Origin of the sequence: Ureibacillus aquaedulcis (assembly GCF_030418165.1) — a bacterium.
GTDB lineage: Bacteria > Bacillota > Bacilli > Bacillales_A > Planococcaceae > Ureibacillus > Ureibacillus aquaedulcis.
Genome location: NZ_JAUHTQ010000011.1, coordinates 1 through 114,481, shown reverse-complemented (window position 1 = coordinate 114,481; position 114,481 = coordinate 1). Strand labels below are relative to the sequence as shown.

The following is a 114,481-nucleotide window of genomic DNA, read 5'->3' as shown; positions in this document are numbered from 1 at the left end:
TACAGTGGTTTTTTTATTGTAGAAAAAGCCCCCAACTATGAATAAAACCGAAGGTTGGTCAACACGGTTAAGAAGGAGAAATGGATACGGAAGAACAAACTCGAGAAGTGGGAGGACCAAGGCTAACAAGGAATCAAGGAGAACGAGGCGCAATGTACTTTGTACATGAGCATCGGCTTGACACAGATGACTCTAGTTACGTCGTGTCATCGCGCTTCGCAGATTGGCGTCGATGGTGGATGGGGGCATCCCCTGTGAGAGTAGGACATACCGCTTGTGAAAGAGGGATAAATTTAATACCGTTTTTAATTATGAATTGCCTTAATACTCCTCGAATGCTACCGTTTACGCTTTCGCATAATGCAAATTGTCGTAAAAGCGGCCTTATTGCTACCATTCACTCTCTTTTTTTCTGGAAACTGTCGTATAAACTATCTTTTTGCTACCATTCGATGCCGTTTTCATTATCGTAGTAAATATTCTTTGCATTGCTACCATATCCTCCCCAATTGTTCAAAAACGTCTTATAAACATTTGATTGTTACCGTTTGCTCCTCGCTAACCGGAAATCCTTCCACAAATAATTAAAATAGTAGAGGAAACCATCCGCTCTTCTTTGCAATTTTATTTTGAAAAAGCCCTCAACCACAATAAGAACCGAATGTAGTCGACGCTGATAAGAAGGGGTAAAATAGATACAAAAAGAACAAAAGTACTTCGAAAATGGCCAATTCAATGTGCAGAAGAAGAATGAGGGTTCATATGGTACAACTCACAACTGATAAACACAGGCCAGATGAATTCAGTTTTATGAGCGATTTGGGTTTAAAGCAACGCACGACAGTTTAGTACTAAAACTTTAATCAAGAAAGGTTTTTGAAATTGATTCCTTAAAAAAATAGGGAAGTAAGTCAAAACATAAAAGACACTGTTTCAACTTCCACTTCCCTAATTCACTATTTTATCAATTAACTATTGTTGTTCAATCGACACAATTTCATTCTCTTGATCCCATTGTACCTTTGCACCTAGTGCCTGAGATATGAATCGTAAAGGTACTAGTGTGGTTCCATTTTTCACCTTGGGAGCAATGCTTAGAGTTGCAGTTGCTCCATTTGCTTTCGCTGTCTTCTTGCCAATTGTTAAAGAGACTTGATTTTCCCCCTTATGTGCTGTAATGGTTTGTGTTGCTTTATTCCAGTCAACCTTGGCCCCCAGTGCCTCAAAAATACCACGCAATGGGACCAATGTATTTCCATTCTCGACAATTGCAGGTTGCTCTGTTACAAGACGGCTTCCATTTACTTTCACGATGGCAACGTTATCCGGCAAAGCAAACGAACTAGTATAACGTTCGCCTTCCTTACCAATAAATATAGCTACCTGGGCCCCTTCATGATAAGCCTCTACTCTAAATTCTCTGTTATCAAATTCGAACATCGTATCAAGGTACTCGTCCATATCTACACCAGTTTCGTAGCCTTTATAAAGCATAGAGTAGATTTTATTATAACTTGTAGGGTAATAGAATTTCAAAATTTCGCGAATCGCAGCTGGTACTTTTTCTATTTGCCCCTTAATATAGGATTGGCGATCATCCCAACCACTAATCAGCAAACGGAATTCCCCATAATGTGGTTTACTATCAGGTATATTGTAAAATTCCAGGGCTGCGTGACCACCACTACGGACAATTTCTCCATCAGGTGCATAGTGGTAATAATGAATTCCAGCAGGACTCACTTCTTTTGCAAATCCTAAAGTACTCACAATTGCTTCAATATTCGATAGCGTATCATCGGTTGGTTGAGAAGTAATAGTCGGAACAGTTACAGCTGGTGCTGGCGCAACTAGACCTGGATTTGGAAATGGATAAACTGGTTCAGGGTAATTCCCTGTATCATTTTCACGAACAAGCATAATATCTTGCGGATGAATATACTCAGGTGTGTTGTTAACTGTAAACCATCGAGTTTTATACCAACCATTTGACATTTTTGCATCAATCATAAATGCACCATTTCGCTTTACTGTTCCAGTAATCTTGGAGTTTTTCGATGGTGAAGCATATGTATGTATATACTGTTTGTTCGGAAAAGCATACATGCTATTATCATCCTGTAGATAATTTTCAACAACTTTCACCGCAGCATCTGCAGAGGTAACACTAATAAATAAAAAAGCTATAAAGGTTAGAATTGTTGAAGTAAATAATTTCTTCATATAATGTTTTTCTCCTATCTTTTAAATTATTGAAAAAAATTAGCACAAATATTGATTAAGGAATGTGAATCTCTTAACCTATACTCTTCCATTTAAGGTGGTAAGGATAAACTCAATTGTATAATTCAGGGCGCTTTTATTTAAGTGAAAAAGGAACTATATTCAAAGATCCTTTGGGTATAATCGTATAAAGATGAAGTAGTTAAGGTAGTTGAAATATACTATTACCTTTTAATAAGAGGTAGAGAATCTATCGGATGCGATGGTTTTGCATCCTGCTATCATCTCAATTGGAGAAAGTTCATCGGTTTTAATAAAATGACAACCCATCAAAGTTGAAAATATAACAATCAACAATAAATAATTTTTTCAAAATATCTTTCTCCTATCTATATAGGAAGAATATACTTGTATTAGTTTTTATAAAGTAGGAGGCATAGATAAATGGATGATCTCGTAATATTTTTTTGTATTGCGATTACGGTGCATAATATTGAGGAAGCAATTTGGTTGCCCAAGTGGTCCCAGCAGTCATCCAAGTTTCAAAAGCCGGTTACTGCAAGTCAATTTCGTTTTGCTGTCGTTGTGATAACTATCCTAGCTTATTTAGCCGCATTTGGTTATTTATATCTACCAAAATCAAATCTGGCAAAATGGATTTTCATTGGCTTTTTAGGTTCGATGATTGTTAATGCTGTTTTTCCACATCTGATTGCGACCATTTTTATGAAAAAGTATGCTCCCGGTCTTCTTACTGGCCTATTGCTTAACATTCCGGTGAATTCATTCGTTGTTTATCATATGTTTGAAGAAAGTTTGATTGTATGGAAAGAGTTAATATTATCCACATTGATTATAGGAATTACTCTATTAACACTAATTCCATTATTGTTTAAGATTGGTGGCAAGGAGCAACTAAAATTATGAAAATACAATTACAATTACTTGTTTGCAAAAATAAGAAGATGTTCTCTGGTTTATAAAGAGAACATCTTTTTATAGTTTCATCGTGTTAAAACTCTAAAACCTTCCTTAAATCATTAATATACGACTGACTAACAGGAAGCAATGAACCGTTTTTTAGTTCAACCACAAAATTGGAAGCAAAATCCCTGGAGATTCGCTTTATAAAATAAATATTGATTATATAGGATCGATGAATGCGTAAAAAATACTCTGGCAGTTTTAATTGAAGTTCCTTTAAAGTGACATTGGTTTTATATTGTTCACTATTGGCATAGAACCAATTACGCTTTTGCAAACTTTCTATATGCGTGACTTGATCAATTGGGATTGGAGTCCAATCATCTTCTTGCTTGCCTGTTAAAAACCTATAATGCTCCGGTTTTTCAGGTATATAGTTGGAAGGTAAAACGATAACCAATGCGGCTTCCTGTTGCTCAATAATAACTGGATATCCAATTGCATAATAAGGTGTGCCAAAAATCGATTCATCAATAAGGATTTCTGTTTTTACGCGATTCTTCAAAACTTGCATGGCTACACTTTGGCGATGCACTTCTTCCATAATTTTATGTTGAACATGAGCAATGCTTGCACTGCAATATACATAAGAACCCTCCATTGCAATAACAATCGAAGCATCCTTTGGAATCCAATCCTCTAATATAACTTTAAATTGCTCAATATCCTTAGACCTCTCCTTCAAAACTCGAACAATCCCCATTTCCATATTTAGAGCCCCCTTTGTGTTATAACAAAATCTAAATACTTCATCACTACATTTTACCATTTCATCCTAAAATACCGACTATTCGTCAGAAAATAATGAAAATTATACTTACCTGTTATATATTAATTTACAGCAAATACCTCTGTTATGGAACAGTGAATAAAAACTTTTTAACAGTGAGTATTTAAACAAAGGGGAAGGTGTGGATATTCATGGCGACAAGAAATGAGAAAATCGAGGCAATTAAGAAGGATTGGGCAGAAAATCCAAGATGGAAAGGCATCGAAAGAACATACTCTGCTGAAGAAGTTGTAAAACTGCAAGGTTCTGTTGTAGTAGAACAAACTTTAGCAAAACGGGGAGCTCGTCGTCTTTGGAAGTCTTTGCAGGAGGAAGATTTCATTAATGCATTGGGGGCATTAACAGGAAATCAAGCAGTACAACAAGTAAAGGCAGGTTTAAAAGCAATCTACTTATCGGGGTGGCAAGTAGCAGCTGATGCAAACCTGGCGGGTCAAATGTACCCTGACCAATCCTTGTACCCTGCCAACTCTGTACCACAAGTTGTAAAACGCATCAATCAAGCATTACAACGTGCAGACCAAATTGATCATGCGGAAGGCCGTAACGATGATTTTGATTGGTTTGCTCCAATTGTCGCTGATGCCGAAGCTGGATTTGGCGGGCCATTAAACGTATTCGAATTAGTTAAAGGGATGGTGGAAGCGGGTGCTGCCGGCGTTCACTTAGAAGACCAATTGGCTTCTGAGAAGAAATGTGGTCACTTAGGCGGGAAGGTATTGCTTCCAACACAAAATGCAGTTCGTAATTTGGTTGCCGCTCGCCTAGCTATGGACGTACTGGACGTGGATACAATTTTAATCGCACGTACTGATGCAGATGCAGCGGATATGGTAACAAGCGATATCGATCCACGCGATGCCGAATTTATTACTGGTGAGCGTACTCCTGAAGGATTCTTCCGTACGAAAGCTGGTATTAAGCAAGCCATTGCACGCGGTTTAGCTTATGCTCCATACGCCGATCTAATCTGGTGTGAAACTTCTAACCCATCAATTGAAGAAGCACGCGAATTTGCTGAAGGTATTCATGCAAAGTTCCCAGGTAAAATGTTAGCGTATAACTGTTCGCCTTCATTTAACTGGAAAGCGAAACTTTCAGATAGTGAAATTGCAGAATTCCAACGCGAGATTGCAAAGATGGGCTATAAATTCCAGTTTGTAACATTAGCAGGATTCCATTCACTGAACAAATCGATGTTTGAGCTTGCTGTTGAATATAAAGATAACGGTATGGCGGCTTATTCTAAGCTTCAACAAGCCGAGTTTGATTTGGAAGCAAAAGGCTATACTGCTACCAAGCACCAACGTGAAGTAGGTACAGGATACTTTGATGAAGTTGCGCAAGCAATTTCCGGTGGAACATCATCTACTACAGCGATGGCTGGATCTACTGAAACAGCTCAATTCGTGTAGGAAGTAAAATAATATGTGTCTTGGCCAATTCTATAAAGATATTTTGATATTTTTAATCTAGGGGGTATTGGTCAAGGCACTAATAAGGTGGGATAGGGAAATGGAACAGGCTACATCGCAAAAGCTTAAAATTGTTGGGGAACTGACAGAACAAGCACAAGAAATTTTGACGCCTGAAGCACTTGACTTTATTGTTTCACTGCATGAAAAGTTTAACGACCGACGCAAGGAACTGCTAAAAAAACGCGAAGAGCGCCAAAAGCGCCTTGATGAAGGTGAAAAGCTCCACTTTTTACAAGAAACTGAACAAATCCGTACAGGAGATTGGACAATTGCGCCACTTCCTCAGGATTTGCTGGATCGTCGAGTAGAAATTACGGGGCCGGCTGTTGATCGCAAAATGGTCATCAATGCATTGAATTCAGGTGCAAAAATGTTTATGGCGTGTTTTGAAGATGCCTCAACACCTACTTGGGAAAACATGATCGCAGGGCAAATCAATATGCGCGATTCGGTTCGCCGTACAATTACTTTAACGCAAGAATCTAATGGGAAAACATATAAGTTAAACGACGAAACTGCTGTACTGATCGTTCGTCCAAGGGGATTACACCTACTTGAGAAGAATGTGCTGGTAGACGGCGAAGTGATGTCAGGCAGCTTCTTTGATTTTGGCTTGTATTTCTTCCATAATGCGAAAGAATTATTGGCACGAAATACAGGGCCGTATTTCTACTTGCCAAAGCTTGAAAGTCACTTAGAAGCACGTCTATGGAACGATGTGTTTGTTTATGCACAAGATGCCTTGGGAATCCCGCAAGGTACCATTAAGGCTACTGTCCTCATTGAAACGATTGTCGCGGCATTTGAAATGGACGAAATCCTATATGAATTACGTGAACATTCTGCAGGTCTTAACTGTGGACGTTGGGATTATATTTTCAGCTTTATTAAGCGACTGCGTAATCAACCAGATGTTGTACTGCCGGACCGTGGCCAAGTGACGATGACCGTGCCGTTTATGAAAGCCTATACATCTTTATGTATTCAAACTTGCCATAAGCGTAATGCACCGGCAATGGGAGGAATGGCTGCCCAAATTCCTGTGAAAAATGATGAAGAAGCAAATAACATCGCCTTTGCCAAAGTGGCTGAAGATAAACTTCGAGAAGCTACAGATGGCCATGATGGTACGTGGGTGGCTCACCCAGGATTAGTACCGGTTGCAATGGAACAATTTGATGCCATTATGAAAACTCCGAACCAAATTGATAAAAAACGCGAAGATGTAAATATATCGGCAAGTGATTTGGTTGCCGTTCCAGAAGGTACAATTACAGAAGAAGGTCTTCGCATCAATGCAAGCGTCGGTGTTCAATATATCGCATCATGGCTGCGTGGAAATGGTGCTGCACCAATAAATAACTTAATGGAAGATGCAGCAACGGCCGAGATTTCCCGTACTCAAGTTTGGCAATGGATTCGCCATGAAAAAGGTGTACTTCAAGATGGACGTAGAGTCACTCTTGAGTTAACCTTGGAATTTTTACAAGAAGAGCTTGCTAAGATTAAAGCTGCTGTTGGGGAACAAGCATATAACACGGGTCGTTATGAAGAAGCGGCTGAGCTGTTTAAAACTTTAATCGAGCAAGATGAGTTTGTTGAATTTTTAACTCTGCCAGGCTACGAAAAAATCAGCTGATTCGTATTGGAAATAAGTTGCCTCCAATCCACTATTTCTAATACGTTCGAACAAGGGGATCATTAATAGATAACAAGGGGATGGGATGTCTTGCTAGCTGGGATGGGCTGGCAGGACATTCTTTTTAATTTTTGGAAGGAATTCTTCATAGATTAAAAGAAATGAATTATTAGAGAAATTACATAGCAAAGGGGAATGTTGTGACATGAAAAATAAAGAATTGCTTTTAGTACCGGGCCCTACACCTGTAGTGGATGAAATCTATGAATCATTGGCATGTGAAACAAGAGGTCATACCGATCCACGATTTGCTGCCATATTCAAGGCAAGCATAAAGCAAACAAAACAATTGCTGCAAACGGATGGGGAAGTATTCATCGTAGCCGGTTCAGGTACATTAGCAATGGAAATGGCGATTGTTAATACGGTTGGAAGAGGGGAAAGAATACTCGTTATTAGTCACGGCTATTTTGGTGACCGGTTTACACCACTTGCCGCTGCTTTCGGCATTGAGGTGGATGTTTTGCAAGCCGAATGGGGAAAGCAAGTTGACCCAGTACTGGTGCAAGAGAAGTTAGCTGTCAATCATTATAAAGCTGTTACAATCACCCATGCCGATACATCAACAGGAGTAGTATCTGATTTGGATGTACTTATTCCAATCATTAAGCAAGCGGGTGTACTAGTTATCCTGGACGGAGTAGTGGCAACCGCAGCTCTCGATGAAAGTATGAGTAAAACCTACGGCCATCCCGATTATAAAATAGATGTTGTATTAACCGGTTCCCAAAAGGCCATTGGTATTCCTCCGGGATTAGCCATTGTTGCATTTAATAAAAGCGCCTTGGAAGCAAGGGAGGCGTTAGGCACAATTTCTGCCTATTATTGTGACATTAAAAATTGGCTCCCGATTATGCAGGACCCGTCCAGGTATTTTGCAACGCCTCCGGTAAATTTAATCTATGCGTATAGTACGGCATTAAATATAGTTTTGGAAGAGGGCATTGAGCAGCGGGAAAAGCGCCATATTGCATTTGGTCGTGGTGTTCGTTCAGCTCTTCGTACTTTTGGCATGAAATCTTTAGCTGCCGAGGAAGTCGCTGCACCGACTTTAAGTTGTATGCTATACCCAGAAGGCGTGGATGATCATTCATTTCGGACACTCCTTTCACATAGAGGGGTGATTGTAGCGGGAGCGCTAGCACATCTAGCTGGAAGTGCATTCCGTATTGGCCATATGGGAAATACAACGGCAGAAATGCTGGAAAGCGCAATTCGCCATATTGGCGAGGTACTGCAAGACTTGGGAGTAACCGTAAATACAGAAGATGCGCTTGCAGCATTTAGAGAAGAATTAGCACAAAGCGCGACAAAATAAAAAGAAAAGCTCGGGTATGCCTACACATACCCGAGCTTTTTAAAGGAAGTAAAATTATTTACTTTCGTTATAAGCATTTAGGAATTCAGTTACTTTTTCGCTATCTGCTTCAAGTTTTAATCCCGTATCGATTAATGGAGTTACAGTTGAAGCAGCTGGAAGTTTATTTCCTTGGTAATACGTAATAAATTCTTCTTGGTTAATAGAGTAAAGAACAGCTTTTCGTAAGTCGGCAGAGTCAGAAACTTCGCGACCTTTTGTATTGAATTGCAAGTAAGTTACACCGTTGCTGTCTGCTTCATTTAACGTTAAGTTATCATCGGATTTTACAATATCAAGCTTTGTTTCAGGCACTGTTTGTAATACATCGATTTCACCATTACGTAATGCAGATAAAGCACTGTCATTATCATCAATAAAGCGTACAGAAATGTTTGTGATTTTTGGTTCGAACTCGCTACCTACACGGTATGCTGGGTTCTTTACAAATGTTGCTTCATAATCATTTTTTTGTACTAAAATGTATGGACCGCTTGCATATAATTGGTTGTTATAAGAGTCGCCTTCTGTCACGGTTGCTTGGTCACCGTAAGCAATATCAGTGTTTGGATCATAGCTTGCTACATCATACGTATTAATGCTTGTTACTTGTTTTTCAGAAACGATACCGCCAGATTGGTGAGCTAAATAATTTAATACTTGCGGGAATGGATTTGGTGTTGTAATTTTCACAACTTGGTATTTCCCAGCTGCATTATCAACTTGATCTTCCGATTCAACCACTTCAGATACTGCCTGTGGCAATTCTTTTGATAAAGCATCCAATACCGTTTCTTCGGAACCTGCTACTTTAGCGTTTTGTAGCTCTGAAAGGTCAGTCACCACTTCAACAGTATCAATATTTTCGTGGAGACTATATGTGCGGTGATCAGGAACTGAGTTTTGATCCTTTGCACGGTTTAAAGAAAATACTACATCTTCTGCAGATACAAGGTCACCAGTATCAACTGCTGCACCGTTTTCTACTTTTGCAAAGTTAATATCATCACGCAAGATGAAATAATATTCAGAGTTTCCTTCTGCCATTGCATGGTTGTATGATAATGAACCATCCGAAACCACTTGGTCGTCTTCAGTTAAATTCACTAAACGAACATACATATTTGTATTTAATGTGTTGATTGAGCCATCGTTTCCTTTGATTGGATCAAGAGAAGTCAATGATGAGATTGCTTGATGCAACACTAAAGTTTCAGTAGCATTTAGAGATTCATCATTAAATGAGATATTCTCCCATACTTGTGCACGAGATTTTGGAAGAAGAACTGTTTCTGGATTTACCTTTGCCGAGTAAATACCTTGTGCTTTTTTAGAGATATAAAGTGGTGCTATATAAGCTTGGTCGAATACTAAAAGTTGTTCAAGCTCAGCATATGCATCTTTTGCTTCATCACCAGTTAATGTACTTGCCTTGTCGATTAATTCATCTAACTTAGAATCGCTAACAATACTGTAATCGCCGCCTGTTTTAAATAAACCACGAACAGCATAATCAGGGTTCCCTGTTACTGTCGTCCAGCTTGATACAGCGATATCATAATTCCCGGCATCTTTTTGAGCAGAGTATGAACCATAATCCGGTTGAATGTTTAATACGACTTCAAAACCGTTTTTTGTTAGTTGGTCACGTAAAATATTTAAATCATTTTCATTCGCAGCTTGACCTAAAATTTCAATCGATGGTTTTTCGCCGGAAGTTGACTCGGCATCCCCGCCGCCTGCAACATCTGATTTTTTTTGTACACAGCCAGCAAGAGCCAGGACTGCAACAAATAATAGAGCTAATAGCTTTTTCATAGTAATCCTCCTGAAGTTAGTTTTTTAGTTTGTTTTAGGGTCAAAAGCATCCCGTAGGCCGTCACCAAAGAAGTTGAATGATAGCACGAGCAGCATGATGCATAACCCTGGAAAAATAGCTAAATATGAATGGGTTTCTAGATAAGTACTACCGATTTTTAAAATATTCCCCCACTCTGGAATATGCGGTTCAACGCCTAGTCCAAGGAAACTTAAACTACTTGTTGAAATTACAGCACCACCGATTGTTAAAGTAGCTTTTACAATCATGGGGGCTAGTGAATTTGGTACGATATGTCTAAAAATAATCGAACTGTCAGAAGCACCTAATGCTCTGGCAGATTCTACAAATTCATAATTGGAAATCTGCATCACGGTAGCACGCATTGTACGAGCATATGTAGGAATTGAGCCTACGCTTAGTGCAATGATTAAATTGACGGTATTGGCACCGAATGCAGCAATGATGGCAATAGCCAGTAAAATACCTGGAATCGCATATAAAATATCAAGAAGACGCATGATGATGTTATCTGTCTTCTTCCCATAATAGCCTGAAATTGCTCCTAGAGAACCACCGATAACAGCCGGAATAATTGTTGAAAAGAACCCGACAATTAACGATATCTGCGCACCAAACACAATTCTTGAAAACAGATCCCGGCCAAAGTCATCTGTGCCAAGCGGATATTCCAATGTTGGTGTTTGCAAGATGGCAGAATAATTGTTTTGTGTTGCAAAGTCATAATCGAATGTCCAAGGACTCACGACAGATAATGAAAACATGAAAATGATAAAAAACATCCCGAATACAGCCATTGAATTGCGCAGGATTTTACTCCACATTTTTTGCCACTTTTCTATAGAAGAGGCGTCCTTTTGACGAGCCTTTTTAATCAGGCCAACCCCTAGCAGCAAAGAAAATAGATTACCAGACAAAACGGGTATTAATATTATAATTCCTACTGGAAGCATCCATTTTGGTGCGGATGTTGCCGTTACATACTTCGCAACCAGAACAAGCATCAGGGCAAAAATAACGGCAAGTACTATAAAAGTACCTATGGCGAGTAAATATGTATCGATGACATAGGGTTTAAATAGGTTAAATCCCGAAATCCCGATGATGAAAAGCTGAGTTAGTAATGCATAAGCAGCAAATGTATATTCAGGCGTTTTATTTTTTGAAACTAATGAAATGCCGTAGCTACTGGCAAAAACATTTCCAGCGAGTACTGTTAAAATCAATGGATACCCCAGAATTCGAGTGCGATTTTGAATCTCTCTTTCATTCGCTAAATCTTTCTTGATAGATTTGGAGATAAACCAAACATAAAGTGTTGTCAGTAAATAGATAATGAAAAATACGAGAACAATGGGTCGTATGCTTTGGGTACTGAAATTAAAACTATAAAGTAAAAATAACAATGAAAAAATGGCAGAAAAGGATAATGTAAAATGGGCATTTCCATATTCCTGTGTAATTTTTAATAGCAGCTTTAGGTTTGATATGACTTTCACATTACCCCTCCTTTTTCATTTTTGAGCGAATTCGCGGATCAAAGAATGCATAAGTAATGTCAATAATTAAGTTGACAATCGAAATTGTGATGGCAATATAAACAACCCCACCTAATATTGCAGGAATATCCGGTATAAATTGTTTATCTACGATGTAGCTCCCAATGCCGCTAATGTTGAAGACTTTCTCGGTAACGGAAGCTCCGCCCAACATTCCGCCAAATAGAAGCCCGATTACAGTAATAATCGGAATCATTGCATTTCGAATCGCATGCTTGGAAATTACTTTTCTTTCATTTAACCCTTTTGCTTTGGCTGTAATAATATAATCCTCGTTTATGACTTCAAGCATCGACGAACGAGTCATCCTGGCAATCGAGGCACATAGAGACGTTCCAAGAACCACTACAGGCAATACGAGAGATAGCCAGTTTTGAGGATTATAGGTTGCGGGGAACCAATTCAGCTCAAGAGAGAAGGTTAATATAAAAATTAGCCCCTGCCAGAAACTTGGGATTGATAGTCCGATTAACGCCACAATCATGAATGTGTAATCCATAAATGAATTTGGGCGTATTGCTGAAATAATCCCGACAGGAATGGCAATGATGATCGCCATCAACAATGAGAGAATGGCAATGTTAAGAGTTACAGGAAACTTATTTGCAATGCTTGCTATAATGTCTTCTTTGCCTGCAAAGGATGTCCCCAAGTCAAAGGTGAATAGTCCAGATAGGGAATGCCATAACTGAGCTAGATATGGTTGATCTAACCCGTATAGACGGTTAAAGTTTTCAATCTGTTCAGGTGTAGCTTCAATACCAAGTATATTTCGTGCCGGATCTAGCGGTGAAATATATAGAATAGTAAATACAAGTGTCGCTACTCCTAAAATAACGAACAGTGTCTGGAGTACACGCTCGAAAATAAACTGAACAAATGGATTGCTATATAAAAGTAATAATGCATACATCAAAATGCCGGGTATGGCTGAAATGATTAAAAAATTTCGACTTTTTAAAAGCCGTTTAAAATAGTGATGGTATGTATCCTTCTCTAATCCAGCTGCTTCTACTCGTTTCTCTACTTCTTTTTGCAGCTTTCCTTGAACAAGTAAATCTACATTTTTGTTCAATTGGTCGGCCGTTAAAGATTCGTTGAAAAAACTCGCTTTTGTTTGTTCCTGTTCTAAGAACAGCTGTCTCCATATATCGAGTTGCCCATTTGCAACAAATTCTTGTTCATATTTGTTGTAAACATCACCATACTGATTTTGACTTTTTCTGAAATAGTATAGTAGAATTGTAATTATATGGATTGGCAGCCCGAGAATAAACAAAAGAACTCCGTAAATTTTACCTCGATTTGTTAACCTTTGATAAGTACGATCAAGCATTGCTGAAGTTTGAGTAGTCGGAATATTTACACTTCTATTCACCTGCAACCCCCTTTCTTATAAAACACACATAAATATCCTCATCTTGAAATATTATATTCCCTATACTATACTTTTCCTAGTGGTATAGTATAGTATGAAGGCGTAGTTGTCAAGATAACCAAGAAATTACTTTTTTAAAAAGGAAGATACATATGAATAATACGTTGTTAGAGGTGAAGGACCTTCAAGTTTCTTTCATAGGTGAGGAAAAAGAGTTTGAGGCTGTGAAAGGGATTAGTTTTCACGTTGAAAAAGGGGAAACATTAGGGATTGTTGGTGAATCCGGAAGTGGTAAAAGTGTCACTGCCAGGTCCATCATGCGATTGCTTCCATCCCCACCGAGTTTTTTAAAAGCAGGGGAAATTCATTTCCAAGGGAAGAATTTGGTGGAGCAGTCGGAAAAAGAAATGGAATCTGTACGTGGGCAGCATATTAGCATGATTTTTCAGGATCCCATGACCTCCTTGAACCCAACGATTCGTATCGGTGAACAAATCGCTGAAAGCTTAAAGAAACACCAAAAAGTATCTAAAGACGAGGCCTATAAGAAAACAATCGAGTTATTGGAATTGGTAGGAATCAAACAAAGCGAAAAACGTTATTCTCAATACCCTCATGAATTTTCGGGTGGTATGCGCCAAAGAGCAATGATTGCGATGGCGCTGGCATGTAATCCATCCCTCTTAATTGCAGATGAACCGACTACAGCATTGGATGTAACTATTCAAGCTCAAATTCTAACATTGATGAAGAGCATGCAAGAAAAGTTAGGTACATCCATTATTTTAATCACACATGATCTAGGCGTAGTAGCTGGAATGTGCGATCGCGTGATTGTCATGAAAGAAGGAGAAATTGTTGAAGAAGGTACAACCGAGGAAATCTTCAACAATCCCAAGCATGACTATACAAAACGGCTGTTAAGTGCACTACCAAAACTGCATGAAAAAAAGGAACCGAAAAAAGAGCCATTACTAAGCGCAAACTTAGATTTATCTAAGCCGCTCCTTGAAATTAAATCATTAAAAAAACACTTTGATTTGGGGCATGGGGATACTCTAAAGGCAGTAGATGATTTATCATTTGAAATTTACCCAGGAGAAACTTTGGGATTAGTGGGGGAGTCGGGTTCAGGTAAATCGACAACGGGGCGTACGATTCTACAATTACATGAGCCGACAGATGGGGATGTCCTATATAAAGGAATTCCTATTACGCGTCTGTCGAAGAAACAACTAAAAACAATGAGAAGGCATATGCAGATCATCTTCCAGGATCCGTATTCTTCGTTAAATCCACGAAAAAAAGTGTTGGACATTATTGGAGAAGCGCTGGATTTACATGGTCTTTCGAAAAATAAAGAAGAACGTAGAGCGCGTGTGGAGGAATTGCTGGAATTAGTCGGATTAAATAAGGTCCATGCAAGTCGTTATCCACATGAATTTTCCGGCGGGCAACGGCAACGTATTGGGATTGCACGTGCATTAGCTGTTGATCCAGAATTTATCGTTTGTGATGAGCCATTGTCTGCACTGGATGTATCCATACAAAAACAGATTGTGGACCTATTAAAAGATTTACAGCATCGACTTGGATTGACTTATTTATTCATTGCCCATGATTTATCGATGGTCAAACATATCAGTGACCGGGTAGCTGTCATGTATGGGGGGAAAATTGTAGAGCTTGCGGAAAGTGAGGAATTGTACTCAAACCCTCAGCATCCTTATACAAAAGCACTTTTACAATCCATCCCGATACCTGACCCAGCCATCGAAAAGAAAAAAGTAAGAGTGCTGGACAAAGAATCCAATGTAACTAAGTACAATGTGCAAAACACGACATTAAAAGAAGTATTACCCAAACATTGGGTAGCCGTGTCAGACAATTAAACATAGAATCGCTGAATCCCTTTGAACACATAATGCTCAAAGGGATTTTAGTTTATCAGAATGGTTATAATAAGATAGTTTAGAGGATATAGTATATGATAGAGAGAAATAATAAAGGTCGATTCATAGGGAAGGAGCTGTGGGGCTTGAACAAAGAAGCGGTAGCAAAATCTATTAATATCTCACAAAAAAGGATGGAAGCGGACTTTATATTAAAGAATGCCTTTGTAGCTGATGTCTTTTCTTTATGTTGGAGAAAAGCGGACATCGTTGTAGCAGAGGGGAAGATAATTGCCCTTGATGAGCATGATGAGTATACAGCCACAACCGTTGAAGATGCAAATGGCCGATATGTAATTCCCGGATTAATCGACGCCCATATTCATATTGAATCTTCTATGCTGCCTCCATCCCAGTTCAGTCGAATTCTTTTACCGCACGGAATAACTTCAGTTATTACCGATCCACATGAAATCGTCAATGTTTTAGGCACAAAAGGAATGCAATTCATGCTGGATGAGGCCAAGCAAGCACAAATGGATATCTATTTTATGCTGCCATCAAGTGTGCCGAGCACCTCTTTTGAAAATTCGGGTGCAGTGATGAAGGCGGAGGATTTAGCGCCATTTATTCAAAATAAACAAGTTCTTGGACTTGCGGAAGTAATGGATTATCCGGCAGTTTTAGGATCGGATTCGGATATGCTGGATAAGATAAATCTTGTTCAAAATGCCAACAAACTCATCGATGGCCATGGTTCGGGGCTTTCAAGGGAGCAGCTGCGCGGCTATCGTGCGGCTGGAATTCAAACAGACCATGAGTGTGTATCGGCAGAAGAAGCCCGTGAACGGATTAAACAAGGAATGTACGTATTAATAAGAGAAGGCTCGGCAGCGAAAAACTTGGTCGATTTATTGCCCGCCGTAACTCCGGCAAATGCCCGTCGCTTTGCGTTTTGCACCGATGATAAACATCTGGATGAGCTAATGGAAGAAGGCAGCATTAACTATGCGGTTTCCCTAGCCATGAAACAGGGAATGAATCCATTGCAAGCCATTCAGCTGGCAACTCTGAACGCAGCTGAATGTTACCGTCTTTATGATAAAGGAGCAATTGCGGAAGGCTATACAGCCGACTTTGTCATGCTGGAAGATTTACAGAAGATGACGATTGCTGCTGTTTGGAAGAATGGGCAGGAAGTTGCTAGAGATGGTAAAGTGCTTCTTGAGCAACAGAACATGGCACAATTTGATCAGACCATCGTAAATACGGTCCGTATCCCAAATTTAACTGCAGATCATTTAGCCATCCCTTTCAAGGAAGGGAAGGTTGCAAATGTTATTGGCATTATGCCAAACCAAATCATGACACAGCATATTGAAAAAGAAGTGGATGTTGAAAAGGGTGTATTTATTCCATCAGTTGACAAGGATTTATTAAAACTTGCCGTGGTGGAGCGTCATAATGCATTAGGAACGGTCGGTTTAGGCATTGTCCATGGATTTGGCCTGAAAGTAGGGGCTGTAGCAACAACGGTTGCACATGACTCGCATAATGCGATCGTGGTTGGAACCAACGATGAGGATATGCTATATGCTCTTGCGGCTCTCCAAGAAATGCAGGGAGGATTAGTTGTAGTGAAGGATGGCGAGATTATTGGCTCACTTGCCTTGCCAATAGCAGGACTCATGACGTCCCTTGATGCAGACCAAGCTGCGGAGAAGCTTTTGGAAACACATTCGGCTCTCCTTAAAATTCACCCTGACCTTAATTTCCATTTCTTCTTAACACTCTCGTTTTTAAGCCTACCTGTTATACCGGACCTAAAATTGACTGATACGGGTTTGTTTGATGTAAAAACGTTCCAGCACATACCGGTAGAGGTTGCAGAAAAGAAGGTATCTCAAATTTAGTTTTTAACACTATCAAGTATGAATAATAGCTTGAAATGTACGAGAAATGTCTGTTCTATATAGGGCAGTTTCATTTAATTACCATTGAACTAACAAATCAAAACACATAAGATTTTATAAAGATTAAAGGATGATGGAGATTATAAATATACATAAATCCATTATACAAATAATAATTAAAAGATTGGCAATGTCGAAAGGTACAAGATTAACCCGAAACATTTAGGATCGGATTTTTATAATGTACAAAGGAAAACAATTTCTTTTATAGAATAACCTTTGTATGTAGTACTTTCTTGATTAATTGGTAATGATAGTAATGAAACAGATATTGTTTATGGGAATTAGGAGGAACTGATATGAACGAGGATCTACACTTGGAGACTACAATCAAGGGGAAGGAAAAACATTATTCTCCAGATAAATTTATAAATAAAGTGAAAAGGTACGGGGCAAATTTAGGATTTAGGGCGCTCCATGGGGTTGCCGTATTATATTGTGCTTTAAAGAGCCCTGATTTGCCAAAGGAACATAAACTGATGATCCTGGGTGTATTAGGCTACTTTATTCTGCCGATCGACTTGATTGCAGATATGTTGCCGGCTGTAGGTCTAGCCGACGATATCGTTATTATCACAAAGGCTATATCAGTTATATATTCATCTATAACAGATGAGATGAAAGAAGAAGCGCACGAAGTTTTGAAGAAAATATTTGGAGACAAATATCAGCCGTCTATCGAGTATGAAGTTTAGCTATAGACAATATTATGTACGAACGATTATAAATCAAGAAAATCCGTTGAACCAGAAATCATGTTGAGGTGATGTAAGTTGTTAATGCGATTAACTTTTCTCGTCATAGCTATAGTACTTGCAAAGCCGATCTATGATTTCGGCTCGGAGTGGCTGGATGGGGCAAAACAGTTTATCGGCGAAAATGAAGTAACCATACAGGATGCAACATCAGAAGTATTATCTACGGTCAACTCTGCAAAGGATAACCTTGTAAGTACGGCGGCAGATACATTAGTAACAATGGATGTGGAATTGCCGGATAGTGTCCAGACCCAGGCAGAGTTAGAGGATGCATTTTACTACTATTTAAGTAAATGGGAAACGAATTTTGAAATTAAATATGTTGGAAGCACGGCAGATATTGAAAACCTTATCCAGACTGCTGTCGACCAAGCTGCAAATCGCGATCATTATATTTTAGGTCATCTAGCAGACCGTACAATCGAATACGAGTATAGCAGTTTTGACGCAAAAATTAAGGTTCATCAAACCTATTTGACCAATCCGGCTCAAGAGGAAATTGTTAATGAAAAGGTAGCAAGTATTCTATCAACCGTTTCACCGGAAGAAATGTCGGATTTTCAGAAGGTAAAGTTCGTGAACGACTATATTGTAAAATCTACAGCCTATAGTGAGGAAACAACAGCAAGTCCACATAGTGCATACGCCGTTTTGCAGGAACATAAAGGGGTTTGCCAGGGCTATGCCTTGCTGGCACTAAAAATGCTGAAAGCCTTGGGTGTTGAAACAAAGTATGTTGTGGGGGAAGTCTATACGGGTGGGCATGCCTGGAATCTTGTAAAGGTAGATGGCAATTGGTATCATCTCGATACAACCTGGAATGACCCGACACCGGATCGTCAAAATGTTGTGCGCTATGAATATTTCTTAATAGATGATAGCAAAATGGAGCTGGATCACACTTGGATTCAAGCGGAATATCCAAAGGCTTCGAATACGAATTTTGACTTTATGGCACAAATCGATCATGCATACGAGCAGGATGGCTTGATTTATTATAGTAATGTGGATGACAATAATGTCTTATACCGGATGGATATGGCTACCGGGGAAACAACCCGGCTAACGAAGAGTCGGGCACAATTTATTGTTGGGTCTGGGGATTGGCTATATTTCAGTAATTACTCCAATGGGGCTTACCTCTCCAAAATTCGAACTGACGGAACAGAAGAGTCAATTTTGTACCAAGATGAAGTTAATAACTTATTTGTAGAAGATGGTTATCTATATTTTTCTACGGATGAGGGCGTAAAGAAAATGGAATTGTAAATACGTAAGAAGCCGTCTTACTAATGTAGAGGCGGCTTCTTTTTTGACAGAGCAACGTTTTTCAGTGCGTACTTTGCTCTCCTCACTATATCCTCGACAGGAGGATCTTCACATAAAGAGATGGTGATTTGGGGATATGTTTGGTGAATTAACTGCCGCAACCTACCTTGAATAAATAGGTCATGCTTTAAAATGCCGCCATTTAAATAAAGCGTGAACCCCTTATCCTCATAATGAAGTTTTGTAAGCATGGCTTTCACTAATAAAAAAAGCTCTTCGGCAGCAATTTCAGAAATGTGGATAGCTTTTTTGTCACCAAGGGAAACCGCTTCTTTTAGAACAGAAGCAATACTTGCTGTTTGGGCGTTCGTATAATCCACTTGATAGAGCCAGGTCACCAGCTGATCTATAGAGTGGATTTGAAGCTTCTCGAATACAAGTTTTTTTAATATAGTTGGTTTTTCAAGTCCTTCTTCTGCTCTAAAAACCGCCTTTAAGATTTGCCGACCTATCCAATAGCCGCTGCCTTCATCGCTTGCACGGTGTCCCCATCCTCCAGCACGAACGATATACCCTTTTCCATCCGTCCCAAATATAATTGACCCTGTACCCGAAATTAATAATGCTCCAGGCTGATTTTCCACCAAACCAACAAGAGCAGCTTGAACATCATTTTCAATAACTAGTTCCTCAATGTGGAAAGGTGTACCTTGCAGGCTTTGCTTAATAATATGTGTAACTGTTTGCAGATCTGACTTTGTATCGATGCCAGCCATGGCAAAAACAGCTGCATGGATTGTTTCAAGTTTAGTAGAAAGGTAGGCAGAGTGGAGTAGGTGACTTAGTAATTCAGTGGCAGCATCAACGCCTATTGTTTGATAGTTACAGCCGGATGTAGTCTTTTCAAAAATGCAATTACCCTGAATAGATCGTATAGTTAAAGTAGTTTTTGTCGCTCCACCATCTACAGCTAAAATGATTGATTCTTTCATTCCATCGTCCATCCTTCAAGAAAGTCATAAAGTCGTTTTTCACTAATATAGATTTTATCATTTTTCTCTTTGATCCACTGAGCCAATACTTTCGCATCTTTTTCAGATTGGAGTAGGGAATTAAGCATCGTTTCCGGTGCCGGACCACCTGTTAGTGACCGCACATTCACAAAAAACTCAGGTTTAAGGGCATTATAAAAATGCTGTTTTGATATTTTCAAAGGGTTGCCAGTTAATTCAAGGGATTTTTCATTCGCCAGCTCCCAAGTTAGGTTCTCAAGGGATTCCTTTTGGGCCGCAATAAGTGCTTTAATACAATTGCTTACAATTTGATGGGACTGTCTAAAGGATATCCCTTCTGAACGTACTAATTCATCTGCAAGCTCTGTTACATTTGCAAAGCTGTTTTTTGCACGCTGTAAAAGGTTTTCTTTATTTACATCCATTGTAACCACTAAACTTCCAAATAGTTTATAGATTCCCCGCAATTTTTCCATCGTACGCCATAGATAGGGCTGCATATCATCTTCTGTATCAACTATATCCCCGAATGGGGTATTGTGAATCATTTGTAGAACTGTCTGGGAATCCCCAGCGACTGAAGATAGTAAGGCACGTGTATGCTCAATAGACACCGGATTTCTCTTTTGCGGCATAATCGAACTAACCTGAACGTACGGACTTGCTAAACGAAATGCATTGAATTCTTGTGTAGCCCACTGTAGAAAATCCTGTGATGTGCGCCCAAGATTTAGAGCGGCAAGTTGTATGGCACTGGCAGCTTCTGCGATATAATCAGCTCCGGCAACAGCATCCCAGGCATTCTCGATCATGCCATCAAACGCAAGTAGCTCCATCATGCGTTCGCGGTTAACCTTGAATCCGCTCGTTGTTAATGCGGCGGCTCCCATACTGCTTTGGTTAATAGTATCAAAGGCTGACTGCATTCTTTTAAAATCCCTGGCCAGCTGATCAATGACAGCTTTTAGATAGTGAGCCAAGGTTGTTGGTTGGGCTTGTTGTGTGTGGGTATACCCGATCATGATGGTATCGGTATGTTCTTTGGCAAAAAGGATAAGAGAGGTACGTAAATGCAGTAATTCATCCATTAAGGATAATAACTTTTTTCGCAATGTCATTCGGTAAATGGCAATTCCCATATCATTTCGACTTCGTCCGAGATGCAGATTGCCAGCGATATCCCCAGCGAATTCAATTAGATGGTGCTCAATATGGAAAAACAAATCTTCGAATTGGGGATTGTAATTGCATTGTTCAAAGTAATCCAGGTCTAACTTTGCAATCGCTTGCCCAATTCGCCTAGCTTCATCTTCCGCCACCAGCTTCTGTTCTTCAAGCATTTTCAGATGGGCAATGTGTATTTGTATCATCGATGGTAATAGGTTCTTTTTTGCTTCGTCATAGGCGGGTTGGAGCACAAATTGGCGGTAAGTATTGGATGGGAATTGTTTTCCTTCTTGTTCACGTATTCGGTTTTTATAATCTTGGAACATAAAAACACGCCTTTCGCAAAAACATATATTTCTTGCTTCATTTTTATAAAAGTAGTGAAAGGCCGATTCAACCCGAAAGCTTAATCGACCTTAATAACCTTACTACTATTAAATGTTAGGCGGCATTTTTTCTTTGGGCTAGGACAGTTGGTAAAACCATCCCAACTAAAACTAATACAATGCCCAATAACTGCAATATGGTCAGTGTCTCGTGCAGTATTATTACCGATGCAATAATTGCTACAGGCAATTCCATGGCACTTAAAATAGATGCCAGGGCACCACCAACTTTCGGAACGGCGATGGAGAGCAATAAAATCGGTAATATAATACCGAAAATACCCAGTATAATTCCGAATATCCACAGGTTCGTTTTAAATAACGTGCCATTCCAGATAATCTCCGGCGACAAGAAAATTGAAATCATGATTAATGCGACAAGAGACATTAGGAAAGTGCGTGTGACGGTAGCCATTCCTTCTATTTGTCTCGAGTTTATTTGAATAAATATCGCAAAGCTTGTAGCTGCCAGTAACCCATAAACCCAGCCCTGCCACGGAATTGCTGAAAGATCTGTGTCAAGTACACCTGCTGCCAGAAGTGTTCCACCCAGTAAAAAGACTAATGACAACGCCTCATAACGGTTGGGTAATCGTTTATGAATGATACAATCTATCAATAGGCCTATCCAGGTAAATTGAAAAAATAGTACGACGCCAAGCGAGGCAGTTACATAATTTAAAGCTAGTCCATACACCATACCGGTTGTAGCGGTAATGGCACCGGCTGATACAATTGTGATGATGCCGGATTTATTTATCTTCGGCAATCTTCTTTGAGTCAAAAGAAATAAAACCAATGCCAATAAAAAACCGATGATATATTGGCTTGATACGGCTTCATTCGAAGTGAATCCGTGGGCCATCGCTACTTTAATAATGGTAGATAATAACCCGTAGCTGCTGGATGCAACGATGATCAGCAGCGGATAAAAAAGTTGTAATTTCATGATGTAATACCTGCATTTCTAATGAATTATTTTCACCATATGAAAAAATGGTTCATTGATTATCGTCCAGGGCTCTGTAACAACATAACCCAGGCGTTCATATAAATTTTGGGCTTTCACCTTTTGAGTTTCGACATTCAAGGCGATTTTCGTATAACCTTTTTGCATCGCAACTTTCTCGGCGTATTGTAAAAGTGCTGTTCCAATGCCTGATCCACGAGCATGACCACGCACACAAACAGTATCTACATAAAATTCGTCAGGATAAGCTTCTGCATCAATCGAAGTAATAGGCGCGTTTTTTTGTTTTAGCCAGTGCTGTAAGCTGATATCCAGCTCTGCACCAACTTGTCCGCTATATAGGACCAGTATGCCTAAAATGTCCTTCGTTGCTTCACTCTCGGCTACATAAGTATTTAAGTAGGAGTGGCGATTGTCAGTTCTTTTAAAGAGTACCTCAAGAGCCGTTAGAATACGGGTAATTTCGGTTTCCCCCGTTAAACGGCTTGCAATATCCCCTATAGCCTCGTAAATGAGAGGGGCTGCTTCTGGGGCATCCTCTAATATAGCTTTTCTTATGTAAAATGTCATGAGTAATCTTTCCTTTCACAAAAATTATAACAAATTCTTGAAGGAAGATATGTCCTTTTCACCTGTCTGAATAGTTTTAAATTTTAAGATTGCGTTAATTTTATGTTACGCTGAGTTAAGTAAATATTCGGAGGTCTAACAACTCATGAGTGAGTATAATAAAGATTTCGTATTAGTATACGGTGACGCTTTTGTTGATTATATAGCCAATGATAGAACCAATACATCTTTTACAACATTCCTGGGTGGAGCAACAGTAAATGTTGCAGCCGGAATTAGTAGAATCGGTGCTCCATCATCTTTAATTACAATCACGGGTGATGATGAGACCTCGCAATTTGTTCGAGATGAACTTCGTACAGAAGGTGTGAACATGGATTTTGCTATTATAACACCTGAAAAACGTGTTTGTGGCGTATATGTTCATTTAACAGAGCAATGCGAGCGTATTTTCAAAGATTACGTTGATGAGGCGCCGGATTTACAAGTAGCGCCAGAGCAATTAAATGAAGAAGCATTTAAACATGCATCAGTATTTAATGTGTGTTCCGGAACAATGTTTCATCCTACAGCACTTGCAACAACCCGAAAAGGTGTAGAAATGGCCAAGGATAAGGGGGTCATCATTGCGATTGATGCCAATATCCGTCCACTTCGCTGGAGCAGTGAAGACATTTGCCGTGATACGATTACATCATTTTTCGAAGATGCACATATTTTAAAACTAACGGATGAAGAACTATTCTTCCTGACACAAACGAACAGCATTCAAGAGGGAATCGAAAAGTTGAATGAATTTATGGTTCCGATCATATTAATCACTGTAGGGGCAGACGGTGCTTATGCAGTATTGAATGGAGAAACTATCCACGTACCGACTCAACGAGTAGAAGCTGTTGACACAACTGGAGCAGGAGATGCATTTATGGCCGGTGTTCTACGCTTTGTCCACTTTAATGGACTACCGACAACTCCTGATGACTTAGTGAGATGCGTAAGCTTCGGAAACCGGTTAGGTGCCTTTGCGGCAACAAAACCAGGTGCCTTAACAGCCTTGCCGCATTATGATGAAATAAAAGAATGGGTTTAAAAGTAAGACCGACAGCAAATGCTGCCGGTTTTTTTCTTGGACAAAAAAGACTAGATTAATCATCTTTATTGTTTAAGCTGATATAAAGTGAGTTATCTTGAAGCACCTGGGCGAAGTATACATCCTTCAATTCAACATGTTTCTTTTTCAATTTATGCAGGACCCATTCCTCGGTTAAGTCCAATTCCTCCAAGTTTTCTTTCAATAACAGCCCATTTCTGATAATTTCAGTAGGTAAATGGGGTGGGAGAGAAAGATCCGCCTTTACATCTGGCTTTGTAGCATTTGCAAAGGCAGGCTTCTTTAAAACACTGAGTTCTCCATTGGTTTCGAAAATGGCATAATGTACTTCACTAAATGAAAAAATTCCTTGTTCCCTTAATAACATTCCAAGTTCGTCTACATGTATACGAGCCTTTTTCATCCCTTTTTTGATGATTGTTCCATTTTGAATTAAGATCGTCGGTCGATCATCAACGAGTATTCGGATCTTTGTAAAATTCAAGGTAAGAAAACTGATTAAAAGAGTAAGAAGAGTCCAGCAAATAAGGGCAATAAAGCCATCCCAATAATCGGTGTCATGCTGAGTCGAAACTTCGGCTGCAATCGAACCAATCGTAATCCCGGTTATATAGTGGAAAAAAGTTAACTGGCTAAGTTGTTTCTTCCCAATAACCCGGGCCAAGACAAGTATTGTAAAGAAGGATAGGGTTGATCTTAAAAGTGTCTCTCCAAAATGAATATTGCTAAAACTAAAACCATCCATCGAATATTCTCCTTTCGCTATAACTTTATAATGAGCGGAAGGAAGGAACTGTATGCAGACTTAAGAAGTGGAAATAAAAAAACTGTACCTCAAGGCAGATTTCTTTCTAGCCTGTGGGTACAGTTCTATTTTAAATTTAGACATTGGATAAACCATAAATCGAATGGATAAGGTGTGGGTTTGTGACTAAGCCCTCTTTTATTCTGACTTCATGCATTTTATTTTGATAGGAGAATTTAAAAATCCCATTATCAAAATCCGTCCCAAGTTCTTTAAAGAAGATTCCTTCGATGGATACTGATTTTGGACATGTAAAGACAATTTTATAGGTATCCAGATCTTGGACAACATATGCACGCACACCTTTTTCAAATGTTCCATATTCCTCATTGGCAATAGGGCGCTTCACGGCTACAATGTGGAAATCGGCAAATGGCACTTCTTTAAGTAGAACATTTAGAAATGAACCTTTTGTAATTTCTTCCCATCTACTTTGCGCACTTTGCCCGACGATTATCTGCGTAATATTTTTTTCTCGTGCAATCTCGGCAACTACTTTTTGAATAGGTTGTTTCTCATTATCGCGGATGATAAATTCTTCAACCTCCAGTTCTTTGGAAAGATCGGTCCATCTTTCAATATAGCCTGATTTTTCAGCGTCGAAAGCGTCTACTGGTTTCGCATCTACCGTTAATATATAAAGTGGACAATCTAATAACGTCGCAAGTTTATGCCCTCTACGAATTAGACGCTCGCCATTAAGTCCGTAATAAACACAAACTAAAATACTTTCATCCATTCTTTTTGCATGCTTCATTGAAAGTTTGCTCCTCTTAATATAAGTTTTAATAATTATTTTTAAGCAAAAAACTGTATAAATAAGCAATTGTAAATGCGTATTAAGTGCATCTATCCAGTTCCTATTGTATACTTATTATTGTAATATTTATAATTTTTTACACAGAAGTTTATAAAATTAACAGTTTTGTAAAATAGTTGCTATTTTGGAATTTTACCTCTTTCTGACACATTATTATGAAGTGAGTAATTTTGTAAGTCAAGAGAATCGAATAAATTCGTATGTTTTTAAAATTGTGGCTATGTTGCAAAATTAGGAGGTATTAGCTTGTGACAATTGAAATTGCCATCATACTAATTCCGTTTATTATGGCAGCACTGATTCCCTTATTTTATAGGCGACTCCAAAGAAAATTTATAGGTTGGATCGTTCTCGTAATTCCCGTTAGTTTATTCCTTATTCTGACTACATATATCCCTCGTATTGCAAATGGTGAAGCCTTTTCCCATACCTATGAGTGGATCCCCTCATTCAACATAAATTTCACGACGTATATAGATGGTTTAAGCTTGATATTCAGCTTATTAATAACTGGTGTCGGAAGTTTAGTGATATTGTATTCCATTTTTTATTTATCGATGAAAGAATCACTTCATCATTTCTATTGTTATTTATTGCTCTTTATGGGAGCTATGCTAGGCGTTGTTTTCTCGGATAATTTAATGGTCCTTTATGCATTTTGGGAATTAACGAGTGTTTCATCCTTCCTGTTAATTGCATTTTGGCATCACCGCAAAGCCTCCAGGGCAGGTGCGCGCAAATCCATGACGATTACAGTATCGGGTGGCTTATCCATGTTGTTGGGATTTTTAATGCTTTATACAATGACTGGAACATTCAGTATAAGAGAAATTTTAGAGAATGTTGACAAGATAAGTGAACAAGCATTATTTATTCCTGCACTTGTACTGATTTTGTTGGGGGCATTTACTAAATCTGCTCAGTTCCCGTTTCATATTTGGCTGCCAGATGCGATGGAAGCACCAACACCGGTTAGTGCCTATCTGCACTCTGCAACAATGGTGAAGGCTGGTATCTATTTAGTCGCCCGTTTTACGCCTGTTTTTGGTGGAGAGATGATCTGGTTCTGGGCGGTAACCGGAGTTGGGTTAATTACGCTGTTTTGGGGATCGTTTAATGCCGTTCGTCAATATGATTTAAAAGCGATACTGGCTTATTCAACGGTTAGCCAGCTCGGTTTAATCATGAGTTTGCTGGGATTGGGTTCTGTTGCAGTCCATCTTGGTTACTCAACAAGTTCTGTCATCTATACGCAAGCAACTTTTGCTGCACTTTTCCATCTAATCAATCACTCTACTTTTAAAGGTGCCTTATTTATGATGGTCGGAATTGTCGATCATGAGATTGGCACACGTGATATTAGAAGGTTGGGCGGATTAATGTCCATTCTTCCATTTACATTTACGATTGCTTTAATTGGATGCTTTTCGATGGCAGGTTTGCCGCCCTTTAATGGTTTTTTGAGTAAAGAAATGTTCTTTGCCGCTACAGTAAAAATCACAAAATTAGATATCTACTCTATAGAAAGCATCGGAATATTGATTCCGGTTATAGCTTGGGTAGCCAGTGTTTTAACCTTTATTTACTGCGTTATTATTGTAAGCAAGACTTTTCTGGGCAAGATTAAGCCGGACATCTCGGAGAAAAACCCGCACGAAGCACCAGTAGGTATGCTAATTTCCCCATTTGTTTTAATAGGACTAGTGATTATTATTTTCTTCTTCCCAAATATCTTGGGGGAGTATATTTTAAGGCCTGCAATGGCCAGTGTCTATCCAACATTCCCATTAGCTGAAATGACGCCGCATATTCACCCGTGGCATGGGTTTAAACCTGAATTGTTTATGACGATCGGAGTTATTCTCATAGGAATACTTTTATATCGTTACAAAAAATACTGGATGAAGATTTATCGTATTTTCCCGCAGCAGTGGACGTTGAATGCGATTTATGAAAAAGTGATTACCTCGAGCGAGAATATGTCGGAAAGTATAACAAAGCGCTATATGACTGGTAATCTAATGCATTACTTTGTCTATATATATGTCAGCTTTGTTGTAATTGTTGCGGGCACCTTCTTGGTATTGGAGGCATTTACCTGGGATCCTAGCTCGGACGCACCTGTTGAAAACTATGAATTATTATTGGTATTTGTAGCGATTTTCGCAAGCTTCGCACTTCTATTTGCGAAGTCGCGCATTACGGCTGTTTTATTGAATGGTGTAGTGGGCTACGCTGTTGCGTTCTTTTTTGTCATTTTCAGGGCACCAGATCTAGCCCTTACGCAGCTGGTCGTTGAATCTGTCACAACAGCCCTATATTTAATTTGCTTTAAATATTTAGCAGAGTTAAAACCAGAACCGTCTTCCAGAAAAACTAAATTATCCAACGGGCTTATCTCAATTTTGGTAGGTTCTACTGTTACCCTCATCGGTTTAGCTGTTGTCAACTATGAGAAATTTAACTCTATTTCGAGCTACTTTGAAGATTCATATAATCTAGCCGGAGGTAAAAATATAGTAAATACCATTCTTGGAGACTTCCGTGCTTTCGATACAATGCTGGAAGTGGTTGTTCTCTTTATAGCCGGGTTGGGGGTTTATACGCTTATTAAGCTAAAAGCATCGAAGAAGGGGGATGCAGACACATGAAGATAAATGATGTTATTTTAAGAACCGTTGTTAGAGGTGTGGTGTTCATTATTCTAACTCTCGGTGTTTACCTCTTCTTCTCGGGACATAATGCACCAGGCGGCGGTTTTATAGGAGGACTTGTCCTGGGTTCGGGAATTGTTCTCCTTTACATTACTTATGATTTGGAAACAGTTCATAAGAGAATGCCTTTTGACTTTAAAAAGGTTGCTGGGTTTGGTGTTCTTTTAGCGACAGGTTCTGCGATAGGGGCAATTTTTTTCGATGCTCCGTTTTTATCGCAAACCGATGTCTACTATACCTTTCCTGTTTTAGGGGAAAAGCATTTAACAACCGTAACTATTTTTGAAGCGGGCGTTGCATTAACCGTAATCGGCACGCTTGTAACAATAATCTTGAGTATAAGTGAGGATGAATAGTATGGAATCGTTAATGATGATATTAATCGGTGTTCTCGTTGCAGTCGGCATCTATTTAGTCCTCTCTCGTAATATTATACGCGTTATTTTAGGGACAGCCATATTATCCCACGCTGTTCACTTGCTGATTTTAACCATGGGTGGGCTGAAAAAAGGCGATGTCCCGCTACTTAGTCAATCAAAAGGACCATTTACCGATGCTTTGCCACAGGCGTTGATACTAACTGCCATTGTAATTAGCTTTGCTACAACAGCATTTCTACTCGTTTTGGCGTATCGAACATACAAAACGAACGGTTCTGACGATTTACAGGAATTGAGGGGAATGTCTGATGAATAATCTACTCGTTTTACCATTGATTATCCCGATCATTACTGCGGTCATTCTCGTTTTTTTGCGTGAACAGATTGTCCTGCAACGCATCATTAGTCTTATTACAATGATTTTTATAACAATCATCTCGGCTCTATTGCTGAATATGGTCCAAACAGAAGGAATTATGCGATTGGATTTCAGTGGATGGCTGCCCCCGTTTGGAATTCTTTTTGTAGGAGATTCGTTTTCCATCCTCTTAGTTTTAACGGCCAGCATCATCACATCTTTTTGTTTACTATATGCGTTCTCAACAATAGGAAGTCGACACGAAAAAATGTTCTTTTATCCATTTGTTCTATTTTTAATAGCAGGTGTGAATGGATCATTTTTAACTGGTGATATTTTTAATCTATTTGTTTGTTTCGAAGTAATGCTGCTAGCTTCGTATGTTTTGGTAGCTCTAGGGGGGAAAAAGAGGCAGCTGCGGGAATCACTAAAGTATGTGCTCATTAATGTGGTGGCCTCTTGGATGTTCTTGATTGCTCTTGCCTTTTTATACGGCACTGTCAAGACATTAAATATGGCACATATTGCTGTGCGGGTGGCTGAAGCAGGGCAAGATCCGCTACTGACAACCGTCGCCATATTGTTTTTAATCGTCTTCAGTTTAAAAGCAGGGCTGCTATTATTCTTCTGGCTGCCAGGATCATATAGTGTTCCTCCAACAGTAGTACAGGCTTTATTTGCGTCATTATTAACAAAGGTAGGAATCTATGCGCTTATTCGTACTTTTACCTTGATGTTCCCGCTGAATCAGGATGTGACACATACGATTATTGGTGTTATGGCTGGTATCACATTAATTGCTGGTTGTATGGGTGCTCTATCGGGTCGGGATATTTATACGATTGCTACATATAACGTCATTATCGGTGTGGGTTTTATTCTAATCGGTTTAGCCGTGGGGACGGAGACTGCTTTGACAGGGGCAATCTATTATTTAATTCACGACATGCTGGCAAAAGCTCTATTATTTTTATTAGTCGGTATGGTGTTCTATGTCAGTGGCGAGTCTGTTGTTAAGAAAATGAGTGGAATAATCCAGAACTATCCTTTATTCGGCTGGATATATTTCCTGGTTATGCTAGCCCTGGCAGGAATCCCGCCGCTTAGTGGATTTATGGGCAAAGTGCTAATCGGACAGGGAGCAATAGAGTCAGGTTCCTATGTATTACTTGCACTGGGCTTTGCTTCAAGCATCATCGTTCTATATTCGCTATTAAGAATTTTCCTGGCGTCCTTCTTTGGAGAAACAACGATTAGTTATGATTTTCGGAAGCCAATTCCTAAAGGGGCGTACTTAGCCTTTGTTTTACTAGCCCTATCAATCGTTTCCGTAGGAGTTGGAGCAGAATCTCTTGCCGTTTATGTAAAGGATGCAGCTAATACACTAATGAATCCATCAATCTATATTGATGCCGTTTTAAAGGGGTGAGTATATGTTCGCACAGTTTCTTTTGAATCTATTTCTTGCACTTTTGTGGCTGCTCTTAGTGGATGAACCAGTACCGCAATTAACAACATTCTTTACCGGATTCGTTGTAGGAATTGGAATCCTGTATATAATGCATCGCTTCTTCGGCACTCAATTTTATCTGCGAAAAGTAATGAAAATTTTATATCTTATCCTGTTATTTATAAGAGAGCTTTTATCGTCCAGCTACATGGTTATTAAACAAGTGTTGACGCCAAACCTTCAAATCACACCTGGTATCTTTACTTATAAAACGAGCTTAAAGGGAGAGTGGGAGGTTACCGCTTTAGCATTACTTTTAACGCTGACACCGGGTTCCGTGGTAATGGAAGTATCTGAAAGCGGAGACGTTTTCTATATACACGCAATGGATCTGGAGGAGTCAAAAGAATCGATTATCCGGTCGATGGGTAAATTTGAAAAAGCTATTTTGGAGGTGGCCGATAGATGAAAGAAACGATCTTATTATTGGCACTGACGTTTTTTATGATTGCCATTGCTTTGCTGCTATATCGAGTAATTGTCGGACCTTCTATGCCGGATCGTGCAATTGCATTGGATACCATCGGAGTTAACTTAATTTCCGCAATTGCGGTTGTTTCCATTGTTTTATCAACAAAAGCGTTTTTGGAGGCTATATTAATTTTGGGGATATTGGCCTTTATCGGTACAATCGCCTTTTCAAAGTATATTGAGAGGGGGGTTATCGTTGACCGTAAAGGAGATTCTTGAGTGGGCAGCGGTGTTGCTGGTGCTGTTTGGCTCCATCATTAGCGTAATCAGTGCATTTGGACTTATTAAATTGCCAGATGTATATACAAGGTCACATGCGGCAACGAAAAGCTCCACATTGGCCGTTTTGTCCTGTTTATTAGGTGCGTTTATCTATTTTTGGAGCCATGACGGATATGTAAGCATCCGACTCATATTGGGAATTATTTTTGTCTTTATCACGGCACCTGTTGCCGGACATCTTGTATGTCGTGCTGCATATCGCTCCCGAGTACCGTTGGCGGAAAACTCGGGTGAGGATGAGTTGAAGGCTGTCCTATTCGACGGAGACATAGCGGCTGTGACAACAGAAGCAATGACCAAGGAAGAACCCGAGAAACAATAGTTATGCACAAGAAAGAACATTCACTTTTATTTTAAGAAGTGGATGTTTTTTTGTTTGTGGATAATTTTTTGAGTCTTTTGGGGTGAAATCAAAAAATTGGTGTGGACAAGTAGCGCTTCTTGGGATAAAGCTGTGGAGAAAGTCTGAAAGTGGATAAACCGCTGCAGGATTGTGGATAAGATTTTTGAGATGTGGTGGATAAAATTATTATTTATTCATAAGAGCAGAAATACTGCACAAATAGTTACGTCTTATAAAAACTAAATTCAACAATGCAGGTAAATGTGCAAACACCTGTGTTAACTAATTACTTAGTTAACAATTCTGTAACAGGTTCTACGTTTCTGCACTTGAATGTACCAAACCATGTTACTATTATTGATGAGGGTGAGCTTCGGTTCTACCCATAATCTTTAAATGAATTGAGCGAGTGCTTTGAAAAAACTGTTTAAATTGATCCTTTTTATAATAGCAATCTACCTATTTTTATATATAAATAATCATTGGCTCATTACATCTGAGCATGTTTATGAATCGGAGAAGGTCCCTGAAAGCTTTGATGGCTTTCGAATTACCCAGGTTTCAGATTTACATGACGCTTTGTTCGGCGGGCATCAAGAAAAACTCATCAAAAAAGTAGCTGCAACTGACCCGGACGTAATTTTCATTACGGGGGATGTCATTGACAGCAATCGGTTTAATCTGGAACGGAGTCTACAGGCAGTACGAGAATTTGTGAAAATGGCAGATGTCTACTATGTGATTGGAAATCACGAGGTGGCCACCAACAAAGTTCAGGAGATTTATGATGCATTGACGGCAATCGGTGTTCATGTCATGCCGAATACGTCAACAACCATAGAGCGAGAAGGGGAACAAATATCAATTATTGGAATTGAAGACCCTCTTAATGGCCATGAAACACAGGATATGTTAAGAACGGCCATGACGGATGTGAACCAGGAGAATCTAACAGTACTTTTAGCCCACCGACCTGAGAAATTTAATACGTATGTTGCAAATAATATCAATCTTGTATTCTCTGGCCATGCACATGGCGGTCAGATTCGGTTACCATTTGTTGGAGGGCTTGTGGCACCCGGACAAGGATTTTTGCCGAAATATACTGCCGGGACTTTCGAAGATGGGGAAACAACCATGAATGTTAGTCGAGGGTTAGGAAATAGCGGGGTACCTTTCAGGATATTTAATCTACCGCAGATTGTTGTGGTCGAGCTAAAAACAAAATAATAATAGGAATAGGGGATGGTTTGGTGTTTGCTTATCCGGTGGATGAAGAAATCAGTTTGAGACTTGTGACGGAAAGAGATGCAGAAGAAATCTTTCAAATGATTGAGGCTTCTCGTACCCATCTACGAGAGTGGTTGGGTTGGCTGGATCATTCAACGAAAGTTCAAGATACGTTGATCAATATCAAAAACAATTTAATCTTGTTTTTATCAAATGAAGGATTGGATACAGCCATTGTCTATAAAGGTAAGATCGTTGGGAAAATCGGTTTTAACAAAATCAATAAAGCCAATAAAACCGCCTATGTGGGCTACATGCTGGATGAATCGTTTCAAGGCAAAGGAATCATGACAAGAGCAGCCAAAGCCATTACCATGATAGCTTTTGAAGAATATGGGTTAAATAAAGTAGAAATCCACGTCGCAAAAGAAAATACCAAAAGCCGTAATATCCCGATAAGACTAGGTTTTAAAGAAGAAGGAACCATCCGAAGCGCCGAATGGCTGTATGACCATTATGTGGACCATGTCGTTTATGGCATGTTAAGAGAAGAGTGGGAGTAAGAGCAAGCTAAAAGGAAGCTTGCTCTTTTTCTTGCTTGGCGGGCGGAATGTAGCAACGGAGTACTCATATCTGCCGCTTTTATCGGTAATCTAGCCACTTTTGTGCAGAATCTAGCCGCTTTCATCGGTAATCTAGCCAGTTTTGTGCAAAATCTAGCCGCTTTCACCGATAATCTAGCCACTTTGCAAAATCCAGCCACTTTCACGCAGAATCCCCTCAAATCCAAAAACAGCTACAATACCTTTTTCATTTCCTCCAACAGCTCAGCAGCAGAAAGATGCTTTTCCCCGCCGCCTTGCACGAAAGCATCATTTCCGCCACCTTTTCCATTAATCAATGGTAGTATGGCCCCAGAGATTTCCTTCATACTTTTGTTGACCTGACTCCCACGGGCAGCAATAAATTGAATTTTATCTTCATTTTCTGCGACAAGGAGACAAATCCCTTCGTCAAGCTGAGAAACCACTGCTCGGCCAAGCTTTTGGAGCGCTTGTACAGAACGGTTTTCAAAAGAGGCACCTACTACTCCTTCTCTACTTGCTGCAATTAACCCCTTTGCTTCATACTCAAGCAATTGATTTTTTGCATCTTCTAGAGCCTTTTCTGTTGCTTTTGTATCGTTAAACACCTTGCGTAATGCTTCAGCGGCAGATTCCTCAGGTACACTCAATTGACGGGCAACGTCTGACAGAACACTTTTTCGCATCGCCAGTTGTTGTAAAACTCGATTTCCACAGACAAAAGAAACGCGAATATTATTTTTCATTTTTTCCGTACCCATTATTTTAATGGAACTCACTTGGCCAGTCGAAGTGGGATGGGTCCCGCCACACCCGTTATAATCATAATGGGGGATAATCACAAGACGGATATCTTCATCGACGGAAACATCTTTCCGTAAAGGATAACTAGATAATTCCTCTTTCGATATCCACTTTGTCTCAATCGGTCGATTTTCTAATATAATTTCATTTGCACGCTTTTCAACTTGAGCTAGTTGTTCGTTGGTAATCTGGGCAGTGGCGATATCAATCGTGACAAGCTCAGTCCCTAAATGAAAGCTAACTGTAGGGATATCAAATAATTCCACAAATGCCGCGGTTAAAATATGCTGGCCACAATGTTGCTGCATATGGTCAAAACGACGTGCCCAATCAATATGCCCCCTTACTTCATCTTCAAGAGCATCGATGTTTCCATCAATATAATGCCGGATTTCATCGTCTACCTTTTCTACATCCACCACCGCAAAATGACTAATCTTTCCTGTATCATGGGGTTGTCCTCCGCCAGTTGGATAAAATGCTGTATTTGATAGGACAACATATGGACGCATATCTTCTTTACCTTTACGCACAACTTGTGCCGTAAATTGTTGCATCATTACATCTTGGTAATATAACAGTTCCCTCATAATAAGACTGCTCCTTTAAAACTAACTATTTTCCCTATTGTTGCATATTCGATAAAAAGTGTCACTCGAATGAAGAAAATTATCACCAATTTGAGAATTACCTATTTTCATAGTAAATACCTTGTTGTAAACTAAAAAGGCGAAAAATATCAAAAATATACTGTTTTTGCATATTTCAGACAATATTGTGACGATAAAATATACATAAGTAGGAGTTATTTAAATGAGAAAATACGCCATTTTATTTACTATCGCTATTTGTTTGATAGTTCTTTCTGCTTGCTCTAATAAAGAAGAAGAAAGTACAGAAACAGATCGTATTAAAGTTGGAATTATGCTATCGGATGCTGGGTTAGGAGACCAATCCTTCTCTGATATGGGGTTTTCAGGCCTAGAGCAAGCCCGGGATGATCTAGGAATTTCCTTTGATTATCGTGAACTGCAAGATACGGGAACCTACGAACAAGGGCTGGAAGAACTAGTCGAGCAAGGAAACGATTTAATAATCGGACTGGGTTTCTCAATTCAAGAAGCATTAGAAACGGTTGCAAAGAAATATCCGGAGGTCTCTTTCTTAATTATTGATTCCCAGTCGGATTTGCCGAATGTTTATAATATCACTTTTAAAGAAGATGAAGGCTCATTTTTAGTTGGGTTGGTAGCAGGTATGAAAACGAAAAGTAATGTTGTTGGCTTTGTTGGTGGGGAAGATGTGGAACTGATCCATAAATTTGAAGATGGCTTTGAGGCGGGAGTTAAGGCAGTGAAACCGGATGCCAAAATTTTATCAAGCTATTCTGGAACTTTTGGTGACGATAAGTTGGGAGAAAGCATTGCCAAAGAAATGATTGCAGCAGGAGCGGACTATATCTACCCAGCAGCCGGGTTTACCGGTGTAGGAGTTATTCTGGAATCACAGAGGGCCGGCACGTATTCTTTTGGTGTAGACAGTGATCAGTTTTATTTAGCGGAAGGGTCCGTTGTGTCTTCGATGGTAAAGCAGGTGGATGTAGCCATCTATGATACGGTAAAGGAATTAGTTGAAAAAGGCTCAATCAGCGAAAAAAATAAACAACTTGGCTTAAAGGAAAATGGAGTTGCCATCGCACCTATTCGGGTAATTAACCTATCACCGGAAGAGCAGGATACACTTGATCAGTATATCGAAGAAATCTCCAACGGAACGGCTACTATACTAGAATAGAGGGTGATGAAGATGAAGTTAAAGCAAAAAATATTATTACTATCGATTATTCCATTACTCCTCTCTACGGGGATTATCGGTTTTAACATAAGTCAATTATTTTCGTTGCAGTCTTCAACAGAAGAAATAGTGAATTCGCTAATATCAGTAGAAGAATTGAATAGCTCTGCACAAAGCTTGCAAAAGTCATTGGATAGTTATGCATTTAATATTTCCGAAAGCAATAAAAACAACATTGAACAAGATTTACAATTAGTGAAAACTAATTATGATGAACTTGCTCCATTCCTCACTAGTAAAGAGCAGAAAGAATTGGGTGGGAAGATTGCCCGCAAATATGACCAAATTCTTAGTGAATCTACACCGGCTGTAGAAGCAAATAACCAAGCCGAAATTAAGAGACAATCATTCAGAATTAAAGGGTTAATTAATGATGTAATTGAATTGAAAAGAAATATTTCTGCACAGTATGAACAGATGCAAAAAGAAATACAAAGTAATATTACTTCAATCATCAATATTTCTATTATCTTAATTGCCATTTTGTTAATAGGAAGCATTGCGACGGCCTTCCTGCTAACAAACCGTATTGTTGGCCGTATCGAACAGGTGACGCGCAATGCCGAGGAAATTGCAAACGGCAACTTGGCGCTTGAACTAGAGGATGCAAAAACAGTGGATGAAGTTGGTTCCCTGCAGCAAGCGTTTAAGAAGATGTCTTTAAATTTAAGAGAATTTTTATCTCATGTGCAAGATAGTTCCAGTCAGGTTGCAGCATCCGCAGAAGAATTAATGGCAAGTGCCGATGAAACAATGAAGGGTGCCGAATTAATTTCGGACTCCATACAGCAAGTTTCAAGTGGTGCAGAGAAGCAATCCTTTATGTCAGTAGAGTCTGTTGAATCCGCAGAAAAAAGTAAAGCTTATGTGGATGAAATCTCCATTAGTGCAAACTTGGCACAAGAACTATCCGTTTCGACCGGCAAGAAAACGGAACAAGGGTCCAATTATGTAGAGGTAACCGTTTCGCAAATGGAAAGAATTAATGAATCCGTAGAAGAGACAGATCATGCATTATCGATTTTAAACAATCAAACAAAGGAAATAGTGAAAGTCCTATCTCAAATAACGGAGGTAGCGGATCAAACAAACTTGCTCTCATTAAATGCGTCCATTGAAGCGGCAAGAGCTGGTGAAGCAGGGAAAGGGTTTGCCGTTGTTGCGGATGAGGTTAAGAAACTTGCCGATCAAACAAGACAGCTTGTATCGAATATAACGGGTATTGCAAAACAAATTGATGTAGACACTGAAAAAACAGTCACTTCGATAAATGACGTGAAAGAGCGTGTCCAAAAAGGATTGCAAATCGCCTTTGATACACAAACTACTTTTGGTGAGATCCAGGAAGCAGTAGGACAAGTTCAGACTCAAGTCGTAAATATCACATCCATTTCAAACCAAATTGAGGTGGAGGTCTCAAAAGTATCGACACATGCGAAGGAAATGTCAGAGGTTTCTAAATCAACTTCCGATAACTCAACATCTGTAGCAGCTACCTCTGAGGAGCAATTAGCTTCAATGGAAGAGATCTCTGGTGCAGCCATTTCATTGGCAAATCTTGCGGAAGAGTTACAATCGCGATTGTCCAAATTTACAATTTAATAAAGGTATGTGTATTATAAAACTATATACAATAACGTTTATAGTACTTTGTAAGAAAGCATAAGGGAGTTTGATGTATGGAGATTACTCAATTTTCAATAGAAGAAATTAAAGATCCAACAAACATTATTGAAGGAAAACGTTTTGAGTTCCTTCTGGATATTGAAGTGGATGAAGAGGATGAGCTATATACAGAGGCAGGCTTGGAAATCCGAGTTTTAGTCGGTCAAAAAGCAAGTGATGAAATCTTTATTTTAAATTATTTCCTAATCAACAAAGGAGATAATTCCTATTTAGATTTCGAACTTGAAGAAGATGAAGAAGCAATGATTTTAAACTTCTGCAAGGAAGAGTTAACTAAGGGAAATATCGAGTAGCTTTAAGAGAGGTGCAATAATACATGCACCTCTTTTTTTAATGAAAGAGGCATTTTTCGTAAGTGCTTACAAAATACAAATAGCCTAACTGCCAATACGGGGAGCTAGGCTATCTCACGTATAAAGGGAGCTATTGCTATGGTGTTAGCTTCTAGCTCGTAAACAATCATACTTTATTTCTGCTAAAAAAAGGGTAGTTTTACAAAGTCTTAATAATAATTAATAAACTTAATAATTGTATAAATTTTAAACGACTGTTAGTAAAGTAAAGTTTGTTAGGAGAGATTCAAGTGTATTTCATAAGTTTTATCCCTAATAAATCTCCGCACTTTGTTTTAATTTAGCAATTTTCCCCATTCCCCCTATATATAAATCTGATTGTTATTATCTATGTCATCTGTGCAAAACTTTGAATTATGTCATTTTTTAGTTTTAATACTCGTTACCGTTTTTTTGATCATATTTAGACTCATAATTTTTGATGGATATTGATCCTTAATGGATTAATGTCCTTTTTACTGTATTTATAATGTATAATTGGCAATAATTTGAAACTTCTAACAAGATGAAACGTATAAGAGTTGATAGCTTTTTATGTGAGAGGGGATGAAGTATTGGTAGATAGTATTTCCTTTAGGACGGGCATTATCTTAACAATTATCGCTATTTGTTTAATTGGTGGCTTCTTAATTTTTTTAGTCCGCTGTTTGTACTTGCTACATTCTATTTTGATAGCGTCTGTATTCAATCACCAACAATTTGCATGGACAGAAATCGATCGAATAGATTATGAGTATGAAATCGGTCTACCGGGCACTTATACATTTTACTCAGGAGAAAATCTAGCAAGCATAACAGAAACAGGACAATTCACATCAAGTGTCACAAGCAAAATTACAAAACTCGCTAAAGAATACGACATCCCTTTTGAAAAACAGGAGAAGAGTGAAATAACAAAAGCGATTACGAAATCACAGTAATTGCTTTTTCTATTTAATGGACATAGGAAATTTGGGGAGATGGTAAAAATATGAAACCAGTTATTGTGTGTGTATGTCTAAAGAGTGAAAGGAGGGACGTTGGTGAGAAATAAAGAAATACATATAAAACACGAAATAGATAGTGCTTGTGAAGATAAAGGAATGCTGATTGAGCAATTAATGGAACTCTACACAGAGAAGGTTTACCTGCTAGCCTACTCCTTTGTAAAGGATAGGGGGATAGCTGAAGACATTTCACAAGAGGTATTCCTGAAGGCTTATAAATATATAGATAATTATAGAGGGGAAGCGTCCTTAAAGTCGTGGATTTATCGTATTACGGTGAATGCTTCCCTGGATTTTTTAAAGAAGAAGAGCATAAAACAACTGCTATTAGAAAATAGTTTCTTTGAAAACTTTAGGCGCACGGAGAGTGCAGAGAGTTCCTACCTGGAGGCTGACCGCAATGAACACCTTTTGCAGATCATCCTAACTTTGCCAATGAAATATCGGACAGTCATTGTACTTCATTATTTTTATGATTTAAATATCAATGAGCTTTCATCAATTTTGGAGTTAAAAACAAATACTGTAAAAACTAGACTTTCAAGAGCGCGAGATATGCTGAGGCGAAAAATTGAAGCTAGGAAGGGAGAGGTGTTTTAGTGGAGAAGGAGCTTAAAAAGTTAAATGAATATTATCGTGAAAATAACTTTAATGATGAAATAGCTGATCAAATTAAAAATAAAGTTCATCAAAATCTTGATAAAGTAGATATTTTATTGCTTCCAGAGAAAAAACGAAGTTACAGCATCGTAAAAAGGATAGTTCAAATTGCAGCTGCTTGTTTAGTATTATTCGGGCTTATTTTAGGAACTGCCTTCATCTCACCAGCAATGGCTGAAGTAGCCTCCAAGATTCCATTTTTAAATATGATTTTTACTCAAAAGCCTATTAGTCACCTCATAATGGAGGAACTCGAGGAACAGAATTATGAAATTGCCGGGTCTGGTTATAGTGTTCAAGATAAAACATTTGATGTAACGGTAAGAGGTTCAGAGGAATACTTCAACCAGGTTAAAGGGGAAATCGAGAAAGTTACAAAAGAGCTTATTTCCTCAAGAGGATATGATGATTTTAAGGTTGAGGTAGAAAGAGAGAGGATCATTGAGCATAATGCCGATTATGACAATGATCGTAGAGTTCGAGATGCTGATCTAGTGATGGAAGTTTTGGGGGAAATTGTACCGAAGCTGCAACAGCAGGGGTATAAAATTCCGACTGCTTACGGTGTTGGCTACGCTAGCCCAGATTCTCAAGAAATTACTGTTACCTTGGACATCGAAGATAAGGAAACACGAACAGATGAAATTGAAGATGCAATTCTAGAAGAAGTTAAAAAGCAGGGGATCCAGGAAGAAATTAAGGTGGAATTCCATTCATTCAATGTAGAGGCAAGAGAAATTGAGATGCAATGGAGTTCGGAAGTGCTACCTGTCATCTTTGAAGGGATGTTAAATAAAAAAGAGTATAAAACCAAAGGTGTCGGATACTCCTACAAAAAAGGCACTATGAATATTTTTATAACTACTAAAGTAGATAAAACAGACAAAGAAGCACCCGAACTAGCAAATAAGATTGAAAATGCAATTGAAGAATTTTTGCAGTCGGATGACTTAAAGGATATTGTTGGCGACAAGCCTTATAAGGTAGTGGTTCGGGATAAACATAGTGAGGACATTAATTAATAACATTATGGTATAAGGGCGCAGAATTCAACTTGTATCAAGTTGGCTCCAGTAAAAGAATTGTGATTAAAAAGAAGGCGTTTTAGAATTTAGGGACGAATCTAATTTAGTAACCCATTGGTGTTTGGAGGTTGTAATTTTGTTGCTTTACAATTGATATCTATCATCTGCCTAAACAGTATAAAAATTAGGAGTTGATATGGTGATCTATAAAAATTCTCTTAATGGTGTTTCGTCTGATATGTTGAAAGGCTTTTTTGTGGATTGGCCGAATCCACCAGATACGCAAACGCACTTAAACTTGTTAAAGAATAGCAGCAAGGTCGTTATAGCAATAAATCATGCCAATCAAGTAGTTGGATTTATCACAGCCATAAGTGACGGCATTCTATCTGCCTACATTCCATTCCTTGAAGTATTGCCTGAATACAAAAATCAAGGGATCGGCAAGATATTGGTTGGACGAATGTTAAAGGAACTTGAAGATATTTACATGATTGATTTATGCTGTGATGAAAACTTGGTCCCGTACTATGAAAAGTTTGGAATGCTAAAAGTAAACGGAATGGTCGCAAAAAATTACCAAATGCAGTTAGGCAAAAGAGATATTTAAATAAATGGAAACGCTTGGTGCATAACCCAGGCGTTTTCTTATCTCCTCAATTAATGAGTCCGCTTATTTGGGGAGCAAAGAATACAGATACGAATGGGGAAATAAAGGGGGTAGTCTATGCGTTTTACCAATCAATATGGTTTGCTGCTAGGGGGATTAGGCTTTTCGAATTTGGGAAATTGGATTTACTTGATAGCCCTTAATTTAGCTGTTTGGCATCTAACCCATTCACCGGCAGCGGTTGCGGGAATTTATATTGTGGGTCCAATTGCTCGAATAATTAGCAATTTCTTTGCGGGCTCGATTATTGACCGGCATGACAAAAAACGGTTGATGATTATGAGTGATATTGCAAGAGGCATTATTGTATGCATTATGCCCTTAGTATCTTCCGTTTGGTTTATTTATGCTTTGATTTTCCTTGCCAATATAGCGAGCAGTTTTTTTGGTCCAAGCAGTACCTACCTTATTACAAAGCTTGTCAAAGATGAAGATAAACAGCGGTTTAATGCCATAAATAGTACACTCAGTTCGGGTTCTTTCATGATTGGTCCAGCGCTGGCGGGTGGGATTATCGCTTTAAGCAATACAAGTGTGGCAATGTGGATTAATGGTTTTACATTCTTCGTTTGTGCATGGGCGATTTCCTTATTGCCGAAAGTCCAAAATGAAGTAGTGGATGCACGAAACCGTCTGACTGTTAGCATGATTCATCATGATTTTAAGCAAGTATGGGCATATAGCCGAAAAAATCCGAAACTTTTAACTTTCTTAATTATTTATATAACTGCCTTGATGATTGCCTTTGCACTGGATTCACAGGAAATGACGTTTCTAAAAGTAGTTTTGCAGACAACGGATACCACCTATGGAATGGTGGTAAGTGTAGCGGGAATTGGGGCCATTTTGGGTGGAATCTGTGCAACCGCACTAGTTAACAAGGTATCACTACAAACTTACATCGGAGCTGGATTCTCTTTAACAATGGCAAGTTATTTGTCATTTTATTCGTCCTCATTACTATGGTTAGCAACGCTAAGTTTTGTAGCACTTGGGTTTTTTATGGCATTTAGTAACACGGGCTACGCAACGCTTTATCAAAAAACAATACCGCCTCCACTTATGGGACGCTTTGGAAGTTCACTAAACCTATTGCAAAGTATCGCACAAATCATTTTTACCTTTGCATTAGGAATTATTGCTGAATGGTATTCACTTCAACCGGTGACTGTGATCTTTTCCTCTGTGGCACTGGTATTATCTTTATATTTATATTTTTATATTTCCCGTAATGCTAAGTCATTAAATCTAGGAGAGAATGATGAACAATCATAAGAGAGTTAAACCTTTCGATGCAGCCAAACAATTTGTAGATAAGCATTTTCCGGATTGCAAGGGTGCACTGCTCGCAGGAAGTGTTGTAAGAGGGGAAGCCACGGATACGTCTGACCTTGATATTGTAATTTTTGACGATAAGATTTTAACCCCTTTTAGACAATCAATGATAGATTTTGATTGGGCGGTCGAGGTTTTTGTACATAACTTAACATCGTATAAGCATTTCTTCCATGCCGACTTTAAAAGGGCAAGGCCTTCATTACCAAGAATGGTATCGGAAGGTGTCATCATTAAAGATCTTGGTGTCATTCAGAAGATTAAAAAGGAAGCGAATATTATTTTGAGTGAAGGTCCCGAAATTTGGTCTTCCGAAACAATACAATTTAAAAGATATTTTATTACGGACGTTCTAGAGGATTTTATTGGTTCAACTAACAGAGCGGAGGAGCTGATGATTGCCAATACTTTGACCAATTTAATTCAGGAATTTGTATTAAGAAGCAACGGTTGCTGGATTGGTTCTTCAAAGTGGATCATTCGGGAATTAAATAACTTTAATGAAGAATTCGCTAGTCAATTTATCGACGCTTTTGAGACTTTCTACAAGCAAAACGATAAATCAAAGGTTATTGAATTAGTGGATGAAATTTTAGTGCCCTATGGAGGCAGGCTATTTGAAGGATTCAAATTAGATGCATAAAGATGCTTTCCAAAAAATGCAGAATCATAGTTTGATTAAGAGGATTTGCTTTGGAAAGTATTAAAGCAGTTTCCCACTTGAATCGTCGTATTACGAGCGTTTTAACAGGAGAGAACTGGGATGCTGGAGATTAACATATAACATATCTATCGGATGATAGTCTATGACTAAAGATTGACACTGAAAATCTCACCTATTAAGCAAAACATTGTTCATATGTATCCCATCCCCACCATATAATTATCAGATAATTAAAACAATAACGTTTCTATGATATACAAATATAGGGATGACTGTTATAATACTGTTAAATAAATTATCTTCTGTATTATAACATTGTGCATTTTGTACTTAGGGGGATGGGAAATGACAATTTTAAAGGGGTTAAAAATTCTCGATTTTTCTTCATTATTGCCTGGTGCTTTCACGACGATGATGTTTGCTGATTATGGAGCGGATGTAATCCATGTCGAATCTTCACGAAGAGTTGAAATGATGCGGATTATGCCACCCTACAATGAAGAGAAGGAATCCTATATTCATCAACACTTAAACCGTTCCAAGAAATCGCTTACACTTAATTTGAAAACACCTGAAGCCATCGATATCGTAAAATCCTTAATTCAAGAATATGATATTGTCATAGAAGGTTTTCGACCTGGTGTAATGAAGCGTTTGGGTATAGACTATTCGTCTTTGAAAGAAGTGAATCCAAAGCTTATCTATTGTTCCATCACAGGCTATGGGCAAAATGGACCTTTTCAGAATCGTCCTGGCCACGATAATAACTACCTTTCAATCGCCGGGGTTCTAGATCACTCCCGATTAAAGGGGAAAAAACCGGTTGCTATGGGGATACAGATCGCAGATATTGCTGGAGGGGCATTACATGCAGCAGTAGGGGTGCTGGCTGCAGCTTTATACCGTGAACAAACAGGTGAAGGCAAATTGATTGATATTTCCATGACGGATGCCGCTTTTACATTCAATGCTCTGTATGGTACTTCGTTCTTAACTAGTGGCGAACTGCCAAAGCCGGAAGAAGAGATATTGAACGGGGGAACCTTCTATGATTATTATCAAACAAAGGATGGACGCTATTTCTCTGTCGGAAGCCTAGAACCGCAATTTAGGAAACTATTGTGTGAAGCGCTGGATATACCTGAGTTAACCCAGAGTACATTCAATGATTCATCCTATACCCAAAAACGCTTTAAAGAAGCGGTAAAGGATGCATTTCTTACAAAAAACTTTAATGAATGGCTCGAAATCATTCATGATTTCAATGGCTGTGTTGAACCTGTTCTAACATTTGAAGAGGCCATTAATCATCCACAGATTCAAGCGCGGCATATGGTTGTGGAGGTCCCTGAAGCAGGTGGGAAATGCCAAAAACAAATCGGGGCAGCCATCAAGTTTGATGAAATGGAGCCAACCTATAAATTTGTTGGGGCTAAGCTGGGTGAGCATACGCATGAAATTCTAACTACTATCGGTTATACAGAGGAACAAATAAAGAGTTTAAACGAAAGTGGCGTTTTGGAATAATTGTCTCGGAAGGGGGTGTCTGTTTTAATAAGACGCCCCCTTTTTGAAACTTTTTATAAGTTAAAACGTATTTTGATAGTGGGATTCCAAAATTAAGGAAAACTTCATAATTTTATTCATTTAATCTTAATAATTTATTGTTAGTATAGAGAGTAGATTGAATTTGCGGGGTGATGGGATGAACAGAATGGTTTATATTGTGCTAACAAAAACTAAAACGGTATTGTCCAAGGCAATCCAAATTTATACACAGCATGATTTTAATCATGTCTCAATTTCCTTTGATGCCGAGTTAAAAGAAATGTATAGCTTTGGCAGAAAAAATATAAATAATCCCTGGATCGGTGGTTTTGTGCATGAAAATCCATCATCAACCCTGCTTAGAGAATCTAATTGCGTGATTTTTGCTTGTCCTGTGACAGAACAACAATATACGCTTCTGAAGAACAGAATCGCTTATTATAAGCAAAATAAAAATGTGTATAAGTATAATTTTATAGGGTTATTTGGTGTTGCATGCCGTGTGAAAATAAAAAGAGAGAGAGCTTTTTTCTGCTCTCAATTTGTAGCAACTTTATTTGAAGAAGCGGGCCTCCCCATTTACGGAAAAAGCCCATATTTTATGAAACCACATGATTTTATTCATTTGCCCTACTTAACCTTTATTTATAAAGGAAAAGTTGAAAATTTTATTGGTGTTACGCAAGAAAAACACATGAGAAAAAGATCCCGATCTGCTTTGCATGCGATAGCACTGTCAGCTATTTACATGGGCAGAAACAAAGTCTCGTAAATTATCAAAGTGTCTATCGATTAATAAGTACTTTTTGTATACTTCTATCAATTTTTCGAAAAGCTCATAGTGCTGTGTTACAAATAGCGATTTTAAGATGTTGCATAGATGCTTTGAGGTCATATGAGCAATTTCAAAATAAGGACTTTGCTCATCGCGATAGCTCTGTAACCAGATTTCAATGGACTGTGCCACATACTGGGGCGAGTTATGGACAATATAGGCAATATCTCGTTGTACAGTAGCTTCAATCTTGAATATTGCGTCTTGGTCAGATTGTTCGCGGTCAAAATATTCATAAAGGCTGAGGCATGATGCAATTTCATGTTGTTTTAGCAGATCAACAACCTCATGGTATTTACTATTTTGAACGAGTGCTTCAATAAGGATGTAAAAGATTTGTTCTAAATAGTTTTTATCATAGCGTTTGACAAGTGTATCTGGTTCCGGCTTTAAATTCGGCAGGACATCACTATACTCCAAAAATAATTCGATGGCATGGTTGACTAAACGATCATTCGCTATTAAAAAACTTCCATATTCAATTACTCTTGCCGAATCATTATGCTCCGCAGCAGTAATCGCTTGAATATAAGACAAAAGTGTATACTCCTTTTCAGATAGAGCCCATTTCCCTTTACCCCATGAAGCAATAATTTCTTCAACCAGAGAATCCACTTTCCGAAAGTGACGTTTTCCGCCATTAAAATGAGAAATTAAATTATATAAATGAAGTTCTTTTAAATGATAGGAACGAATATTTTCATCATCTAGATACTCTATCAGATGATTGGTAATGATGACGGATTGATTTAAAGTAAAATGGCTCTCCAGCAATAATTTGAAGTGCTTCATCAATTCGTTGACATTATGGATATGATCGAGAGAAGTTTGCATAAATAAAGAATAGATTTTTTTGATAAACAAGACTTCCCAAAATTTATTCGTATCATTAAGAATCGTATGTAAAAAATATTTATTGCCAACCTGATAGAGGTAAAGCTTTCTTAGCCCGCCAACAGACTTTGTCTTAGTCCTCACTTCTTTCCCAAAAACAAGCCCAATGAGATGATCAAACTCTATTCGGTTGTGTATGGTGATGTAATCCCAAATAACTTTCTTCCCGGATTGGGTAGAAAAGAACTCTTCTAAACGATCATTTGCATTTACAAGATCTATTGATGTTTCCTGTAAGCTAGAATGCAAGAATAAATCTACGTTTCCCCAGTACTTTTGAGCAATCTTGAATAGGAGATTTTGGGCTTTCGTCTTCGTCACCAATAGGGATTGAATCGGAAGTAGTGCGCCGAAAATGTCATGATGAAATTCCCCACTGTCACTCAAGCTTAAAACTGCATTTTCAAGAGGTTCACCAATCATGCCTTTGGATTTGTTCAGCAGCAATTCATCAATTTTTAGCATAGGTATCTTCCTTCCGAAGAGAAATCTTAATCAAAATATACCAAATAATCTTGCCCCAATGTGTTGGAAATTGAAAATTACAAATTTTATCATGTTGCTGCTATTTTCAATACGAAAAAACGTCTAGTAAAGGAAAGGAGATCACCTTTATAGACGTTTTGTTATTTTTTAGGGTTGGCCTTTAATGTGAATGCCGATAAAATTGTTGCTATATATACAACAACCGTAAAAATTATACTTCCAATAGGCAGCTCGCCTGTATTTGAATAGGTTCTTATTAAGCTGATCGTAAATAGGATAGAGACAAAAAGACAGATAAAGAAGTGCATTTTATTATTGCGTGTTTTCATATTTAACCTCGTTTAAATGTATTTACTTTGATGGTAACAGAGTTGTGGAAGTGCTGGCAATCCTTTCATGCTACCAAACTGTGCTGAAATTGATGATTGTCGCATAATTGCAACAATAATTTTTTGGCTTTAAAGTTTTGTTATACTTAAGTTTTCATTTTGGGTATAAAAGGTTTCGTAGGTTAGTCGTAAAAGAGGTGGAATCATCTCCATCTTTTTTTGCTTTACTTATGTTTTTCCAATATATCTTCTTAATTAAGAAAGAGGTAAAATAAGAATAATAAAATCGTATACTTGGAAAGGAACAAAAATCGATGATCTACTTATCCATGATATTCTTTCAAATCGTTGCACCGATTTTAGTATTGTTAGTGATTGGTGTGGGATTACAGAAAAAATTCACATTTAATTTAAAAGCAATGTCGCAGTTGCTCACCTATTGCTTTATGCCAATAGCGGTCTTTCTAAATATTTATGAGACCTCTATCCAGTTAAGCGTACTTGGACAGGTGGCATTATTCATTACAATTTTTATAGGAAGCCAAATGGTTTTAAGTCACTATATCGCTAAGCTTCTTGGTCTCGAGCGAAGTGAAACGGCTGTCTTTAAAAATAGTGTTGTCCTGATTAACTCTGGAAATTATGGGATTCCCGTAGCTCAAATGGTTTTTGCCACGCAGCCGATAGGGGTTGCGATTCAGGTAATCCTTGTAATTTTCCAGAATATGACGACCTATACATATGGCTTGTACAATTTAATTTCTGCAACCAAATCAGGTAAAGAGATTTTCAGGGATTTTTTAAAAATGCCGATTGTTCATGCACTTATTTTGGGTGTCCTATTGAACGTATTTAATGTCGAAATACCACAACCTTTCAGGATTCCTCTTGATCATATTTCAGATGGGTTCGTTGCCATGGCACTGATTACACTTGGCGCACAGCTTGCTCAAATTGAATTAAGGACGATGCTGAATAAGACAATCCTGATCAGTTGCTTTACAAGATTGATCATTGGTCCAGCCATGGCTTTAGGTGCAATCTATTTATTGGGAATCGATGGGGTAGTGGCACAGTCGCTTTTGATCGCTAGTTCATTCCCAACCTCAAGAAATAGCTCAAGCCTTGCACTTGAATATGATATAGAATCAAACACAGCAGCCCAAACAGTCTTATTTTCCACCATCGTTAGCTGTTTAACGGTAACATTTGTTATCTATTTATCGACAGTCCTGTTCGGATAAAGGTTATATGGAAATATAGACACTCCTTTTGGAGAATACCCATGGTAACCACTAAAAAATCTTGACGGCACCTTTTTAATCGCAATAAAGCACTCGCTAATATTTTTTGATTAAAAAGGTAGCCAAAGGACATTATCTTAGCATCCTACTTTTTCTACCACCTCAAAAAGCATAGTACTTTAGACCGCACCCTCTTTAGCTGCATAAATTCGCAGAAGATACTAATTTAGTTAAAATTACCTATAACAAAGTTATTCCTTGGAATTAGCGTATAATAAAAAATGGATATTATAAATGGAAAATAACTATAAAAAACATAAATTATAGCCTTTTTGCATTGTTTTCCTTCTTATAATTATTAAATTACTAGTTAGTTTAATAACTGTTAAATATTCTGATATATTATGCTATTATATCAAAGTAACTATTATAGGAGGGTCAAAAGTAACTTCATGAATAAACAAAAAAGAAGAAAAAGTATTAGATTTAATATGACGTTGAAAACGAAATTATGGACAGCGTTTTTATTTGTCCTAATTATACCGGCCGTAATTGTCGGGGCATTTGCATTTAACTTTGCCAAGGGCGTTGTAAGAGAGGATATGGCGCACACTGCAAATCTTTCGGTTACGCATCTAGATCGTACAATCGATAATTTTATCAAACCGAGAATTAGAGATATTGAAGCCCTTGCGGACACAATCAATGCTTCTGAAGTTCAGGTACAAGAGAACTCGAATATAGGAGTTAGTGAAAATGTAACGAATCAACTTACTAACTACGCAAATACCAATCTAGATTCAGAGCTAGTATTTATTGGAACAGAAAAGGGTGTCTATATTAATGTTCCTTCATCATTTAAAAATCCTCCAGACTTTGATCCAACAACTCGTTTTTGGTATCAAGAAGCAATGGAGAATGAAGGAAAAGCGATTATCACAGCACCCTATATCTCATCATCTACGGGAAGCTTAGTGATTTCCATTGCTAAAACAACCAAAGATGGACAAGGCGTAGTAGCTGCAAACGTTAGTTTAGAAGAATTGAAAGAATTAGCAGCGGAAGTCACAGTTGGTAATACAGGCTATGCCTACTTATTAGACGAAGAACAAAAATTTATTTATCATCCTACTAAAGAAATTGGTTCTGTAGCACCAGATAATGTGGAATATACTAACTTATACAAGAGTGATTCAGGAACATTCAATTACTTGGATGAGGATAAAGAGCAAAAGGATATGTTCTTTACTACAAATGAGTTAACTGGCTGGAAAATAGCAGGAACAATGTATTCCAGTGAAGTTGACGAAAATGCAATGCCGATACTCATTAATACAATTATCGTTCTGATAATTAGTTTAATTGTAGGTAGTATTGTGATCATATTTGTTATTCGTTCAATCACAAAACCTATTAATAAATTAATTCATTCGGCAAATAAAGTGGCGGATGGTGATTTTACGGAACAAATTGAGGTTCAGAATGACGATGAAATCGGAAAACTTGGCAACAGCTTCAATAGTATGGTAAATACGTTAACTGGCATTATTGCTAGATTGAAACAAACGATTGATCACTTGGCATCTTCGTCAGAGCAATTAGGAGCAAGTTCTAATCAGACAACTTATGCGACTGAACAAGTGTCTTCAGCCATTCAGGAAATTGCGAGCGGCGTTGAAAAGTCTTCCGAGAAACTAGAGGAAAATGAGAAATCGCTTGAACAAATACTGGAAAGTATCTCTAAAGTATCCGAAAAATCTAAGGATGTAACGCAACTAGCTAGAGAATCTTCTACAGAAGCAGAAGTGGGTAGACAATCGGTAGAAGCAAATCTAGAACAAATGAAATATATCAATGAATCTGTGGGCAAATCGAACGAAATGATACAATCATTATCAGCGCGATCCAAGGAAATTGGTGAAATTCTGAATGTTATAAGTGGAATTGCAGACCAAACTAACTTACTAGCATTAAATGCGGCGATTGAAGCAGCAAGAGCTGGTGAACACGGTAAAGGGTTTGCGGTTGTGGCAGACGAAGTTAGAAAATTAGCTGAACAATCACAATCATCCACGAAACTCATTGGAGAAATTATTTCAAGTATTCAAAAAGACACAGAGATATCAGTGAAAATGATGAGTGAAGTTCTTGTAAATGCAAATCAAGGTTTAGCGGTGACCGAAGAAACATCGGATAAATTCCTGCAAATCATTGAAAATACCCGAAATATTACTCCTGAGATAGAAGAGATGACGGCAACAATGAATAGAATTTCCGTTAGTGTCCAAGATGTAGTGGCGACTGCGAAAACTCTTACAGAAGTAGCGCAGGAAAACGCGGCAAGTTCTGAAGAAGTAGCAGCATCTACCGAGGAACAACTGGCTTCAATGGAAGAAATCAATTCATCCGCTAAATCTCTAACAAATCTAGCAGATGAACTTAAAAATGTTGTACAACAATTCAAGATTTAAAATTGACGCAGAGTTGCTTTATGAAGCAACTCTGTTTTTTTAATCCAAATATGCAAAAAGAGGATTTATGTTCATATATTAAACATAAATCCTCTTATTCGTAATCGAATGAAACAATAGATTACAAAGCTTTAATCTTTGGATTGGATATCAATGATAAGGATGGATAAGCCTTTATTCGATGCTATCTATTAAATTATTGACTTACTGTAGCCAGGTAAGGATTTGAAAGGTCCATGCCATCTAGAGTTAAGCCAAGAGCTTTAGCTACACCTTCACCGTAAGCTGGATCTGCTAAGTAGCAGTGTAGAATGTGGCGGCGTTGAATAAACTCTTCTACACCTTGTAGGTTTTCTGCAGTGTTTTGGAATAGAACTTCTTTTTGCTCTGCAGACATTAAGTTAAATAATTTACCGGGTTGCTCGAAGTAGTTGTTGTCATCTTCGCGGAAGTCGTAGATGTCAGCACCACCGTCTAAAGCTAATGCAGGCTCTTTGTATTGTGGTTGAGCTTGCAGTGCACCATAGCTGTTTGGATAGTAAGAAATTGCACTACCGTTGTTTCCATCAACTCGGCCTTGACCATCGCGGTGGTAAGCCATGAATGGGCAACGTGGTTTATTAACCGGGATTTGATAATGATTTACACCTAAACGGTAGCGAGTTGCATCTTGGTAAGCGAATAGACGAGCCTGCAACATACGGTCAGGTGAGAATCCGATTCCAGGCACTACGTTCGATGGAGCAAATGCTGCTTGCTCTACATCAGCAAAGTAGTTTTCAGGATTTTTGTTTAATTCAAATTCACCAACAGGAATAAGTGGGTACTCAGATTTATACCAAACTTTCGTTAAGTCGAATGGGTTGTCTTTAGAATTGCGAGCTTGTTCTTCTGTCATAACCTGGATGTACATTTTCCATTTAGGGAAGTCGCCTTTTTCGATAGCGTCGAATAGGTCGCGTTGTGAAGATTCGCGATCTTGACCAATCACTTTTGCTGCTTCTTCACCAGATAAGTTTTTGATACCTTGTTCAGTACGGAAGTGGAATTTCACATATACACGCTCATTGTCATCATTGATCATAGAGTATGTGTGGGAACCGAATCCGTGCATGTGACGGTAACCATCTGGAATACCACGGTCGGACATTACGATTGTTACTTGGTGTAATGCCTCTGGTAGGCTAGTCCAGAAATCCCAGTTGCTATTAGCGTTGTGCATATTCGTTTTTGGGTCACGTTTAACAACGTGGTTTAAATCCGGGAAGTGTAATGGATCGCGGAAGAAGAATACAGGCGTATTGTTACCTACTAAATCCCAGTTGCCTTCTTCAGTGTAGAACTTAAGTGCAAATCCACGGATATCACGCTCTGCATCAGCCGCTCCACGTTCACCAGCTACAGTAGAGAAACGGGCGAACATCTCTGTTTGTTTCCCAACTTCAGAGAAAATTTTTGCTTTTGTATATTTTGTAATGTCATGAGTTACTGTGAATGTACCAAATGCACCTGAACCTTTGGCATGCATACGGCGTTCTGGAATAACTTCACGGTTAAAATTCGCTAATTTTTCAATTAAAAATACGTCTTGTAATAGAATTGGGCCACGGCGACCAGCTGTCAACACATCATCATTGCTTACAACCGGAGTACCAGTAGTAGTAGTTAAACGTTGATTATTATTTGTCATTTTTTGTACCTCCTAAATGAAATAAATCTCTTCAAAAATGAGTATAACAAAACCAAATCATAATTTCTACTAAATTATAATAATTCTTTTTAAGAAGTATTTATATTTAACTGATTATTTCTGATATTGCATGTTAGTAGCATGGAAATTGACTGCCTTTTTAGTGATGAGTTGAAGTTGAAACTTCTATGTTAGGCGTTAGCGAGAGATTCTGATACATTTGTTATTGGCGATCCCTATGTATTATTTTAATAGAATAATATGTGTAAATAATGTGAGGAAATTCACTCTTATTGAAAAAAATCGTTCTAATTGAAAATGAAGTTGAATTTCGTTTCTCGTCTATTCTTTATAACTATTATTATATAAGATAAATATTAAGTTTGAAAAGAATAAAACCCGTTGTGAATGAGGGGGAGTGCTAAATTCTAATTTCATGATTCAAGGTGGTCGGAAGGGGAGCGATAAAGCATTTTATGCAGGGAGTTTGTGGTGGCGAAGGTCTTCATAGTGTGGATGAAGCACTTTGTGGAGGTAGTTTGTGGTAGGGGAGAACTGCATTAGTGTAGATGAAGCGCTTTATGAGGTGATTTGTGGTGGAGGAGTACTTCATTGTGTGGATGAAGCACTTTGTGAGGTGATTTGTTAGTGGAGAAGGTCTTCATAAGGAGGATGAAGCACTTTGTGGAGGTAGTTTGTGGTAAGGAAGGACTTCCTGAGCAGAATAAAGCACACTGTATAAGGTTGTATCTAGTTGGATCAAGGTGACTGTTACTAATCGCACCCTAAAAGAGACAAACTAAGGCGCCACCAAGCCCGAACCGTCACCAACCATCCCCTAAAGGGACAAATCAAAGCTTCGCTAAGTCCGAACTGTCTCGGAACCGCCCCCTAAAGTAACGAACCAAAGCGCCATCAAGCCCCAAACTTTCTTAATTCCATCAGCTCTAAACCGGTCACTGCAAAACTCACATCGAAAACAAGACCTCAATCCCATCCAGCTATAATTTTGTCTATTCTTAGTCATATATATAATTTACATCTTTTAGCTGGCCACTCTTTCATTGAGTTCGTGAAATTCAATCCTATAAAATAGGACTATGGAGGGACGGACCATGACCCAATTATATGAGCAAAATGAAAAGCAACGTAAAGAAGCAATTGAATTTTTAACTTTATATAAGAATGAAACCGCTTTAACCGATGATTGGTTAAGGAATCGATTAGTGGAAATCGAACAAGATCAAACATATATCCCAACAACGGAAGAACTAATATTTGGTGCAAGGATTGCATGGAGAAATAGTAATCGTTGTATAGGAAGACTCTTTTGGAACTCTTTGCAAGTTTTTGATGAACGTCAATTAGAGACTGAGGATGAAATCTACCAGGCATTGCTTCAACATATTGAATACGCGACAAATGGCGGGAAAATTCGGCCGACGATTACCGTTTTCAAACCCAATTGCATAAGAATCTGGAACTATCAATTAATCCGTTATGCGGGATACGAAACTGAGAATGGGATAGTTGGCGACCCAGATTCCATCCAACTTACAAAGGTGTGCGAGGACCTGGGATGGAAAGGTGAGGGAACACCCTTTGATGTATTACCGTTAGTTATTCAAATAGGCAACAACAAGCCTGCCCTATATAATATTCCCAAAGAATATGTATTGGAAGTGGCTATCCGTCATCCTCAATATGAGGAACTATCCCGGCTTAATCTAAAATGGTATGCAGTGCCAATGGTTTCCAATATGAAGTTGAGTGTGGGTGGAATCGAATTTCATGCAGCGCCATTTAATGGCTGGTATATGGGCACCGAAATAGGGGCGAGGAATTTCGCGGATGTGAATCGCTATAATTTATTGCCAACTGTTGCAGAAATAATGGATCTTGATACAAAATCAAATATCTCTCTTTGGAAAGATCGCGCTCTTGTAGAATTGAATCTTGCCATACTTCATTCCTTTAAAGCCGATGGAGTTAGTATCGTCGATCATCATACTGCAGCCCAACAATTTGAATTATTTGAACAACAAGAAGAAGCAGCGGATCGTCAGGTCACAGGGAATTGGTCGTGGTTGATTCCACCAATTTCACCGGCAACTACCCATATTTTCCATAAACCGATTGAGAATCTCATAAAAAAACCAAACTACTTTTATCAAAAAAATCCCTTTTGAATAAAAAAGGAGCCTCTCTTCATTTCAATGAGAGGGCTCCTTCTCTTGTTATTATTCGATTTAATCACACACTATCGTTTCTTTAAAATCATGTCGATTAATTCATCACGGTTGATTAAATACACGTCATTTGACTCGGCCAGTTTTTCGGCTTGTTTTGTGAAATAACTATTTGTTACAACCCATCCTTGAGTTGCTTCGTACATTCTTAAGGCACCGATAATCTCCTGGACGGCTTTTACGCCAACGGTTCCAGAGTAGCGTTTCGCCTGGACAGCAATAATATCCTCTCGATCCTCCAGGATTAAATCAGCCCCATAATCTCCCGAGGCCTTAGTATAGGAAACATGATAGCCGCGTTTAGTAAAAAGGCGACCCAAGTATTCCTCAAACTCTTCACCTGTCATTTCATCAATTTCCCTAATGCCGGCTTTTCTTAATCGCGCCGATCCTCTTGTACTTAGCCAAATCTTAAAAATGATGAGCACAAGCAGGAAAGTAACTACAGCGGCAAGGGCGCCGTTTGTTGTGCCGGTATAGCGCCAGCCGGCATAGCCAATCGCAAGTAGGACGAGTATTGGAATTAATCGAAATCGTGATTTCTTTTTTTCTTTGTTCTTTTCCAACAAGGTAAACCCCTTTAACTTACAATTTATATTATTGTAACACAAAAAGGGTACATACGTTTGCTTTTAGCACTTTAGAGCTTTATAAATAACGATCCTTTGCACTTATAAATCCAGTGAAGAATAAAATGAGCGCTGATACGATAAATAGAATGTTTGGCGAATCCCAGCTACCAGTCACATCATGCAGAAATCCGAATAATACCGGTCCTGCAGCGGCGAGCAAGTAGCCGATTGATTGTGCGAACCCGGAAATTTGTGCTGCTTCATAGGCAGTTTTTGTCCGTAAAGTAAAGAGCATCATTAGGATTCCAAATGAAGCACCACCAGCTAATCCAATACAAATCATCCATAATACGCTGAAATCAGTAAGTTCAAGAAATAGCCCTACAAATCCTATGATATAAAGAATGGTAAACATATAGACAAATGGACGTTGAGAACGCAATTTTTCGGCAAAAATCGGCATTAGGAATGTCATCGGAATTTGCGACATCTGCATCACCGAAGTTAACCAGCCGGCCTTGTCGGCACTATACCCTTGTGAAACCAATATTTCCGGCAACCAGGAGACGGAACAATAAAATAACAGGGATTGGAATCCCATAGCAATTGCAATTGCCCAGGCTAGAGGCTTTTTCCATATTTTAATCTCAGGTGTACTGTCCTTCGAATTGTTTGAAATTGTTTTTAAGTCAACTTTTTCCCCGCGAAGCAGCGGGAACCATGTAACCAGTGTAATCAAAGTTAAAATGATGGATATGGATAGCGCACCCTGCCAGCCCCAAGAAGTATTATTTGCGATTGGATTACTGATCCCCACAGCGACAGCAGCTGAAATATTCATCGAGACAGTATAAATTCCTGTTAGTAATCCAATATGCAACGGGTACTTTAATTTAAAGAACCCGGGAACTAATACATTACCAAAAGAAATGGCAATCCCGATTAAAGCCGTTCCGATAATTAGCAGTGATGTAGTTCCAAGAGAACGTAAAATAATGCCGATAGCAAGCAAAATAATCGAATAAAACAATGTATATTCCATGCCGATTCTTCGTGAAATTCGTGGTGCGAATGGGGATACCACCGCAAAAGCAAGCAATGGAATCGTAGTTAAGAAGCCTGCAAGGACATTTGAAATCCCGAGTCCTTCCCGAATGGAAGAGATAACGGGCCCAACCCCGGTTAATGGCGATCTCATTGTACTTGCCAGGAAAATAATTGCTACGACGAAAACCAATGTCGAAGTTGTAAGGTGCAACTTTTTCGTTTTATGCGTTGTATTTGTTGTAGCCATATTATCCCTCCGTAATGTATGTGAAAATTCTACAAATTAAAAAATGTATTTTTTCATGTTAAACTATTATTTAAACCAACTTCTATCTTACATCTTAACGTAACTTTGGGATAGTGGTGATTTCAATAAAATCACATAGCTTCGATGTATGTACAACTAGAGCTTATTCATGAAAGCCTACGTAAACTTCCATAGAAAAACGTATTCCAAGAGATGTTAACTTTACTCTCAAAAGGTATGTGGAGAACTTTTAACCTGTTAGGCACACCTTATAGAAAAGTGAGTATTACTATTAAGGTTAACATACCATCGCACTTGTGATGGTTTTTATTTTTAGGGCAAAGACGTTTCTATCGGAAAGATGGACATACTGAAATAGAGTGTATTTTAAAGGAGATTTTTTTCATGAGTGACAAAAATAGAAAGAAGAATACTCAACCTGAGCTTAAAAGGGGCTTGAAAAGTCGTCATATTACGATGATTTCTCTTGGTGGAACAATAGGGACAGGCTTATTTCTGGCTAGTGGAGCTTCCATTGCAGAGGCTGGTCCAGGTGGTGCGCTTGTTGCATACGCAGTGATTGGGATTATGGTGTATTTCCTGATGACAAGTCTTGGGGAAATGGCAGCCTTTATGCCAACATCAGGGTCATTTAGTACATATGCAACAAAATTTGTAGACCCTGCCTTTGGATTCGCTATGGGATGGAATTATTGGTACAACTGGGCAATAACAATTGCCGCTGAAATATCGGCTGTCTCGCTTATTATGAAGTATTGGTTCCCTGATAGTTCATCGGCTCTATGGACATTCTTATTTATTGCGATTGTATTAACATTTAATCTGTTATCAGTAAGAGCTTATGGAGAAAGCGAATACTGGTTTGCAATGATTAAAGTGATGACAGTCATCGTATTTATTGTTGTTTCGTTCTTAATGATCTTTGGTATTTTGCAAGGTCATGATCCAATTGGATTTGAGAACTTCTTTGTGGGAGATGCTCCATTTAATGGCGGGTTCCTTGCCATTTTCGGTATTTTCTTAGCAGCAGGTTTTTCGTTCCAAGGCACGGAATTGTTGGGAATCACCGCAGGGGAAACCGATGACCCGGGGAAAAATATCCCGAAAGCTGTTCGTTCTGTATTCTGGAGGATTTTATTATTCTACATTTTAGCTATTTTAGCTATTGGCTTACTGATTCCATATACAGATTCAAGACTGTTGTCTGAGGATATCGCAGTTTCACCATTTACATTAGTGTTTGATAAACTAGGAATTGCTTTTGCGGCTTCAGTAATGAACGCAATCATTTTAACGGCAATGCTTTCTGCAGGAAACTCTGGACTTTATGCTTCGTCCCGTATGCTTTGGCAGCTAGCGGTAGATGGCAAAGCGCCAAAAATCTTTGCTAAGCTATCGAAACGAGGAATTCCTGTCTATGCTTTACTAGCAACATTAGCTGTGGGATGTCTAGCGTTTTTATCATCCTACTTTGGTGATGGTGTTGTATACATGTGGCTTCTAAATGCATCCGGTTTGTCAGGATTTATCGCATGGGTAGGTATTGCCATCAGCCATTACCGTTTCCGTAAAGCGTATGTATTGCAAGGGCATGATGTAAACTTGCTTCCATATAAAGCGAGATTTTATCCATTCGGTCCATTATTTGCCTTGATCGTTTGTATAATTGTGATTGTTGGACAGAACTATACAGCATTTTCACTAGGATCGATTGATTGGTATGGAATTGCTGTTTCCTATATAGGGATTCCGCTCTTCATTGCTTTATGGTTAGGCTACAAAGTTAAATATAAAACGAAAATCGTACCTTTAGATAAGTGCGATGTTGATACACATAGATAAAATTAGTAAATCGGTAAAATTCAATTGATGGGTTTTACCGATTTTTTATGTATCCTACTTGTATTTTTTCATTTTTGATAAACGTCCTTGTTATAATGGACATAGAAAATCTAGTATCAGATGTAAAGGGAGTAGAGAATATGGCAATATCAACGGGCTTTTTAAAAAAAATTCAGAGATGGGTAATAGACAATGAATCAGGAGAAGTCTTATTTTTGCCATTTCAGGCACAAGGCAACCCATACAAATCAAGGGTGTTGCTGGTAGGCGCATTTCCAGAGCCGCTGTTACAAGTAAATGCTGCGGATTTTCCCATATTGGCGGAAACTTTAGTGGATAAAGATTTATTCACGGACTTATTTCGGGATGAAATTGAAGAAGCATCCCGGGAATATAAAGGTGCCATAAATTTTGCATCTTATGTAGCGGAGGCTTTAAATGAACAGGTCGTCCTCTCAAGTATTAACTGTTTGAACTTGGAAAGTACCGAATTGAAACAATTAAAAAAAGACAAAGATCCGCTATATTTAGACGGTTTTACTATATTCAAAGAAGTTGTTGATGAATTCGAACCGGAAGTCCTAATCGTCCAAGGCTCAAGTGCATTCAAACTGTTTATCGAGCAATTTAAAGCCCGGTTAGTAGATCTTGAAGTTGATGACCTAGCTTTGTCGGTGCAGGCATTGGAGCAAAAAGGGGTTATTGCCAAGCTAGAATTGGACAGTGGCAAAATTGTGAATATATTAGTTTGCAGAAGTATGGGGGCCTATGGTAAAGAAGGGAAAACCTTTGGAGAATTCAAAGCAAATCTTAAACAATTATTAAAATAATCGGCAATAAAAAGGGTATTTTGGAAGTAAAGACGAACATTATACTGGGAGTTCATATAATAAATAGCTAATTTCCGAATAATTAGAATCATTTTATTATTTAGTATGTTATTGCATTCAATCGAATCCATGTTTATAATGAGGACATTCTTAACGAAAACTTAACATTTAGCTGTTCACAACAGCTTTAATATTTCACTCATATAATGGCGAGGATATGGCTCGCAAGTTTCTACCGACTTACCGTAAATAAGTTGACTATGAGAGAGACAATGTTTAGATTCGAATGCACTGTTATAAGCAATTTCGACTCTATTAACTTTCGAACCTTCAACTCGAAAGACTTGTTCTGCTCATAGCGGAATAAGTTTTTCGAGTTTTTTTTGTTATTTACTAAGGATTAGGATGGAGAATCACTATCCAATACCGCAGCCTACCATATAAGCTGCGCACTATATTAAGAAGTTTTAGAAGTAATAACTTTAATGAGCAAAGTAAAAGATAAAGAGAGGAAATCTAGCATGCAACTATTAAAAGAAAAAATTCTTAAAGAAGGAAAAGTTCTATCAGATACAGTCTTAAAGGTAGATTCTTTTTTAAACCATCAAATAGATCCATTGCTTATGAAAGAAATTGGTGAGGAATTTGCAAATCGCTACACAGATGAAGTCATCACAAAAATTTTAACAATTGAATCTTCAGGTATTGCGCCAGCGACCATGCTGGGACTGACAATTGGGGCACCGGTTGTTTTTGCACGTAAAAGAAAATCGTTAACACTTTCAGGGAATCTATATTCCTCAAATGTACATTCGTTTACAAAGAACGAATCGAATGAAATTTCAGTATCCAAAGAGTTTTTATCGGCAGATGATAATGTATTGATCATTGATGATTTTTTAGCAAATGGAGAGGCCGTAAAAGGGTTGCTTGATATTGCAGAACAGGCTGGCGCGAATGTAGTTGGCGTTGGGATTGTTATTGAAAAAGGCTTCCAGCAAGGCGGAATGCTTTTGCGTGAACAAGGAATTCGTATTGAATCTTTAGCGAACATTAAATCTTTAGCAAATGGACAAGTAGAGTTTTTCGATTAATAACAACTACATCGGTAGAACATTAGGAGGATATTGTTCACATGAATAATGTAAAAGCAACAACACTTGGTATTCAACATTTACTTGCGATGTATGCGGGCGCCATTTTAGTTCCATTGATTATCGGAGGGGCTTTAGGATTCGACTCAACGCAAATGACGTATTTAGTAGCAATTGATATTATGATGTGTGGTATTGCAACTCTTTTACAAGTCATGAGAGGGAAAGCATTTGGTATCGGTTTACCGGTTGTATTAGGCTGTACGTTTACGGCGGTAAGTCCAATTATTGCAATTGGTTCTGATAAAGGAATTGGCGCTATTTATGGGGCAATCATTGCTTCAGGGATAATTGTTATTATAATCTCCGGTGTTTTTGGGAAACTAGTGAAATTCTTCCCCCCAATCGTAACAGGATCTGTCGTAACAATCATCGGTATTTCATTAATTCCAGTAGCAGTGAACAACATGGGTGGCGGTCAAGGTGCAGCTGATTTTGGTTCAGCTTCAAATGTATTCCTGGCTATGCTTACATTGCTTTTCATTCTATTAATCTATCGTTTTACTACAGGGTTTGTTCGTTCTATTTCGATATTGCTTGGACTAATAGTAGGGACGGTTATTGCAGCTTTCCTAGGGAAGGTCGACTTTGCGCCAGTTATGGATGCTTCTTGGTTCCATATGGTGCAACCATTCTACTTTGGAACACCAACATTTGATGTGGGTGCAATTATTACAATGACATTAGTAGCAATGGTATCTTTAGTAGAATCATCAGGTGTTTATTTCGCGCTAAGTGATATTACAAAGAAATCAGTAGACTCAAAAGATTTATCGCGTGGATATCGTTCGGAAGGTTTAGCTTCAATCATTGGCGGGATTTTTAACGCCTTCCCTTACACAACATTTTCTCAAAATGTTGGACTAATTAAAATGACAGGTGTTAAAGAGCGTAAAGTAATCTTCATTACAGGTGCTATGTTAGTAGTACTTGGTTTCTTGCCAAAAGTAGCAGCACTAACAACAATTATTCCAACTGCTGTATTGGGCGGGGCAATGCTAGCGATGTTCGGTATGGTTGTAACTCAAGGAATTACAATGCTTGCGCCTGAAATTATGCGTTCTCCAGAGAATGCAATGGTAGCAGCAATTGCAGTTGGTTTAGGTGCAGGAGTTGTATTTGTTCCAAACATCTTCGCGGTATTACCGGAATGGGCTTCAGTTTTAACTTCAAACGGAATTGTATGTGGCTCCGTAACGGCAATTGTCTTAAATATTCTATTTAACATGATTGGACCGAAAAAAGTAGATGCCATGCACACACCAACATTGGAAGTAGAGTAAAATATACAGGGTAATCTCATAGGGTGTCACGCCCCATGAGATTACCCTTTTTAAATGCTTTGAATTTCCCCTAAGGTAGGTAATGCCTCAATGGCCCCAACTTTTTCGCAAACCTTTGCGGCTGCCTTATTGCTAAATTGTACAATGTCTTGCCAATCCTGATAGCTTAATGATTCAGGACTATCCAATTTACCAAGCTGATAAAGAGTTGCCCCAACAAAGGCATCGCCAGCTCCTGTTGTATCCACGGCTTGTATCGGGATACTAGGGATAATGGTAGCGGCGCCTTTGCAGGAAAGGTAAGTCCCATCTTTTCCAAGAGTGATTGCAATGCATTTAGCACCAAGGTTGTGGAGCTCGGTAACTGCTTTTGGTATATCCTTTTCATTGGTTAATAGAAACAGCTCTTCATCACTTACCTTTAAAAAATCACATTTGGCGATTAAATCCCGAGCCAACTTTACGAATTCAGCTTCATGGCCTTTCCACAAGTCGGAACGAAAATTAGGATCAAAAGAGATATAGCACTGATTGTCTTTAGCTGCATCAAGCAATGTTCTATAAGTCTGTTGTAATGGACCTGGAAGAAGGGCGGTGGCAGAGCCAAAGTGGACAAGCTTCACCGTATTGAAAATATGAAGCGGTACATCCTCAACCGACAAATTGGCATCAGCACCACGATTGAAAATAAAATCACGCTGTCCATCCTCCTGCAATGAAACAAAGGCCAAAGTGGTGGGATGGCTATTATCCTTTAATAGGAGAGTTGTATGTACATTTAGTTGCTCCAGCGTGTTTTGAAGAAAATCGCCAAAGGCATCATTACCGACTTTACCACAAAAATGAGCTTCTCCACCAAGTTTCGCGATTGCAGCACAGACATTTGCTGGGGCTCCTCCAGCTCTTTTCGTAAACGTATCGCTATCTAACAAGCTTGCCTTTCGATCAATGCTGAAAAAATCGATCAAAAGTTCCCCTATACATAAAATTGGATGGTTCATGGGAGTAATTCCTTTCTAATTGCGAATTTATTTCCATTATAAAGCTTCAGTAGGAAAGGTAGAAGGCAAAGACTTAGGAGGCATAACATTCATGAAACGCGTTTTAGAGGCAAAATCTATTCCAAAATGATGTTCATAAGGGGGATGAAACGCGTTTTGGAGCAAAGTCCATTTTAAAGTGATGTTCATAAGGGGGATGAAACGCGTTTTGGAGCAAAGTCCATTTTAAAGTGATGTTCATAAGGGGGATGGAAACGCGTTTTGGAGCAAAATCCATTCCAAAATGATGTTCATAAGGGGGATGAAACGCGTCTTGGAGCAAAATCCATTCCAAGATGATGTTCATAAGGCGGATGAAACGCGTTTTGGAGCAAAATCCATTCCAAAATGATGTTCATAAGGGGGATGAAACGCGTTTTGGAGGCAAAATCCATTCCAAAATAATGTTCATAAGGGGGATGAAACGCGTTTTGGAGCAAAGTCCATTTTAAAGTGATGTTCATAAGGGGGATGAAACGCGTTTTGGAGCAAAATCCATTCCAAAATGATGTTCATAAGGGGGATGAAACGCGTTTTGGAGAAAAGTCCATTCCAAAGTGATGTTCATAAGAGTGATGAAACGTGTTATGGAGTAAAATCCATTTTAAAGTGATGTACATATGAAGGATGAAACGTAGTTAGGAGCATATCCATTCCGAAACACAGTTCAATCCCCAGATGAAGAAAACATCACCCAGCTCTCCCAAAACATCAAAAACCAGGCGGAAGCATAACGTTTTTTCCAGCCTGGTTTACAATGAACTGCCTTATTCTTGCAAAGTATGATTACTCCGCATTTGGATAAATCATTTTCTTCGGATCGATATATTCATCGAATTGTTCTTCCGTTAATAATCCAAGCGAAAGGGTTGCCTCTTTTAAAGTCGTACCATCCTTGTGAGCTTTTTTCGCAATTTTTGCGGCATTTTCATAGCCAATATAAGGGTTCAGGGCCGTGACTAGCATCAATGAATTTTCAAGGTTTCGTTCAAGTACCTCTTTATTTGGCTCGATTCCAATTGCACAGTTATCGTTAAATGACTTCATTGAATCGGCTAGAAGACGAGCAGATTGCAGGAAATTATAAATGATAACAGGCTTAAAGACATTTAACTCGAAATTCCCTTGGGAGGCAGCAAAAGCAATTGTTGCATCATTTCCAACCACTTGCGTGACAACCATTGTCATCGCTTCACTTTGAGTAGGGTTGACTTTCCCTGGCATAATGGAACTTCCAGGTTCGTTCTCAGGAATCGTAATTTCGCCAATTCCGCTTCTTGGTCCACTTGCCAGCCAACGTACATCGTTTGCAATCTTCATTAAATCCACTGCAAGAGCCTTCAATGCACCATGAGCTGATACGATTTCATCATGGCTCGTTAGTGCGTGGAATTTGTTTTCTGAAGACTTAAAGGACATGCCGGTTAAGGAACTTATCTCTTGTGCAACCATGTCGCCAAACTTGGGATGTGCATTAATGCCTGTACCAACAGCAGTTCCACCAATAGCAAGATCCTTTAAAAATTGCGTATTGACCATAATCATCTTTTCGGATTTAACAAGCATATGATGCCAGCCGCTAATTTCCTGGCCTAACGTCAGAGGTGTAGCATCCTGTAAGTGAGTGCGACCAATTTTAATAATATCGTTAAATGCATCCGACTTTTCTTTCAAAGTCGCTTTTAATAGTTGAAGTCGGGGCATTAAATAGTTTTCAACAATTTCAACCGCAGCGATATGCAAAGCAGTAGGGAATGTATCGTTTGAGCTTTGTGATTTGTTTACATCGTCATTCGGGTGAATTCGCTCGGCACTGCCTTGTTCTTCAAGCAATTGGTTGGCACGGAAGGCAATCACTTCATTTACATTCATATTGGATTGTGTACCACTGCCTGTTTGCCATACTACTAGAGGGAAGTGTTCGTCCCATTTACCGGCAAGAATTTCATCAGCTGCAGCAACAATAGCATCCGCTTTAACAGCGGCAAGCTTGCCTAATTTTTTATTTGCAATTGCAGCTGATTTTTTTAAAGTTGCAAAAGCACGTATAATTTCAATCGGCATTTTTTCTTCGCCAATTTGAAAGTTTTCTCTACTTCGCTGAGTTTGAGCGCCCCAAATTTTGTCTGCTGGTACACGTACTTCACCCAGTGTATCTTTTTCAATACGAAATTCCATTCTATCAACACTCCTTTAATAGTATATATGTATGCTATACCCGAAATTAGAAGCCAAAATAGCAAATGGCAAACCTTTAGTAGATTTGCCATTTTCCATCAAATTTATTCGAGAGTCTGAGGGGTTCGTCTCGAAAGAGTAACTTTATACGATAATGATAATCATTATCAATTAAATTGTCAACACTTTTCAGATAGATTATTCATGTTTATTAAGAAATTGAGTTTTCAAAAATATGGCATAGTAATGAGCTAAATAGACTATTTTTATTTTTGTATACAAAAAAACTATTGTAAACTAGTAATTCGCAATGTAATATAATCATATCGATTTACTATGAATTAAAATTGAATAGGGAGTGAGATTGTGTCTTACATGATAATTACCGGACTACTTTGTGGAGCATTACTGGGCTTCGTTATGCAAAGAGGTCGTTTTTGTTTAACAGGTGGATTCCGTGATATGTATATAGCAAAAAATAACCGCATGTTTTATGCACTGCTAATTGCCATTGCTGTGCAAAGTGTGGGAGTATTTTTACTTATAGATTTAGGTGTATTTGAATATTCTGCTGGCTCTTTACCAATTCTTTCGGTCATAATTGGTTCATTTATTTTCGGTATTGGGATTATTCTAGCGGGAGGCTGTGCAACTGGTACTTGGTATCGTGCCGGGGAAGGCTTAATTGGTAGCTGGATCGCATTAGCTGGCTATATGTTAATGAGTACAATGATGAAGTCAGGTGTTTTTGCACCTTTCAATCAACAAGCACAGGCAAGCGCCGTATTCCCAACTAACTCAATTGCCGAAACTTTTGGCATCAACCATTGGGTAATCATTCTCCCATTCGTTGCGATCGTTGGATTTATTGTATATAAACAACTAACTAAGCCTAAAGTAGTTGTTCCCTCTTTAAAACCGAAACGTACGGGATTAGCTCACATTTTATTTGAAAAACGTTGGCATCCATTTGTAACGGCAACATTAGTCGGTATCATTGCTTTAATTGCATGGCCATTAAGTGCCGCAACAGGACGTGTCTTTGGTTTGGGGATTACAACACCATCAGCTAATATTCTTCAATATTTAACTACGGGTGATCAAGGTAACCTAAACTGGGGTGTATTCTTGGTACTGGGCATTTTTGCAGGATCATTTATTGCGGCGAAAGCAAGTAAAGAATTCCGTTTCAGAATGCCTGATGTAAAAACTGGGATTAATAGCTTTATCGGCGGGAATTTAATGGGTGTCGGTGCAAGTCTTGCAGGTGGCTGTTCAATCGGGAACGGGTTGGTAATGACTGCAATGATGACTTGGCAAGGTTGGATTGGTCTGGTATTCATGATATTAGGTACTTGGACAGCATCTTACTTTGTATTTGTACGCCCGCGTCAAAAAGCAAAGGCAGCGAAACTAAAAGAACAGGTAACGCCTGCATAAACTTTAAGAGGAGGAAAAGTCATGCAAAAGACTTTAGAGGTAAAAGGAATGGTTTGCCCATTTCCACTAATAGAAGCACAAAATGAGATTGAAGAAATGAACTCGGGTGATGTACTGGTAGTGGAATTTGATTGCACACAAGGAACAGAGTCAATTCCTTCTTGGGCAGCAGAAGCTGGTCATACTGTTACGAACTTCGAGCAATTAGATGAAGCATCTTGGACAATTTCAATTCAAAAGAAATAATATAATATAATATAATATAATATAAACACCGCTTGAGCGAAGCGCCAATGGCATTCGAACAAAGCGGTGTTTTTACATGGTATTCACCTAATTGTCACCTCAAAATTAAACAATTTTAACATAGAAGTCTTGGCCGATTACGCTTTTAACATTCATGTCTTTCGTATTTTGATAGTAATTTACGATACTTTTTGCAAGACCTGCATGCCCATTCAAATAAGTGCCTCGAGCTATTTGTTTTCCTGGATTATGGAATTCGAAATAAAGCTTCGTATCATGGGACATGCTCTCCAAAATTCCTACAAAATCATCAAATGGAATATGCACTCCACTAGTGTAACAGCACTCTCTTCTGTACGTATCATGGGATACATTGATCGGTTTCGGTTCCTTTACAAATCTGATTTGCTGCATAGCATCATCTCCTTCAAAATTCTTAATGTTTTGGATTTCATATCATTATAACAAAAAAAGAATAAAAAGACAGAAAATTTAATCAATTTATTTTGTTTTTAGAAAAAACGATTGAATAATTGATCAAGCTAGAAGGGTGAAGAAAGAAGAAGGTATGTCTGAGGACAATAAGTGAATCATCAACCGACACTATCAAGATGAAATGTGCGCTACCAATCCTGTCTTTGCATTTCCTCTGCAATCGATTGTAAGTCGTAGGCATTAATTTCTATTATCTTATAGTTATGCTGCTCCTCATACTTTTGTGCAAGTTTCTTTATATATTTCGGAGAGCCTTCATTGTCTTCATCATAGACCAACAGCAAGCCATCTGTGTTTTGAATAATGAACTTATCTTTCTCGATAAATTGCCAAGGAGCCTCATAAGGTCTTTTCGTAACACTGGTTACAAAATCTGCCTTTGAAACAATATCGTGATATTTTTGCTGTTTTTGCTCGTTCCAGTTCTTTTCCTGATCTAAAAAAGGTGTGATAACGGAATATTTTAAATTAGGATATTCATTTTTCAAATCAATTATGACTTCTGCTGCCCAAGTTTCTACCCCTTGCTGCCCACTAATCACTACCCATTCCAGCCCCTCGTCAAACAAAATTCTTAATTCATTTTCGATTGCTTTCTTAATAACCGGTATGCCGGGATGTTTATCATTAAAAATACCGAGTTCATGAGAACGGTATCCAGATATATAGATTGTTTGCATAAACGTGGCTCCTTTCGATTCTTTTCTATCTTAACGTAAGTAAAAGGCTATCCGAAAATATTTCGAACAGCCTTTTTGGATACCTGTTATGCAAATACAGTTTTGATTTTTTCTAAAGCCCAATCTATTTCTTCTTTTGTAATGATTAATGGAGGAGCAAATCGAATGACAAAATCATGAGTCTCTTTGCATAACAATCCCAGGTCCTTTAATTGCTCACAGAATGAACGAGCAGGAACCGTTAACTCTACACCAATAAATAATCCACTGCCACGTACTTCCTTAATGGAAGGGTGGTTAATGGAGCGTAATTGTTCCTGGAAATAGTTACCCAATTCCAATGAGCGTTCAGTTAATCTTTCCTCTTCAAGAACTTCTAATGAAGCGATTGAAACTGCACAAGCAAGCGGGTTGCCGCCGAATGTTGAACCGTGGGAACCTGGGTTTAAGACGCCAAGTATATCGCTATTTGCCACAACAGCGGAAATCGGCAATACACCTCCACCAAGAGCCTTCCCAAGGATAATCACGTCTGGATTTACCTCTTCCCACTGGTGAGCGAACATTTTACCTGTACGAGCAAGCCCGGTTTGAATTTCATCAGCGATGAATAGGACATTGTTTTCTTTACAGATCTGTTCGACTTCTTTTAAGAATCCTTTTGGAGGCATGACAATTCCAGCTTCGCCCTGAATTGGCTCCACGATAAATGCTGCTGTATTTGGCGTAATCGCAGCCCTTAGAGCCTCGGCGTCACCGTAAGGAATTAATTGGAATCCTGGCAGAAGTGGTCCAAAACCTTTTTTGTATTCTGCATCAGATGACAGGGAAACTGCTCCCATTGTCCGGCCGTGGAAATTGCCATTACAGCCGATAATTTCGGCCTTGTTGTCCTCTACACCTTTTACATTATAGGCCCAGCGACGTGCAACTTTTATTGCAGATTCTACAGCTTCAGCACCCGTATTCATTGGCAATACCATATTTTTTCCAGTTATTTTTGTTAGCTTCTCATACCATGGACCAAGCTGGTCATTATGGAAAGCACGGGAAGTTAAAGTAGCACGATTAGCTTGGTCAATGAGTGCCCCAATAATCTTAGGGTGACGATGCCCTTGATTTAGTGCAGAATAAGCAGAAAGCATATCCATATATTTATTGCCTTCAGGATCTTGTACCCATACTCCCTCGGCTTCTGAAATCACAATTGGCAGTGGATGATAGTTATGTGCACCAAATTTTTCTGTTTGCTCGATTACATTAGCTGATTTTGTCGACATTTAAATTCCCCCTTAAAATTCTCTTTCTAGTATCATATTTTAATAAGCAATTTTCATGCCAACTTTAACCTTCAATGAAAATAACTAATTTTATGAACTTGCCAAATAATTTTGCGCAAAATTTATAGCAATTCCATCTTTTTAGCAAAATATTTTTACAGTATGATAGGAATGAGGTGATGAAAATTGAATCACGGTAAGAAAGTTATGAAAGAATTATATGAAGAAATTATCGAGCGTGTCGGTGTTGGAATTCATGCTGTTAATCGTGATGGGAAAACCATTATCTACAATAAAAAAATGCGTGAAATGGAAGTAATGGAGAAAGAAGATGTTCTGCACAAAGATGTCCGGGATGTCTTTCAATTTCAGGAAAACCAAAGCAGTACACTATTAAAATCATTGCAGCAAGGCGAGGAAATCGTCAATGTCAAACAAACCTATTTTAATAATCGCGGTGTAGAAATAACGACCATTAATAATACATTTCCGTTAACGGTTGATGGGAAGATTTATGCAGCTGTAGAAATCGCAACAGACGTTACAAGGATGGAACGATTGATGCGCCAAAACCTTAGACAAACGAAAACAGACTTTACGTTCCATCATATTATAGGAAAAAGCAGTGAGATAAAAGAGGTAATAGATTTAGCGAAACGTGCAACACGAACCAATTCCAATGTCTTGATAATCGGTGAAACCGGTACAGGGAAAGAATTGTTTGCACAAAGCATTCATGCAGAAAGTGAACGTTCAGGAGCTCCTTTTATCACACAAAACTGTGCCGCATTGCCAGATACATTGATTGAGGGAATTCTATTTGGCACGACAAAAGGTGCATTCACCGGTGCGATTGACAGTCCGGGATTATTTGAGCAAGCACAGGGTGGCACGTTATTGCTGGATGAATTGAACTCCCTAAATATTGCCTTGCAAGCAAAACTACTGCGCGTATTGCAAGAGCGAAAGGTACGCAGAATCGGAGGCTCCAAAGAAATCTCGATTGATGTTCGAGTGATTGCAACAATCAACGAAGATCCAATTGATGCGATTGCGAATAATCACCTAAGAAAAGATTTATATTACCGTTTAGCAGTGGTAACCTTATTTATTCCGCCGTTAAGGGAACGTAATGGGGATATCCCGGTCCTCATAGAAGAATTCATAAAAAAATATAATGAGTTATTCAAGTTAAATGTTATGTCTGTATCAGAGGAAGTACTTCAATTTTTCGAATCTCAAAGCTGGCCTGGGAATGTTCGCGAACTGGAGCATGTCATTGAAGCGTCCATGAATTTGGTAAATCATGAACAAGTGATTGAGTTTAATCACTTACCTTATCAGTACCGTAAAAGTGAAATGGCGAGACCTATGCCAACCCAACCAAAAATTGAAACACCGAAAAATAAAGATGGCACGAACTTAACTGAACAATTAGCCTTATTTGAAAAGCAAACGATCGAGGAATACCTAAAAGCTCATCAGTATCATATTACCAATACGGCGTTGGCATTAGGGATAAGCAGGCAAAGCCTGCAATATCGGATGAAGCGTTTAAATATACGAGTTTCGAAAAATTAATGGAAGGGGAGGATTCTGGTGGAGACTTCTTTACACTTTGTGCAAAAGCTTGAAAACAAGCTTTCCTTAACCCCTCAGGTAAAGCAGTCATTGGAGATTCTAAAATATTCCTCTGAGGAGCTTGAACATTTCATTAAGGAAGAAGCCAATGCTAATCCGTTAATTGAACTGAAGGAACATAATAGGGAGCATTTACTCGAGATGGCACGGGTACCGAATTCAGGAGCTGCAAGTTTTGTAAAAGATGAGTTTTTTGACCCATTGCTGAATGTGCCACAGCAAGAGAAATCAATGGAAACCTATTTAATGGAGCAGTTAGCGGTTCAAAGAAGTATAACGAAAAGGGAAAGAGAAATTGTCCTGTATTTGATTCGAAATTTAAATGACTTAGGTTATTTGGACTGTGAAATTGAGGAAACAGCCGAACGATTCTGTGTGTCGGTTGAAAAATGTGAGGAGCTTATTTCTTTACTGCAAAGCTTTGAACCTGCTGGTATAGGTGCACGTAGTTTAAGAGAGTGTTTGTCTTTGCAAGTGGTGCGCTGTGGCAATGCTCCTAAACTTACCGAGATACTTATCCAAAAACATCTGGAGGATTTAGCTGACGGAAATTTTCAGTTAGTTGCTAATCTATATGAAGTTGCAAAAGCAGAAGTAGAAGAGGCATTTTCATATATTAAGCAGTTGAATCCACGTCCGCTAATGGAAGTCCAATCCGGGAAACAAGAATATATTGTTCCGGATCTCATTGTGGAAGAATTTAATGGGGAGTTTGTCATACAGATAAATAATGCGAATTTGCCTCAAATTTCGATTAATGCATATTATGAAGAGTTGCTTCTAACAGAGGCTTGCGTGCAAACGAAGACATACTTAAAAACAAAACTTTCAGATGCTTTACTTCTGATGCGGGGGATAGAGCAGCGTCACGAAACATTGTATAAGGTAACAGAAAGTATTCTACAAAAACAAACAGCCTTTTTACAAAAGGGGAACAAGGCCTTAGTTCCTCTTCGGTTAAAGGAAATTGCGGATGTTGTGGGTCTTCACGAATCCACCGTTAGCCGCACAATCAGCAATAAATACATCCGCACACCAAAAGGGGTATTTGCATTGAAAGCCTTTTTTATTCGTGGAGTGAAGATGCAAAGTGGTGAAGTGGAGTCACCATTGTTTATTAAAGAAAAAATAAAGTCAATTGTCGAAAGGGAAGACATAAAAAAGCCGTTGTCCGATCAGAAAATAGCGAATTTCCTGTTGGCAGAAGGGATTCCAATTGCAAGACGCACCGTCGCGAAGTATAGGGAAGAGCTCTGCATTCCCCAATCTACAAAACGGGCACAAAAAAAGTAGCATCACTTCTTTATAAGAAGGGGATGCTATTTTTTACTGTAAGAAATGCTGATGATAGTTTGAACTCTTGGTAATTTTGGCGTCGCGGACAATAAATATCAGGCTGATAATAAAATATACTTACCGAGGGGGGTTAACCTATCCCCTTAAGCCGATGCTCTGCCCCACGTATCTGATCTTGTATAATCGTATCGATCATTTCAATAATTTCCTCAGGTGTTTGGTCCATTTCCCCTAAGAGCCAACTCTCGACAAGACCAGCCAAGGACAATGTGTAGAAATGAGTTAGAAATGCATTATGCTCCTCACTGGCATTCAATTCCTCACAAAGTGATTTAATGACTCTACCAAAAATTGCCGAAATATCGGAATAGAAAAATCGTTTTAAATGACCCCGACCTAAAGATTGTAATGCAGATAAACAAAATTCCTTATTGGCCTCCAAATATTTAAAAAGCTCAAGCAGGCCTTCTTTCCAAACAAGTGCATCCTCATGTACATCCAGCAATTGAATTGTTTCCTGCTGGAAAGTCCACTTGAGCAAATCGTAAATATCTTCGAAATGGTAGTAAAAGGTTTGGCGGTTCACATTCGCATTTTCAGTCAACTCACGAATGGAAATCTTATCGAGAGGCTTATTTTTCATTAGCTCCTTCAAGGAAACGGAAAGTATTCTTTTTGTTTCATCACTATGCTTCATAGTTCCCCCCTGATTAGATTAGATTTTTTAAACAATTGGACCCTCATTGTCTATATTTTAAACTTTTTTATCATGTTAGTGTATTAATAGGCTGTTTCCCAATAAGAAGTTTTGGTGAAACTAAACGAATTAATAAAAGAAAGGTGATCGATTTTGAAAAATTGGCTGAATATGCGTACGGTATCGTTTGTAGTATGGGTAATTATTTCAGTGGTAATGATTGTCACGATGCCAAATTTAGATACACTCGTACGTGAAAAAGGTCAAACGGACATTCCATCCTATACGCAAAGTAAAGTTGCCTCCGAGTTGTTGACAGAGATGGCAGATGAAGGAACAGACACCTATGAATTTATAGCGGTGTTTACAAGTGGCAGTGATGAAGCGTTAAATGAGACTCAGCTAAAAGAGGTTGAAGGGGCTATCCAAAACTTAAAAACTCATCGTGATGAGCTGGGAATAACGGATATGCTTGCTCCCGAAGATAGTGAAGAGGCTGAGAAGCAACTGGTTTCCGAAGACGGAACAACGATTTTGACCCAAATTTCCGTTGACAAAAAGCAAGGAACAGTTGAAGAAGCTGCCCAAGGCTTACGTGAAATAACTGAATTAGATTCAGTTGATTCTTACTATACTGGGACAGACATTGTCATGGATGATTTTGCGAAGTCCTCACAAGCAGGAATTAAGAAAACAGAGGTCATTGCGATTGTTTTCATTTTGGTCGTATTGATCTTGGTATTCCGTTCACCTGTGGTTCCTTTGATTTCACTTATTACGGTGGGCGTATCTTATATTGTTTCTCTTGGGATTGTTACTCAACTTGTTGATAAGTTTAACTTCCCATTCTCAAATTTTACGCAAGTCTTTTTGATCGTTATTTTGTTCGGGATAGGAACAGATTACAATATTCTTCTTTACACACGTTTTAAAGAAGAGCTCGGTAAAGGCGGACATATATTAAAAGCTATTACAGAGACTTATAAAACGGCGGGTAAAACAGTTATTTATAGCGGAATTGCGGTATTTATCGGATTTATCGTATTGTACTTGGCAGAATTTAAATTATATCAAGCTACATCAGCTGTTGCGATCGGGGTAGCAGTTTTATTGCTAGTATTGCTTACACTAAATCCGTTCTTTATGGCTGTATTTGGCATCAAGATGTTCTGGCCGGCCAAATCAATTAATGGCCATAGTGAAAATAAAATATGGTTATTCTTATCGAAGCATTCCTTCTTTAGACCAATTGTCGCACTGGTTTTAGTAGCTGTACTTTCTGTACCATTCATTATCAAATATACCGGCGAGCTGAATTATAACGACTTAGTCGAAATTAGTGATGAATATGAATCGAAGCAAGCCATCAATGTCATTGAAGGTCATTTTCCATCGGGGTTCTCATCACCAACAACACTGGTCATAAAAGCAGGTGACTCACTTGCTACTCAACAAGGGCTGCAGGATATAGACGAACTGACAGATGTTATTTCGAACGTGGATGGTGTCTCCCAAGTCTTATCAGTTACACGTCCAGCTGGGGAAAAAATACAGGATTTATATATCCAAGATCAAACGAATACATTAAATGAGGGTCTTGGTTCTGCACAGGAAGGGCTGGGAACGATTAATAATGGCCTTTCTGAAGCGGAAAACAAACTTGGTGAAGTAGATGAAAACAGCTTTGATAGTGTCCAACAACTAATTGATGGCACAGCTGCAATGGAGCAGGGTGTCGGCCAGTTAGGTGATGCCTTAAATCAAGTAGCCCAAGGCTTTGAAGATGGGGCGAATGGTGCAGCCGAATTAGAAGATGGTTTAAGTGCTTTAAAACAAAGCATCGGCGATTTAAGTGATGGGGCTTCCCGGTTACAAGAAGGGTATGGGGAAATTGAAAATGGCTTTAGTGCATTTAGCGAGTTGTTTACTACTGTAGAAAGCGGTATTGAAAGTAGCTCCCAAGGCTATGCAGCAATTGAACAATCCATGAATGCCTTAGTCCAATCAAACCCGGAGCTTGCAACAGATGAAAATGTTCAAACAGTTATTGGTACCGCGAAATCGGCTCAAGAACAACTATCACAATTATCAGCAAGATTGCAAGAACTGACTCCACAGTACGATGTAGCTGTTACATCACTACAAGAAGCAAATGCATCTTTTTCTCAAATCACTAATGGCTTGCAGCAGGTTGAAACTGGGGTAGGACAACTGCAAACTGGAGCGGGTACATTTGCGACAGGCCTTGACTCAGGTCAAACAGGAGTAAATCAAATTAGTTCAAAAACGGGGGAACTCGAATCAGGGTTATCAACCGTGAATGATGGTCAAAAACAATTGCAAGAGGGCTTGGCAACACTTCAAGATAAGATGACGCAACTGCAAGACGGTTTAGCTCAAAGCACTGAAGGCTTGACCGAAATCAGTGATGGCCTATTAGATGCCCAAGATTATCTTGGGGAAGTAAGTACCTCGGATGCAAATAGCGTTTTCTATATACCACAGGAAGCTCTGGACGGTGGCGAATTTGAAGAAAGCTTGAATATGTACATGTCCAATGATCGCACAATGTCAAAAATGACGATTATTTTAGACGTAAATCCATATTCAAAAGAAGCAATGTCAATCATCGAAGATATCGATGAACAAATCAATGCAACTGCCAAAAACTCAAGTCTTAGTGATGCTGAAATTGCCTTAGGCGGCAAGTCGGTCGCCAATGTGGACTTACAGCAAATTTCCAGTGATGACTTTACACGCACAATCGTTATCATGATGGTTGGTATTGCACTGGTATTAGTCGTCATTACACGTTCGATTTGGCAGCCGATTATTATAATTGCATCGCTAATTCTGGCTTACTATACATCACTCGGACTTTCTGAATTATTGAGTGAGGCATTACTGGGGCAAAGTATTTTAAGCTGGAACGTTCCATTCTTTAGTTTCATCATGATTGTTACATTAGGGGTGGATTATAGTATCTTCTTAATGATGCGTTATCATGAGGTGAAGGAACAAGGAAGTGTGGCAATCATTGATGCAGCCAAACACATTGGTGGGGTTGTCTTGTCTGCGGCCTTAATCTTGGGTGGTACATTCGCTGCATTAATTCCTTCCGGGATTGTTACTTTAATGCAAGTGGCGATTTTAGTATTAGTCGGTCTCGTATTATTAAGCTTTATCATGCTGCCGGTCTTCATGCCAGCAGTAATGGGGTTGACAGAAAAAATGAAAAACGTCTTCGCAAAGAAAAAAGAATAGCTTTAAAAGAGGTGAAGGGAAATTCAATTTCCCCTCACCTTTTTTATTCGCTGAAAGACCGTATTGGAAATTATGGAGAGATACGTTGTGGTTAGGTTTTAAAACCTCAAAAAAAAGATGCCTATTAGTTGCGAACTAATAGACATTAAATAGGTTGTATAAAATGGGTTTGTGGAAGAAATTACTGTTCTAACCTGAGTTGGGTGCTACTCAATAACGGGTACACCATATTTACGAAAAGTCTTCGTAAAAACTAAAATACTATTTTTAGTCACAATCGCTAATAATGTCTGAAAGGAGGAGTTTTCATCATTATTATTGTGATCAATTACTAGATAATAATAATCGATTGGAATCCTTCATATCATTAGATTCCATTTCTGAAACATAAGGCATCTAGGTTCAGAAATCCCTGTTTATACTAAAGGAAATATACATCCCCGAAGCCTTTTCGATAACTACTCTTTTTGCTGATTATGAGATATTGGATGGAATACGGATTCCGCCGCCTCTGATAGAGTAATTGTGCAATTATCATGATGCGCGCATCTGCCGGAATTTAATAAGATGATAATTTTTCTTTTTTAGCGTTTTGATGTCCGAATTGCTAGATTTCTATCGAGTCGTTCCCATGTTTTTTCAACTGTATCATTATGATCAAAGCATTTGCTTACATCATCAAATTGATAATTCTCTTATGAGGTTCCCATAAAATCAGCAATGTTTGCAAGAGATGCTGTTTACACATTTCCGGGATGCCATGGAGCTTTCTTATAAGAGGGGGAAGAAATGAATTAACCGTCGTTGTTGGCTTGAATCTACCAGGTGAGTAAGTTTACCAACATGCTATCCAGTTCTTTTTAAAGCTCCACTTTTTCACGGCCAAAGTGTCATCTCCTAAAAACATCAGAGTAATAATAGATTGATAAGAGGGTTTGTATCCATTCATCCAGATTTAAGTCATCATCTTGCCTATTTGGAGGAGGAGTATGAACTTGGCAAAAACGATGAGGAGAACAATTACAAACCTTTATTCACCTCCTTTCAGTATCATATTATTCGGTTAATAGATTTAGTTAATGGACATATAGCCATGAAAGTAAAAAATGTGCTGAAGTCTAATATAAATGATAAGGATTGAATCTACTTTCCAATAAATATTAGGAGATTGTCTCGAGAAAAAGAAGGATATTTTGTCAAAGGGAATTTAATCAGGAAACAAAAAAAGTTTCCCTTGTTTAAAGGGAAACTACATAAAGCAATAGCTAACTAGAATGATGATAAACCTCAATGTCTTTGGAAAGCTCTTTACGGGTACTATACCATTTTCCTACCAACAAAATTGCAAGGGCAAGCGTTACAATGGAGCCTGCAAAGGAAAGTGGCGCCTTAAAGCTATTAAAGTATGCTTCAACAGAGCTTGCCAATATAGGTCCAATTATTTGACCAAGTGCATAGACGGTTGTTAATGCGGAAACCACGACTCCACTTTGTTTCGGAAATAGCTCTCGTGCATAAGCGGTTGATAGAGAAACAATTCCAACAAAGGTAAAGCCAAATAAAAAGGCGGATAAAAGAACACTCCAAGATGTCTGTGTAATGACGGGCAAAAGAATGCCGATCACTTGCAGGGTATAAGCAATAGATAGTACTTTCACAGTAGAGTATCTGGAAATGAACAGCATCCAAAGCGGTGCGGCTGGCGCGGCAGCGATTCCTGCGATGACCCAACTAAAACTCGCAAAGGGTCTTAAACTCTCAATATTGTAGATAATATCTACCAAGAATGTCCCGGTAATAATATAGCCAAGGCCCTCTAAACCATAGGCTATGATCAACCAAGGCATGAAGCCTTGCAGGATTTTCGTTTCTTTTGATTTTTCAACTTTTTCGCTATTCTGGATAGAGATATTTCTCCAAAGGAATAGTGTAATCATAAGTAATAGGGCGGATAAAATGCCAAGCCCCAACCAAGTGCCTTCCCAACCGAAGCTTCCTTCTAAAAAAGGTACGAGCAAACCGGAAATGGCAATACCTATCCCAATCCCGGAGAATAAAAAGCCCGAAAATCTTGTCTGAAAATGGGCTGCTAAATAGTCCATGATAATACTGGATGTTAATACGAAAATAAAACCGCTTGTTGCACCCGCAATGAATCGCAATAGCACCCATAATAAAAATGAATGTGTCAGTCCCATAAAGAAAATTGAAAAGACATTCAGTATAACGGTTAAGAGCAAGAAGTTCTTTTTGTTCCGGTAAATAAAACCAGCACCCAGGGCACCCACAAAATAACCGATATAATTACTGGAGGCTAAGTAGCCGCCTTCCTCAAAGGAAAGCCCTTCCCCAATTCGCATAAACGGTAATATCGGCGTAAATGCAAACCGGCTGATCCCCATTGCAACAACTAAAAGCAATACGCCCCCAAAAAGCACCCCTATGTGTTGTTTCTGCAAATCGTACATCCCCTTACGATCAATTTATGAAGAAATTCAAAAACTTTCCTATAATTGTAACATTCTATTATCGGGAATCAAGATTTTTAAAATAAGCAATAGAGAGTTCATAATGATTATTGATCTAACGAACCTTGTTATAATAGAACGTTATAGAATGAATAAGTTAACTTTTCCTATGCCTACAGAGTCGACTTCTCAACTTATTCTGCAAAAAGGATGTATATTTATTACTATGTGGTCGTAAAAGTGAACAAATCCATTGATCATGAAGGAAAAGAGGATAATGATGAAAATAAAGGAAGTTACCATTCGCCATTTAAAAATGCAACTTAAAAACCCTTTCTCTACAAGCTTTGGCACTATTTACAACAAGGAATTTTTAGTATTGGAAGTGCGGGATGAGCAGGGGACAATCGGCTTCGGGGAATCCGTTGCCTTCGAGGCGCCATGGTATACAGAAGAAACATTAAAAACCACCTGGCATATGCTGGAGGATTTCCTCATCCCACTGATTTTAAATCAAGAGATACAACACCCGAATGATGCTTTAGAGTTATTTAAGGGTATTCGAAAAAATAATATGGCCAAGTCTGCAATCGAAGGGGCACTTTGGGATATTTATGCTCAACAATCAAATCAATCCTTGGCACAGGCTATGGGTGGTATGAAAGAAAAAATTGAAGTAGGGATAAGCCTGGGAATCCAGGAGACGATTGAAAAACAAATAGAGGTTGTCGACAACGCTGTTAAGGATGGTTATAAACGTATAAAACTCAAAATCAAGCCAGGCTGGGATGTAGAGGTAATGCGCGTTCTGCGTAAGCACTTCCCGGATGTACCAATGATGGCTGATGCAAATTCTGCTTATACTTTGAAGGATATCCAGACTCTCAAACAGTTGGATGAATTTAACCTGATGATGATTGAGCAACCCCTCGCATCTGATGATATTATTGACCATGCCGTGTTACAAAAACAAATCAAGACGCCGATTTGTTTAGATGAAAGCATTCTGTCGCTGGAGGATGCAAGAAAAGCGGTCGAATTAGGAAGCTGCGGGGTTATCAATATTAAAATTGGTCGTGTCGGCGGTATTTCAGAGGCAAAAAAAATTCATGACTACTGTGAAAAAATGGGGATTCCTGTTTGGTGCGGCGGTATGCTCGAGTCCGGAATCGGGCGTGCGCATAACATCGCTTTGACGGCACTTTCAAACTTTGTTATGCCTGGAGATACAGCAGGCTCCAGCCATTATTTTGAACAGGATATTATTACACCGGAAGTGATTGCCCAGGATGGCTATATCACGGTTCCCCAGGAAGTTGGTATAGGCTATACCCCGGATCTAGAAACCATTGGTAAATATACAGTAGCTAGTAAAACATATAAATGATTATTAAAAACCGCAGGAGGCTCGAAAATCGTTTGCTTCCTGCGGTTTTTCGTCGAAATTTGAAAAACATTTCATGACTCTATTAGACGTATGTATATAGAAATATCATACATGATAGCTTGTATAGATGATTGTCCAATTTAGAAATGAGGGAATTGGTGAAAAAGAGTTTTCAAATCGGCGGAGCATTTGTGGGGTTGGTTGTTGGTGGGGGCTTTGCTTCCGGCCAGGAAATTATGCAATTTTTTACTGGCTTCGGTACTTACGGAATTGCCGGTGCCATCGTAGCCATGATCGGTTTTTCCTTTCTGGGAATGAGCATTGCACAATTAGGCTATGAACTACAAACTTCATCTCATAAGGAAGTTGTTTATCATATAGCGGGGCGTTCTTTTGGGGCAATATTGGATATCATGATTACCTTCTTTTTATTTGCTGTCACTGTAGCGATGTTTGCGGGTGCAGGGGCTACCTTTTATCAAATATTTGGTGTTGCCCCTGTTAACGGCAGTTTATTTATGGTTGTCATTACGGTTCTCACATTAATGCTTAATGTAAAAAACATTATAAGTATTATTGGTGTAGCTACTCCTTATTTGCTTTCCATTATGCTGATTATCGCACTTTATTCCATTTTTACGATGGATTTAACGATAGCCGAACAACATATCTTGGCTCAGCATCAGCGTGTAGCGGCTCCTAATTGGTTAACGGGTGCTTTGCTCTATGTTTCCTACAATATAGCCACAGGTGTGGCGATGCTGACGGTTATTGGCAGTACTGCGAGTAGTCGAAGAGTTGCAGGGTTAGGTGGGCTAATAGGCGGAATCACCCTTGGGATCCTGATTTTATTCATTAACGTTGCAATGTTTGCCAAAATGGATATCGTAGCAGGTAAGGACATGCCAATTCTGGAAATCGCGGCTAATATGCATCCGATATTAGGAATTATAATGGCTATTGCCTTGTTGGGAATGATTTATAGTACGGCTGTAGGGCTACTTTATTCCTTTATTGTCCGCTTTGTGCCTCCAAAGGATTCAACGTATAAGCCAGCTGTCATTATGGCAGGTGCCATTGGGTTCATGGCAAGCTTTATAGGCTTTACGACTTTGGTAGGCAAGGTCTACTCCTTAATGGGCTATTTAGGCTTTTTCATTATCGTCGCCATTATCTTCTCCTGGAAAAAGAAACGCTAACCTTCGATTCTAAACACTGGTGGGCGGATGAAGCACATAAGAAATCTAAGGCACTTTTCCATACAGTGTAACATTTACTAGTAACAGGAGACATGATGAGCAAGGAGAATGAAGATGAATAACCAATTCTATTGGGGAAGAATTCCTGGTGTACCTCTTACCTCTGGTCAAATGATTGTTGCTAGTCAAGTTGGTGATGTTACAGGCGATGGCTTTTTGGATTGGGTATTTCTAGTTGGTTCAAAACAGCAAGATAGTCCTTATATAACGAAAATACAGTTGATGGTTAAAAATGGCCGAACAAATCAGGTTCAAGCATTCATACTTCCGGAAAGTGCTGGATATGATCCGACAATCTGGCTGGGCGATTTAACGGGAAATGGGATAAAGGATATTTTTATCGCTATAGATTCTGGTGGAAGCGGAGGGATTATCTTTGCGTATGTGTATTCTTCTATTCAAGGAAAAATGATCAAGATTTTTGATTCTGTTCAATATAACGAGCGGCATCCATTTAAGGTGCAATACGCAAATAATTACAAGGCGGAAGTATATAGTGAGAATCCAAGAAAAAAGTATACTTTAGATCTGCAAAATAAAGGGAACGAATACTTAAACGTAATTTATAATGCAGATGGAACTTTAAAACAACCAATCGAGGGTTGGGTGGATCCGGTAAGTGCTCTATATCCTGTTGACTTGGCGCGTAATGGCAAGTATGACTTGCTTGGTATGCAACAAATTGCTGGCCGTTACCATGCAGATGGATTAGGTTACGTTGAAAATCTGCTTCATTGGAATGGTCGGGAGTTTCTTATTGTGCGCCAAACTGTAGCGATTTATGGAGAGAATTTATAAATTATTTTTTGTATAACCTCCTTAAAACAGCACATTCTATTACCATCACGTTAAGGAGGGAATTTGTGTTGAAAAAAATATTGGCAATTCCGTTTATGTTTCTTTTTGCAGGTGCATTAGTTGGTTGTGGCATGAATGATAATGACGAAGCAGGTCAAAATAATGATGTCATAAACGAAGATGTGCATGATCAAGGTACCAACAATTTAAATGACGATACAAACAATGGTACAGGTACTAATAATAATACTGTTGGTGATGATGAAGTGCTAGATACAGATGATGGCATGGGCACTAACAATGGTACTACAGATGGCACGAATGGTACTAATAATTCTACTGGTGGTACAACGAACGGTACGACTGGTGGAACAGGTGGTACTATGAATGGTGCTGGTACAGGCGGAACTACAGGCGGCAATGGTGCTGGTGGAACAGCGACAGAAGGTAATGAATCAAGCGGTACTGGAACTGGTACAGACGGAACTACTGATATGAATAGAGCAGATGAAAATAAATAAATGACTAAGGATAAAGCTGATTTCAACTTTGAAATCGGCTTTATTTTTTGTGGAAATTTACGCGTAAATAGAGGGAGTTGATAATATGTTAATAAGAAAAAAGCATTTCAAATGAAAAGGGGCTATGAAATGATTCGTTATCCACTTTTTAAAAAGCCAGTAAAAGTTGGTGTTACTTCACCCTCATCCGGACTGCATTTAGAACAACATTCCTTATTGGAAGAGGCAGTTTACCGAATGGAAGGAAAAGGCTATCGGTTTAAAATAGGACAAACTTGTTGGACTCAATATAAAGCCCGATCTGCCCCCGCGAAAACAAGAGCAGATGAATTAAATTATATGCTGCAAGATGACTCAATTCAGTTGATTTTCCCTCCCTGGGGCGGAGAATTATTAGTCGAAGTTCTGGAGTTTATTGATTTTGATAATATCAAGTCAAAGTGGGTTCTTGGCTATTCAGATATCAGTGTACTTTTGCTGGCCATGACCCTAAAGACGGGAATTGCTACAGCCCATGGACCAAACTTGATTGATTTACGTGGACAAACCTCAGATCCAACAACAGCAATGTGGGAGAAGGTACTAAGTACAAAGGATGGGGAAGAAATCATCCAGTATCCTTCCGAAATGTACCAGCTAAGGTGGCAGCATGAATATGTTACTGATTGGGTCTATCATTTAACGGAGCCTACAAAGTGGAAGACCATTAAAAATACGCCTATTTATATTAAAGGCCGCTTATTGGGTGGTTGTATTGATGTAATACGTCATTTGATCGGTACACCATATGGGGATGTCGGGCAATTCCAGCAAAAGTACATAAACAATGATCCTATTATATGGTACCTTGAAAATTGTGATTTAACGGTGCCGGATTTACGTAGATCGCTTATTCAAATGAAGCTGGCAGGATGGTTTGAACATTGCAGCGGGATTCTATTTGGCAGAAGTACTGCAAATGAAACAGTAAATGATTATCACATTCTAGATGTCTATATGGAGCTAGCTGAAGAACTGAACTTACCGATTGCGTATGATATTGATTGTGGACATATGCCGCCACAACTTACCTTTATCAACGGGGCATATGCTGAAGTAAGAATATATAACACTAATGGAAATATGATTAAGCAAGTCTTTAAGTGCTAACATGATTAAAAAACAAGCATCTCAATATGTGTGAGATGCTTGTTGCCTTTAGAATATTTTGGCTTTCTTCTACTTCACGATGAGTGCTGGACAGTTAACGCGTTTCATCACTTTGTGACTTACGCTCCCTAATACCATCTCCTGCAGGCTATTAAGACCACGACTGCCAATCACAACCAATTCGGCCTGTTGTTCATTTGCATATTTGACGATTTCAGGACCAGGTGTGCCATGCAGGAAGGTTACTTTATAAGAAACATTGGATTCTTTTATCAATTGTTCTACTCTAGCAATTTTTTTGCGTCGCTCTAAATTCCTTGCTTCACTCGAGCTTGAGTGCAACACATCGGATTTTGATTGATCAAAGTCTACCACATAGACGATTTCAATCATTGAATCCTCGTGACATGCGGCAATTTTAATGGCTTCTTTTGCAGCACGGACAGCATTTTCTGAGCCATCGGCAGCTAGTAAAATATGTTTATACATCCCGTTAACCTCCTAATGTGATGAAGATACACCTTGTAGTTTCGATAGTATTTTCTTGCTGGAAGCATCTAGTTCGACAACTTCGACTTCAATCCCTTTTTCTTTTAAAAGATCTTCTACTTTCACAAGTGCACCAACACCTGAATCATCCCAAATTCGGCTATTTGAGAAGTCAATTTGGATCGTACTACTGTTAAAATCATTATATTTAAAGAAGTCGATAAAAGAATCAGTGGAAGCAAAGAAAAGTTGCCCATTTACATAGTAACGATTATTCTCTTGTGTGATTTTGACGGAAGATATCTTAACCACAAAAAATACAGCACTTAAAATGACTCCGGCAATTACTCCTTTAGAAAGGTCATGCGTCCAAACTACGCTTACAACTGTTGTAAGCATGACAATGGCATCAGTACGGGGAGCTTTAGCGAGATACTTGAATGAAGTCCAATCAAAAGTACCTATACATACCATAATCATGATCCCTACTAAAACAGGCATCGGGATTTTGACAACTAAATCGCCCAGCACAAGAATTAAAAACATAAGGAAAATCCCGGCAACCAATGTAGAGAGACGTCCACGTCCACCAGACTTTACATTAATGACAGATTGACCGATCATCGCACAACCGGCCATTCCTCCAAAAAAGCCTGTGACAATGTTCGCAATCCCTTGTCCTCTTGCCTCCTGGTTTTTGTTGCTCTCAGTTGCTGTCATATCATCAACAATTTGAGAGGTTAATAAGGATTCCACTAAACCGACTATGGCAAGTGAAATGGAGAAAGGAAAAATGATTTTGAATGTCTCCAGATTGAAGGGAACATCCGGAATAATGAACGATGGCAGTGTTTGTGTAATTGTTCCAAGATCACCAATCGTCCTTAAATTAACCCCGCTAAAAATAGCAACAATAGTTAAAGAAACGATCGCAATAAGTGGTGCTGGAATCACTTTTATAAAACGTGGTAATGTATAAACAAGCAGTAAAGTGATTCCCACAAAGACATAGGTCATGTTGGAAATACCGATAAAATGCGGTACTTGAGCCATAAAGATTAAAATCGCCAGTGAATTAACAAAGCCAATCATGACAGCATTGGGGATAAACTTCATTAACTTGGCTACTTTCAGTAAGCCAAAGAGTATTTGAATGACTCCGGTTAAAAGGGTTGCGGCAAACAGATACTCTAAACCGTAATCTCTTATCAACGGAACCATTACCAGGGCCATTGCACCGGTTGCAGCCGAGATCATCCCAGGACGACCGCCTGCAAATGCAATAGTGACTGCCATCGTAAAGGATGCATACAGTCCTACCATTGGGTCAACGCCGGCGATAATGGAAAAGGCAATGGCTTCGGGAATAAGTGCAAGGGCTACGACAAGACCGGATAAAATATCGCCTCGGATATTGCCAAACCATTGTTGTTTTAAACTTTGCATGGTACTCTCCTTTATAATAAAAATTCTTTGGTTATCATACCACTTTTATTCCTAAAAAGGAACATTTTTAGGAAAGATGTGAGGAGTGAATAGAATGATTTATGGGTATATACGCCCTTTGTATAACGATGAAAATTGCGAACATCAGTTGAAACAGCTTCAAAACTGTGAAGAGCTCTTTCGGGAATCACACGGTTTCCCCAAAAAAAGAGAAGAACTTGAACGAATGTTAATGGGTTTACAGAAGGGGGACGTCATTATCGTTGAAAGGATGTTTGCAGTAGCTGACACGACCAGACACCTGATGGAACTACTCAAATTATGTGAAAAAGACGGGGTGACCATTCAATTTATAAAGGAAGGGATACAGAGCAGGGAAGCCCTATCTTTAGAGCTACCGGAAATTCTAGAGCAGTTGATTGCCTTTCAATCAGATATTGTCAAACAGTCAACCATTCTCGGAATTGCCAATGCCAAAGAACAAGGCAAATCGATTGGACGGCCTAAAAAATCGGACGAGAATATAAAAAAGGCCATCTCCATGTATCATTCAGGGAATTACACACTACTTGAAATCAAAAATGAAACCGGTATCAGTAAATCAACACTTTATCGATATTTGGAATCGGTTGAAGGAGTATAACACAGCAGTTAGCCTCAAAAGAGAGTCCCGCGCAGCCTGATAATAAGTAGGTAGGTATTAAGAGGTTGCTTCTCGGGGCGCGATGCCATTAGAAATATGCGATTAGGGGAAGTGAGGTTGCATCTCGGAGCCCGAAGAAATCAAAAATAGGCGATTAGGGGAAGCGAGAGAGCATCTCGATGCCCAATCAAACCGAATTTAGTGAGAACAGGGCAAAGAGACGCCTCTCGTAAAAGGTGTGATTACTTTACTATCAGCAGAGCCGCTCACAGTCAGCTTTAGCTACATCACGGTTTCTGTTGTTGCTTGAGAACAGCGCTCAGAGACAGGTCCGATCGAATTGAGGCTTCTATTGTCCGTGAGACCACCGCTCAAGGACAGGTTCAGCCGAATTCGGGTTTCTATTGTCCATGAGAATACCGCTCAAGGACAGGTCCGACCGAATTGAGGCTTCTATTGTCCGTGAGACCACCGCTCAAGGACAGGTGCGGCCGAATTCGGGTTTCTATTGTCTATGAGACCACGCTTAAGGACAATTCCGGCTCCAGCGAGGTTCCATTGTCCGTGAGATCACCGCTCAAGGACAATTCCGGCACCACCCGAGGTTCTAATGTCCATGTGACCACCGCTCAAGGACAATACCAGCTGCAGCCAAGCATCAAATGTCCATGAGACCACCGCTCAAGGACAATACCAGCTGCAGCCAAGCATCAAATGTCCATGAGACCACCGCTCAAGGACAATTCCGGCCCCAGCCAAGCATCAAATGTCCATGACACCACTCCTAAAGGACGATTCCGGCACCACCCGAGGTTCCCTTGTCCATGAGACCACCGCTCAAGGACAATTCCTACTCCACCCAAGCTTCTATTATCCATAAGAAAAGCGGCTCACAGTCACGTTCAGCTACATAATGAACTTTTACTGTTTACAAAATGCTTTCTGAGTAATCTACCCTAATTTAAGTAAGATTGCCAACACCAACACCCCAAGATTGCAGCCCACTGTAGCCCATACTTCATCAATCAACCAACAAGCCGAACTAAAAAAGAGAACCCATTACACTGGGTCCCCCACAATCTACAAAAATATTAATATGCAGTCCAGCCCGCATCTGCGGCAATCACTTGACCATTTATGAAACTTGATTCGTCGGAGCCCAGGAATAGTGCAAGTTGCGCGATTTCTTCGGGTTTACCTACTCGTGGCATTGTACCACTGCCAGTCATTTGGCGGCCCATACCGAATTCTGATATGTTTGTCATCGAAGCACCGATATTCGTTTCCACGCCGCCTGGTGCGATTCCATTGCAACGGATGCCGGAATTGGCATACATGAAAGCCGTATTTTTTGTTAAGCCAGTGACAGCATGTTTTGAGGCTGTATAGGCTGCACCTGCTCGGGCACCACGTAATCCACCAGCAGAAATGTTGTTGACGATGACGCCATGGCCTTGCTCTAGGAAAATATTTGTTGCGATACGCATGGCGCGCATTACACCAGTTGTATTTACGGCAAATACACGATCCCATTTTTCATCTGAAATTTCACCAACTGGCTCCATGCCGTCCATAATGCCGGCATTGTTAACTAAAATATCCAATTTACCGAATGCAGCCTTTGTTTCAGCAAACAGGTTTTCTAGATCAGTTAATTCAGCAACGTTTGTGCGGTTCGCAATAGCTTCTCCACCAGCAGCTTTAATGCTTTCTGCTACAGCATTGGCTCCCTCGAAATTGTAGTCGGATACTACAACTTTTGCGCCTTCTTTTGCATAAGCTTCCGCGATGGCTTTCCCCATGCCTGAAGCTGCCCCTGTAACGATTGCCACTTTTTCCTGTAATCTCATCTAAAAAAACCTCCCAAAATAAATTATTGAACAGTTGTACAATAAAAATTATAAATGAATTAAGTAAACGCTTTCAATCAGCAAAAAAGAGTATAATGTTGAGTAATGAACACATTCTGACTTTTTTGTTCAAGAAGAGGTGAAAAAATTTGGGCCAAGTTGATCTAAGAGTGGTGAAGACGAAGGAAGCACTTCACAAAGCATTACTAACTTTGTTGAAAAATAAACCGCTGGAAGCCATTTCAATCTCTGAAATATGCAGGATTGCCAAGGTCAACAGAGGTACTTTTTATTTGCATTACACACAAGTAGGGGATTTATTTGGGGAATACTTCAAGGAAATCATGGATGATTTGGCTAACTCTTATCAAGAGCCTTACCGACATGTGGCAAAGCTTAATCCAAAAAAATTAAATCCTTCAACTGTTCGGATCTTCCATCACGTAGAGAGATATAAAGAATATTATCGTATCATATTATCTAAGAATGTACCCCTCACCTATTATTATTTATTGCTTGAAGAGGTAAAAAATTTATTAACGGGCAACCTAGAAAAAGACTATAAGAGTGCAGAGGGGATTGACCCAAATTTACAAGCTTCCTATGCAGCGAATGCTATTCTAGGAATAATTATTCAATGGTACCAGGATGACTTTGAGCAGAAAGCGAACTATTTGAATGAACAGCTTGTAAAAATTCTGAGACTAACATAATTTTTTCTAACATTTCGCCTATGGATAGGTTAGAATTAGACATTATGCTTCGTAAACCGAAATGAGAGGAGACTTTTATGCTTTCAAAGTTTTTTGCTTATTATAAACCGCATAAACGGTTATTTGTGGTCGACTTTTCAAGTGCGATTATTGTAGCCATTTTGGAATTAGCATTTCCAATAGCTGTTCAGTGGTTTATTGATGAGCTACTTCCAACAAATGAGTGGGGAATGATTGTCAAAGTAAGTATTTTACTATTACTGGTATATGTGTTGAGTACAATTTTGAACTTCATTGTCAACTACTTAGGACATAAATTGGGGATCAATATCGAGACCGATATGCGGCAGGATTTATTTAACCATTTCCAAAAGCAGTCTTTCCGATTCTTCGATAATAATAAAACGGGTCATTTAATGAGCCGTATTACAAATGATTTGTTCGACATCGGCGAATTTGCCCATCACGGACCGGAAGACTTTTTCATCGCCATTATGACGTTTATAGGGGCATTTGCAATAATGTTCAATGTCAATTCGACGTTGGCCCTTGTCGCTTTAGTGGCAGTACCGTTTTTAATTTGGATTGTTACATACAGCAACAAGAAGATGAATGCTGCCTGGAAAGAAATGTACGGCAAAATTGCAGATGTTAATGGTCGTATTGAAGATAGTGTTTCTGGAATTCGCGTAGTGCAGTCCTTTACAAATGAAAAGTTTGAAATGGAACGTTTCCGTGAGCAGAACGGGTTATTCAAAACTGCGAAATTACTGGGTTATAAAGTTATGGCTGGAACGCATTCAGGAATTTACATGATGACAAGGCTATTAACTTTAGTCGTGCTGGTGTTTGGAGCGTGGCTGAGCTTTAACGGGAAACTAACTTATGGAGAACTCGTAAGCTTTGTACTTTACACAAATGTGTTAATTAAACCAATCGATAAAATTAGTGCGCTGCTTGAGTTATATCCAAAAGGAATGGCAGGATTTAAACGATTCCAGGAGATGCTGAACGAACAACCGGAAGTGCAAGACAAAGAGGGAGCAGTTGATGTTTCTTACCTACATGGAGACATTAAATTTGAAAATGTTACTTTCGGATATGAGGGTGACAAAGTCATTTTGAATGATATTTCATTCGAGTTAAGAGCGGGGGAAATGACAGCTTTTGTTGGACCTTCCGGAGCAGGGAAAACAACGATTTGTTCGTTGATTCCGCGTTTTTATGATGTAGACAGCGGGGCCATTTCAATCGATGGGATGGATATCCGTGATATGTCAAAAAGTTCATTGCGTGACCAAATCGGAATTGTTCAACAGGATGTATTCTTATTTACAGGGACAATTCGCGAAAATATCGCTTATGGTAAACTTGGAGCTTCAGAGGAAGAAATTCTGGAAGCACTCCGAAAAGCACATTTAGAGGATTTTGTTAATAACCTATCTCATGGGTTAGAAACAGAAATCGGTGAGCGTGGCTTAAAGCTTTCTGGAGGACAAAAACAAAGACTTGCGATTGCTCGAATGTTCTTGAAAAATCCGCCAATTCTTATTTTGGACGAGGCAACTTCTGCTCTTGATACAGAAACAGAAAAGATTATTCAAGAATCACTAGCTGAATTAGCAGAGAACCGAACAACTTTGGTTATTGCCCATCGACTGGCTACCATTAAAGATGCGGATCGCGTGATGGTCGTAACGCAGAATGGAATAGAAGAAGACGGTTCATACAATGAGCTAGTTGCAGATAATGGAATCTTTGCAAGACTACATCAACATCAATACAGCTAAAATAAAGGAATGTCCCAAAAGTTTGTTCTAACACAAGCTTTGGGGCATTTTTGTTTGGAAATTTTTCCGTGCAATCCATGAAGTCTAATCCGTTTGGAGTTTTTAATAAAAAGTAATCTTGCTTCATAAGTGAGGTAGGTATAAAATACCCATACAATATAGGTGACTTTTATACTAAAATAATAAAAACTAAACATTTCCAATTTATTATTGAGTATAGGAGGAAGTGGGGAATTTGAAATATAAAGAGCCAAGGTTGAACATTTTAAAACGCCTTTTTAATAATGAAGAGGTTCTTGAAACGACCGAACTGAAAGAAAACAGTGATATTAATCATAAACATGCAGCACCTTTGGATGAGAAAGGCATTGAAAGCGAAATTGATAATTTCCAATATATATTCGATCACTTATCATCCGGGATTTGGATGCGTGAGGAAATACACGGTGAATTAGTTTACGCCTCAAAGGGTTTTGAGGAAATTCTACAGATTCCTTTGACTAAGATTTATGATACACCTTCTTTGAGATTTCAAATGGTACATCCTATGCATAAAAAAGAAGTAGCAGCTAATTTTGAACTGGTTGCAAAGGGGCAATCGGTCCAGATGCTTTATCCAATCACTGATGGAAAAGGGCAGAAGAAGTGGTTGCTGGAGCAAATAATCCCCAGAGTTAAAGAAGAGGGAAGCGTAACACAGATTTTCGGCATGATCACGGATGTCACTCATGAAATGGATATCGAAGAAAAACTGAATTTCCTGGCAAACTATGACTCGTTAACACGCCTGCCAAATCAAAAAAGTTTGTTTGAGCAGTTGGACAATTATTGTAGGGAAGGCATGAACTTTGCGCTTCTTTATTTGGATATTGACCGATTCTATATTATCAATAACTCCTTGGGGTATCAAATCGGAGATGAAGCACTGAAAAAGATTGCACTTCGACTATCCGATTTAACTCCCCAAGATGGTTATCTAGCACGGTTAAATAGTAATGACTTTATTCTGCTGGTGAAAAACTATGATGACGAAAAAGAAGTTTATCAGTTAGCAGAAAAAATACTCCGTTCTTTTGAAGAGCCCATTACTATCCAGGATTATGTGCTGCATATGACAACGAGTATCGGCATAACATTTTTCCCTGAGGAAGGGGATCGTAGGCTTACTTTGTTGGAAAATGCTCATACGGCTCTCTATCAAGCAAAGCGGCAGGGGAAAAATAATTATCAGTTGTTTTCACACTCCAGAGATATTCCATCCTATAAAAAGTATGTCCTTGACCGGGATATGCGCCAAGCTTTATTGAATGAGGAGTTCACTTTATATTTTCAGCCTCAGGTTGAACCGAGTAAAGGGTTCATTGTAGGAGCAGAAGTGCTTATCCGCTGGCAGCATCCGCAATGGGGAGATGTTTCACCGGCGGAATTTATTCCATTAGCGGAAGAAAATCATATGGTCAATCAAATTACTGATTGGGAAATCGAGAGGGTTTGTGCCATTCTCCATGAGTGGAAGCAAAAAGGGTACCGTCTCTATCCAGTATCGATTAATATTTCGCCGATGCGTTTTATGAAAAAGGGCTTGGTTGAATTTGTGCAGACTCAATTAGAAAAATATGATGTAAAGCCCCATTACCTACAATTGGAGATAACAGAAAGTTCTCTCTTAAAAACGGATCAGACGGTTTTAACTATTTTAAAGGAGTTGAAATCGTTAGGAGTGAAAGTGGCGGTGGATGATTTTGGAACGGGGTACTCCTCCTTGGATTATTTAAGAAAAATAAAACCGGATACCATGAAAATAGACAAAACATTCATTAGCAATATTAAAAGTGACAGTGAAATCGATAAAGGGGTAATTGCTTCCATTTTATTTTTAGGAAAAAGATTGGATATGAAAGTTGTTGCCGAAGGGGTGGAAGAAAAGGACCAACTGGAGTTTTTAAAGCATAACGAATGCGATATGATTCAGGGTTTTCTCTTTTCGGAGCCTGTTGCGAAAGAAAAGTATGAAAAAATGATGCAGGTTGGGTATCTGAAAGCAGTACAAAAATCGAAAAGAAAAGGCAGTCTGCGGGAAAATCGGAAATTTTATCGGTTTGAATTACCTGTTCATATCCAAGGTGAAATGACGATTGCAGAAGTCAATGATCAGGTTGTACAGGTTGGCTCGACCCCGATTTTAATTGAAAATTTAAGTTTGGGCGGTATTAGGATTTTATCGAATTTAAAACTGCCGGTGAACTCCAATATGAAATTTAAATTTGAGTTTAAAGTACTGAGTGAAGTGATTGAAGTCTGTGGGAAATTGCGCTGGATTGAAGAGGAACTTCCGAATGTCTATTCATATGGGGTGTTATTCAATTTAAATCGGACTTTAGAAGATCACTTGGCAAGACTCATAAATCGAATGACCACTCTAAGAATAAAAAATCAACCGATTCCCGACACGGAATTTGTTTACGATCAAGTAACCAAATTTTTTAAAAAAGCGTAATAAAAGCCATATAGACCCTTTGATTCCAAACGTTCTATATGGCTTTTAAATATTAGTTGAGGTATTGGAGTACCTTCCCTACAACTTGCTCTCCAGCTTGTACCCATTTGTGTTTGTTTTGGATTTGCCCATCCTTATCAATAGGAGTCTGGAATTGACTAAATCCTGTTGGATCAAGGAGTGAGCCTTCATCAAAGTCTAAACCATAATTAACAATATGCTTAATGACATAAGGTGTTTTAAATTGTATATGTGCATGATCAGAATCGAGCTCCCCACTAATGACAACGAAAGGCAGCCTTAAATAGATTGTCTCCCCATTTTGTCTAGACAGGATCGCATCGAAGAAGCCTCGGTCATAATCCCAGTAACCCCCAAGACAAAAACCATAGTTTTTAAGTTTGTCACGCAAGTAACCGAATTGTGCATGTTTTCCTTCAAGTTCAGATTCAAATTGTAACATTGGTCAAATTCCTCCATATATTTCTTGCTATGAAAATAGGATAGACAATTATGGAAGAAGCGATACATAAAACTTATATTGTCATTTATAAGCTATCAGATTGGCTTTTAATGAGGTTTTTCTTCGGAATCTGCTTTTGCATGTTGGGCACAGGATAATAAGTTCAAAAACAAAAATTTCTTCTCTTATATAGAAAATAGTGCAGATGGGTTTTTACCGAACCTGGACATTCCTTTAAATTGGGTGTAGACTAAAATAGTTAGTTAGGGTAACTATCTATTTGGAGGTTGTGAAATGAATAATTTGGAACCAACCCTTTTTGATAGCTATAGGGATTTGTATAGGCCGTATGTAAATGCAGTAAACAATCGATTAGCAAAGCACCAGCTATATACATCTCAGTGGGTCGTACTGCGTTTAATCAGCATTAAGGAATCCTGCACCTTAGCCGAATTGGCAAAGGAAACACGTGTAGAAAAACCGAGTGTTACTAGAATTATTCAAAAGCTGATGGAACTTGGCTACGTGGAAATCAAACAAGGGGAAGATAAAAGAGAAAAGTATGTACAGCTTACCGAAAGAGGGGCTGAGGTATATGCATCTCTACAATTAGAGTTGTCTTCGTTTTTTAATGAGCTTACGGTGGGAATTGACTCAGAGGATCTCGAAACTACTCGAGTTGTATTGAATCAAATTTTACAAAAGTTACTAAGTTAGGAGAGTTAGACGTGTTAGACAAGGAGCCATTATGGACCAAAAATTTTATCATGATTTCGTTAACCAACTTCCTGGTTACATTAATATTTTATTTGTTGCTTGTAGTTATCGCAGGCTATGCTGTAGATGAATTTGATGCATCTACTAGTACGGCAGGATTAGTCTCCAGTATCTTTATCGTAGGATCATTATTGGGACGATTATTAACAGGACGTATTATTACCTCCATGGGAAGCAAAAAAACCTTTCAAATTGGATTAATCGCTTTTTTCATTACTACATGGGCATATTTTATTGCCGCGAACTTGCCGGTATTAATATTGATTCGTTTATTGCACGGAATTGCAGTAGGGATTATTGGGACAACAACAGGGACATTAATCGCACAGATTATTCCTCCATCAAGACGTGGTGAAGGAATCGGCTATTTTAGTATGAGTGCTGTACTTGCGACAGCCATTGGTCCGTTCATCGGTATTCTGCTTACCCAAAATACAGATAGTTTTACATCAATCTTTTGGTTTAATGCCGTCTTAGTAATTGTCTGTGTATTAATGTATTTCACAGTGAACCTGAATCATATAAAGACACCGGCGAAGGTGACGGAAGCACCGAAAGTAAAGGGCTTTAAGCTAAGTAACTATATAGAACCAAAAGCACTGCCTATATCCATTATCGTGCTATTTATTGGTTTTGCCTATTCAGGGGTTATGTCGTTTCTATCGTTCTACTCAGAAAGTATAGATTTAGTAGAGGCAGGGAGTTTCTTTTTCCTTGTTTATGCTATAACAATACTATGTACTCGTCCGATTACCGGTCCATTAATGGATCGCAAAGGGGCTAATATTGTATCTTACCCGGCGTTTGTTATTTTTGCTATCGGAATGCTGGTTTTCAGCCAAGCGACAAACGCATTCCTTTTTCTAGTTGCAGCAGGTCTAATAGGAATCGGTTATGGAAACTTGAATTCGATTGCACAAGCACTAGCAGTCAAATCGACAGAACCTCATCGCTTTGGTTTAGCAACATCGACTTATTTTATATTCCTCGACCTTGGATTGGGGATAGGGCCGTTTATTCTAGGGTTGGTAGAACCGCACACAACCTATCGGATGCTCTTCTTGGCAATGGTACCTATTATTCTAGTTTCTCTGGTTTTATACTATTTCTTAGTCCATAAAAAATACCAGGCGCTCAAGCAATTGTGAATTGTTCGAGTGCCTGGCACTTTTTTTATTCTTCCATATAAACTTCGCCGTCTTTGTAAGTCATTTGCTCAGGGTAGCGCAGGTTGATAACGGCGTCCTGGATTTCCTGTGAAGGTGGTTTTGTTGCCAGCGAGACGATGATGTTTGTTGCAAATGCTGCGATTGCACCGAATACACCCGCACCGGTATCGATAATGCCAAGAATAGTAAAGCCGCCGTATTTAGCTGCGAAGATATAAGTTAAAGTTACTCCTAGACCAACAAGCAACCCGGCAATCAACCCTTTTGAGTTTGAACGCTTCCACCATACGCCCAGCACCAATGCAGGGAAGAACGTACCTGTGGCTAATGCGAATGCCCAAGCTACAATTTGCGTAATGGCTCCTGGAGGATTCAGGGCTACCAAACCAGCTAACAGCGTCGCTATAATGATTGTAATACGACCAACATTCAACCGTTGTTTGTCAGTTGCAGTGGGTCTTAAAATACGATAATAAATATCATGAGCAAATGCAGATGAAATGGCAATCAATAAGCCGCCTGCAGTTGAAAGGGCAGCTGCCATAGCGCCGGCAGCTACTAGACCAATTACAAATACACCTAAATTTGCTATTTCCGGTGTAGCCATTACGACAATGTCATTCGCAATTATTAACTCATTCCACTCAAGGATACCATTGCCACTTGTATCCGCTACCTTTAATAGCCCAGTATCTACCCAAGTTTTCGTCCAAGCAGGAAGTTCGGCTATCTTACTGCCGGCTACTTGAGTCATAAGGATAAAACGGGAAAACGCAGCATATGCAGGTGCAGAGAAGTATAATAAACCGATGAATAATAGCGCCCAAGCACCTGACCAACGAGCAGCTTTCATCGTTGATACCGTATAGAAGCGAGCGATTACGTGAGGAAGACCCGCAGTACCCGCCATTAAGGTAAACATAAGTGCAAGGAATTGCCACTTGGTCCCTTTTTCAAATGGTGCAAAGTATTCGGATAAACCCAATTCACGATCCAGCTCTCCTAACTTCCCGACAATTTCTCCATAAGATAACCATGGTAGTGGGTTGCCTGTAATTTGTAGAGACATGAAAATAACGGGTACAAGATAAGCAACGATCAACACAATATATTGTGCTACTTGTGTCCAAGTAATCCCCTTCATTCCCCCAAATGCCGCATAAAATGCAATCAATACTACCCCAATCATTGTTCCTAGCTTTGCATCGATTTCGAATAGACGGCCGATTACTACACCGGACCCAGACAATTGACCAATCGAGTAAGTGAAACTGATAATCATCGTACAAATCGCTGCGATAATCAGTGCTGTTTTGCTTTTAAAGCGATCCCCGATAAACTCAGGTACAGTATAGCTTCCAGACTTTCTCAATTGGGGAGCGAGCAGGAATGTTAAAAGCAAATAACCTCCAGTCCACCCCATAATGTAGGCTAAACCATCGTAGCCCAGCATCATAATAGTTCCGGCCATTCCAATGAAAGAAGCAGCGCTCATCCAGTCAGCACCAATAGCCATCCCATTCCAAATCGGTGGAACTCCGCGGCCGGCAACGTAGAAATCGGATGTTTCTTTTGCTTTATTGAATATCGCTATAAAGATATATAAAGCAAAAGTCGCTAAAATAATGACTAACGATGTTATAAATTGTGTATCCAAAAATCATCCTCCTTTGTCGCTAGGCTTTTAATCATTAATGATCGACAGTAGTTCCCCGTCCAATTGCTTCATTCTTGTTATGGTCGATTCCATACTTTTTGTCGATTTTATCCCCAACAAATGCATTAACAAATAGCAATATAATGAAGACTGCCAAAGCGCCTTGAGCTCCCATATAGTAGTGCAGCGGGAAACCGTTAAAGTAAATGTCACTTAAAGGTTCGGCAAATAGCACTACACCATAAGAAACAATCGCCCAAATAATAAAATAAATAACCATATAGGTATTCTTTTCACGGAAGTAAGCATCTGCTCTTCTTTTCTCGATTCTTTTCATTGGATCACCCCTGTTCTCAATTTCCTGAAAACCTACTGTTGCAAGGATGTATACGATTTATCTCTTGAAGTTTATATTTCACACTTCCTTTATAACAGGATTGTATTTTTACCCTGTCTGCTTGATGCGGCAAGGAAAAAATAAAGATGTCAGCAATTATTTAGAATCGAAAACGATTGGCAAAAAGAGGTCAATAATAAGAGGTTAAAAGGAGAATATTACTGTAAGCTAAAGATAAATCTTACGGTATCTAAAAATGGGGCTGGTACGAGTATAATTTCAACAATTATATATAGCGCTATTGCAACAAACGGCACAGCTAAATAAACAAAGCGTTTTTTTCTTATAGCAATGAATAAACAGATTCCTGAAAGTATGAGAAACACGTATAAAATGGCCTATGACCTCCTTCTTTTCGACACCACTCTTTTATGATTAAAATTTATGAGTAAAATCGTCACAATATTATCAATTTCAAAAGAAAATATTACTCATAATTGTAAAAAATCTCTATTTATCCCATCTTTCGAATTAATTATCCTTAAATAGAAAGCTTAAAAGGACTTCATCAAAAGATGATGTCCTTTTAAAAGAACCAGCAAATATCTTAGCGTTTGAACCTTTTTAAGCAGGATAGGGAAAATAAGGGGGAGGGGGGATCTGTAGCCCGAACTATTATTACAATTGGCCCAAATACGTATTAGATCATTCATTCATTACAAGACATATTTACAGAAGTACTCTGCCATTTCTGCATAGGTTAAGTTTAATTTTCGCATTAATCCTAGGCAGTTCGATAATACAATATCGGCTCCTTCAGATTGCTCTAATTGTACACCGTATTCGCTCTGAAGAAAGTTAGCAAAATCCCACTTTTCCGGAGAGTCCTGTTTTACTCCATTATAATAATTATCCATTTCAGTATATAAATCTTCAAAAAACTGTTCGAATAACTCACTTCGTTCTAGTAAGTAACGATAAGTGCTGCTATTTGTTGGAACTTTCGAGGCATACACATCTTGCGTCACGATTTGAATAATATCTTCCTCATTGATGTATTCACTTGCGGTTTCTTCTATAATCCAAATTGTTGATTGGAATAGTGGATGAGATTCTAGCGTCTGCACATTGTCTAGTTTCTTACGATAAAATTTCTTTAAAATAAGGCCATCATCTGAAACATAAAGAACTTCATATTGAAATGTTGTATTCACTTCCCATGTATTGTCTTCTTCCAAAATGGCATAGCTCTCCCCATAAAGTACATCAGTTTGCATTTGGACTGTTTCAAATTCGTAATAGGTTGAGCCCTCAACTGCATATCCAGAATATCTCAAATAAACGTCTTGCACATCTTTTTTACATGGGTTAACAAGACATAAGCTGTATTTTTCCTTTGGAATGACAAATTGAAGAATAGCATTCAGCTCCTTCTAGGTTGTTAAGCCAGTTTTTTTGGCTGCTTAAGAAAAAGCATTCGTTAAAACATATTCGCAAATCTCTATAATATTCATCATTATTGGGTTTTCTTAAAGTTTCCCAAATTGATGGTAGCCGAACGGAAAAGGTGATTGTAGGTTCCTTATCTACTTGAAGAAAAAAATCTGTGGAAATTTTCTACTCAAACTTTTGCAACTTGGATGTTCAACCTATACGGGCCCCGTATTTCTACATAAATTAATTGTAGTTCAGAAGAAAGGAGGAGTGAAATGAACCCGTTTGATTATGATGACGATTTCTTTGATGAATCCCCAAGAAGAGGTCGTGGAAGAGGGGGACAACAACAATTCCCACAGGGAGCGCCAGGTTATCCTGGAACTTTCCCAGGTATGCCAGGATTCCCAGGAGGTCAAGGAGGATTCCCGGGTAGCCCAGGAGGATTCCCGGGAGGTCAAGGAGGATTCCCAGGTAGCCCAGGAGGATTCCCGGGTGGAGGCGGTCCAGGTCAACTTCAAGCACCAACTTCGCCACCACCGAGCTTTACACCGCAAATGTCAACATTCCAACAACAAGAGTTCACTCGCAGAGGTGGAGTAGGTGGAATAAGACGATGCTTCTTCAGAAATACCTTCGTGTGGATGAGAAACGGCAATGCTTTTTGGTTCTTCCCGATGGTTGCTTTTGGAAACCAAATTATCGGCTTCCGATGGAGAGGAACAAGAGGCTGGGTTTACGATTCCATCAACCGGAACAACATCCTGTTCTTCCAATGCTATTAATTATCTAAATAGCATTTACACCCCTATATTCGTATATACCCCACTTCAAAGTGAGATGCGTCATGTATCTCACTTTTTCAGGTAGTTCTAAGTTGAAAAGTGAAGGAATATGAAATAGTAATGATTTTTTATGGGGTGATGATAATGGACAATCTTAATGCAGTGCGTGAGGAACTACTGAAAAGTGTTAGTAGTTTAACAGATGAACAACTAAATGAGGTTGTAGAAGAAGGTTCATGGAGTATTGCACAAATCTTGGAGCATTTATATATCATGGAACTGAATGTAGTGAGGCAGATTCGTCTGGCACTTAACCAAGAAGAGTATGATGAACCTGGATCGTTCCCTCTTCATGTTGTGGCGGATCGCACGAAGAAAATCAGTGCTCCGGAAATTTTAATTCCGTCCAACAATTTTCTTACATCCGAAGAGTTAAGAGAGAAATTAAGCGCTTCAAGAGCATTTTTAGAAAAAATCGCCCATCACCATAGTGAGGAAGAGCTGAATCAAAAAACGTTTGCCCATCGCCGATTCGGGGTCCTTACATTGAGCCAATGGATATCTTTAGTTGGCTATCACGAGCAACGGCATATTGGACAAGTAGAGGAAATTAAAAAAGCATTAACCAAATAATTATAAAGAAACTTCCAAACACTAGTTCAGGAGTTATCTGACTGGTGTTTTTTCATAGCATTTCAATCAGCCCGAAAAATAATAGGAGTACAATGCGATATTATGGGTAAAAGATAATATTATATCTAAATTTTGAAAGAGGAACCTGGATGACTAATATATTATTAATTTTATTGTTACAGCTCGTGTATGTGCCATTATTAACACTACGAACGATTTTCTTAGTAAAAAACCTTACATTATTCGCAGCCATTTTTGGGATAGTTGAAATGCTTATTTATGTATTTGGTCTTTCTTTGGTATTTAATGGAGACCAAAGCTTGGCTGCAATGATTGTCTATGCTGTTGGGTTTGGACTGGGAATGTTCCTGGGAACGAAGATAGAAAATAAACTAGCAATCGGCTACGTATATATCACGATCAATACGCAAGATAAAAATCAAGAGTTAATTGATACATTAAGAATAAATGGGTTTGCGATTACCACCTATGTAGGTGAAGGGCGGGATAGTGACCGTTACAAATACGAGATACTGGCAAAACGTAATCGCGAAAAAGAAGTGTTTACATTAGTTGAAGCAATTGAGCCAAAAGCATTTATCATTTCATATGAACCTAAATCATTTAAAGGCGGTTTCTTGGTGGACCGGATGCGGAAACAAGCGAAGGCTAGGCAATGATTAAAAGCTAGGAAGTATTGTTTTCCTAGCTCTTTTTTTTGACTTTAAACCTGTTTCGAAAATAAGTGAAATGCTATGCTATATACCTAGAAATTCGATTTCTGTACAAGGAGCGACAAGATAATGGGCTTTTTACTTTTCCAATGAAAGGGGTTTGATGTTTGCGTTATATGCCTGGATGAGCTGCTCTAGTCTTTCGATCTTGGCAGGTCCTTGTGGGCAAGGATGATAGTATTCTTTATTTTCGGATTGAATCCCGAAAGAAGGAATTCCGCTATCCTGAATTAACTGAATCCACCTTCTTTTTTCCTCCTCAAAATATTTCCATCTACTTCTTTTTTCTACGCCCCAGCCAATTAGAATCCAAGGATGCTGCGTCATTTCAAATAAAGAGGGCAGTGTAATAGTAGGATATTTGCCAGTACCTTTTAAGTGTTCAAAAAGGTTAATGGAATCCACGCCATTCGTATTTCTTACATAAAACAAATTATAGATATGAAGTCTGCCTTCCAAGTTTGAATGTGCTGCTTTCATGAATTGAATCAATTGCCGCATGGTATTGTCTATTGTCGTTTCGTCAGTATGGGATCCATTCATAATAAGCTTTTTCCTTGCTTCTCCCTGCAGATCTGCTGAACCTGGATTTAACATTACCACCGCACCTAATGACTTCCGAGAAGAGCCGAATTGTATATAAGTATTTGTTCGATATACTTCCGACCCAATTAGCTGAAAAGTGGCGACAGCTTTCACATTTTCCAACTCCCAAACCCCCATCTATACGTAGTGTCATTCATCATATTCGAAGGATTATGGAATTATTATCCTAAATTCATACCTATAGAAATTTTTTCGAAAAAGTAAATTTTAATTGAAAGCAGGTGGGTTTTGGGAGTAAATATAAATTTGTTGGTGTGAAAAATGGTTGAAATTTATTGAAAGGTATATAATTATGTCTATTAGAAACAATATTCTATATAAACGATACAGAACTAAAAAGTAGTGTATCTATTATATAGATATACTTATTTTCTATTGGAAGATATATAAATTACAATTTTTAGTTTGAGGAGACGAGTAAGGTGCTAGAAGAAATATTTTCAACCTATGCCTCTTTGTTTGATTGGCATATGTGGGTAGAAGTTTTATCAAGTTCGGAAAGCTGGGGACTTATTTTATCTTTGGCAGTGATGGAATGTATATTATCAGCTGATAACGCATTGGTACTTTCTGCGTTTGTAAAACCACTACCAAAGGAGCAGCAAAAAAAGGCGTTGATTTATGGACTATGGGGAGCTTACATTTTCCGTTTTATCTTTATCGGACTAGGTACCGTATTAATTAAATTCTGGGTGATTAAATTAATAGGCGCACTTTATCTGTTGTACTTGGCCATTAAATTTTTCCGAGAAAAAAGCAAAGGCCAAGATGCAGAAGAAGAAGCGGACGCAAAACCAAAGGGCTGGTTAGTAAAAGTATTCGGCGTATTTTGGGCAACGGTTATTAGTGTAGAGTTAATGGATTTAGCTTTTTCCGTCGATAGTATTTTGACGGCACTTGCCATTTCCGAAAAAGTTTGGGTCGTGCTGCTTGGCGGTATGATAGGTATTCTATTGATGCGAGGGATTGCAACGTTCTTTATTGCCCTTATGAATAGAGTACCTGAATTGGAAACGACAGCTTACGTGTTAATTGTATTTATTGCGGTCAAAATGGGGTTAACAATCATAGATATACACATTCCTAATGAACTATTTATAATTGTATTAGTTTTAGCGTTTGTTTTAACTTTTATTATTCATGCGGTTCGAAGCAAAAAAAGTACGGCGAATTAAATACACAGATGGTGAAAAAGTTTATGCTTTTTCACCTTTTTTAATTTAAAGCACTTTTTGATAAGATTTTGCCATTCCCTCTACTCCGATGGGAAATCCAGATTAAGAGAAGTTTTGTGCCATCGAAATTCGTGAAATTTGTTATAAATTGCAGTATGTCCACATATCTTGTAAAGATGCTTATCGTCAATGTATCGACTTTTAGTAAAAAGTGAGGTGTAGGCATGTCTGAATATGAAACTTTTATGGAAGAGAAAAATAAAATTGATAGTTATTTTGACAGAGGCTATCAAGTCATCAGTATTTTTGAGAATTTAAGTGGCACATTCGTTGATTTTGTTACCGGTGAAGGGGCAAGTGAACGGGAAGTTGTCCAACTACAATTACTTACTGCCGAAGCTAGAAACTATATTGCCGCAAAATTATTATTCGTCAACTAATATAAGAGAACGAATTGGAGGGGAGAAATACTTCCCTCTTTTTTTATGGTTGTTTTCTAGTCAAGATAAAACCCGAATCTTAAGGAGGGGATGATTCAGCAATCAGGTACTTTTAACACTAGTGCTTGTAATATTACCTATTTCTTATCCCCCTAATTAGTTGTGTTTGGACCAATCAGATTAAATGCGATGCGAAAGATAAAATATGAGAACCCTGCCAATCCGATTATGCCCACTATAGTTAATCCTGCTATTTGATCAGAGTAAAGCATTCCTATAACAAACATAGTAAAACAAATAACTACGCCAAATAGCGAGAGTAATAATTTACTTTTATTCAATGCGTATGCACTCCTTCCTGTTTTTTATATTGTATACGTTCTAATAGAGTGAAGGTTTCACTGGTACAAAGCCATTGGCGATTTACCATATCTCGTTCTTGACACCTCCTAAACGTTTTGTTAAATTGTTAGTAATTATACAAACAATTAATTTATTTGTTTACAATAAAAATAAACGGTTCCATTTTTCGTTTAGGGTTAGGGGTGTTCATAATATATGAGTCAGTCAGAAATATTCTGGAATGCTACATTAGAGGAAATGAAAAAGGGATACACAGAGGATGCAAGTCAATATACCTGCCTGATGTGCGGCGAAAGGATAGAGAAGGGCATTATTTACCCTCAAGGGGAAGTTTTGTATGAAGCAAAGCGTTTTATTCGATTGCATGTAGAACAAACACATGGCTCGGTGTTTGAGTATTTAGTGGGCCTGGATAAAAAATTTACAGGGCTGACTGAACACCAAACAACACTTCTTCGCCATTTTTATGCTGGAAAGAGCGATAAAGAAGTTCAGGAAGAGATGGCGATAGGGAGCAGCTCTACAATCCGCCATCATCGTTTTGTCTTGAAGGAAAAGGAACGCCAGGCAAAAACAATGCTTGCCATTATGGAATTGTTAAAGGAAAAGGATCAGAATGCACCGGCATTTGTAGCACCTCACAAACATGCAACAATGGTGGATGATCGGTATTCTGTTACGACCGAGGAACAGGCAAAAATTTTGGATAAATACTTTACAGAAGGACTAGGTGGGCCATTAGCAAAATTCCCTCCGAAAGAAAAGCAACGTATTGTTATTTTAAGAGCCATTGTAGATAGATTCGATGCATCTGCCGTATACACGGAAAAAGAAATGAACGGGATTTTAAAAGAAATCTATGAAGACTTTGTATTACTGAGAAGATACCTAATCCAATATGGATTTTTTGATCGAAAAGCAGATGGCAGCGCCTATTGGATAAAAAAATAGAGCATCAGCAGAAAGTGAGTGAGGCATATGGATAGAAAAAAAGAATTAAAGCAACAGTATCAAGAAATCGAGATTGTTGCTGGTGTTTATCAAATTAAAAATAATACTAACGGAAAGTCGTTTGTGGAAAGTACAAGAAACTTAAAAACGATTAACGGTGTTAGATTTACGCTTAACAACAATACACATCTGAATAAAGGTTTGCAATCAGAATGGAATGAATTTGGTAAAGAAGCGTTTTCCATCGAAATTTTGGAGAGATTGAAAAAGGATGAGGGTAATCCATTCTTTAACGAAAGAGAAGCCTTAAAGGAAATGGAACAGAAATGGCTTGATGAACTGAAACCTTATGGAGAGAATGGATATAACTAAAAAGTATAAGAAAAAGTGTACACTTTATAGTATTTAAAGCGGGCACTTTTTTATTGTCGAGTAAGTTGCCGTTACTAATGAGAAACATTAAAAAATACTTGAAATATCATTCATTTCAAATCATTGGATTTAGTAATATATAGTGACATATGCGAAAGGAGGAGGGACCCTTTTTGAAAATTTTCCGCTTTCTCTTGATTTTCAGCATCATGCTTTTAGTCGGTTGCGAAGAGTCGGTGGAAGAAAAGCCAGTTGTCACGGTATATGCCAAACCAGTAATCGAAACAAGTTCTATTACCGAGATTTCAGAAGAGGATATACAGTTGGAAACTTCCAGTGACGAGATTGCGTTAGTAAATGCTTGCTATGATAATGAGATTTATATCATAGAAGAAAAAACTTGTTCGCTGAATATTGAATGCAATGATTTTAATTCTTGTGTAGAGTGGGGAAATCAAATAGTGGCAGAACTTGAAGCTGAATATGGCTCGCTTGTCTATGAAGAATCTGTTGCAACCGGTCAGGAAGGAATCACCCTCCTTGCAAGCTATAATGTCGATAATGACGGAGAAATCATCTACACAGAAGAAAAAGTTCAAAAAGAGGTTTTGGAGTATCATTCCAATCTTTGGTATAGCTTTAGTTGGCTGATTCCAGAACAATATCGGGAAGAAATCGACCAATTCGAAGTGTTTGAAAGTGGAGACACACTCGCATACATAACCTTGCATGATAAATATGGCCGATTTTGGACGTTGGGAATGAATAATAAAGATATCGAACTTGCTTCAGAAACCTTGGTCACCTATTTACATGAATACGCGCATTTCCTCTCTTTAAACGGGAGTCAGATTGATTATTGGGTACCAAAAGAAGGCTGTAATTCGTTATTTTTAAAAGACTCAGGCTGCTTTTATGAAGGTGCCTATTTGAATGCTTTCTATAAACGGTTTTGGGAAACCGGTGGACATGGCAAGATAGAGGATTTTTATGTATCGAGATATGCCATGTATTCTCCGGAAGAGGATTTTTCAGAATCCTTTGCCCATTTTGTCTTAACAAAAACTCCAAATGGAAGAAGTGTAAGGGAAGAAAAGCTTTTATACTTTTATGAGTTTGAGGAACTTGTTCAATTACGTACGGAAATTCTGGCTCGCACAGCTACCTGGCTTGTTCGAAGTACCCTCAAACCTAAAACATAAGGAGATGCTTTTTGGTGAAGCAAAAAACCCCCTTCGCCTATTGCGTCGGGGATGTTATTTTCTGCGGCCATCTATCCATTATATTATGAAAAAGCGTCTTTTAAAGAGGCGCTTTTTTAATTCAAGATATTGTACAGTTATAGTACCCGCAGATTCAAAAATCATGACTGTTATTTTAAACCATCAATGAATGCTTCGATTTCTTCTTGTGTTTTACGATCCTTGCTAACAAAACGACCGATTTCTTCATTATCACTAAAGGCAACAAAACTTGGGATGCCGAATACATCCAATTGGATACATAAATCGATGAATTCATCACGATCTACTTTGATAAATTGATATGTGTGCGCATATTTCTCTTCGATTGTTGGCATAACAGGATCAATGAAACGGCAATCTCCACACCAATCTGCCGAAAACATAAAGATTGTCTTTCCATTAGCTTTTAACTGCTCAAATTGCTCAACCGATTGTAAGTTTTCCATTTTAATTCCCCCTTGCTTTTTCCTTATCTTACCACAAGCAATAAGTTATTTCCTATAAGGAAGCTAAGAAATAACAAAATCTTCTTTTAATACTATCCCACAAATCGAACAAAATATATCCATCAGATAAACCGAGTTTTTGTACCATTGTACCAATTGATTTGAGGAGCATTTGTTTCTCTACTCATGGAATGAAAATTACTGCACATTCTAAATGATGAAAGGAGGGTTCCATTTGGTTCGGCATTTAATTGCATTGTTTATAGGCTTATTAACTGGCGGCACAATTCTTTCCTACGAGGTAAAAGCAAATGAGGCACCTTCACAGGAACAAGTAGTCGAACAACGTATGTCTATGTATATCCAATTCCAGGATCATATTGTTCCTTGGTATAATTTAGCGGCTATTGACCAATATGAACGGAATATCCAAGCGGTTAGACCGGACATCCCAAAACGAGAAAGCACCATTGCCATTCAGTTTTCTAAAGAGTCTTGGGTGGGGGCAATGAACCCTCAACCTGATGATACTTCCATTTTTTCAATTGAATATTTCGGAGGTTTAGGACTCGATGGGAATGGTGATGGCGATGCGAGTCGTGAAGATGACGAAGATGTGATGTTTACACTGGTTAACTATTTAAGTCAGTTTGGCCCAACAGAAGAAGATTTCAAACTCGCTTTGTATGATTATTACCAGAGCGAGGAGGTTGTTAATCAGATATTAACAATAGCTAAAATGTATAAAAATTATGACACGATTGATTTGGATACGCATGTTTTCCCGGTTCCTGTACGTGGTTATAATTATAGCTACCGAGGAACATGGGGTGCCAACCGGGGATGGGGCGGAAGGCGTATACATGAAGGAACGGATATATTTGCAGGGTACAGTACACCTGTAGTTTCCACTTCTTATGGTGTAGTAGAAGTAATGGGATGGAATGAATTTGGTGGATGGCGTGTAGGAATACGAGATAATCACAATACCTATCATTACTATGCCCATTTAGCCTACTTTAACAAGGATTTAAAAGTTGGGGATCTAGTAGAACCAGGAATGCTCCTTGGTGGCGTAGGTAGTTCGGGTTATGGAAAAGAAGGTACTTCCGGTAAGTTCCCGCCACATTTACACTACGGGATGTATAAGTTTAATGGTCGTACGGAATGGGCATTCGACCCTTATCCATCTCTTACACAATGGGAGAAATATACGAAACAGCAAAAGAAATAATTATAAGGTTGCTCTAAAAATGGGCAACCTTTTAAAAAAATTCAAACCCTATATTGACAAGGTGGTTGGAACTATGTTAAATTTATCTCGAATTAAAGATAAATTAATTCCAAACAAAAAATGAATTCGTAAGTTAAATTATTTTTTTAATATAATATCTCGATTTCGAGACAAAATTGGAGGAAATTTAAAATGGCAAAATGGACAGTAGATCAATCTCACTCAAGTGTAGGATTTGAAGTAAAACACATGATGGTTTCTAAAGTGAAAGGAAACTTCGATGCTTATACAGCAGAAGTAGAAGCAGCAGATCTTGCAGACTTAACTACAGCTGCAATTGCATTCAAATTTGATGTGGCGAGCATTAATACTCGCAGCGAAGACCGTGATAATCACCTACAAGGTGCGGATTTCTTTGATGCTGAACAATTCCCGACAATCGACTTCAAATCAACAAGCATCACTAGAGATGGTGATGACTACAAAGTAACTGGTGATTTAACGATCAAGGATGTAACAAAACCAGTAACATTTGATGTTGAATATGGCGGTAAAGGTAAAAACCCATGGGGCGTAGAAGTTTATGGTTTCGAAGCAGAAGCTAAAATTAACCGTGAAGAATTCGGTTTAACTTGGAACGCAGCTCTTGAAACTGGTGGAGTTTTAGTAGGTAAAGACATCAAAATCAAAGTTGAATTAGAAGTTAACCCAGCTGCATAAGCCTAGGCAAGGAAAATTAAGAGGGCATTCCATAAGTTTGCCCTCTTATTAAATAGAAAAGGTTATTTTACTATTAGGGATTTTCTAAGTCGAAGACAATACTTATTGAATAAAAGTGCAGTAACAGAACCATAATAATATAGAAAATTTGAGGCAAATATTTTTTTAACTAAATATCTCGAATTCGAGATATTAATTAGGAGGAATTCTGATGAATGAATTAAAAGGTCTGCACCACGTAACTGCAATTACAAGTAGTGCAGAAAAAATTTATAATTTCTTTACTTATACATTGGGCCTTCGTTTAGTAAAGAAAACAGTGAATCAAGATGATATTAAAACATACCACTTATTTTTTAGTGATGACGTTGGAAGTGCGGGGACAGATATGACATTCTTTGATTTCCCTGGTATCTCTAAGGGTGTCCATGGTACAAATGAGATTTCAAAGACATCATTCCGTGTACCAAATGATGACGCATTGGAATATTGGGAAAAACGCTTTACTCGTTTAGAAGTGAAGCACACGGGGATAAAAGAACAATTCGGTAAGAAGGTTCTGGGTTTCGTTGATTTTGACGATCAACAATATCAATTAATTTCTGATGAGTTTAATGAAGGAGTAGAATCTGGAACACCATGGCAAAACGGGCCGATTCCTTTAGAATATGCCATTACGGGTTTAGGGCCAATCTTTGTACGCACTTCATACTTTGATTACCTTAAAGAGGTTTTGGAACAAGTATTCTTTATGAGAGAAATTGCCCAGGAAGACTCATTCCACCTATTTGAAATGGGTGAAGGCGGTAACGGAGCACAAGTAATTCTTGAATACAATACGGTCCTTCCTCAAGCTAGACAAGGATTTGGGACTGTTCATCATACAGCATTCCGAGTAGATGACCGTTCGGACTTGGAAGCTTGGCAACAACGTTTACAAGGATTTAAGTTACCTAACTCGGGATATGTGGAGCGTTATTTTTTTGGCTCGCTTTATACGAATGCAGCTCCTTCAATTTTGTTTGAATTGGCAACAGACGGTCCAGGCTTTATGGGTGATGAACCATACGAAACACTCGGTGAGAAGTTATCTTTACCACCTTTCTTCGAAGAAAAACGTGACCAGATCGAAAAATTGGTAAGACCTATTGATACAGTCCGCAGTACAAAACACTTTGAAAAAGAATACGAATAAGGAAGTGAATTTTATCAGATGGGGTTTCTAGATAAATTATTCGGTAAAAAGCAGGAGGAGGAGAAAACAATGACAAAATTAAATATCGGGATTATTTTAGGTTCAACTCGTGAAGGACGTGTAAGCCCTCAAGTAGGCGCTTGGGTAAAAGAATTAGCGGATAAACGCGGTGATGCTAACTACACGATTATCGATATTGCGGATTACAAATTACCTTTACTAGGCGAAGCTGGTGGTGATGCTTCAGGAGCAGCCGCTTGGTCACAGGCGGTAGCCGCTCAGGATGGATTTGTATTCATCGTACAAGAATATAACCACTCTATTACAGGAGCACTTAAGAACGCATTAGATTACTTGCGTGAAGAGTGGAATAACAAAGCTGCCGGTATCGTATCTTATGGTTCGGTAGGTGGAGCTCGTGCAGCGGAACACTTACGAGGAATCTTGGGTGAATTACTAGTAGCGGATGTACGTGTACACCCTGCATTATCTTTATTCACTGATTTCGAGAATGGAACTGACTTCAAACCGAAAGAAGTTCAAGCCGATTCAGTAAATCAAATGCTCGACCAAGTAATACCTTGGGCAACAGCTTTAAAAACAATCCGCTAATAGAAAAGCGGAAGGTGCTCGCCCAGCTCCGAACGCAACTGGAGAAATCGACCAAAGGACGCTTTTCGTCCTTGCAGGCGAATTTGAAGTTGTGGAGGAGCTAGCACCTGCAGCTAGACAAGAAAAGCGGAAGGTGCTCGCCCAGCTCCGAACGCAACTGGAGAAATCGACCAAAGGACGTTTTTCGTCCTTGCAGGCGAATTTGAAGTTGTGGAGGAGCTAGCACCTGCAGCTAGACAAGAAAAGCGGAAGGTGCTCGCCCAGCGGCAGAAAGAGCAAAAGACGCATGAGTAGGATTCTTACAATTACAACATGTGCACATGCTTGTGTGCATGTTGTATATAAATCAAAAGTATAAAATTTGAGCAAATCAATTAAAAAGGATTGAAGGATGTGCTCAGATTTTATGCTGACATAAATCTAGGAGGCAAATAATGATGAAAAAACATACAGCAGGGATTCACCACATTACAGCTATTGTTGGGCATCCTCAAGAAAACATAGATTTTTATGCAGGTATATTAGGTCTAAGATTAGTAAAACAAACAATTAACTTTGATGACCCTGGAACATATCACCTATACTTTGGTAACGAAGGTGGTAAACCAGGTTCAATTATTACCTTTTTCCCTTGGGCAGATGCATATAAGGGGAGAATAGGCGATGGCCAAGTAGGTGTGACAACCTATGTAGTACCTACTGGAGCAATGGAATTTTGGAGAAATCGCCTATCGCAATTTGATATTGAATATATAGAAGCAGAACGGTTTGGGGAAGCCTATCTTCAATTTGACGACCCACATGGTCTCCATCTTGAAATTGTTGAACGTGAAGAAGGAGAATTAAATCCATGGACTTTTGGTGGAGTATCTAAGGAAGTAGCGATTAAAGGTTTCGGCGGCGCTATTTTATATTCCGCTCGACCACAAGAAACAGCTGCTACACTGGTTGATGTAATGGGTTTAGAAACTGTTGGGACAGAAGGGGATTATACTCGTTTTAAAGCAACAGCCGATATTGGCAATATTATTGATGTAAAAATGACAACTGGCGTACGTGGAACAATGGGTGTTGGGACAGTCCACCATATTGCGTGGCGCGCAAAGGATGCTGCGGATCATCAAGAGTGGCAGGAATATGCTATGAATCATGGCCAGCACGTGACTGAAATAAAAGATCGAAACTACTTTGACGCAATCTACTTCCGTGAGTCGGGGGAAATTTTATTCGAAATCGCTACTGATCCACCAGGTTTTGCTCATGATGAATCTTATGAGACAATGGGCAAACAATTAATGCTTCCTGAACAATATGAACATTTGCGAGACCGCTTAGAAATGTCACTCATTCCTATTGAAGTTAAATCACTTGATTAAGGAGAGATAATATGATTTCCATAAACCCGAATGCTATAACTGAACACGAAGTTTCCAAAATCCTTAAAGGTTCCATTATTCCGAGACCGATTGCCTTTGTAACAACGATTTCGGATGAAAAGATCGTTAACGGGGCACCCTTCAGTTACTTCAATATAGTATGTGCACATCCTCCAATGATTTCTTTGGCTATCCAAAGGGAGAATGGAAATATAAAGGATACGGCAAGAAATATAAAAAGTAATGAAGAATTTGTTGTTCATATTGTAGATCGGGATAATGTGGAGAAGGTTAATGAAACAGCTGCCCGATTACCGTACAACAAAAGTGAGCTAGAGCTTGCTAAGATGACGCAATTGCCAAGCAAATTAATTAGCGTACCGGGGATAAAAGAAGCAAAGGTCCGGATGGAATGCAAACTGGTCAAAGCCATACCTCTAGAATCTGAGGGCAGGGTGATTAGTGATTTAGTGATAGGTGAAGTAGTACAATTCCATTTAAGTGATGAGATTTACGAAGAAAATGGAAGGATAAATGTGGAGAGATTAAACCCGGTTAGCCGTCTGGCGGGGGCCGAATATGCAGAAATAGGTGGGTTATTCTCGATTAAAAGGCCTGATTAATAGACTAGGAGGTATAAAGATGAAACACATATTTAAAGAGGGTACAAATCCAGATAAGCCTGTATTGCTTTTGCTGCATGGTACGGGTGGAGACGAAAATGGATTAGTGCAATTAGCAGAAATCGTGGATCCGGAAGCATCTTATTTAAGCGTTAGAGGGAATGTATTGGAAAATGGCATGCCTCGATTCTTTAGACGTTTAGCAGAAGGTGTCTTTGATGAAGAGGATTTAATCTTCCGTACAAACGAATTAAATGCATTTTTAGATGATGCATCAAAGGAATATAACTTTAATCGTCAAAACATCGTAGCAATCGGATATTCAAATGGTGCCAATATTGCTGCCAGTCTCTTATTCCATTATAAAGACGCTTTAAAGGGTGCGATTCTACACCATCCAATGGTACCTAGACGCGGAGTAGAATTACCGGATTTAAAAACTAAGAACGTATTTATAGCAGCTGGCACAAACGATCCGATTTGCCCGCAACAAGAGTCTGTGGAACTTCAACAATTGCTAGAAACTGCAGGAGCTTCTGTAAATGTACATTGGGAAAATCGCGGCCATCAACTAACGATGAGTGAAGTTGGAGCAGCGAAACAATGGTATGAACAAAATCTTATTTAGATAAATTCAAAAGACGACGCTTATAAGCTGAAGATAACCTCAATTAATCATGATGTGCATGAGAGTATGAACGAGGTAACCATCGCGAGATATTTGTCACTTATTTTACGCGTAGACAAAGTTTGTCTACGCTAATTTTAATATAATTCTCTAATAGAGTTTTATTTTTTGAGAACAACTTCCGAGGCTTTTGTCTAAGTTAGCTTTTAAATTATTTCTTAATTTAACGTAGAGAGTAGTGTTTTGATATGGTTGAAATCAAACAGTTTCTTTTTTAAATAAGGTGTTGACATGTAGCGCCTAGGGTTGTAATATAGTAAAAGTCGCTACGGTGACGTGAAAGTAATTTATCAAATATCGAAAAAGTAATTGACTTCGAGTTGATAAATTGATATTATATAAAAGTTGTCTCAAGTAGTCTTCGAAACTTATTTTTAAAAAGTTGTTGACACTAAAGAGAGAACGTGATAATATATAAAAGTCGCTGTTGAAAAACGATGATGCGATATGAACCTTGAAAACTGAACAACAAAACGTTAATGAATAC

General features: G+C 38.7%; 101 protein-coding genes and 1 riboswitch. Of the genes, 68 read left to right on the top strand and 33 right to left on the bottom strand.

The genetic code is table 11. The features are described from left to right. Positions 1 to 972 precede the first annotated feature (972 nt). Complete coding sequence (locus QYB95_RS14225) at positions 973 to 2,223, bottom strand: stalk domain-containing protein (protein ID WP_301139004.1); 1,251 nt, start codon at positions 2,221 to 2,223, stop codon at positions 973 to 975. A gap of 444 nt (positions 2,224 to 2,667) precedes the next feature. Between QYB95_RS14225 and QYB95_RS14220 the strand changes: the two genes are divergently transcribed. After that, a complete protein-coding gene (locus QYB95_RS14220; protein WP_301139003.1) occupies positions 2,668 to 3,150 on the top strand; it encodes an HXXEE domain-containing protein in 483 nt (160 codons plus the stop codon). An 85-nt stretch (positions 3,151 to 3,235) separates the two neighbouring features. Here the strand turns inward: QYB95_RS14220 and QYB95_RS14215 are convergent, their stop codons facing one another. Then, entirely contained in the window at positions 3,236 to 3,916 is a 681-nt protein-coding gene (locus tag QYB95_RS14215) for a LytTR family DNA-binding domain-containing protein (RefSeq protein WP_301139002.1), read from the bottom strand. 212 nt (positions 3,917 to 4,128) lie between these two features. Here QYB95_RS14215 and aceA point away from each other — a divergent pair, with 212 nt between their 5' ends. The 3 genes from aceA (at position 4,129) to QYB95_RS14200 (ending at position 8,492) form a co-directional block, all read left to right on the top strand. After that, positions 4,129 to 5,412, top strand: coding sequence for an isocitrate lyase (gene aceA / locus QYB95_RS14210; protein ID WP_301139001.1), 1,284 nt, complete (start codon positions 4,129 to 4,131; stop codon positions 5,410 to 5,412). A 100-nt stretch (positions 5,413 to 5,512) separates the two neighbouring features. Next, on the top strand, positions 5,513 to 7,114 hold the full coding sequence (gene aceB / locus QYB95_RS14205) for a malate synthase A (RefSeq protein ID WP_301139000.1): 1,602 nt from the start codon (positions 5,513 to 5,515) through the stop codon (positions 7,112 to 7,114). Between the two features lie 205 nt (positions 7,115 to 7,319). Then, complete coding sequence (locus QYB95_RS14200; RefSeq protein WP_301138999.1) at positions 7,320 to 8,492, top strand: pyridoxal-phosphate-dependent aminotransferase family protein; 1,173 nt, start codon at positions 7,320 to 7,322, stop codon at positions 8,490 to 8,492. Positions 8,493 to 8,546: 54 nt separating this feature from the next. Here the strand turns inward: QYB95_RS14200 and QYB95_RS14195 are convergent, their stop codons facing one another. Genes QYB95_RS14195 through QYB95_RS14185 form a run of 3 tightly spaced genes read right to left on the bottom strand, consistent with a single transcriptional unit; the run spans position 8,547 to position 13,308 of the window. Then, positions 8,547 to 10,349, bottom strand: a complete 1,803-nt coding sequence (locus tag QYB95_RS14195; protein ID WP_301138998.1) for an ABC transporter substrate-binding protein — start codon at positions 10,347 to 10,349, stop codon at positions 8,547 to 8,549. A 24-nt stretch (positions 10,350 to 10,373) separates the two neighbouring features. Then, a complete protein-coding gene (locus QYB95_RS14190) occupies positions 10,374 to 11,870 on the bottom strand; it encodes an ABC transporter permease (RefSeq protein ID WP_301138997.1) in 1,497 nt (498 codons plus the stop codon). 1 nt (position 11,871) lies between these two features. Then, positions 11,872 to 13,308 (bottom strand): ABC transporter permease, encoded by a 1,437-nt coding sequence (locus QYB95_RS14185; protein WP_425609207.1) that lies wholly within the window; start codon positions 13,306 to 13,308, stop codon positions 11,872 to 11,874. Between the two features lie 152 nt (positions 13,309 to 13,460). On the opposite strand from QYB95_RS14185, the gene QYB95_RS14180 reads away from it, so the two are divergent. From QYB95_RS14180 to QYB95_RS14165, 4 genes are all read left to right on the top strand, one after another. Further along, positions 13,461 to 15,200: an ABC transporter ATP-binding protein gene (locus tag QYB95_RS14180; protein ID WP_301138996.1), complete on the top strand. Its 1,740-nt coding sequence runs from the start codon at positions 13,461 to 13,463 to the stop codon at positions 15,198 to 15,200. A 95-nt stretch (positions 15,201 to 15,295) separates the two neighbouring features. Continuing rightward, a complete protein-coding gene (gene ade / locus QYB95_RS14175; RefSeq protein WP_301138995.1) occupies positions 15,296 to 17,113 on the top strand; it encodes an adenine deaminase in 1,818 nt (605 codons plus the stop codon). Between the two features lie 359 nt (positions 17,114 to 17,472). Beyond that, on the top strand, positions 17,473 to 17,868 hold the full coding sequence (locus QYB95_RS14170) for a YkvA family protein (RefSeq protein ID WP_301138994.1): 396 nt from the start codon (positions 17,473 to 17,475) through the stop codon (positions 17,866 to 17,868). 84 nt (positions 17,869 to 17,952) lie between these two features. Beyond that, entirely contained in the window at positions 17,953 to 19,200 is a 1,248-nt protein-coding gene (locus QYB95_RS14165) for a DUF5050 domain-containing protein (RefSeq protein ID WP_301138993.1), read from the top strand. Positions 19,201 to 19,220: 20 nt separating this feature from the next. Here QYB95_RS14165 and QYB95_RS14160 read toward each other — a convergent pair whose 3' ends face one another. The 4 genes from QYB95_RS14160 to QYB95_RS14145 all read right to left on the bottom strand — a co-directional run bounded on the left by QYB95_RS14160 (position 19,221) and on the right by QYB95_RS14145 (position 23,306). Continuing rightward, on the bottom strand, positions 19,221 to 20,192 hold the full coding sequence (locus QYB95_RS14160; protein ID WP_301138992.1) for an N-acetylglucosamine kinase: 972 nt from the start codon (positions 20,190 to 20,192) through the stop codon (positions 19,221 to 19,223). Then, positions 20,189 to 21,706, bottom strand: a complete 1,518-nt coding sequence (gene argH / locus QYB95_RS14155) for an argininosuccinate lyase (RefSeq protein ID WP_301138991.1) — start codon at positions 21,704 to 21,706, stop codon at positions 20,189 to 20,191. The genes QYB95_RS14160 and argH overlap by 4 nt, the downstream gene beginning before the upstream one ends. A gap of 115 nt (positions 21,707 to 21,821) precedes the next feature. Then, positions 21,822 to 22,715: an EamA family transporter gene (locus QYB95_RS14150; protein ID WP_301138989.1), complete on the bottom strand. Its 894-nt coding sequence runs from the start codon at positions 22,713 to 22,715 to the stop codon at positions 21,822 to 21,824. A gap of 18 nt (positions 22,716 to 22,733) precedes the next feature. Beyond that, entirely contained in the window at positions 22,734 to 23,306 is a 573-nt protein-coding gene (locus QYB95_RS14145; RefSeq protein ID WP_301138988.1) for a GNAT family N-acetyltransferase, read from the bottom strand. Positions 23,307 to 23,451: 145 nt separating this feature from the next. Between QYB95_RS14145 and QYB95_RS14140 the strand changes: the two genes are divergently transcribed. After that, complete coding sequence (locus QYB95_RS14140) at positions 23,452 to 24,396, top strand: carbohydrate kinase family protein (RefSeq protein ID WP_301138987.1); 945 nt, start codon at positions 23,452 to 23,454, stop codon at positions 24,394 to 24,396. 55 nt (positions 24,397 to 24,451) lie between these two features. Here QYB95_RS14140 and QYB95_RS14135 read toward each other — a convergent pair whose 3' ends face one another. Together QYB95_RS14135 and QYB95_RS14130 are read right to left on the bottom strand one after the other, a co-directional pair. Continuing rightward, positions 24,452 to 25,162 (bottom strand): DUF421 domain-containing protein, encoded by a 711-nt coding sequence (locus QYB95_RS14135; RefSeq protein ID WP_301138986.1) that lies wholly within the window; start codon positions 25,160 to 25,162, stop codon positions 24,452 to 24,454. A gap of 136 nt (positions 25,163 to 25,298) precedes the next feature. Then, a complete protein-coding gene (locus QYB95_RS14130; protein WP_301138985.1) occupies positions 25,299 to 25,979 on the bottom strand; it encodes an adenine nucleotide alpha hydrolase family protein in 681 nt (226 codons plus the stop codon). A 311-nt stretch (positions 25,980 to 26,290) separates the two neighbouring features. Here QYB95_RS14130 and QYB95_RS14125 point away from each other — a divergent pair, with 311 nt between their 5' ends. The 9 genes from QYB95_RS14125 (at position 26,291) to QYB95_RS14085 (ending at position 33,893) form a co-directional block, all read left to right on the top strand. Then, complete coding sequence (locus QYB95_RS14125; RefSeq protein WP_301138984.1) at positions 26,291 to 28,693, top strand: Na+/H+ antiporter subunit A; 2,403 nt, start codon at positions 26,291 to 26,293, stop codon at positions 28,691 to 28,693. Then, on the top strand, positions 28,690 to 29,112 hold the full coding sequence (locus QYB95_RS14120) for a Na(+)/H(+) antiporter subunit B (protein ID WP_301138983.1): 423 nt from the start codon (positions 28,690 to 28,692) through the stop codon (positions 29,110 to 29,112). Before QYB95_RS14125 ends, QYB95_RS14120 begins: the two co-directional genes overlap by 4 nt. A gap of 1 nt (position 29,113) precedes the next feature. Further along, complete coding sequence (locus QYB95_RS14115) at positions 29,114 to 29,452, top strand: Na(+)/H(+) antiporter subunit C (protein WP_301138982.1); 339 nt, start codon at positions 29,114 to 29,116, stop codon at positions 29,450 to 29,452. Continuing rightward, the gene (locus QYB95_RS14110; RefSeq protein WP_301138981.1) at positions 29,445 to 30,923 is read left to right on the top strand and encodes a Na+/H+ antiporter subunit D; all 1,479 of its coding nucleotides are present in this window, start codon (positions 29,445 to 29,447) and stop codon (positions 30,921 to 30,923) included. Before QYB95_RS14115 ends, QYB95_RS14110 begins: the two co-directional genes overlap by 8 nt. Positions 30,924 to 30,927: 4 nt before the next feature. Further along, the gene (locus QYB95_RS14105; protein WP_301138980.1) at positions 30,928 to 31,413 is read left to right on the top strand and encodes a Na+/H+ antiporter subunit E; all 486 of its coding nucleotides are present in this window, start codon (positions 30,928 to 30,930) and stop codon (positions 31,411 to 31,413) included. Further along, positions 31,410 to 31,694 carry a Na(+)/H(+) antiporter subunit F1 gene (locus QYB95_RS14100; RefSeq protein ID WP_301138979.1) on the top strand — a complete coding sequence of 95 codons (285 nt, stop codon included), beginning with the start codon at positions 31,410 to 31,412 and terminating at the stop codon, positions 31,692 to 31,694. The genes QYB95_RS14105 and QYB95_RS14100 overlap by 4 nt, the downstream gene beginning before the upstream one ends. Next, positions 31,672 to 32,079, top strand: a complete 408-nt coding sequence (locus tag QYB95_RS14095; protein WP_301138978.1) for a Na+/H+ antiporter subunit G — start codon at positions 31,672 to 31,674, stop codon at positions 32,077 to 32,079. The genes QYB95_RS14100 and QYB95_RS14095 overlap by 23 nt, the downstream gene beginning before the upstream one ends. Before the next feature lie 435 nt (positions 32,080 to 32,514). Further along, positions 32,515 to 33,330, top strand: coding sequence for a metallophosphoesterase (locus QYB95_RS14090; protein WP_301138977.1), 816 nt, complete (start codon positions 32,515 to 32,517; stop codon positions 33,328 to 33,330). A 23-nt stretch (positions 33,331 to 33,353) separates the two neighbouring features. Further along, positions 33,354 to 33,893 carry a GNAT family N-acetyltransferase gene (locus QYB95_RS14085; protein ID WP_301138976.1) on the top strand — a complete coding sequence of 180 codons (540 nt, stop codon included), beginning with the start codon at positions 33,354 to 33,356 and terminating at the stop codon, positions 33,891 to 33,893. 233 nt (positions 33,894 to 34,126) lie between these two features. Here QYB95_RS14085 and QYB95_RS14080 read toward each other — a convergent pair whose 3' ends face one another. Beyond that, positions 34,127 to 35,308, bottom strand: a complete 1,182-nt coding sequence (locus QYB95_RS14080; RefSeq protein WP_301138975.1) for an alanyl-tRNA editing protein — start codon at positions 35,306 to 35,308, stop codon at positions 34,127 to 34,129. Positions 35,309 to 35,531: 223 nt separating this feature from the next. Between QYB95_RS14080 and QYB95_RS14075 the strand changes: the two genes are divergently transcribed. From QYB95_RS14075 to QYB95_RS14025, 11 genes are all read left to right on the top strand, one after another. Next, positions 35,532 to 36,512, top strand: a complete 981-nt coding sequence (locus QYB95_RS14075; RefSeq protein WP_301138974.1) for a BMP family lipoprotein — start codon at positions 35,532 to 35,534, stop codon at positions 36,510 to 36,512. 12 nt (positions 36,513 to 36,524) lie between these two features. Continuing rightward, positions 36,525 to 38,174, top strand: coding sequence for a methyl-accepting chemotaxis protein (locus QYB95_RS14070; RefSeq protein WP_301138973.1), 1,650 nt, complete (start codon positions 36,525 to 36,527; stop codon positions 38,172 to 38,174). A gap of 77 nt (positions 38,175 to 38,251) precedes the next feature. Next, complete coding sequence (locus QYB95_RS14065) at positions 38,252 to 38,551, top strand: DUF6509 family protein (protein WP_301138972.1); 300 nt, start codon at positions 38,252 to 38,254, stop codon at positions 38,549 to 38,551. Positions 38,552 to 39,165: 614 nt separating this feature from the next. Then, the gene (locus tag QYB95_RS14060) at positions 39,166 to 39,531 is read left to right on the top strand and encodes a hypothetical protein (RefSeq protein ID WP_301138971.1); all 366 of its coding nucleotides are present in this window, start codon (positions 39,166 to 39,168) and stop codon (positions 39,529 to 39,531) included. Positions 39,532 to 39,633: 102 nt separating this feature from the next. Beyond that, the gene (locus QYB95_RS14055; protein ID WP_301138970.1) at positions 39,634 to 40,197 is read left to right on the top strand and encodes a sigma-70 family RNA polymerase sigma factor; all 564 of its coding nucleotides are present in this window, start codon (positions 39,634 to 39,636) and stop codon (positions 40,195 to 40,197) included. Beyond that, positions 40,197 to 41,279, top strand: a complete 1,083-nt coding sequence (locus QYB95_RS14050) for a DUF4179 domain-containing protein (protein WP_301138969.1) — start codon at positions 40,197 to 40,199, stop codon at positions 41,277 to 41,279. The genes QYB95_RS14055 and QYB95_RS14050 overlap by 1 nt, the downstream gene beginning before the upstream one ends. 202 nt (positions 41,280 to 41,481) lie before the next feature. After that, a complete protein-coding gene (locus tag QYB95_RS14045) occupies positions 41,482 to 41,892 on the top strand; it encodes a GNAT family N-acetyltransferase (protein WP_301139013.1) in 411 nt (136 codons plus the stop codon). Positions 41,893 to 42,009: 117 nt separating this feature from the next. Next, on the top strand, positions 42,010 to 43,227 hold the full coding sequence (locus tag QYB95_RS14040) for an MFS transporter (protein WP_301138968.1): 1,218 nt from the start codon (positions 42,010 to 42,012) through the stop codon (positions 43,225 to 43,227). Further along, complete coding sequence (locus QYB95_RS14035) at positions 43,211 to 43,930, top strand: nucleotidyltransferase domain-containing protein (protein WP_345783723.1); 720 nt, start codon at positions 43,211 to 43,213, stop codon at positions 43,928 to 43,930. Before QYB95_RS14040 ends, QYB95_RS14035 begins: the two co-directional genes overlap by 17 nt. Positions 43,931 to 44,296: 366 nt before the next feature. Then, the gene (locus tag QYB95_RS14030; protein ID WP_301138967.1) at positions 44,297 to 45,478 is read left to right on the top strand and encodes a CaiB/BaiF CoA transferase family protein; all 1,182 of its coding nucleotides are present in this window, start codon (positions 44,297 to 44,299) and stop codon (positions 45,476 to 45,478) included. A gap of 178 nt (positions 45,479 to 45,656) precedes the next feature. Beyond that, positions 45,657 to 46,271 (top strand): C40 family peptidase, encoded by a 615-nt coding sequence (locus tag QYB95_RS14025; RefSeq protein WP_301138966.1) that lies wholly within the window; start codon positions 45,657 to 45,659, stop codon positions 46,269 to 46,271. Here the strand turns inward: QYB95_RS14025 and QYB95_RS14020 are convergent. Both QYB95_RS14020 and QYB95_RS14015 read right to left on the bottom strand, forming a co-directional pair. After that, positions 46,236 to 47,693 (bottom strand): hypothetical protein, encoded by a 1,458-nt coding sequence (locus QYB95_RS14020; protein WP_301138965.1) that lies wholly within the window; start codon positions 47,691 to 47,693, stop codon positions 46,236 to 46,238. The two genes, QYB95_RS14025 and QYB95_RS14020, sit on opposite strands and share 36 nt — an antisense overlap. Positions 47,694 to 47,854: 161 nt before the next feature. Next, on the bottom strand, positions 47,855 to 48,043 hold the full coding sequence (locus tag QYB95_RS14015) for a hypothetical protein (RefSeq protein ID WP_301138964.1): 189 nt from the start codon (positions 48,041 to 48,043) through the stop codon (positions 47,855 to 47,857). Positions 48,044 to 48,357: 314 nt separating this feature from the next. Here QYB95_RS14015 and QYB95_RS14010 point away from each other — a divergent pair, with 314 nt between their 5' ends. Next, entirely contained in the window at positions 48,358 to 49,287 is a 930-nt protein-coding gene (locus QYB95_RS14010) for an AEC family transporter (RefSeq protein ID WP_301138963.1), read from the top strand. A gap of 452 nt (positions 49,288 to 49,739) precedes the next feature. Continuing rightward, complete coding sequence (locus QYB95_RS14005; RefSeq protein WP_301138962.1) at positions 49,740 to 51,758, top strand: methyl-accepting chemotaxis protein; 2,019 nt, start codon at positions 49,740 to 49,742, stop codon at positions 51,756 to 51,758. 196 nt (positions 51,759 to 51,954) lie between these two features. Here the strand turns inward: QYB95_RS14005 and QYB95_RS14000 are convergent, their stop codons facing one another. Next, positions 51,955 to 53,448, bottom strand: coding sequence for a catalase (locus QYB95_RS14000; protein ID WP_301138961.1), 1,494 nt, complete (start codon positions 53,446 to 53,448; stop codon positions 51,955 to 51,957). 1,115 nt (positions 53,449 to 54,563) lie between these two features. On the opposite strand from QYB95_RS14000, the gene QYB95_RS13995 reads away from it, so the two are divergent. Next, positions 54,564 to 55,637 carry a nitric oxide synthase oxygenase gene (locus tag QYB95_RS13995; protein WP_301138960.1) on the top strand — a complete coding sequence of 358 codons (1,074 nt, stop codon included), beginning with the start codon at positions 54,564 to 54,566 and terminating at the stop codon, positions 55,635 to 55,637. Positions 55,638 to 55,708: 71 nt separating this feature from the next. Here QYB95_RS13995 and QYB95_RS13990 read toward each other — a convergent pair whose 3' ends face one another. Together QYB95_RS13990 and QYB95_RS13985 are read right to left on the bottom strand one after the other, a co-directional pair. Next, positions 55,709 to 56,263, bottom strand: coding sequence for a restriction endonuclease (locus tag QYB95_RS13990; protein ID WP_301138959.1), 555 nt, complete (start codon positions 56,261 to 56,263; stop codon positions 55,709 to 55,711). A gap of 82 nt (positions 56,264 to 56,345) precedes the next feature. Next, complete coding sequence (locus tag QYB95_RS13985; RefSeq protein WP_301138958.1) at positions 56,346 to 57,563, bottom strand: CynX/NimT family MFS transporter; 1,218 nt, start codon at positions 57,561 to 57,563, stop codon at positions 56,346 to 56,348. A 405-nt stretch (positions 57,564 to 57,968) separates the two neighbouring features. Here QYB95_RS13985 and QYB95_RS13980 point away from each other — a divergent pair, with 405 nt between their 5' ends. The 4 genes from QYB95_RS13980 (at position 57,969) to QYB95_RS13965 (ending at position 62,693) form a co-directional block, all read left to right on the top strand. Continuing rightward, positions 57,969 to 59,426 (top strand): amino acid permease, encoded by a 1,458-nt coding sequence (locus QYB95_RS13980; protein ID WP_301138957.1) that lies wholly within the window; start codon positions 57,969 to 57,971, stop codon positions 59,424 to 59,426. A 140-nt stretch (positions 59,427 to 59,566) separates the two neighbouring features. Next, the gene (locus tag QYB95_RS13975; RefSeq protein ID WP_301138956.1) at positions 59,567 to 60,256 is read left to right on the top strand and encodes an RNA 2'-phosphotransferase; all 690 of its coding nucleotides are present in this window, start codon (positions 59,567 to 59,569) and stop codon (positions 60,254 to 60,256) included. A 179-nt stretch (positions 60,257 to 60,435) separates the two neighbouring features. Next, a riboswitch (purine riboswitch) is annotated at positions 60,436 to 60,537 on the top strand. Positions 60,538 to 60,777: 240 nt separating this feature from the next. Beyond that, positions 60,778 to 61,350, top strand: coding sequence for a xanthine phosphoribosyltransferase (locus tag QYB95_RS13970; protein WP_301138955.1), 573 nt, complete (start codon positions 60,778 to 60,780; stop codon positions 61,348 to 61,350). Positions 61,351 to 61,391: 41 nt separating this feature from the next. Then, positions 61,392 to 62,693, top strand: a complete 1,302-nt coding sequence (locus QYB95_RS13965; RefSeq protein WP_301138954.1) for a nucleobase:cation symporter-2 family protein — start codon at positions 61,392 to 61,394, stop codon at positions 62,691 to 62,693. Positions 62,694 to 62,743: 50 nt separating this feature from the next. Here the strand turns inward: QYB95_RS13965 and QYB95_RS13960 are convergent, their stop codons facing one another. Both QYB95_RS13960 and fumC read right to left on the bottom strand, forming a co-directional pair. After that, positions 62,744 to 63,694 (bottom strand): carbohydrate kinase family protein, encoded by a 951-nt coding sequence (locus QYB95_RS13960; RefSeq protein ID WP_301138953.1) that lies wholly within the window; start codon positions 63,692 to 63,694, stop codon positions 62,744 to 62,746. 825 nt (positions 63,695 to 64,519) lie between these two features. Beyond that, positions 64,520 to 65,911, bottom strand: a complete 1,392-nt coding sequence (fumC, locus tag QYB95_RS13955) for a class II fumarate hydratase (protein WP_301138952.1) — start codon at positions 65,909 to 65,911, stop codon at positions 64,520 to 64,522. A gap of 375 nt (positions 65,912 to 66,286) precedes the next feature. Between fumC and QYB95_RS13950 the strand changes: the two genes are divergently transcribed. Then, on the top strand, positions 66,287 to 67,351 hold the full coding sequence (locus QYB95_RS13950; protein WP_301139011.1) for a YeeE/YedE family protein: 1,065 nt from the start codon (positions 66,287 to 66,289) through the stop codon (positions 67,349 to 67,351). Between the two features lie 21 nt (positions 67,352 to 67,372). Beyond that, positions 67,373 to 67,597, top strand: coding sequence for a sulfurtransferase TusA family protein (locus tag QYB95_RS13945; RefSeq protein WP_301138951.1), 225 nt, complete (start codon positions 67,373 to 67,375; stop codon positions 67,595 to 67,597). Positions 67,598 to 67,702: 105 nt separating this feature from the next. Here the strand turns inward: QYB95_RS13945 and QYB95_RS13940 are convergent, their stop codons facing one another. The 3 genes from QYB95_RS13940 to QYB95_RS13930 all read right to left on the bottom strand — a co-directional run bounded on the left by QYB95_RS13940 (position 67,703) and on the right by QYB95_RS13930 (position 70,052). Then, on the bottom strand, positions 67,703 to 68,011 hold the full coding sequence (locus tag QYB95_RS13940) for a hypothetical protein (RefSeq protein WP_301138950.1): 309 nt from the start codon (positions 68,009 to 68,011) through the stop codon (positions 67,703 to 67,705). Positions 68,012 to 68,220: 209 nt separating this feature from the next. Then, positions 68,221 to 68,772 carry an SLOG family protein gene (locus QYB95_RS13935; RefSeq protein ID WP_301138949.1) on the bottom strand — a complete coding sequence of 184 codons (552 nt, stop codon included), beginning with the start codon at positions 68,770 to 68,772 and terminating at the stop codon, positions 68,221 to 68,223. Positions 68,773 to 68,858: 86 nt separating this feature from the next. Then, entirely contained in the window at positions 68,859 to 70,052 is a 1,194-nt protein-coding gene (locus QYB95_RS13930) for an ornithine--oxo-acid transaminase (RefSeq protein WP_301138948.1), read from the bottom strand. Between the two features lie 207 nt (positions 70,053 to 70,259). Here QYB95_RS13930 and QYB95_RS13925 point away from each other — a divergent pair, with 207 nt between their 5' ends. Further along, positions 70,260 to 71,633 carry a sigma-54 interaction domain-containing protein gene (locus QYB95_RS13925; RefSeq protein ID WP_301138947.1) on the top strand — a complete coding sequence of 458 codons (1,374 nt, stop codon included), beginning with the start codon at positions 70,260 to 70,262 and terminating at the stop codon, positions 71,631 to 71,633. An 18-nt stretch (positions 71,634 to 71,651) separates the two neighbouring features. Then, entirely contained in the window at positions 71,652 to 72,986 is a 1,335-nt protein-coding gene (gene rpoN / locus QYB95_RS13920) for an RNA polymerase factor sigma-54 (RefSeq protein WP_301138946.1), read from the top strand. A 133-nt stretch (positions 72,987 to 73,119) separates the two neighbouring features. On the opposite strand, the gene QYB95_RS13915 is transcribed toward rpoN, so the two are convergent. Continuing rightward, entirely contained in the window at positions 73,120 to 73,686 is a 567-nt protein-coding gene (locus QYB95_RS13915) for a TetR/AcrR family transcriptional regulator (protein WP_301138945.1), read from the bottom strand. Between the two features lie 171 nt (positions 73,687 to 73,857). On the opposite strand from QYB95_RS13915, the gene QYB95_RS13910 reads away from it, so the two are divergent. Both QYB95_RS13910 and QYB95_RS13905 read left to right on the top strand, forming a co-directional pair. Continuing rightward, a complete protein-coding gene (locus tag QYB95_RS13910) occupies positions 73,858 to 76,950 on the top strand; it encodes an MMPL family transporter (protein ID WP_301139010.1) in 3,093 nt (1,030 codons plus the stop codon). 922 nt (positions 76,951 to 77,872) lie between these two features. Further along, positions 77,873 to 78,091: a hypothetical protein gene (locus QYB95_RS13905; RefSeq protein ID WP_301138944.1), complete on the top strand. Its 219-nt coding sequence runs from the start codon at positions 77,873 to 77,875 to the stop codon at positions 78,089 to 78,091. Positions 78,092 to 78,215: 124 nt separating this feature from the next. Here QYB95_RS13905 and QYB95_RS13900 read toward each other — a convergent pair whose 3' ends face one another. Next, positions 78,216 to 79,409 carry a YbfB/YjiJ family MFS transporter gene (locus tag QYB95_RS13900; RefSeq protein ID WP_301138943.1) on the bottom strand — a complete coding sequence of 398 codons (1,194 nt, stop codon included), beginning with the start codon at positions 79,407 to 79,409 and terminating at the stop codon, positions 78,216 to 78,218. A gap of 289 nt (positions 79,410 to 79,698) precedes the next feature. On the opposite strand from QYB95_RS13900, the gene menC reads away from it, so the two are divergent. The 5 genes from menC to QYB95_RS13875 all read left to right on the top strand — a co-directional run bounded on the left by menC (position 79,699) and on the right by QYB95_RS13875 (position 84,532). Next, positions 79,699 to 80,805 carry an o-succinylbenzoate synthase gene (menC, locus tag QYB95_RS13895; protein ID WP_301139009.1) on the top strand — a complete coding sequence of 369 codons (1,107 nt, stop codon included), beginning with the start codon at positions 79,699 to 79,701 and terminating at the stop codon, positions 80,803 to 80,805. Between the two features lie 158 nt (positions 80,806 to 80,963). Next, positions 80,964 to 82,004 carry a YkvI family membrane protein gene (locus tag QYB95_RS13890; RefSeq protein ID WP_301138942.1) on the top strand — a complete coding sequence of 347 codons (1,041 nt, stop codon included), beginning with the start codon at positions 80,964 to 80,966 and terminating at the stop codon, positions 82,002 to 82,004. Positions 82,005 to 82,118: 114 nt separating this feature from the next. Further along, the gene (locus QYB95_RS13885) at positions 82,119 to 82,862 is read left to right on the top strand and encodes an FG-GAP repeat domain-containing protein (RefSeq protein ID WP_301138941.1); all 744 of its coding nucleotides are present in this window, start codon (positions 82,119 to 82,121) and stop codon (positions 82,860 to 82,862) included. 65 nt (positions 82,863 to 82,927) lie between these two features. Beyond that, positions 82,928 to 83,383 carry a hypothetical protein gene (locus QYB95_RS13880; protein ID WP_301138940.1) on the top strand — a complete coding sequence of 152 codons (456 nt, stop codon included), beginning with the start codon at positions 82,928 to 82,930 and terminating at the stop codon, positions 83,381 to 83,383. Between the two features lie 129 nt (positions 83,384 to 83,512). Next, complete coding sequence (locus tag QYB95_RS13875) at positions 83,513 to 84,532, top strand: S66 family peptidase (RefSeq protein ID WP_301138939.1); 1,020 nt, start codon at positions 83,513 to 83,515, stop codon at positions 84,530 to 84,532. A gap of 69 nt (positions 84,533 to 84,601) precedes the next feature. Here the strand turns inward: QYB95_RS13875 and QYB95_RS13870 are convergent, their stop codons facing one another. Both QYB95_RS13870 and QYB95_RS13865 read right to left on the bottom strand, forming a co-directional pair. Further along, positions 84,602 to 85,021, bottom strand: coding sequence for a universal stress protein (locus QYB95_RS13870; RefSeq protein WP_301138938.1), 420 nt, complete (start codon positions 85,019 to 85,021; stop codon positions 84,602 to 84,604). Between the two features lie 12 nt (positions 85,022 to 85,033). Continuing rightward, on the bottom strand, positions 85,034 to 86,467 hold the full coding sequence (locus QYB95_RS13865; RefSeq protein ID WP_301138937.1) for a SulP family inorganic anion transporter: 1,434 nt from the start codon (positions 86,465 to 86,467) through the stop codon (positions 85,034 to 85,036). Between the two features lie 94 nt (positions 86,468 to 86,561). Between QYB95_RS13865 and QYB95_RS13860 the strand changes: the two genes are divergently transcribed. Then, a complete protein-coding gene (locus QYB95_RS13860; protein WP_301138936.1) occupies positions 86,562 to 87,110 on the top strand; it encodes a recombinase family protein in 549 nt (182 codons plus the stop codon). Between the two features lie 1,091 nt (positions 87,111 to 88,201). Here QYB95_RS13860 and QYB95_RS13855 read toward each other — a convergent pair. After that, positions 88,202 to 88,960 carry an SDR family oxidoreductase gene (locus tag QYB95_RS13855; protein ID WP_301138935.1) on the bottom strand — a complete coding sequence of 253 codons (759 nt, stop codon included), beginning with the start codon at positions 88,958 to 88,960 and terminating at the stop codon, positions 88,202 to 88,204. 149 nt (positions 88,961 to 89,109) lie between these two features. Between QYB95_RS13855 and QYB95_RS13850 the strand changes: the two genes are divergently transcribed. The 3 genes from QYB95_RS13850 to QYB95_RS13840 all read left to right on the top strand — a co-directional run bounded on the left by QYB95_RS13850 (position 89,110) and on the right by QYB95_RS13840 (position 93,960). Further along, entirely contained in the window at positions 89,110 to 89,673 is a 564-nt protein-coding gene (locus QYB95_RS13850) for a TetR/AcrR family transcriptional regulator (protein ID WP_301138934.1), read from the top strand. A 77-nt stretch (positions 89,674 to 89,750) separates the two neighbouring features. Then, a complete protein-coding gene (locus QYB95_RS13845; protein WP_301138933.1) occupies positions 89,751 to 91,463 on the top strand; it encodes an ABC transporter ATP-binding protein in 1,713 nt (570 codons plus the stop codon). Positions 91,464 to 91,698: 235 nt separating this feature from the next. Next, positions 91,699 to 93,960 (top strand): EAL domain-containing protein, encoded by a 2,262-nt coding sequence (locus QYB95_RS13840; protein WP_301138932.1) that lies wholly within the window; start codon positions 91,699 to 91,701, stop codon positions 93,958 to 93,960. A 52-nt stretch (positions 93,961 to 94,012) separates the two neighbouring features. Here QYB95_RS13840 and QYB95_RS13835 read toward each other — a convergent pair whose 3' ends face one another. Beyond that, positions 94,013 to 94,423, bottom strand: coding sequence for a YugN family protein (locus QYB95_RS13835; RefSeq protein ID WP_301138931.1), 411 nt, complete (start codon positions 94,421 to 94,423; stop codon positions 94,013 to 94,015). Between the two features lie 294 nt (positions 94,424 to 94,717). On the opposite strand from QYB95_RS13835, the gene QYB95_RS13830 reads away from it, so the two are divergent. Beyond that, a complete protein-coding gene (locus QYB95_RS13830; protein WP_301138930.1) occupies positions 94,718 to 95,140 on the top strand; it encodes a MarR family winged helix-turn-helix transcriptional regulator in 423 nt (140 codons plus the stop codon). 50 nt (positions 95,141 to 95,190) lie between these two features. Further along, positions 95,191 to 96,348, top strand: a complete 1,158-nt coding sequence (locus QYB95_RS13825; RefSeq protein WP_301139008.1) for an MFS transporter — start codon at positions 95,191 to 95,193, stop codon at positions 96,346 to 96,348. A gap of 25 nt (positions 96,349 to 96,373) precedes the next feature. Here the strand turns inward: QYB95_RS13825 and QYB95_RS13820 are convergent, their stop codons facing one another. From QYB95_RS13820 to QYB95_RS13810, 3 genes are all read right to left on the bottom strand, one after another. After that, a complete protein-coding gene (locus tag QYB95_RS13820) occupies positions 96,374 to 98,026 on the bottom strand; it encodes a sodium:solute symporter family protein (RefSeq protein WP_301138929.1) in 1,653 nt (550 codons plus the stop codon). A gap of 34 nt (positions 98,027 to 98,060) precedes the next feature. After that, positions 98,061 to 98,363, bottom strand: coding sequence for a DUF4212 domain-containing protein (locus QYB95_RS13815; protein ID WP_301138928.1), 303 nt, complete (start codon positions 98,361 to 98,363; stop codon positions 98,061 to 98,063). A gap of 716 nt (positions 98,364 to 99,079) precedes the next feature. After that, positions 99,080 to 99,700, bottom strand: coding sequence for a hypothetical protein (locus QYB95_RS13810; protein WP_301138927.1), 621 nt, complete (start codon positions 99,698 to 99,700; stop codon positions 99,080 to 99,082). Between the two features lie 372 nt (positions 99,701 to 100,072). Between QYB95_RS13810 and QYB95_RS13805 the strand changes: the two genes are divergently transcribed. From QYB95_RS13805 to QYB95_RS13795, 3 genes are all read left to right on the top strand, one after another. Further along, a complete protein-coding gene (locus tag QYB95_RS13805) occupies positions 100,073 to 100,582 on the top strand; it encodes a hypothetical protein (protein WP_301138926.1) in 510 nt (169 codons plus the stop codon). A 144-nt stretch (positions 100,583 to 100,726) separates the two neighbouring features. Further along, the gene (locus QYB95_RS13800) at positions 100,727 to 101,215 is read left to right on the top strand and encodes a DinB family protein (RefSeq protein WP_301138925.1); all 489 of its coding nucleotides are present in this window, start codon (positions 100,727 to 100,729) and stop codon (positions 101,213 to 101,215) included. Positions 101,216 to 101,364: 149 nt separating this feature from the next. Then, on the top strand, positions 101,365 to 101,895 hold the full coding sequence (locus QYB95_RS13795) for a DUF2179 domain-containing protein (RefSeq protein ID WP_301138924.1): 531 nt from the start codon (positions 101,365 to 101,367) through the stop codon (positions 101,893 to 101,895). Positions 101,896 to 102,027: 132 nt separating this feature from the next. Here QYB95_RS13795 and QYB95_RS13790 read toward each other — a convergent pair whose 3' ends face one another. Next, positions 102,028 to 102,648, bottom strand: a complete 621-nt coding sequence (locus QYB95_RS13790; protein ID WP_301139007.1) for a DUF1643 domain-containing protein — start codon at positions 102,646 to 102,648, stop codon at positions 102,028 to 102,030. A 377-nt stretch (positions 102,649 to 103,025) separates the two neighbouring features. On the opposite strand from QYB95_RS13790, the gene QYB95_RS13785 reads away from it, so the two are divergent. From QYB95_RS13785 to QYB95_RS13765, 5 genes are all read left to right on the top strand, one after another. After that, positions 103,026 to 103,730 (top strand): TerC family protein, encoded by a 705-nt coding sequence (locus QYB95_RS13785; RefSeq protein WP_301139006.1) that lies wholly within the window; start codon positions 103,026 to 103,028, stop codon positions 103,728 to 103,730. A gap of 224 nt (positions 103,731 to 103,954) precedes the next feature. Continuing rightward, on the top strand, positions 103,955 to 104,170 hold the full coding sequence (locus tag QYB95_RS13780; RefSeq protein WP_301138923.1) for a hypothetical protein: 216 nt from the start codon (positions 103,955 to 103,957) through the stop codon (positions 104,168 to 104,170). Positions 104,171 to 104,728: 558 nt separating this feature from the next. After that, positions 104,729 to 105,484: a DUF2087 domain-containing protein gene (locus QYB95_RS13775; RefSeq protein WP_301138922.1), complete on the top strand. Its 756-nt coding sequence runs from the start codon at positions 104,729 to 104,731 to the stop codon at positions 105,482 to 105,484. Between the two features lie 27 nt (positions 105,485 to 105,511). Then, on the top strand, positions 105,512 to 105,856 hold the full coding sequence (locus QYB95_RS13770) for a GIY-YIG nuclease family protein (protein ID WP_301138921.1): 345 nt from the start codon (positions 105,512 to 105,514) through the stop codon (positions 105,854 to 105,856). Positions 105,857 to 106,029: 173 nt separating this feature from the next. Next, positions 106,030 to 107,058, top strand: a complete 1,029-nt coding sequence (locus tag QYB95_RS13765; RefSeq protein ID WP_301138920.1) for a hypothetical protein — start codon at positions 106,030 to 106,032, stop codon at positions 107,056 to 107,058. A 170-nt stretch (positions 107,059 to 107,228) separates the two neighbouring features. Here QYB95_RS13765 and QYB95_RS13760 read toward each other — a convergent pair whose 3' ends face one another. Next, the gene (locus QYB95_RS13760) at positions 107,229 to 107,546 is read right to left on the bottom strand and encodes a thioredoxin family protein (protein WP_301138919.1); all 318 of its coding nucleotides are present in this window, start codon (positions 107,544 to 107,546) and stop codon (positions 107,229 to 107,231) included. Between the two features lie 235 nt (positions 107,547 to 107,781). On the opposite strand from QYB95_RS13760, the gene QYB95_RS13755 reads away from it, so the two are divergent. The 7 genes from QYB95_RS13755 to QYB95_RS13725 all read left to right on the top strand — a co-directional run bounded on the left by QYB95_RS13755 (position 107,782) and on the right by QYB95_RS13725 (position 113,934). After that, complete coding sequence (locus tag QYB95_RS13755) at positions 107,782 to 108,780, top strand: M23 family metallopeptidase (RefSeq protein WP_301138918.1); 999 nt, start codon at positions 107,782 to 107,784, stop codon at positions 108,778 to 108,780. A 192-nt stretch (positions 108,781 to 108,972) separates the two neighbouring features. Next, the gene (locus QYB95_RS13750; RefSeq protein WP_301138917.1) at positions 108,973 to 109,500 is read left to right on the top strand and encodes a YceI family protein; all 528 of its coding nucleotides are present in this window, start codon (positions 108,973 to 108,975) and stop codon (positions 109,498 to 109,500) included. A gap of 211 nt (positions 109,501 to 109,711) precedes the next feature. Beyond that, positions 109,712 to 110,695 (top strand): ring-cleaving dioxygenase, encoded by a 984-nt coding sequence (locus QYB95_RS13745; protein WP_301138916.1) that lies wholly within the window; start codon positions 109,712 to 109,714, stop codon positions 110,693 to 110,695. Positions 110,696 to 110,713: 18 nt separating this feature from the next. Then, on the top strand, positions 110,714 to 111,307 hold the full coding sequence (locus QYB95_RS13740; protein ID WP_301138915.1) for an NADPH-dependent FMN reductase: 594 nt from the start codon (positions 110,714 to 110,716) through the stop codon (positions 111,305 to 111,307). 437 nt (positions 111,308 to 111,744) lie between these two features. Then, positions 111,745 to 112,683 (top strand): ring-cleaving dioxygenase, encoded by a 939-nt coding sequence (locus QYB95_RS13735; protein WP_301139005.1) that lies wholly within the window; start codon positions 111,745 to 111,747, stop codon positions 112,681 to 112,683. A gap of 11 nt (positions 112,684 to 112,694) precedes the next feature. Next, positions 112,695 to 113,306, top strand: coding sequence for a flavin reductase family protein (locus QYB95_RS13730; RefSeq protein ID WP_301138914.1), 612 nt, complete (start codon positions 112,695 to 112,697; stop codon positions 113,304 to 113,306). 19 nt (positions 113,307 to 113,325) lie between these two features. Then, on the top strand, positions 113,326 to 113,934 hold the full coding sequence (locus QYB95_RS13725; RefSeq protein ID WP_301138913.1) for an alpha/beta hydrolase: 609 nt from the start codon (positions 113,326 to 113,328) through the stop codon (positions 113,932 to 113,934). Positions 113,935 to 114,481: the final 547 nt, after the last annotated feature.

What these genes read in the sequence shown, in the direction of transcription:
- QYB95_RS14225 (WP_301139004.1), bottom strand. Translation starts at nt 2,223, where the DNA reads ATGAAGAAATTATTTACTTCAACAATTCTAACCTTTATAGCTTTTTTA.
- QYB95_RS14220 (WP_301139003.1), top strand. Translation starts at nt 2,668, where the DNA reads ATGGATGATCTCGTAATATTTTTTTGTATTGCGATTACGGTGCATAAT.
- QYB95_RS14215 (WP_301139002.1), bottom strand. Translation starts at nt 3,916, where the DNA reads ATGGAAATGGGGATTGTTCGAGTTTTGAAGGAGAGGTCTAAGGATATT.
- aceA (WP_301139001.1), top strand. Translation starts at nt 4,129, where the DNA reads ATGGCGACAAGAAATGAGAAAATCGAGGCAATTAAGAAGGATTGGGCA.
- aceB (WP_301139000.1), top strand. Translation starts at nt 5,513, where the DNA reads ATGGAACAGGCTACATCGCAAAAGCTTAAAATTGTTGGGGAACTGACA.
- QYB95_RS14200 (WP_301138999.1), top strand. Translation starts at nt 7,320, where the DNA reads ATGAAAAATAAAGAATTGCTTTTAGTACCGGGCCCTACACCTGTAGTG.
- QYB95_RS14195 (WP_301138998.1), bottom strand. Translation starts at nt 10,349, where the DNA reads ATGAAAAAGCTATTAGCTCTATTATTTGTTGCAGTCCTGGCTCTTGCT.
- QYB95_RS14180 (WP_301138996.1), top strand. Translation starts at nt 13,461, where the DNA reads ATGAATAATACGTTGTTAGAGGTGAAGGACCTTCAAGTTTCTTTCATA.
- ade (WP_301138995.1), top strand. Translation starts at nt 15,296, where the DNA reads ATGATAGAGAGAAATAATAAAGGTCGATTCATAGGGAAGGAGCTGTGG.
- QYB95_RS14170 (WP_301138994.1), top strand. Translation starts at nt 17,473, where the DNA reads ATGAACGAGGATCTACACTTGGAGACTACAATCAAGGGGAAGGAAAAA.
- QYB95_RS14165 (WP_301138993.1), top strand. Translation starts at nt 17,953, where the DNA reads ATGCGATTAACTTTTCTCGTCATAGCTATAGTACTTGCAAAGCCGATC.
- QYB95_RS14160 (WP_301138992.1), bottom strand. Translation starts at nt 20,192, where the DNA reads ATGAAAGAATCAATCATTTTAGCTGTAGATGGTGGAGCGACAAAAACT.
- argH (WP_301138991.1), bottom strand. Translation starts at nt 21,706, where the DNA reads ATGTTCCAAGATTATAAAAACCGAATACGTGAACAAGAAGGAAAACAA.
- QYB95_RS14150 (WP_301138989.1), bottom strand. Translation starts at nt 22,715, where the DNA reads ATGAAATTACAACTTTTTTATCCGCTGCTGATCATCGTTGCATCCAGC.
- QYB95_RS14145 (WP_301138988.1), bottom strand. Translation starts at nt 23,306, where the DNA reads ATGACATTTTACATAAGAAAAGCTATATTAGAGGATGCCCCAGAAGCA.
- QYB95_RS14140 (WP_301138987.1), top strand. Translation starts at nt 23,452, where the DNA reads ATGAGTGAGTATAATAAAGATTTCGTATTAGTATACGGTGACGCTTTT.
- QYB95_RS14135 (WP_301138986.1), bottom strand. Translation starts at nt 25,162, where the DNA reads ATGGATGGTTTTAGTTTTAGCAATATTCATTTTGGAGAGACACTTTTA.
- QYB95_RS14130 (WP_301138985.1), bottom strand. Translation starts at nt 25,979, where the DNA reads ATGAAGCATGCAAAAAGAATGGATGAAAGTATTTTAGTTTGTGTTTAT.
- QYB95_RS14120 (WP_301138983.1), top strand. Translation starts at nt 28,690, where the DNA reads ATGAAGATAAATGATGTTATTTTAAGAACCGTTGTTAGAGGTGTGGTG.
- QYB95_RS14115 (WP_301138982.1), top strand. Translation starts at nt 29,114, where the DNA reads ATGGAATCGTTAATGATGATATTAATCGGTGTTCTCGTTGCAGTCGGC.
- QYB95_RS14110 (WP_301138981.1), top strand. Translation starts at nt 29,445, where the DNA reads ATGAATAATCTACTCGTTTTACCATTGATTATCCCGATCATTACTGCG.
- QYB95_RS14105 (WP_301138980.1), top strand. Translation starts at nt 30,928, where the DNA reads ATGTTCGCACAGTTTCTTTTGAATCTATTTCTTGCACTTTTGTGGCTG.
- QYB95_RS14100 (WP_301138979.1), top strand. Translation starts at nt 31,410, where the DNA reads ATGAAAGAAACGATCTTATTATTGGCACTGACGTTTTTTATGATTGCC.
- QYB95_RS14080 (WP_301138975.1), bottom strand. Translation starts at nt 35,308, where the DNA reads ATGAGGGAACTGTTATATTACCAAGATGTAATGATGCAACAATTTACG.
- QYB95_RS14075 (WP_301138974.1), top strand. Translation starts at nt 35,532, where the DNA reads ATGAGAAAATACGCCATTTTATTTACTATCGCTATTTGTTTGATAGTT.
- QYB95_RS14070 (WP_301138973.1), top strand. Translation starts at nt 36,525, where the DNA reads ATGAAGTTAAAGCAAAAAATATTATTACTATCGATTATTCCATTACTC.
- QYB95_RS14065 (WP_301138972.1), top strand. Translation starts at nt 38,252, where the DNA reads ATGGAGATTACTCAATTTTCAATAGAAGAAATTAAAGATCCAACAAAC.
- QYB95_RS14040 (WP_301138968.1), top strand. Translation starts at nt 42,010, where the DNA reads ATGCGTTTTACCAATCAATATGGTTTGCTGCTAGGGGGATTAGGCTTT.
- QYB95_RS14035 (WP_345783723.1), top strand. Translation starts at nt 43,211, where the DNA reads ATGATGAACAATCATAAGAGAGTTAAACCTTTCGATGCAGCCAAACAA.
- QYB95_RS14030 (WP_301138967.1), top strand. Translation starts at nt 44,297, where the DNA reads ATGACAATTTTAAAGGGGTTAAAAATTCTCGATTTTTCTTCATTATTG.
- QYB95_RS14025 (WP_301138966.1), top strand. Translation starts at nt 45,657, where the DNA reads ATGAACAGAATGGTTTATATTGTGCTAACAAAAACTAAAACGGTATTG.
- QYB95_RS14020 (WP_301138965.1), bottom strand. Translation starts at nt 47,693, where the DNA reads ATGCTAAAAATTGATGAATTGCTGCTGAACAAATCCAAAGGCATGATT.
- QYB95_RS14015 (WP_301138964.1), bottom strand. Translation starts at nt 48,043, where the DNA reads ATGAAAACACGCAATAATAAAATGCACTTCTTTATCTGTCTTTTTGTC.
- QYB95_RS14010 (WP_301138963.1), top strand. Translation starts at nt 48,358, where the DNA reads ATGATCTACTTATCCATGATATTCTTTCAAATCGTTGCACCGATTTTA.
- QYB95_RS14005 (WP_301138962.1), top strand. Translation starts at nt 49,740, where the DNA reads ATGAATAAACAAAAAAGAAGAAAAAGTATTAGATTTAATATGACGTTG.
- QYB95_RS14000 (WP_301138961.1), bottom strand. Translation starts at nt 53,448, where the DNA reads ATGACAAATAATAATCAACGTTTAACTACTACTACTGGTACTCCGGTT.
- QYB95_RS13995 (WP_301138960.1), top strand. Translation starts at nt 54,564, where the DNA reads ATGACCCAATTATATGAGCAAAATGAAAAGCAACGTAAAGAAGCAATT.
- QYB95_RS13985 (WP_301138958.1), bottom strand. Translation starts at nt 57,563, where the DNA reads ATGGCTACAACAAATACAACGCATAAAACGAAAAAGTTGCACCTTACA.
- QYB95_RS13980 (WP_301138957.1), top strand. Translation starts at nt 57,969, where the DNA reads ATGAGTGACAAAAATAGAAAGAAGAATACTCAACCTGAGCTTAAAAGG.
- QYB95_RS13975 (WP_301138956.1), top strand. Translation starts at nt 59,567, where the DNA reads ATGGCAATATCAACGGGCTTTTTAAAAAAAATTCAGAGATGGGTAATA.
- QYB95_RS13970 (WP_301138955.1), top strand. Translation starts at nt 60,778, where the DNA reads ATGCAACTATTAAAAGAAAAAATTCTTAAAGAAGGAAAAGTTCTATCA.
- QYB95_RS13965 (WP_301138954.1), top strand. Translation starts at nt 61,392, where the DNA reads ATGAATAATGTAAAAGCAACAACACTTGGTATTCAACATTTACTTGCG.
- QYB95_RS13960 (WP_301138953.1), bottom strand. Translation starts at nt 63,694, where the DNA reads ATGAACCATCCAATTTTATGTATAGGGGAACTTTTGATCGATTTTTTC.
- fumC (WP_301138952.1), bottom strand. Translation starts at nt 65,911, where the DNA reads ATGGAATTTCGTATTGAAAAAGATACACTGGGTGAAGTACGTGTACCA.
- QYB95_RS13950 (WP_301139011.1), top strand. Translation starts at nt 66,287, where the DNA reads ATGATAATTACCGGACTACTTTGTGGAGCATTACTGGGCTTCGTTATG.
- QYB95_RS13945 (WP_301138951.1), top strand. Translation starts at nt 67,373, where the DNA reads ATGCAAAAGACTTTAGAGGTAAAAGGAATGGTTTGCCCATTTCCACTA.
- QYB95_RS13940 (WP_301138950.1), bottom strand. Translation starts at nt 68,011, where the DNA reads ATGCAGCAAATCAGATTTGTAAAGGAACCGAAACCGATCAATGTATCC.
- QYB95_RS13935 (WP_301138949.1), bottom strand. Translation starts at nt 68,772, where the DNA reads ATGCAAACAATCTATATATCTGGATACCGTTCTCATGAACTCGGTATT.
- QYB95_RS13930 (WP_301138948.1), bottom strand. Translation starts at nt 70,052, where the DNA reads ATGTCGACAAAATCAGCTAATGTAATCGAGCAAACAGAAAAATTTGGT.
- QYB95_RS13925 (WP_301138947.1), top strand. Translation starts at nt 70,260, where the DNA reads ATGAAAGAATTATATGAAGAAATTATCGAGCGTGTCGGTGTTGGAATT.
- QYB95_RS13915 (WP_301138945.1), bottom strand. Translation starts at nt 73,686, where the DNA reads ATGAAGCATAGTGATGAAACAAAAAGAATACTTTCCGTTTCCTTGAAG.
- QYB95_RS13910 (WP_301139010.1), top strand. Translation starts at nt 73,858, where the DNA reads ATGCGTACGGTATCGTTTGTAGTATGGGTAATTATTTCAGTGGTAATG.
- menC (WP_301139009.1), top strand. Translation starts at nt 79,699, where the DNA reads ATGAAAATAAAGGAAGTTACCATTCGCCATTTAAAAATGCAACTTAAA.
- QYB95_RS13885 (WP_301138941.1), top strand. Translation starts at nt 82,119, where the DNA reads ATGAATAACCAATTCTATTGGGGAAGAATTCCTGGTGTACCTCTTACC.
- QYB95_RS13875 (WP_301138939.1), top strand. Translation starts at nt 83,513, where the DNA reads ATGATTCGTTATCCACTTTTTAAAAAGCCAGTAAAAGTTGGTGTTACT.
- QYB95_RS13870 (WP_301138938.1), bottom strand. Translation starts at nt 85,021, where the DNA reads ATGTATAAACATATTTTACTAGCTGCCGATGGCTCAGAAAATGCTGTC.
- QYB95_RS13865 (WP_301138937.1), bottom strand. Translation starts at nt 86,467, where the DNA reads ATGCAAAGTTTAAAACAACAATGGTTTGGCAATATCCGAGGCGATATT.
- QYB95_RS13860 (WP_301138936.1), top strand. Translation starts at nt 86,562, where the DNA reads ATGATTTATGGGTATATACGCCCTTTGTATAACGATGAAAATTGCGAA.
- QYB95_RS13855 (WP_301138935.1), bottom strand. Translation starts at nt 88,960, where the DNA reads ATGAGATTACAGGAAAAAGTGGCAATCGTTACAGGGGCAGCTTCAGGC.
- QYB95_RS13845 (WP_301138933.1), top strand. Translation starts at nt 89,751, where the DNA reads ATGCTTTCAAAGTTTTTTGCTTATTATAAACCGCATAAACGGTTATTT.
- QYB95_RS13835 (WP_301138931.1), bottom strand. Translation starts at nt 94,423, where the DNA reads ATGTTACAATTTGAATCTGAACTTGAAGGAAAACATGCACAATTCGGT.
- QYB95_RS13830 (WP_301138930.1), top strand. Translation starts at nt 94,718, where the DNA reads ATGAATAATTTGGAACCAACCCTTTTTGATAGCTATAGGGATTTGTAT.
- QYB95_RS13825 (WP_301139008.1), top strand. Translation starts at nt 95,191, where the DNA reads ATGATTTCGTTAACCAACTTCCTGGTTACATTAATATTTTATTTGTTG.
- QYB95_RS13815 (WP_301138928.1), bottom strand. Translation starts at nt 98,363, where the DNA reads ATGAAAAGAATCGAGAAAAGAAGAGCAGATGCTTACTTCCGTGAAAAG.
- QYB95_RS13805 (WP_301138926.1), top strand. Translation starts at nt 100,073, where the DNA reads ATGAACCCGTTTGATTATGATGACGATTTCTTTGATGAATCCCCAAGA.
- QYB95_RS13800 (WP_301138925.1), top strand. Translation starts at nt 100,727, where the DNA reads ATGGACAATCTTAATGCAGTGCGTGAGGAACTACTGAAAAGTGTTAGT.
- QYB95_RS13795 (WP_301138924.1), top strand. Translation starts at nt 101,365, where the DNA reads ATGACTAATATATTATTAATTTTATTGTTACAGCTCGTGTATGTGCCA.
- QYB95_RS13785 (WP_301139006.1), top strand. Translation starts at nt 103,026, where the DNA reads ATGTGGGTAGAAGTTTTATCAAGTTCGGAAAGCTGGGGACTTATTTTA.
- QYB95_RS13780 (WP_301138923.1), top strand. Translation starts at nt 103,955, where the DNA reads ATGTCTGAATATGAAACTTTTATGGAAGAGAAAAATAAAATTGATAGT.
- QYB95_RS13775 (WP_301138922.1), top strand. Translation starts at nt 104,729, where the DNA reads ATGAGTCAGTCAGAAATATTCTGGAATGCTACATTAGAGGAAATGAAA.
- QYB95_RS13770 (WP_301138921.1), top strand. Translation starts at nt 105,512, where the DNA reads ATGGATAGAAAAAAAGAATTAAAGCAACAGTATCAAGAAATCGAGATT.
- QYB95_RS13760 (WP_301138919.1), bottom strand. Translation starts at nt 107,546, where the DNA reads ATGGAAAACTTACAATCGGTTGAGCAATTTGAGCAGTTAAAAGCTAAT.
- QYB95_RS13750 (WP_301138917.1), top strand. Translation starts at nt 108,973, where the DNA reads ATGGCAAAATGGACAGTAGATCAATCTCACTCAAGTGTAGGATTTGAA.
- QYB95_RS13745 (WP_301138916.1), top strand. Translation starts at nt 109,712, where the DNA reads ATGAATGAATTAAAAGGTCTGCACCACGTAACTGCAATTACAAGTAGT.
- QYB95_RS13740 (WP_301138915.1), top strand. Translation starts at nt 110,714, where the DNA reads ATGGGGTTTCTAGATAAATTATTCGGTAAAAAGCAGGAGGAGGAGAAA.
- QYB95_RS13735 (WP_301139005.1), top strand. Translation starts at nt 111,745, where the DNA reads ATGAAAAAACATACAGCAGGGATTCACCACATTACAGCTATTGTTGGG.
- QYB95_RS13730 (WP_301138914.1), top strand. Translation starts at nt 112,695, where the DNA reads ATGATTTCCATAAACCCGAATGCTATAACTGAACACGAAGTTTCCAAA.
- QYB95_RS13725 (WP_301138913.1), top strand. Translation starts at nt 113,326, where the DNA reads ATGAAACACATATTTAAAGAGGGTACAAATCCAGATAAGCCTGTATTG.